Source organism: Nocardioides nitrophenolicus (assembly GCF_016907515.1).
Classification (GTDB): domain Bacteria; phylum Actinomycetota; class Actinomycetes; order Propionibacteriales; family Nocardioidaceae; genus Nocardioides; species Nocardioides nitrophenolicus.
In genome coordinates this window covers 4,106,423-4,220,652 of the sequence record NZ_JAFBBY010000001.1, presented here as the reverse complement: position 1 = coordinate 4,220,652, position 114,230 = coordinate 4,106,423, and the positions used below count along the sequence as shown (strand labels likewise).

The window sequence follows — 114,230 nt, the reverse complement described above, 5'->3', positions numbered from 1 at the left end:
TGATCGTGTCGGCCGCGGTGGGCAGCAGGTAGTCGACGAACGACCCGGTCACCAGGGTGCCGTTGTCGTCGTAGACCGCCTCCTCCCACAGCGCCTGGGCGATGCCCTGGACCAGCCCACCGTGGACCTGGCCGGACACGATGAGCGGGTTGATGACGTTGCCGATGTCGTCGCAGCAGGCGTACTTGCGCATCCGCACCTGCCCTGTCTCGGTGTCGATCTCGACCGCGCACAGGTGGGTGCCGTGGGGGTAGTTGAAGTTGACGGGGTCGTAGGTCGCCTCCGAGTCGATCGACGCCTCGACGCCGTCGGGGAGGTTGTGGGCGGCGAAGACGGCGGTGGCGATCTCGGTGATCGCCATGCCCTGGTCGGTGCCCCTGACGGTGAACCGGCCGTCGCTGAACTCGAGGTCGTCGGCGGAGGCCTCGAGCAGGTGGGCCGCGACAGGCCGGGCCTTCTCGATCACCTTGTCGACGGCCCGCACCAGGGCCTCTCCGCCGACGACCAGGCTGCGGGACCCGTAGGTGTCCAGGCCCTTGTGGGAGATCTGGGTGTCGCCGTGCAGCACCTCGACGTCCTCGAAGGGCACGCCGAGCCGGTCGGCCACGATCTGGCTGAACGCCGTCTCGTGCCCCTGCCCGTGGGCCGACGCCCCGGTCACCACCTCGACCTTGCCGGTCGCGAGCATCCGGATCTCGGCGTGCTCCCAGCCGCCGGCGCCGTAGTTGAGGCTGCCGAGGACCCGGGACGGCGCGAGGCCGCACATCTCGGTGAAGGTCGACACGCCGAGACCGAGCTGGACGCGGTCGCCGCGGGCGCGGCGCTCGGCCTGCTCGGCGCGCAGCTCGTCGTAGCCGAACATCTCCTTGGCGCGCGCGGTGGCGGCCTCGTAGTTGCCGGAGTCGTACTCGAGGCCGGCCACCGTGGTGAACGGGAACTCCTCGTGCTTGATCCAGTTCAGCTCACGGACCTCGAGCGGGTCCTTGCCGAGCTCGTGGGCCAGCTCGTCCATCAGCCGCTCGATCGCGAAGGTCGCCTCGGGCCGGCCGGCGCCGCGGTAGGCGTCGGTCCAGGTCTTGTTGGTGAGGACGTTCGTGGTCTGGAACTGGTACGCCGGGAACTTGTAGATCGCGTTGAACATGAACGCCCCGAGCACCGGCACGCCGCCGCCGACGATGGCGACGTACGCACCGAGGTCGGCGAGCAGGTCGACCTTGAGGCCGGTGACGTGGCCGTCCTTGGTGGCGGCGAGGGTGAGCCGCTGCCACTGGTCGCGGCCGTGGTGGGCGGTGAGCAGGGACTCGCTGCGGGTCTCGGTGAACTTCACCGGCTTGCCGAGCTTGCGGGCCACCGCGAAGGCGATCATCTCCTCCGGGGTCTGCTGCAGCTTGCCGCCGAAGCCGCCGCCCACGTCGGGCGCGATCACCCGGATCTTCGACTCCGGTACGCCGGTCGTGGCGGCGATCGCGAAGCGAAGGATGTGGGGCACCTGGGTCGCCGACCACACCGTGATCTGCTCGCCCGTCGGGTCCACGACCACGCTCCGGGGCTCCATGAACGCCGGGATCAGCCGCTGCTGGCGGTACTCCCGCTCGATCACGATGCCGTTCTCGCGCGCCTCGGCGATGGCCTGCTCGACGTCGCCGCCGGTGCCGGCCTCGGCCGAGTCGAAGCGCCACACGGCGCTGACGTTGGTGCCGAGGTCGGGGTGCGCGAGGACCGTGTTCTCCGCGGCCTCCTTGAGGTCGAGCGCCGCCGGCAGCTCCTCGTAGTCGACCTCGACCAGCTCGGCGGCGTCCCGCGCCTCGGCGGCGCTGCGCGCCACCACGACCGCCACCGTCTCGCCCGCGAAGGCGACCCGGTCGGTCGGCATCGGCAGGTGGGCCGGCGTCACCTGGTCGGGTACGACGGGCCACGCGTTGATGCACGCGCCCTGGCCCTCGCCGAGATCGGCTCCGGTGAACACGGCCACGACGTTGGGGCCGGCCTTGGCCGCGGCGGTGTCGATGCCCGTGATCCGCGCGTGCGGGAACGGGCTGCGCACCATCGCCAGGTGCAGCATGCCCGGCAGCGTGATGTTGTCGGTCCAGCGGGTGCGGCCGGTGATCAGGCGCTGGTCCTCCTTGCGCCGACGGTCGCGCCCGATCTCGCCCTGGGTGGGCTCCTGGGTCGCGGTCATGCCTGGGCCTCGCTCCCGGTCGTCGTACCGGCGGCGTGCTGCACCGCGCGGACGATGTTGTGGTACCCGGTGCAGCGGCACAGGTTGCCTTCGAGACCGAGGCGGATCGCCTCCTCCGACGGGCTCGGGTTCTCGGCCAGCAGGTCGACGGTCTGCATGATCATGCCGGGCGTGCAGAAGCCGCACTGCAGGCCGTGACACTCGCGGAAGGCCTCCTGCACCGGGTGCAGGGCGCCGTCCTCGCCGGCCAGCCCCTCGATGGTGGTGACGGTGCCGCCGTCGGCCTGGACGGCCAGCACGTTGCAGGACTTCACGCTCCTGCCGTCGAGGTGGACCGTGCAGGCACCGCAGTTGCTGGTGTCGCAACCGATGACGGTGCCGGTCTTGCCGAGCTTCTCGCGCAGGTACTGCACCAGCAGCATCCGCGGTTCGACGTCGTCGGCCACCTGCTGGCCGTCGACGGTGAGGCTGATCCGGGTCATGACTCTCCCTTGAGCGTGCGGGACCTGTGACCCGGCTCACGCTAGGGAGGGGTGGTTGGTGGTGGGTTGGTGAGCGCCGAAATGCGTTGTGCTGCGCTCAGCACTCACCAGGTGAGTGCCGAGCGCAGCACAGTGGAACGCGCGGCAGGTATCAGCCGAGGTCGACGATCGCGGCCACGGGGCCGCCACCCTCCGGGCCCTGGTGGGCGGCGGAGACCGAGACGAACACAGCGGGGTCGCCGGTCACGGCAGCGGTGACGCCACCGACGCAGGACTTGATCTGGCGGTGCCAGTGCACGTCGGAGTCGTCGAGCATGGCGTTGCGGCGGCCGCGGACCTCGCCGTTCTGGGAGGCCTCGCACTTGAGGAAGACGTTGACCAGGCGGCCCTGGAGGTCCGAGGAGTGCGGGCGCTCGGGGAGGTCGAGGCCGGCGTCCTTGATGGCGTTCCAGATGCCGTCCTGGTCGAGGGCGTCGTTCATCACCGAGTGGCCGATGCGGTAGCGACCGCCGACGCCCGTGGCGTTGCCGACGACGACGATCTGGGCCTGGTCCAGCTCGACACCCGAGGAGCAGGAGGCGACCGAGGAGTACAGGTCGCGGTTCTTCATGACGTCCTCGTCGCTCGGCATCTCGATCTCGCCGAGGGCGACGGCGATGCCGAGGCCGGTGACGCCGTTGGACAGGTCCATCGACTCGTGGGTGTGCTCGGTCCAGACCTCCTTGCCGCGGCTGTGGGCGTCGCGGATGGTGTGGATGGTGAGCAGCGGGGTCTTGGTCTGCACGTAGTGCACGTCGGCCGGGTCGGTGATGCCGGCGCGCTCCATGGCGACCTTCACGCCGGCGGCGACCTTCTCGATCATCGCGACGTACCCGATCTCCTCGGGCAGGATCGGCTCGCTCATCGCGAAGCCGACGGTGAGGCGCTGCTCCTCGCGGCTCGGGTCGTCCTCGGCGACGTCGGTGGTCGCGAAGATGGTGGCGTGGGGGCTGATCACGCCGTCGGTGCCGCCGGACCACACGATCGGGACCTGCTTGACCTGGTCGGCGGGCGCGCCCTTCTCGACGAGCACCTCACGGAAGGCACGGTCGGCGATGATCCGGGTGTAGTCGTTCACCCCGCCGTTGCCCTCGGTCTTGCCGATGATCGCGATGACGCGGTCGGCCTTGAAGACGCCGTCGTCGATGAGCTTGGCCAGCTCCGAGGCGTCGGCGACGGAGTGGATCGGGACCTTGCGGACCTCGATGGCAGAAGGCATGTGCGGGCTTCCTTTCAGTTCTTCAGTTGGGGGTGACGATGGTTCCGGCGCGGCCCTCGGCGGCCGCGAGGATGCTGCCGAGGTCGGTGATGACGCCGCGGCGGCCGGAGTTGGCGACGAAGCGGCAGACCGCGTCGACCTTGGGTCCCATGGAGCCGCCGGCGAAGTGGCCGTCGGCTGCGTACTTCCGCATCTGGTCGAGGGTGACCTCGCCGATGTCGGCGGCGTCGGGGGTACCGAAGCCGAGGACCGCGTGCGCGACGTCGGTGGCGATGACGAGGAGGTCGACCTCGATCGCCTGGGCGAGCAGGGCCGCGCCCAGGTCCTTGTCGATGACGGCCTCGACGCCGCTCAGGCTGCCGTCGGCGTGGCGCACGGTGGGGATGCCGCCGCCGCCGTTGGCGATCACGACGAAGCCGGCCTCGACGAGCGCGACCGCCGCGGGGGCGTCGAGCACCTCGAGCGGCTCGGGCGAGGCGACGACGCGCCGCCAGCCGCGCTCGCCGCGGTCCTCCCAGGTCTCGCCGTGCTCGATCATGGTGCGCGCCTCGTCGGCCGAGAGGTAGCGGCCGACCGGCTTGCTCGGCGCCGCGAAGGCGGGGTCGGCGGCGTCGACGCGGGTGCGGGTGACCAGCGCGGCCGTGGGCCGGGTCAGGCCGCGGGCGGCGAGCGCCCCGTCGAGGGCGTTCATCAGGATGTCGCCGAGGGTGCCCTGGGTCTGGGCGCCGCACCAGTCCAGCGGCACCGGAGGTACGACGGTCGCCGCCAGCTCGTTCTTCACCAGCAGGTTGCCGACCTGGGGGCCGTTGCCGTGGGTGATGACGACGTCGACTCCCGCCGCGACCAGGTCGGCCACGGCTTCCATCGCCTCGGTCGCGGCCGCGATCTGGTCCTCCGGACGGGCCTTGCCGTCAGGGGACGTCATCGCGTTGCCGCCGAGCGCCAGCAGGATCCTCATGCAGCGAACCTAGTGAGCCGGATCACCGTCGTTCATCGTGAGGATCAGCCAACACGGGCCCTCAAGCCTGGCAACTCCTGCCAGCCGCGCCATCGCCCAGCTCCCGGCGCAGCACCTCGGCAACCCCGGTGGGCGCGCGGCCGAGCAGCGCACCGAGCGGGACGCCGCCGGTGGGCAGCCCGTGGTCGTCGTAGTAGTCGAACATCGCCCGCAGCCACGGGTGGACGTCGGCGTCGGCGGGGACCCGCCGCGCGGAGACGCCGGCCGCGGCCGCGATGTCGGCGATGGTGACCAGGTCCGGGCCGCCGAGCTCGTAGGTCGCCCCGACGTGCCCCGGCCCGGTCAGCACCGCGGCGGTGGCCGCCGCGACGTCGAGCAGGTCGACCATCCCGAACGGCCGGTCCACGGCGTAGGGCACCTCCAGCACGCCCGACTCCTCGGCGGCGCGCAGCGCGGGCAGCAGGTTCTGGGTGTAGGCGCAGGGCTGGAGGATCGTCCAGTCCAGGCCGGCCCGCCGGACCAGGTCCTCCGAGACCGCCTTGCCGAGGTGGTGCGGCATCGCCGGCACGTAGGGCGAGGCGACCGAGTGGTAGACCAGCCGTCCGACCCCCGCCTCCCGCGCGGCGGCGAGCACCGTGGTGACGTAGGCGGGCTCGTCGGGATGCAGGTTGGGGGCGATGACGTGCACGGCGTCCGCGCCGGCGAGGGCGGCCGGGAGGTCGTCGAACGCGGCCCGGCCCAGGGGGCGTGTCGCCACGCCCACCTGGGCCAGGGCCGCACCGACGGCGCGGCCGGTCTTGCCGGATCCCCCGAGGATCGCGACCTTCATCGTCACTGCCTCAGAGCACGTCCACCGCGGCCGCGGCGGCGCCACCGGCGAGCACGCCGTAGCCCGGACCGCGGTCGAAGAAGGCGTCGTCGTCGGCCGGGGCCGGCCGGGAGGCCCGCTCCGCGGCGGTGGCGGCGGCGTCGTACGCGAGGCTGTCGTCGTCGAGCGAGCCGGTGAGGACCACGCCGTAGTCGGCGAGGGCCGCCTCGGCGGAGACCTTGCGCCACACGACGTCGCGCACCACGAGCTCGGGGTCGCGGTCGAGCGGGTTGCCCCAGCCGCCGCCGCCCGTCGTACGGATCCGGATCGTCTCGCCGGCCACCACGGGCTCGGCGTCGGCGAGGGCGTCGACCTCGCGCTCGTTGGGGCCGCCCGGGTCGATGGTCACCTGGAACGGCTTGCCCGCCTTGCCGCCCTTCACGCCCCAGCAGGCGAGGATCGAGCGGTCCGCGATGGACATGAAGTTGGCGTCCTTGAGCATCCGGATGTGCTTCTCGTAGCCCAGCCCGCCGCGGAACTGGCCGGCGCCGCCGGAGTCCATGGCGAGGCCGAGCGACTCGACCACGAACGGGAAGCGCGACTCGGTGAACTCCGTGGGGAGGTTCCGCGAGTCCGGTACGACGTGGATGGTGTCCTCGCCGTCGGCGTAGTAGCGACCGCCCGAGCCGCCACCGAGCACCTCGCGCATGAGGTACGAGCGGCCCTCGAGGTCCTCGCCGTAGACGCCGGTGTAGCGGATCGTCTCCTGGTCGGCGGGCATCTTGCCGTCGACCGCCTTGGCGATCACGCCGGCGAGCACGCCGAGCAGGCGCAGGATGACGAAGGTGCGAGCGTTCGTCGGCGCCGGGAAGACCGGCGTGAGCAGGGTGCCCGGCGGGGGGAACCTCATCTCGATGAGCGGCACCACGCCCTCGTTGACGTCGAGCTCGGCCATCCGCTCGGGGGTGTCGGCGAGGTTGCGCAGGATCGGCGCCAGCCACTTCTTGAGGAAGACGCCGTCGGAGTAGTCACCGCAGTGGTTGATCGGGCCCTTGGCCTGCGGGCCGGTGCCGTCGAAGTCGAGGATCAGCCGCTCGCCCTCGGGATCGTCGGCCGCGGTGCGGGTCAGCGTGATCCGCTGGGTGTGCAGCTGCGGCTCGTCGACGCCGTCGTGCTCGGCGTAGTCCTCCCAGGTCCAGGAGCCGACCGGGATCTTGGAGAGGATCTCGCGCCGGTAGGTCTCGGTGGAGCGGTCGATGACCGCGTCGAAGCAGGCCTCGACGGTCTCGATGCCGTAGCGGTCGAACAGCTCGCCCAGCCGCCGGGCGCCCATCAGGCAGGCCGAGCACTCGGCGTCGAGGTCGGCGGCCAGCGACTCGGGCATCCGCGAGTTGCGAGTCATGATCCGCAGCGCGGCCTTGTTGGGCACGCCCGCGTCCCACAGCTTGATCGGGGGGACGGCGAGGCCCTCCTCGAACACGCTGGTGGCGTGGGACGGCATCGAGCCGGGCACCGCGCCGCCGATGTCGTCGTGGTGGCCGAAGGCCTGGATGAAGCCGACGACGCGCCGCTCCCCTTCCGGACCGGCGAACACCGGGACGGTGACGCACAGGTCGGGGAGGTGGCCGATCCCGCCCTCGGACAGGTAGACGTCGTTGTGGAAGAAGACGTCCCCCTCCTGCATCTCCTCGATCGGGAAGTCCCGGGCGACCGGGTGCACGAGCGCGGAGTACGAGCGACCGGTGAGCTTGCGCAGCAGCCGGTCGTGGATGCCGGCGCGGAAGTCGTGCGCGTCGCGGATCATCGGGCTGCGCGAGGTGCGCGCGATGGCGGTCTCGACCTCGTGCTCGACGGCCGCGAGCGAGCCCTGGACGATCTCGACGAGCACCGGGTCGGCACTGCGGCCGGCGTCGGCGGTCAGCGTCCCGAACGGGAACTGGGTGGGCGCCCGGCGCGAGCCGGTGTGGGTGTCGTGCGCGTGGTCGGCAGGTGCGGCGCCGTTGTGGATGGTCTGGCAGCTCAGGCACATGTCAGCTCTCCTCCGAGCGCGTCACGATGATGTTGGCGTAGTCGTCGACCCGGGCGGTGAAGCCGGGGTGGACGGGGACGGTGGAGCCGAACTCCTCGATGATCACCGGGCCGGTGAGCACCTGGCCGGCGGGCAGGTCGGGGCGCCAGAAGATGGGCGTCTCGACGTACCCGGCATCGGCGTCGAAGCAGATCGAGCGCGTGCCCGTGGGCTGCGGCTCCGGCTTCGCCTCGTCGGCGCGGAGGATCTCGGGGCGCTTGATCGGGCCGACGCCCGAGACCCGGAGGTTGACGATCTCGACCTGCTGCGAGGCGTCGCCGGAGAAGTCGTAGCCGTAGAGCACCTTGTGCTCGGCGTGGAAGCGGTCGGCGACCGCGGTCAGGGTCTCGGTGCTGACCGGACCGTCGGGGACGCCGACCCGGACCTCGAAGGCCTGGCCGAAGTAGCGGACGTCGGCGGTACGCACGAAGACGTGGTCGGCCTCGGCGAAGCCCTCCTTGCTGAGGGCCTCCCCGGCACGGGCCTGCAGGACGTCGTACTCGCGCTGGAGGTCGGGGGTGTCGACGTTCTCCTGGAGCGCGACGTGGGTCTGCACGTAGTCGTTCTTGACGTCGACGGTGAGCAGGCCGAACGCCGAGACGTTGCCCGGGTTCGGCGGGACCAGCACGGTCGGGACGTTGAGGATGTCCATCAGCCGGCACAGCAGCAGCGAGCCGGAGCCACCGAACGTCGTCAGCGTGAAGTCACGCACGTCGAGACCGCGCTTGACGGTGACCTGGCGCAGCGCGTTGGCCTGGTTCCACGCGGAGATCTCCAGGATGCCGGTGGCGCACGCCTCGGCGGAGATGCCGAGCTTGCCGGCCAGCTGCTGGATCGCCGCGCTCGCCGCGTCGACGTCGAGCGGGATCTCGCCACCGAGCAGGTGGGGAGGGATCCGGCCGAGGAAGACGTGGGCGTCGGTGATGGTGACCTCGCTGCCGCCCTTGCGGTAGCAGATCGGGCCCGGGTCGGCGCCGGCCGAGTGGGGGCCGACCTTGAGCGTGCCCTCGGGCGAGAGCCACGCGATCGAGCCGCCGCCGGCACCGACGGTGACGACGTCGATCATCGGGATCTTGGACGGGTAGACGCCGACGCTGCCCTCGGTGGTCAGCGTGGGGTCGCCGTCGATGACCACGGAGACGTCGGTCGACGTACCGCCGCCGTCGGAGGTGAGCACCTTGTCGAAGCCCGCGACCTTGGCGATCAGCGCCGCGCCGAGCGCGCCGGCGGCCGGGCCGGACAGCACGGTGGTGATCGGCTGGTGGACGACCTCGTCGGCCGAGAGCACACCGCCGTTGGACTTCATCACGTAGAACGGGATGGTCCGGCCGCTCTGGGTGGCGAGCCGGTCCTTGATGTTGTTGACGTAGCGGCTGAGCTTGGGCTTGACCGCGGCGTCGACGAGCGTGGTCATCGAGCGCTCGTACTCGCGGTACTCGCGCAGCACCTCGCTCGAGATCGAGACGACGGCGTCGGGGTGCTCCTCGGCGAGGATCTCGCGCATCCGCTCCTCGTGCGCCGGGTTGGCGTACGCGTGCAGGAAGCAGACCCCCAGCGTGTCGATGCCCTTGGCCTTGAACCAGCGCGCGACCGCGCGGGCGCCGTCCTCGTCGAACGGGCGGATCTCGGCGCCGGTGAAGTCCAGGCGACCCCCGACGCCCTTGACCAGCTCACGGGGCACGATGCGGTCGGGCTTCACCCAGAAGTACGAGTTGCCGTAGCCGTCGGGCACCGACTGCCGGGCGATCTCGAGCATCGCCTCGTAGCCCTCGGTGGTGATGAAGCCGAGGGCGTCCACCTTGCCCTCGAGCAGCTGGTTGGTCGCGACCGTGGTGCCGTGGCTGACGGCGACGACGTCGTCGAACTCCGCCCCCGCGATCCCCAGCACCTTGTCGATGCCCGCCAGGAACCCGTCGGCCGGGTTCCCCGGCGTGCTGGGGGTCTTGGTGGTGACGACCTCACCGCTGTCCTCGTCGAAGGCAACGACGTCGGTGAACGTGCCGCCCGTGTCGATGCCGATCCTGATCCGCCTCGCTGTCATGACTCACATTCAAGTGAGCCAGGTCGCGCTGCACGACGGCATCATCTGCCGATGGATCGGGAGATCGTGGGCAGATGTTGCCTGCTGCCTCGGCCAGCTCGGAAAGTGCAACACGTCGTCCACCCGACTACCGGGCCCCTGTCAGCAGAAAAGCGCTCGTTTCGGGCCTCTGGATGCTGAGAACGACCGTGGAGTCGGGCGGACGACGTGTTACATCCCGAGCGCCCGCGACGCCACCGCTCAGCGCGCGGCCAGCTCCTCGACCGCGGCGGCGACCTCCAGCAGCCGCAGGTCGGCGCCGTGCCGGGCCACCAGCTGCACGCCGACCGGGAGCCCGGTGGAGGTGGTGCCGAAGGGCACCGAGATCGCGGGGCAGCCGGTGACGGTGATGAAGTACGCCGACCGCATCCAGTCCAGGTAGGTCGCCATCGGAGCGCCGTTGATCTCGGTCGGGAACTCCTGCGTCGCCGGGAACGGCGGCACCTGCGAGACCGGGAGCACGAGCACGTCGTAGGACCCGAAGAAGGTCCGCATGGTCTCCGACAGCGCCGTGCGCTGGGTGTACGCGCGGGCGACGTCGGCGCCGGTGAGGGACTCCCCCGCCCGGATGTTGTCGGCCAGCGACTGCTTGAACGAGTCCGGGTGGGCGGCCAGCAGGCGGCCGAGCTTGGCCTGGAAGTGCCAGGCGCGCAGCGTGCGGAAGGTGTCGTCGGCGAGGGACAGGTCCGGCGCCGCGCCGGACACGGAGGCCCCGGCGGAGGCGAGCGCGGCACCCGCCGCCTCGACCACCGCGGCGACCTCGTGGTCGACGGCGAAGGCGCCGTCGAGGTCGACGCTCAGCGCGACGCGCAGGCCGGCCAGCGACGCGACGCCCGGCGACGCGAACGTCGCCCCCGGCTGACCCAGCGCCTGCGGCGCCCGCGGGTCGGGCCCGGCCATGACCGAGAGCAGCAGCGCCAGGTCGCCGACGTTGCGGGCCATCGGGCCGCCGACGGAGGTGGTCTCCCACTGGTTGTAGAGCGGCCACTCCGGCACCCGGCCCAGGCTGGGCCGCATCCCGACGACGCCACAGAAGGACGCCGGGTTGCGCAGCGAGCCGCCCATGTCGGAGCCGTCGGCGAGCGGGACCATGCCGGCCGCCAGCGCGCAGGCCGCTCCCCCGCTCGAGCCGCCCGCGGAGCGGGTGGGGTCGACCGGGTTGAGGGTGGTGCCGAAGACCGGGTTGAAGGTGTGGGAGCCGGCCGCGAACTCCGGGACGTTGGTCTTGCCGATCGTCACCGCCCCGGCGGCGCGCACCCGCTCGACGATCAGCTCGTCGTGCTCGGGCACGTTGTCCGCCATCACCGGCGACCCGTACGTCGTGCGCCAGCCGCCGACCGCGTGGGTGTCCTTGAACGCGAACGGCAGGCCGTGCAAGGGCCCGACCTCGGCTCCCGAGGCGAGCGCCTCGTCGGCGGCGGCAGCCCCCGAGCGGGCGCGCTCCTCGTCGAGCGAGACGATCGCGTTCAGCTCGGGGTTGCGCTCGGCGATCCGGTCGAGGTGGAGCTCGAGCAGCTCGCGCGCCGAGATCTCCCGCTCCCGGACGGCGGCCGCCTGCTCCCGCGCGGTCGAGTCGACCGACAGCGCGTTGCCGGAGGTCATCGCCGACGGCCCAGCAGCCCGCCCACGATGACGCCGGCGAGCACCAGGCCACCGCCGACGGCGACGCCCAGCAGGAACGACTCCCCGCCCACGGCCGGGCCCGACGAGGCGGCAGCCTTGGCCGGAGCCGCGAACACCGGCGCCCCTTCCGCCGACACCGTCGGCTCGGCCGCCGCCACCTCGGCCGGCAGTCCGTTGGCGATGACCTTCTCGACGTTGCCGAAGAACTCGGCCGCCATCCGCCGCGAGACGCTGGTCAGCATCCGCTGGCCGACGCCGCCGATCATGCCGCCCACGACGGCGTCCGCGTCGTAGGAGAGGACCGTCTGGTCACCGGACGAGGCGAAGGTGACGAGCACCGTCGCGTCGATCGTGCCCGGCGCACCCGCGCCCTTGAGCTTCATGGTCAGCCCCTCGCCCTTGCGCAGGTCCTCCAGCACGCAGGAGCCGCTGTAGGTGCCGCGGATCGCCGCGACGCCCGCGCTGACCGTCATCGCGTAGGCGTTCTCACCGGTCGCCTCGAGCTGCTCGCAGCCCGGGATCGTGGCCACCAGCACCCGCGGGTCGAGGATCGCGTCCCAGACCTTCTCGACGGGCGCGGCGATGGTGTTCTGACCGGAGATCTTCACTTCGACTCCTGAGCGTGGGCCGCGCGGAGCGCGAACAGCTCCGACGGCGAGATGGGCATGGCGGTGATGGGCAGCCGCTCGGCGTCCTCGATGGCGGCGGCGAAGGCGGCGGACCCGGGGATCACGCCGGCCTCGCCCGCGCCCTTGATGCCGAGCGGGTTGAGCGGAGACGGGGTCTCCAGGTGGTCAATCTCGATGCTCTCGGGCACCTCGGTGACATAGGGCATCAGGAAGTCCATGAAGGAGGCGTTGAGCAGCTGGCCGGACTCGTCGTAGGCCATCCGCTCGTAGAGCGCGCCGCCGACACCCTGCGCGACACCGCCGTGGATCTGGCCCTCGACGATCATCGGATTGATCAGGTGGCCGCAGTCGTGGACGACGGCGTACTTGAGGATCCGGATCTCGGCGGTCTCGACGTCGGTCTCGACGATCACGGCGTGCATGCCGGAGGCGAAGGTCGAGCGCGGCGGCGAGTAGAAGTCCTTGCCCTCCAGGCCCGGCTCGTCGTCCTCGGCCACCGGCGGCTTCGTCGGGTCGCCGACGTTGAACTGGGTGGCGGCCTTGGACGCCTCGTCGAAGGCGTAGCGCAGCGGGTTGGACAAGACGGCGACCGTGCCCAGCGGGATGGACGAGTCGGTGCCCTTGACGCTGACGACGCCGTCGACGATCTCGAGGTCGTCGACGTCGGCCTCGAGCGCGTCGGCCGCGATCCGCAGCGCCTTCTCCTTGGCCCGCTTGGCGGCCAGGTGGATCGCCGAGCCGCTCATCACGGCGGCCCGCGAGGCGAAGGTGCCCACGGCGTAGGCCATCCGGCGGGTGTCGCCGGTGGTGATCTCGACGTCCTCGAACCGCACGCCGAGCTCGTCGGCCACGATCTGCGCGAACGCCGTCTGGTGGCCCTGGCCCTGCGAGGTGAGTCCGGTCGCGACCTTGACCTTGCCCGACGTCTCGATGTGGACGTGCGCGCCCTCGTAGGGGCCCACGCCGGTGCCCTCGACGTAGCAGGCCAGGCCGAGGCCGACCCGCTTGCCCTCGGCGGCCTTCTCGGCGCGGAAGCCCTCGAAGCCGTCCCAGTCGACGAGCTCCTTGATCTTGTCGAGCATGGCCGGGTAGTCGCCGGAGTCGTAGATCAGCTCCCGGCCGTCCTGGAAGATCAGGCCCTGGTCGTAGGGGAACTCGTCGGGCTGGATGAAGTTGGCCGCGCGGACGTCGGCCCGGTCCTTGCCGAGCTCGGCCGCGATCGCGTCCATGGTCCGCTCCATCACGAAGCAGCCCTGCGGCCGGCCCGCGCCCCGGTAGGGGGTGACGATGACGGTGTTGGTGTAGAGCGAGTCGAAGCGCACCCGGTAGGCGCCCGGCTTGTAGGGCCCGAGCAGCTGGGTCGAGGTGATGATCGGGACGATCAGGCCGTACGGCGTGTAGGCGCCGTTGTCGTGCCAGAACCGCACGTCGAGCCCGAGCACCCGGCCCTCGTCGTCGAAGCCGACCTCGACGTGGTGCGTCTGGGCCCGCTCGTGGGCCGCGGAGATGAAGTGCTCGCGCCGGTCCTCGGTGAACTTCACCGCGCGCCCGAGCTTCTGCGCGGCGAGCGGGACGAGGAGCTCCTCGGGCCACGGGTGCACGATCTTGACGCCGAAGCCGCCGCCCACGTCGGGCGTGATCACGTCGACCTGGCCGAGGTCGAGGCCGAGCTTGGCCGCGACGGCGGCGCGCACGCCGGTGGAGGTCTGGGTCGAGGTCCACACCTGGAGCCGGTTCTGGTCGGGGTCCCAGCGGGCGACGGTGCCGCGACCCTCCATCGGCATGCAGGCGCTGCGCTCGATCTGGAGGTCGAGCGAGAGCGTGTGGGGCGCGGCCGCGATGGCCGCGGGGGCGTCGCCGTGGGACTGCTCCATGCGCGCGGCCACGTTGCCGGGGACGTCGTCGTGGACCAGGTTCGCGCCCGAGCGGGCCGCCTCCACGCCGACCACGGCGGGCAGCAGCTCGTACTCGACGACGATCCGGGCGAGCGCGTCCTCCGCGAGGTAGCGGTCGTCGGCGACCACGAAGGCGATCGCCTCGCCGACGTAGTTGACCTCGTCCTTGGCCAGCGCGTACTGCGTGCGGCCGTGGGTCAGCGTGGGGTGCGGGATGAGCAGCGGCAGCGGCTCGGCCATCGCGCCCTCGAGGTCGTCGTAGGTCCACACGGCGTGGACGCCCTCGACGTCGAGCACCGCGTCGACGTCGATCGACAGGATCCGGGCGTGGGCGTGGGGGCTGCGGAGGACGGCGGTGTGCAGCGCGTCGAGCGCGACGTCGTCGACGTAGCGCCCGGTGCCGCGGACCAGCCGGTCGTCCTCGACGCGCTGGACCTTCGCGCCCATCATCTTGGTGGTCATGCGGCACCACCCTCGCGCTCGTCGCGGGCCAGCTCGGCGGCGCGGCACACCGCCTTGACGATGTTCTGGTAGCCCGTGCAGCGACACAGGTTGCCGGCGACCATGTCGCGCGCCTCGTCCTCGCTGGGCTCGGGGTTCTCGGCGATGCCGGCCGTGATCGTGGTCAGGAAGCCCGGCGTGCAGAAGCCGCACTGCAGGCCGTGGCACTCGCGGAAGGCCTGCTGCACCGGCCCCAGCGAGCCGTCCGGCCTGGCCAGGCCCTCGACCGTGGTCACCTCGTGGCCCGCGGCCGATACCGCGAACATGAGACAGCTGCGCATCGGCTGGCCGTCGACCAGGACGGTGCACGCACCGCAGACGCCGTGCTCGCAGCCGACGTGGGTGCCGGTCAGGCCGAGGTCGTGGCGCAGCGCGTCGGAGAGGAGCCGGCGGGCGGGCACCGCCGCCGTGTGCTCGACCCCGTTGACGTTCAGCCGGATCTCGTGGATCTGCTCGGTCACGACTGCTGCTCCTCACGAGCGTTCTGGTAGGCCGCGGTCACGACCCGCGCGGTGAGCACCCGGGCGAGGTGCGCGCGGTAGTCGGCCGTGGCGTGGATGTCGGTCTCCGGCTCGAGGACGGCGAGCGCCGCCTCGGCCGCCCGGGCCAGCGACGCGTCGGTGACCTCGCCGCCCAGCGCGTCGGTCAGGTCGACCACGGCCGGGATGTCGGACACGGAGAGGTAGCCGGCCTTCGCCGACACCACCCGGTCGCCGGCGACGGTCACGACCGCCGCGACGCCGCACATCGCGTAGTCGCCGTGGCGGCGGGCGATCTCCTCGAAGGCCACGCCCGTGTCGGCCGCGAGGGCCGGGAAGAAGGCCTCGACCGCGATCTCGTCGTGGTGCAGGCTCGACTCGAGCGGGCCGACGTACAGCTCGGCGACCGGGATGGTCCGCCGCCCGCCGGGACCGACGACGTCGAGCGAGCCGCCGAGCAGCTGCAGCACCATCGGCATCTCGGCCGCGGCGTCCGCGTGGACCAGCGAGCCGACGGTCGTGCCGCGGTTGCGGATGGTCGCGTGGGCGACATTGGCCAGCGCCTTGGTCACCAGCGGCTGGACCCGCGCCACGTCGGCGTCTGCGAGCACCCGGGCGTGCCGGGCGAGTGCGCCCACCCGCACGCCCTCGGCGTCGACGCGGACGTGGTCGAGGTCCGGCAGCTCGTTGATGTCGACGAGCACGGCCGGCGCCGCCAGCCGCATCGACAGCAGCGGGACCAGGCTCTGCCCGCCCGCCAGGACCTTGGCTTCCGGGTGCCCGGCCAGGGCCTGGAGGGCTTCCTCCAGGGACCCCGGCCGGACGTAGTCGAACGGTGCTGGCTTCACAGCCTCTTGGTCACCTCTCCCGAAGTGGCGTCGGTGGAACGTCCCTTCACGGCGTGGAAGAAGACGATGACGAGGATCGTGCCGAGGGCGATGCCGCCGAGCTCGAAGTCGTCGGTGACCTTGAGCGTGACGCCGCCGATGCCGGCGATCAGGCCGCCGGCCAGGCCGACCATGTTGACCGGGTTGCCGAAGTCGACGTTGTTCTCGACCCAGATCTTGGCGCCGACCAGGCCGATCATGCCGTAGAGGACGACGGTGATGCCGCCCAGGACGCCGCCCGGGGTGGCGTTGACGATCGCGCCGAACTTCGGGCACAGGCCGAGCAGGATGGCGACGATGCCGGCGACGTAGTAGGCGGCCGTCGAGTAGACCTTGGTCGCGCCCATGACGCCGATGTTCTCGGCGTACGTCGTGGTCGGCGAGCCGCCGAAGACGCTGGCGAACGCGGTGGCGGCGCCGTCGGCGGCGATCGCGCGGCCCATGTACGGGTCGAGGTTCTCGCCGGTCATCTCGGCGACGGCCTTGACGTGACCGGTGTTCTCGGCGATCAGGGCGATCACGCCCGGGAGGACCAGCAGGATGAAGGTCATCGAGAAGCTGGGGCCGTGGACGACCGAGACGCCGTCGGCGAGCTTGCCGCTCGGGAAGCCGATCCAGTCGGCGGTCTTCACACCGGCCCAGGAGACGCGGTCGTGGGCGACCGCCTCGCCGCCGGAGACCGGCGTCACCGAGGTGATCGCGCCGAACAGCTTGTCGGCGAAGAAGGAGACGAGGTAGCCGAAGATGAGGGCCAGGAAGACCGCGATCCGGGACCAGAAGCCCGGCAGCAGCACCGCCGCACAGACCATGAACGCCGCGGTGGCGAGCGCGATCCACTGGTCCTGGGGCCAGTAGACGCCCGCGACGACCGGCGCCAGGTTGAAGCCGATCAGCATGACCACCGCGCCGGTGACGGCGGGCGGCAGGATCTTGTGGATCAGGCCGGCGCCCGCGAAGTGCACGCCCACGCCGATCGCGGCGAGCACCAGGCCGGCGACCAGGATCGCGCCCGTCACGTCGGCCGAGTCGCCGCCCTGGGCCCGGATCGCGGCCACGCCGGCGACGAAGGACGCGCTGGTGCCGAGGTAGCTCGGCACCTTGTTGTTGCAGATCAGCAGGAAGCCGATCGTGCACAGGCCCGAGAACATGATGGCGAGGTTCGGGTCGAGACCCATCACGATCGGGAACACGAAGGTCGCGCCGAACATGGCGACGACGTGCTGGGCACCCAGCCCCACGGTCCGACCCCACGGGAGTCGCTGGTGCGGCGCGACCGGTTCGCCCGGCGCTGGGTCGACTACCTCCCACTTGAACATCGACATGCTGACTCCTCCTGAATCTGGGGCTGTCCTCACTGGTCCCGCTAGGGGCTCCCGAGACTCACCAACCTATTGAGGGCCAGATCACACCTCACTGGCCACATTCGCCAAAGGATCCCCGGGAAGTGCTGGCGGAAGTTGCCCGCGATTCCCGACCGGTTCACCTCACCGACATCACGGCGTCGTCAGCGCTCACCGGCTGACGACCTCCAGCACCTTGAGCGCGACGGCGACGTCGAGGCGCAGGTTCTGGTCGGAGGCGACCGGGCCGAGCAGCCGCTCCAGCTTCCCGACCCGGTAGCGCATGGTGTTGTAGTGGAAGAACTGCGTGCGCGCGGCCTCGGCCACGTTGAAGTTGGTGTTGAGCAGCACCTGCAGCGTCTCGCGCAGGGTCACCGCCTCCTCCGTGGAGCCGGCCAGCTCACCCAGCACGTCGTGCGCGAACGCGCGCAGCTCCTCGGTGTCGGGCACCATCGCGATCAGCCGGTGCAGGCCGAGGTCGTCGAACCAGGTGGTGGTGCTCGGGCCGCGGAACCGGCGGCCGACCTCGAGCGCGCGCCGGGCCTGGGTGTAGCTGTCGGGCAGCCCGGAGGGACTGGCCGCCACCCGGCCGACGCCGGCGGTGAACGGCCGGCGCCCGCCGCCCTTGTCGCCCGCGACGGCGACCACGAGCCGGCGTACCAGCGCGGCGGTGGCGTCGACGTCCTCGGCCGGCAGCACCGCCACCACCTCGGAGCCGAAGTCGGCGATCGGGATGGCGCGGTCGACCGACGCGGCGACCTGCCGCCAGGCGTTGGCGAAGCGCTCCTGCCAGTGACGGCGGTCGGCGACCGACGCCGGGGCCTGGTACGTCGGCTGCGGGTCGATCTGCGCCGCGAGCACGACCGTCGGCCGGCTCAGGTCCCAGCCGAAGCCGACCACGTGCTCGCGGACGAAGTCGTCGCTGCCCGCCCGGCCCAGGAAGACGTCGCGCAGGAAGTCGCCGCGGTACTTGTTCTCCACCGCCGACACCGCCTGCTCGCGGGTGATCGACAGCGACACCGCGGTCGCCGCGCGCTGGAGGGCGACGACCTGCTGGGGGGCCATGCCGTGCTCGGCGATCGCGACCAGGTGGCCGAGCGCCTGGTTCGGCGCGGCCAGCGGCTCGCGGTGGACGTGGGCGCCGGCCACCGGCTGCCCCTCGTGACCACCCCGGTCCCCCAGCCACTCGACCCGCAGCCGGCCGGTCTCGTCGGTCAGCCCGGCCGCGGAGATCCGCTCCCGCATGGCGTCGTCGATCCGCGCCGCCCGCTCCCGCCCGTCGGTGGTCGTCACGGCGACGTGGACGTCGAGGGCGTCGCCGATGGCGGCGACCAGCTCGTCGAGGTCGGCCCCGGCCAGCACCAGCTGGGCGAGCGACTCGGCAAGCTCCTCGGTGTTCATGACGCCATCGTCCGCGATGACAGCCCTCGAGGCGGCTATCAACTCTTGCCCGTCTTCTCCCTGGACGTTGGCAATGCTCACCATTCGATGCACCTTACCCAGCCGTTAGCGTCCCAGAGGTGCGACAGCCTGAATCCACCGGTGGGTGGCGTAGCGAGCGGTCCCCCAGGGATGCGCTCGCAAGGCGTGGGTGCGACGACGTGCTCGTCCGCCCATCGAGCGCCCGCAACGCAGCGAGCGCGCCCCTGGGGGGCCGCGCAGCAGCCAGCCAGCGGTGGATTCAGGCTGCGGTCGATTCAGCGACGGCAGGTGCCGGCTCAGCGGCGCTGCGTGCCCTGCTCGACGGCCCGCCCGCGACCGGCGCGGTCGTGCACGCCGGCCACCAGGCGGTGTACGCCGACCTGGGCGGCCCGGACCCCGAGGTCGTGGGCGTGCTCGCCCGCGGCGCGGTGCACGTGCCCTGCGCCGTGCTGACCGCGCTCCCCTCGCTCCCCGAGGTCGCGGTGGGCGACCCGGTGGTCGTGGGCGACGGCGTACTCCGGATCGGCGCGCTGAGCGTGGCGGTGACCCGGCTGGTCTCCTTCGCGCTCCCCCGTCTCGGCGCCGCCCCTGTCGCGTCCGACGCCGACCTCGCCCCCGCCCGCGACCAGCTGCCGGCCGACGCGCTCGACCTGCTCGCCGCGGGCGACCCGGCCGCCGTGCCCGCCCTGGTCGGCCGCGGTGACGGGCTCACTCCCGTCGGCGACGACGTGCTGGCCGGCTGGCTGGTCGCCACCCGCGCCGTGGGGCGCGACTGCTCCGCCGTGGCGACGGCGGTCCGGGCTCACCTGCCCCGCACCACCGGCCTGTCCGCGGCCCTGCTGCGCCACGCGATCGCCGGCGAGGCGATCGCCCCGTTCCGCACCGCCCTCGCCACCGGAGAGATCACCGGCCTGCTCGCGGTCGGCCACACCTCCGGCGCCGGGATGCTCCTCGGCGCCCGGCTCGCTCTTTCCACAACCATCAACGAAGCCCTTGAAGGGAGTACTCGATGACGCATCAGCACGTCGAGATCCGACCCGGTGCCTACGCCGACAGCGTCGCGCTGCTGCAGGTCAGCCGGGACGTCGCCGCCACCCCCGGCGTCGCCGCCGCCCAGGTGGCGATGGCCACCGAGCTCAACGTGGAGGTGCTGCAGGGCATGGGCTTCACGCTGCCGCCCGCGAGCAGCAACGACATGGTGGTCGCGCTGCGCCTCGACGACGAGTCCGCCCTCCCGGCGGCGCTCGCCGCCGTCGACGCGGCGCTCGCCGCGGCTCGCAAGGGCTCCTCGGGCGGCGAGGTCACCGCGCCGCCGCGCACCACGGCCTCCGCGCTGCGCCGGGCCGGCGGCGACCTGGCCCTGGTCTCGGTCCCCGGCGCGTCCGCGCTGGTCGAGGCGATGGACGCCCTCGACGCGGGCGTCGACGTGATGATCTTCAGCGACAACGTGCCGGTCGAGCAGGAGCTCGCGATGAAGCGGATCGCCCGCGACCGCGGGCTGCTGGTGATGGGTCCCGACTGCGGCACCGCCGTGGTCGGCGGCGTCGGCCTCGGCTTCGCGAACACCGTCACCCCGGGCCGGGTCGGCATCGTCGCCGCCTCCGGCACCGGCTGCCAGCAGATCCTGGCCCTGCTCGACGCCGCCGGCGTCGGGGTCGCCGCCGCCCTCGGCGTCGGTGGGCGGGACCTGTCCGCCGCCATCGGCGGCATCTCCACCCGCACCGCGCTGGACCGGCTCGACGCCGACCCCTCGGTCGAGCAGGTCGTCGTCGTGTCCAAGCCCCCGGCCGCCGAGGTGGCCGCCGCCGTCGAGAAGTACGCCGCCGACCTCGACACCCCGGTGCGCTTCGCGCTGCTCGGCGCCGGCCAGCCCGACCTCACCACGCAGGCCGAGGCGCTGCTGGGCGACCTCGGGGTCGACGTACCGGAGTGGCCGGTGTGGGGCACCCCCGCGGTCCCCGCTCCCGACGGCGGCAGCGCGCTGCGCGGGCTGTTCGTCGGCGGCACCCTGTGCGACGAGTCGATGCTGCTCGCCGCGGCCGAGCTGGGCGACATCCGCAGCAACATCCCGCTCTCCCCCGAGCTGGCGCTCGACGCGAGCCTGCTCAGCGCGGGCCACCTGATGATCGACTTCGGCGACGACGGCCTCACCCGCGGCCGCGCCCACCCGATGATCGACCCGACGCTGCGCCTGGAGCACCTCGCCAAGGTCGCGGCCGACCCGGACACCGCCGTGGTCCTGATGGACGTCGTCCTCGGCCACGGCGCCCAGGCCGACCCCGCCGCCGAGTTGGCGCCGGCCATCGCCGCGGCGCGCGCGGTGCGCGAGGTGCCCGTCGTGGTCGCCTGCGTCGGCACCTCCACCGACCCGCAGGGCCTGACCCGCCAGGCCGAGGCGCTGGCCGCCGCCGGCGCCGAGGTCCACCTGTCCAACGCCGCGGCCACCCGCCGCGCGATCGCGCTCGTGAACGGAGCAACTCGATGACCGCCCTGCCCAGCACCGCCCCCAGCGCCGTCGCCGCCGTCGGCGCCGACATGTTCGCCACCGCCGTGGCCGACCAGGCCGTGCCGGTCGAGCGGGTCGACTGGAAGCCGCCGATGGACGGCACCGCCGACGACCTCGCCACCGTCGCCGCCGACCCGCTGCGCCGCGACGCCAACGCGCTCGCGGTGTCCCGGATGCTCGACGTCCAGGCGATGCTGGTCGGCGTCGCGCCGGCGTCCGAGCTGCTCGGACTCGAACAGGGCCAGTTCCTGCACGCCGGACCGCCGATCGAGTGGTCCCGCGCGTCCGGGCCGCTGCGCGGTGCGCTGATGGGCGCCGCCGCGTTCGAGGGCCTGGTCGAGGACCCGGAGGACGCCGAGGCGCTGTTCGCCTCGGGGGCGAACGTGTCGCTCGAGCCGTGCCACCACCGCAGCGCGGTCGGCCCGATGGCCGGCGTGGTCTCCCCCTCGATGTGGATGTTCGTGCTCGAGGACCCGGCGACCGGCCGGCGTACCTACTGCTCGCTGAACGAGGGTCTCGGCAAGGTGCTGCGGTACGGCGCGTACGGCCCCGAGGTGCTCGAGCGGCTGCGCTGGATGCGCGACGTGCTCGGCCCGCTGCTCGGCGAGGCGGTCGCCGCGGCCGGACCGGTCGACGCAACCGCGATCCTCGGCCAGATGCTGCAGATGGGCGACGAGGCCCACAACCGCAACCGGGCCGGCACCCTGATGCTGCTGCGTGACATCGCGCCGTCGCTGGTCCGCTCGTCGCGCTCCGCGGAGGAGGTCGCCGAGGCGTTCGCCTTCATGGGCGGCAACGACCACTTCTTCCTCAACGTGGCCATGCCGGCCTGCAAGCTCGCGCTCGACGCCGCCCGCGACGTACCGGGCTCCACCATGGTGGTCGCCATGGCCCGCAATGGCACCGACTTCGGCATCCAGGTCTCCGGCACCGGCGACCAGTGGTTCACCGGTCCCGCGCAGCTCGCCGACGGCCTGTTCCTCGGCGACTACGGCCCCGACGACGCCAACCCCGACATCGGCGACTCGGCGATCACCGAGACCGCCGGGATCGGCGGCTTCGCCATGGCCGCCGCCCCCGCGATCGTGCGCTTCGTCGGCGGCACCGTCCCCGACGCGCTGGCCACCAGCCGGCGGATGCGCGAGATCACCATCGGCGAGAACAACCGCTGGCCGATCCCGGTGCTCGACTTCGCCGGCGCCGCGACCGGCATCGACGTCACGTCGGTGTGCCGCACCGGCATCTTGCCGCAGATCAACACCGGCATGGCCGGCAAGGTCGCCGGCGTCGGCCAGGTCGGCGCCGGCCTGGTCACCCCGCCCGCGTCGATCTTCCCCGCCGCCCTCGCCGCGCTCGCCGAGCGCACCCGGGAGCGCGCGCAGAACTAGTCAGGACGACGCGCGAGGTCGGCCGCGGCGAAGGGGGAGTCTTCGCCCGGTCCGGCCTCGCGCTTCGACGTCTCCGGCGGAGGGGTGACGGCGGGTGCGGACGGCGTCGGCGCTGTAACACGCAGTCCGCCGACCTGACCTACCTGAGCCGTATCTGACGGACCCGCACGGACGCCGTTTCGCGACGTCACGGGTCCGATAGAGCAGCGAACTGCGTGTTACAGCCCGCCTGGCCGCCGACGCCGCCCGCGCAGCCCGGCCGGCCGGCCGGCGACCTCGCGGTCACCGGGCTCAGCTCACCCGGTCGATGACCAGCGGCCCCGGGGTGTACGCCGTGCCGGGCGCCGCGATGTCGTAGCCACCCTCCAGCGAGGCCAGCGCCCGCTCGAAGCGCTCGGGGGTGTCGGTGTGGAGCGTGAAGAGCGGCTCGCCGGCGCGGACCTCGTCACCGGGCCGGGCGTGCCACACGACGCCGGCCCCGGCCTGCACCGGGTCCTCCTTGCGCTCGCGGCCGGCGCCGAGGCGCCAGGCGGCGACACCGACGGACAGCGCGTCGAGGCGGGTGAGGACGCCGTCGGCCGGCGCCATGACGACGTGCTGCTCCCGCGCCACCGGCAGCTCGGCCGAGGGATCGCCGCCCTGGGCGGAGATCATCGCCCGCCAGGCGTCCATCGCGGAGCCGTCGGCCAGCTTGTCGGCGGGGTCGACGTCGTCGCGTCCGGCGCCGGCGAGCATCTCGCGGGCCAGGGCGAGGGTCAGCTCGACCACGTCGGCCGGCCCGCCGCCGGCGAGCACCTCGACGGACTCGGCGACCTCGATGGCGTTGCCGGCGGTGTAGCCCAGCGGCACCGCCATGTCGGTGAGCAGGGCGACGGTGTGGACGCCGGCGTCCTTGCCGAGAGCGACCATCACCTCGGCGAGCTCGCGGGCCTTGTCGACGTCCTTCATGAACGCGCCGGAGCCGACCTTGACGTCGAGCACCAGCGCGCCGGTGCCCTCGGCGATCTTCTTGCTCATGATCGAGGAGGCGATCAGCGGGATCGCCTCGACGGTGCCGGTCACGTCGCGCAGCGCGTAGAGCTTCTTGTCGGCGGGCGCCAGGCCGTCGCCGGCCGCGCAGATCACCGCGCCGACCGACTCCAGCTGGGCCAGCATCTCCTCGTTGGAGAGCAGCGCCCGCCAGCCGGGGATCGACTCGAGCTTGTCGAGGGTGCCACCGGTGTGGCCCAGGCCCCGCCCCGACAGCTGGGGTACGGCGACGCCGCACGCCGCGACGAGCGGCGCCAGCGGCAGGGTGATCTTGTCGCCCACGCCGCCGGTGGAGTGCTTGTCGGCGGTCGGCCGCGACAGCGAGGAGAAGTCCATCCGCTCGCCGGAGGCGATCATCGCGGCGGTCCAGTCGGCGATCTCGCGCCGGTCCATGCCGTTGAGCAGGATCGCCATCAGCAGCGAGGACATCTGCTCGTCGGCGACGGCGGCTCGGGTGTAGGCATCGACCATCCAGTCGATCTGGCTGGTGCTCAGGGTGCCCCCGTCGCGCTTGGCGTGGATGACCTCGACGGCGTCGTGCGTGCTCACGAGGCGTTTGTACCAGTCGTGTCCACGCCGGCAACCCGGTCCAGGTCGGCCGGGCCGAACGCCTGCGGCAGCACCGCGTCCATCGCCAGCACGCCCTGGGGGGTCAGCACCTCCAGCGCCGCCCCGCCGTTCTCCCACAGCAGCTGGCGGCAGCGACCGCACGGCATGATCACCTCGCCGACCCCGTTCACGCACACGAAGTGGGTGAGCCGGCCTCCCCCCGTGGCGTGCAGCTGCGACACGAGCCCGCACTCGGCGCACAGGGTGACGCCGTACGCCGCGTTCTCGACGTTGCAGCCCACCACCAGGCGCCCGTCGTCGGCGAGCGCGGCGGCGCCCACCCGGTAGCCGGAGTAGGGCGCGTAGGCCCGTGCGGCGATGTCGATCGCCGCCTGCGTGAGGGTGTCCCAGTCGACCACGCCGCCACGCTAGCGTCCACGAGGATCTTGCGCATGGGCAGGTTTCGACGGGAAATGTCCCAAGTTGGTAACCGTTTCGACGAATGCGCTTCCCGTCGAGCAGTCCGTGGGTGAGGATGCACCCGGAATACCCGGAACCAACATCTCTGCCCTGCCCTCGGAGCCGGGCGTCGATCTGGAGGAGATCTGTGAAGACCTGGAAGAGGACGACGGCCGCCGCGGCCGTGGCGCTCATGGCGAGTGCGGCCTTGGCCGCGTGTGGCGACGCCCCCGACGAGGACAAGAAGGGATCCGGTTCCGCGAAGAGCGACTTCCTCCCCTGCATCGTCTCCGACGCGGGCGGCTTCGACGACAAGTCGTTCAACCAGCTCAGCTTCGAGGGCATCAAGGACGCCGCGAAGGAGCTCGGCACCGAATACAAGGACGTCCAGTCGAAGACCGACCAGGACTACGCGCCCAACCTCGAGAACCTCGTGGGCCAGGGCTGCAAGCTCATCGTGACCGTCGGCTTCGCGCTCTCCGCCGCGACCGTCGAGTCGGCGAAGGCCAACCCGAACCTCGAGTACGTCCTGATCGACGACGCCGCCGACAACGACTTCGACGGCAACAAGGACGCCGACAACATCAAGCCGATCCTCTACGACACCGCGCAGGCCGCGTTCCTCGCCGGCTACGCCGCGGCGGACTACACCAAGACCGGTGTCGTCGGCACCTACGGCGGCCAGCCGTTCCCGACCGTGACCATCTTCATGGACGGCTTCAAGCAGGGCGTCGACTACTACAACCAGAAGAAGGGCAAGGACGTCAAGCTCATCGGCTGGGAGGGCAACGACAAGGGCGTCTTCACCGGTGGCTTCGACGCCAACGAGAAGGCGACCAACACCGCCAAGTCGATCCTCGACAAGAACGCCGACGTGATCCTGCCGGTCGGTGGCCCGATCTACCAGGGCGCGCTCACCGCGATCAAGGACTCCGGCAAGGACGTCGCGCTGATCGGCGTCGACGCCGACTTCTACGAGACCGACCCGAGCACCCAGCCGCTGGTCCTCACCTCGATCCTGAAGAACATGAAGACCTCGACCATCGAGGCCGTCGTCGCCGCGGGCAAGGGCGACTTCGACCCCGAGGCGTACGTCGGGACCCTCGAGAACGACGGCGTCGGCCTGGCGCCCTTCCACGACTTCGAGTCGAAGGTCTCGCCGACGCTGCAGTCCGAGCTCGACGAGGTCAAGGCCGGCATCATCGACGGCAGCATCCCGGTGACGTCGTACCTCAACAAGTGACGTCGGAGCGCCTGCGCTGACTGACGCAGGGTCCGGGGGAGGTCGGTTCCCGACCTCCCCCGGACTCGTTCCCGCCCGCGATGCCTCGGCATTCGCGGGCGAATCTGCTGGCTTCTCCACGTCCGCTCCGAGAGGATCCCTCCATGACGCTCGAACTGCGGGGCATCACCAAGCGCTTCGGCCCGCTGGTCGCCAACGACCGGATCTCCCTCACCGTCAACGAGGGCGAGATCCTCGCCCTCCTCGGCGAGAACGGCGCCGGGAAGTCGACGCTGATGAACGTGCTCTACGGCCTCTACCAGGCCGACGAGGGCGAGATCTTCCTCGACGGCGCGCCGCTGCGGATGTCCGGGCCGGGTGACGCCATGGCCGCCGGCATCGGCATGGTCCACCAGCACTTCATGCTGGTCCCCGTCTTCACCGTCGCCGAGAACGTCATGCTCGGCAACGAGTCCACCGGCTTCGCCGGCACCCTCGACATCGACGCCGCGCGCCAGCGGGTCCGGGAGATCTCCCAGCGGTTCGGGTTCGACGTCGACCCCGACGCCCTGGTCGAGACCCTGCCCGTCGGCGTCCAGCAGCGCGTCGAGATCATCAAGGCGCTCTCCCGCGACGCGCGCGTCCTCGTGTTCGACGAGCCGACCGCCGTGCTGACCCCGCAGGAGACCGACGAGCTGATGGAGATCATGCGCCAGCTCCGCGCGTCCGGCACCGCCATCGTCTTCATCAGCCACAAGCTGCGCGAGGTCCGCGCGATCGCCGACCGGATCACGGTGATCCGCCGCGGCGCCGTCGTCGGCGAGGCCAGCCCCACCGCCACCAACGCCGAGCTGGCCGCGCTCATGGTCGGCCGCCCGGTCGAGCTGACCGTCCACAAGGAGCCGGCCCAGCCCGGGCCCGACGCCCTCGTCGTGCGCGACCTGCGGGTCACCGACGACAGCGGTCACACCCACCTCGACGGGATCAGCTTCTCGATCGCCCGGGGCGAGGTGCTCGGCGTCGCCGGCGTCCAGGGCAACGGGCAGACCGAGCTCACCGAGGCGATCATGGGCCTGCAGCCCCATGTCCACGGCTCGATCCGGCTCGGCGACCACGAGCTGGTCGGCCGCTCGGTCCGCCGGATCCTCGACGCCGGCGTGGGCTTCGTCCCCGAGGACCGCCAGATCGACGGGCTGGTCGGCGAGTTCACCATCGCCGAGAACCTGATGCTCAACCGCAGCCACGGCAAGCCGTTCGTGTCCGGCGGCACCGTCCGCAAGGGCGTCCTCGAGGACTTCGCCCAGGCCAAGCTGGTCGAGTACGACGTGCGCGCGTCCGGCATCCAGGCCAAGGCCAGCCAGCTCTCGGGCGGCAACCAGCAGAAGGTCGTCGTGGCCCGCGAGCTCTCTCGCGACCTGCACCTGCTCGTCGCGGCCCAGCCGACCCGCGGCGTCGACGTCGGCTCGATCGAGTTCATCCACAAGCAGGTGGTGGCGACCCGCGACTCCGGCGTACCGGTGCTGCTGGTGTCCACCGAGCTCGACGAGATCGTCGCGCTGTCGGACCGGATCATGGTCCTCTACCGCGGACAGGTGGTCGGCATCGTGCCGGCCGACACGCCCCGCGAGACCCTCGGCCTGATGATGGCCGGCGAGCGCCCGGAAGGAACCGCTGCGTGAGCACCAACGACCAGACCCCGCCGGCTCCCGTCGAGGAGCCGGCCCCGGCCGAGCAGCCCGGGCCCCGGGAGCCGGGCCGCTTCGACGGCGTCCTGCGGGAGATCGTGGCCGGCAACGCGATGGTGGCGGTGCTGTCGGTCTTCCTCGCGGTCGTCGTCGGCTCGCTGATGATCCTGCTCACCGACGAGAACGTCCGCGAGACCGCCGGCTACATCGGCGCGCGCCCGGGCGACTTCTTCAACGCGGTGTGGACCTCGATCACCGACGCCTACACCGCGCTGTTCCGCGGCGCGGTCTACAACACCAACCTCGAGGGCTTCCAGGGCCGGATCCGCCCGCTCACCGAGACCCTGAAGTTCTCCGGCCCGCTGATCCTCGCGGGCCTGGGCGTGGGCCTGGCTTTCCGGGCCGGCATGTTCAACATCGGCGGCCGCGGCCAGATGCTGCTGGCCGGCGCCGCCGCCGGCTGGGTCGGCGTCAACGCCGACCTGCCGATCGTGCTGCACCTGCCGCTGGCGATCCTCGCCGGCGCCCTGGCCGGCGCGCTGTGGGCCGGCATCGCCGGCTTCCTCAAGGCCCAGAGCGGCGCCCACGAGGTGATCGTCACGATCATGCTCAACTACGTCGGCTACTACCTGGTCTTCTACGCCCTCTCCAAGCAGGGCCTGCTCCAGGCGCCCGGCTCGCTCAACCCGAAGTCGGAGCCGATGCCCGAGTCGGCGATCCTGCCCAAGCTGCTCGGCGACCGCTTCAACCTGCACGCCGGCTTCCTGCTCGCGCTGGTGGCCGTCGCCGTCGTGTGGTGGCTGCTCAACAAGTCGGCCCTCGGCTTCCGGTTCCGGGCCGTCGGCGAGAACCCCGACGCCGCCCGTGCCTCCGGCATCGACGTCGGCCGCACCTATCTCGTCGTCATGCTGATCGCCGGCGGCCTGGTCGGCCTGGCAGGCGTCAACCAGATCCTCGGTACGACGACCAGCGGCGTCACCGTCGACCTCGACGCCGGCATCGGCTTCGACGCCATCACCGTCGCCCTGCTCGGCCGGTCCCGGCCGCTCGGCATCCTCGCCGCCGGCATCCTGTTCGGCGCGCTCAAGGCGGGCGGCTTCTCGATGGCCGCCGCCGAGGGCATCCCGGTCGAGATCGTCCTGGTCATCCAGTCGCTCATCGTCCTGTTCATCGCCGCTCCCCCGCTGGTGCGAGCTATCTTCCGGCTGCCGAAGGAGGCGACGGCATGAGCACGACCGCCAAGGTCCCCGTCCCGATCGACGACGCCGCCGAGCCGGTCGCCGTCCCGCTGCGGACCGCGCTCAAGGCCCCGATCATGCTGGGCGTCGTCACCATCCTGGTCGCGCTGCTCGTCGCGCTGGGTGCCCGCTCCGGCGACACCACCTTCCAGCTGGCCGCCGAGACCGACTTCTTCGACCTGCCCGAGATCACCCTGCCGTCGACGGCCACGGTCGTGACCCTGGTCGTGCTGCTCGCCGTGTGCACCGCCGCGTCGGCGCTGCTGGTCAGTCGCGGTCGTCGTACGCCGCTGTGGCTGGTCGGCCTGTTCGCGGTCCTCGCGATGACCGCCTTCCTCACCTGGGCGGCGGCCGGCGAGAGCCTGACCGTGATCGGCCTGCTCGGCGGCTCGATCACGCTCGCCGTCCCGCTCGTGTTCGGCGCCCTCGGCGGCGTGCTCGGCGAGCGCGCCGGCGTGGTCAACATCGCCATCGACGGCCAGCTGCTCTTCGGCGCCTTCGCCGCCGCCATGGTCGGCACCCTCGTCGGCTCCCCCTGGGGTGGCCTGGTCGCCGCGATGCTGGCCGGTGGCCTGGTCGCGCTGGTCCTCGGCTTCTTCGCGATCACCTACTTCGTCGACCAGGTGATCGTCGGCGTCGTGCTCAACGTGCTGGTGATCGGGCTGACCAGCTTCCTGTTCAGCCAGGTGCTCACCGAGAACCCCGACAAGCTCAACGCCCCCGACCACTTCTCGCGGCTGCCGATCCCCGTGCTCGGCCAGATCCCGGTCATCGGCCCGGTGCTCTTCCGCCAGACCATCCTGGTGTACCTGATGTACGCCGCCGTCGCCGTCGTCGCGTGGGCGCTGTACCGCACCAAGTGGGGCCTGCGGGTCCGCGCCGTCGGCGAGCACCCCAAGGCCGCCGACACCGTCGGCATCAAGGTCAACCGGACCCGCTACACCACGCTGCTCATCGCCGGCCTGATCGCCGGCGCCGGCGGCGCGACGTACACGCTGGTCTCGGTGCCGCAGTTCGGCGAGGAGATGACCGACGGCGCGGGCTACATCGCCCTGGCCGCCGTCATCTTCGGTCGCTGGGACCCGGTCCGCGCCACCCTCGCCGCGCTGCTGTTCGGCTTCGCCTCGAACCTCCAGCTCGCGCTGTCGGTGATCGGCTCGCCGGTGCCGAGCCAGTTCATGCTGATGCTGCCGTACGTCGTCACCATCGTCGCCGTCGCCGGCCTGGTCGGCGCCTCCCGGGCGCCCGCCGCCGACGGGGTGCCGTACCGGAAGGGCTAGCGGGTCTCACGTCGTACCGGAGCTGGCGGGGAACCGGGTCGTGGGCGCAGGAATCGCCGGTCGACCGGCGAAACTGTCACTTGTCGGGCGTTGCAACGCCCGACAAGTGACAGAAACACCCGACAAGTGCAGGAACAACCGGTCAACCGGTTATTCCTGCACCGCCCGCGGAACCCCGCTCAGCCCCGCCGGTGCACCCGCACCACGTTGTTGGCGCCCTTGACCCGCACCTTGGTCTTGCCGGCGCGCACCTTGACGGTGTTGTTGGCGCCACGGACCACGACCTTGCGCAGCTTGCGGTACTTGACCGCGTTGTTGGCGCCCTTGACCTTCACCTTGGCGCCCTGGTCGCCGACCACCAGGTTGTTGGACCCGACCAGCACGGCCTTGTCGAGGGCCGGGATCCGGAGGTCGACGTTGCTGGCCTCCACCCGCGCGCTCGGCGCGGCGGTGGCGCGCACCGAGCTGTTGGAGCCGGTGACGACCACCGGGCCGAGAGCGCCGCTGGCGATCACGTCGACATTGGCGCCGACGACCATCACGGTGGTCGCGCTGGTGAGCGAGACGGTCAGGTTGCTGCCGTTGAGGATCACGGCCGAGCAGGCGCCGGTGAGGGTGTAGTCCTCGGTGCTGTCGTCGATGGTGACCGGACCGCCGGTGCAGTCGAGGGTGACCGCGGCGTGCGCGGGCGCCGGGAGGAGCGCGAGGGAGGCGACGGTCGCGACGGTGGCGGTGACGAGGGCGGCGGGGGTGCGCAGGGCACGCGTGGTCCGAGACATGCCTGCACCCTAGCCAGGCAGGCGGCGGCCGAAACCCACCGGGGGCAGGGCCCCTACGCCTGGGCCAGCGCGTTGACCGCGACGCCGGCGAGCATCCGCGCGCCGTACCCGATCGCGGCCTCGTCGACCTCGAAGTCCCCTTGGTGGAGGTCGAAGGTGGGGCCGCCGGGGCTGCGCGTGCCGAGGCGGAACATCGCACCGGGGACCTGCTCGAGGTACCAGCCGAAGTCCTCGCCGCCGAGGCTCTGCTCGACCTCGGTGCGGTGGTGCAGGCCGAGCAGGTCGTCGGCGGCCGCGGCGACCATCGCCACGCTGGCGCGGTCGTTGACGACCGGCGGGACGCCCTGGAGGTAGTCGACGTTGGCGGTGACGCCGTAGGGCCGCACGATGTCGAGCACCGCCTCCCGGACGACCGCCTCGCAGGCCGCCCAGGCCTCGGCGTCGAGGATCCGGACCGTGCCGCTCGCGATGCCGTGGTCGGGGATCACGTTGGCGGCCGAGCCCGCCCGGAGCATGCCCCACACCACGCTGACCCCGGCGCGCGGGTCCATCCGCCGGCTCAGCACGGCCGGCAGCTCGCTGGTGATCTTGGCCAGCGCGAAGGTCAGGTCGCCGGTGAGGTGCGGGCGGGAGGTGTGCCCACCGTTCCCCTCCAGTCGTACGTCGATCCGGTCGGCCGCGCTGGTGATCGGCCCGGCCCGCAGGCCCACGGCGCCGACGTCGACGGACGGGTCGCAGTGCAGCGCGAAGATCCGGTCGACGCCCTCGAGCGCGCCGTGGCTGATCAGGTGCCGGGCGCCGCCGGGCATCACCTCCTCGGCCGGCTGGAAGAGCAGCCGCACCCGCCCGCGCAGCAGGCCCTGGGCGTGCAGCTCGGCGAGGGCGTGTCCGGCGCCGACGAGCGCCGTGGTGTGGACGTCGTGCCCGCACGCGTGGGCGACCCCGGCGACGGTGCTGGTCCACGGGTCGGAGGTGAGGTCGGCGACGGGCAGCGCGTCGAGGTCGGCCCGCAGTCCGACCGTCGGCCCGCCCTCGCCCAGGTCGGCGATCACGCCGCTGCGCGGCATCCGGCTGATCCGCCAGCCGGAGCGCTCGAGCTGCTCGACGACCCGGCCGGAGGTGCGCTGCTCCTGCCAGGACACCTCGGGGTGGCGGTGGAGGTCGCGGCGCAGCTCGACCAGCTCGTCGTCGTACTTCGCGACGACGGAGTCGACCAGGGCCAGTGCTGCGTCCACCACCCCAGCCTATGCCCGTCAGGAGAAGGCGCTGACCCGGTCCACGAACTCACGGTCGGCGCTGCGCTCGCCGAGGCGGCAGCCCCAGGTGCTGGTGACCTCGAGCTCGTGTGTGGGCGCGGGGGCGACCAGGAAGGCGTCCTTGGCGCCGAGGCCGTGCCCGCCGGGGCGGACGTTGGCGGGCACGGAGAGCTCGGCCGTGGCCGGCTCGCCGTCGACCCGGAGCCGGATCGAGCCGCCCAGCGCCTCGGCCCGGCACGCCTCGCCGTCGACCCGCACCTGGTCGGCCCGCAGCCAGGTCTGCGCCGTCACGACGACCCAGGTGGCGTCCGGCCGGCGCTGCGAGGCCCAGCCCAGGCCCTCGACGTAGGGGTACTCCCACAGGTCGTAGCGGCAGGTGCGCTCGTCGCGGTCGCCGCACGACTCCAGCGTGGTGCGGGTGCTGGCGTGGTACAGGCCCTCGGCGAGTCCCGTCACCCGCTCCCCCGCGGCGTCGACGCTCTGCGTGACGCCGTCGAACTCCACGTCGAGGCTGAGCTGGTCGGCCGCCCCCGTCGGGACCTCGAGGTACGACGTCCGCCCGACCTCGACGAAGGGCACCCGGTAGCCGCGCTCGCCGACGTGGAGCTCGAGCCGGGTGAGCTCGGTGGGGTCGGTATCGGCCTGGGGGGCGTCGTACGGGACCCCGAGCAGGTCGTCGTACGCGACGGCGACGGGCAGGAACTCCCGGCCCCGGCCGGCGTCGACGGCCTGTCCACCGCTGACCTCGGCGCCGGGGATGGTGCGGACCGGGGCGCCGACGGTGACGGTGACCCGCCCGGTGGGCAGCTGCGCCCACAGCTCGGTGCCCTGGACTGCGGCTGGCCGGGCGTCGGGGACCGGGCCGTCGCGGCGGACCTCGCCTGCGCACGCGGTGGCCAGCGGAGCGAGCAGCGCCACGAGGGCCGCGCGCCGCGGGAGCGAGCTCATCGGGTCACTCGTCGGCGTCGTAGGCCGCGAGCAGCCGGTCGGCCGCGAGCGGTGCGGTGAGCTCCCCGGCCAGCAGCGCCCCACGTACGTCGGCCAGCACCGCCTTGACGCCAGCGCTGTGCCGCAGCCGCTGGTCGAGCTCGTCGCGGACCAGCGCCCAGGTGAAGTCGAGCTGCTGCTCGGCACGCTTGTGGGCCAGCCCGTCGGCACCGAGATGGTCGCGGTGCATCAGCACCTGCTGCCACACCTCGTCGACCCGGGCGCCGGTGAGGCCGGAGCAGGTGACGACGGGCGGCGCCCACTCGGCATGGCCGCGGACCAGGCGCAGCGCGCCGGCGAGGTCACGCGCGGCGACCCGGGCCTCCTGCTCCCGGGCCGGGTCGTCGGGGTCGGCCTTGTTGACCGCGATCACGTCCGCGATCTCGAGGATGCCCTTCTTGATGCCCTGCAGCTGGTCGCCCGTGCGGGCCAGGGTGAGGAAGAGGAAGGTGTCGACCATGCCGGCGACGGTCACCTCGGACTGCCCGACGCCGACCGTCTCGACCAGCACCACGTCGTACCCGGCGGCCTCGAGGACCGCCATCGCCTGGGTCGTCGCCCGCGCGACGCCGCCGAGGGTGCCGGCGGAGGGCGAGGGCCGGATGAACGCGTGGGGATGGGTGGACAGCGTCGCCATCCGGGTCTTGTCGCCGAGCACCGAGCCGCCGGTGCGCACCGACGACGGGTCTACGGCGAGCACCCCCACCTTGTGTCCGGCCGCCGTGAGGATTCCGCCGAGCGACTCGATGAAGGTCGACTTGCCGACCCCGGGCACGCCGGAGATGCCGACCCGGACGGCGGGCGTCCGGGTCGGGGCGTCGGCGGCCAGTGCCTGCAGCAGCTCGCGGGCGGTCCGGCGGTGCCGGGGCGCGGTCGACTCGACCAGCGTGATGGCCCGCGCCATGGTGGCGCGGTGCCCGGCACGCAGGCCGGCGAGCAGGTCCTCGACCTGCATGCTCAGTGACCGAGCGTCGTCCGCAGCCTCGCCAGCAGGTCGAGCGCGGACTCCGCGATCACCGTGCCGGGGAGGAACACCGCGGCGGCGCCCATCTCCTTGAGGGTCGGGACGTCGTCGGGCGGGATCACGCCTCCGATGACGACCATGATGTCGTCACGGCCCTGCTCGGCCAGCGCCTTCTTCAGCGCGGGCAGCAGGGTGAGGTGGCCGGCGGCGAGCGACGAGACACCGACGATGTGCACGTCGGCGTCGATCGCCTGCTGCGCGACCTCCTCGGGCGTGGAGAACAGCGGCCCCACGTCGACGTCGAAGCCGAGGTCGGCGAAGGCGGACACGACCACCTTCTGGCCGCGGTCGTGGCCGTCCTGGCCCATCTTGGCCACCAGGATGCGCGGACGGCGGCCCTCCTCCTCGGCGAACTCGTCGGTCGCCTGGCGGGCCTGGGTGACGAGGGTGTCGCCCTCGCCGTCGTTGGCCAGGTTGGCCTCGTCGCGGTACACGCCGCTGATGGTACGGATCACGGCCTGGTGCCGGCCGTAGACCTTCTCCATCGCCTCGGAGATCTCGCCGACGGTGGCCTTCGCGCGAGCGGCGCTGACGGCCAGGTCGAGCAGGTTGCCGTCGCCGCTCTCGGCGCTGCGCGTGAGCGCGTGCAGCGCGGCCTCGACCTCGGCGCCGTCGCGCTCGGCGCGCAGCCGCTCCAGCTTGGCGACCTGCTGGCGGTAGACCTCGTCGTTGTCGACCTTGAGCACCTCGAGCGGGTCCTCGGCCGGCAGCCGGTAGGTGTTGACGCCGATCACCTTCTGCGAGCCCGAGTCGATCCGGGCCTGGGTGCGGGCGGCGGCCTCCTCGATGCGCATCTTGGGGATGCCCTGCTCGATCGCGGCGGCCATGCCGCCGGCGGCCTCGGCCTCCTGGATGTGGGCCCACGCCCGCTCGGCGAGGTCGTGGGTGAGCTTCTCGACGTAGTACGAGCCGGCCCACGGGTCGATCGTCTGGGTGGTGCCGCTCTCCTGCTGCAGCAGCAGCTGGGTGTTGCGGGCGATCCGGGCCGAGAAGTCTGTCGGCAGCGCGATCGCCTCGTCCAGCGCGTTGGTGTGCAGCGACTGGGTGTGGCCCTGGGTCGCGGCCATCGCCTCGATGGCGGTGCGGCCGACGTTGTTGAAGACGTCCTGCGCGGTGAGCGACCAGCCGGAGGTCTGCGAGTGGGTGCGCAGCGAGAGCGACTTGGGGTTCTGCGGGTCGAACTGGCGCACCAGCCGGCTCCACAGCGCCCGGGCCGCGCGCATCTTCGCGACCTCCATGTAGAAGTTCATGCCGATCGCCCAGAAGAAGGACAGCCGCGGCGCGAACTGGTCGATGGTCAGGCCTGACTCGAGGCCGGCGCGGATGTACTCGACGCCGTCGGCCAGGGTGTAGGCCAGCTCGAGGTCGGCGGTCGCCCCGGCCTCCTGCATGTGGTAGCCGGAGATCGAGATCGAGTTGAACCGCGGCATCCGCTGGCTGGTGAACGCGAAGATGTCGGAGATGATCCGCATCGACGGCGCCGGCGGGTAGATGTAGGTGTTGCGGACCATGAACTCCTTGAGGATGTCGTTCTGGATGGTCCCGCTCAGCTGCTCCGGCTTCACCCCCTGCTCCTCGGCCGCGGCGATGTAGAGCGCGAGCACCGGCAGCACGGCGCCGTTCATCGTCATCGACACCGACATCTGGTCGAGCGGGATGCCGTCGAACAGGGTGCGGGTGTCGTAGATCGAGTCGATCGCCACGCCCGCCATGCCGACGTCGCCGCGCACCCGCGGGTGGTCGGAGTCGTAGCCGCGGTGGGTCGCGAGGTCGAAGGCGACCGACAGGCCCTTCTGGCCCGCCGCGAGGTTGCGGCGGTAGAAGGCGTTGGACTCCTCGGCGGTGGAGAAGCCGGCGTACTGCCGGATGGTCCACGGCTGGGTGGTGTACATCGTCGGGTAGGGCCCGCGCAGGAACGGGCTCAGGCCCGGGTAGGTGTCGAGCGCGTCGAGGCCGGCCAGGTCCTCGGGCCCGTACGACGGCGCGATCTCGATGCCCTCGGGGCTCTTCCAGCCCTCGCCGGTCGGGACGTGCGGCGCGGCCGCCGCGGCCTGGTCGGCGGCCAGCGGGAGGCCCGCGAAGCTCTTCGGAATCGTCATGCCAGCTTCTCCCTCGTGTGGTTCAGGAAGGCGAGTGCGTCGACGCCCATCGCCGCGCTGTCGTCGACGTAGTCGGTGGCCTTGCCGGCGATGATCACGTGGCTCGCGCCGGCCTCGCGCAGGGCGGCCGCGGCGGCGCCGCCCCACTCGTCGTACGCCGCGTCGGTGCCGGCGAGGCACACGACCGGCTGGGCTCCCGACGACCGGTAGGCGGCGACGAGCTCCTCGACGCCCGCGGTCGCCCCGGCGACCTCGACGGCGATGCCGCCGGCGGCGAGCAGGTTGCTCACGAAGGTGGCCCGGGCGGTGTGCTGGGCGATGGTGCCGAGCGTGGCAAGGAAGACCGGCCGGGCGGCCGGCTCGTCGCGCAGCGCTTCGAAGGACGCGCCGTAGCGGCGGACCCGGTCGTTCAGCGGGTCGGCGTCGCGCTCGGGCAGGGTCTCGCCGAGGTTGGGGAACTCGCTGAGGCCGGTCAGCGGACGCTTGCGGCGGGCGATCTCGGTCTCGCGCTGCTCGACGACGGCCGCGATCCGGGCGCGGAAGGGGTCGAAGTCGTGGCCGCCCTCCCACTCCGACTCGAGCTGCTGGAACTCCGCCCAGCCGGCGGCCGCGAGGTCCGCGGTGAGCTGCTCGACGGCGTACGCGCCGCCGGCGGGGTCGGCGACCGCGGCGACATGGGACTCGTCGATGAGGAGATGGTTGACGTTGCGCGCGATCCGGCGGCCGAAGCCGTCGGGACGGCCGTTGGCGCTGTCGAAGGGCAGCACGGTGACCGCGTCGGCGCCGCCGACACCGGCGGCGAAGGCCGCCACGGTGCCGCGGAGCATGTTGACGTAGGGGTCGTACTTGCTGAGCATCGGCCGGCTGGTCACGGCGTGCTGACGCTGGGCCACCGGGCTCTCGACGCCGCTGAGCTCGAGCACCCGCGCCCAGAGCACCCGCGCCGCGCGCAGCTTGGCGATGGTCGGGAACTGCTCGTCGGTGGCGGCGTAGCGGAACTCCACCTGGCGCGCGGCGTCCTCGACCGAGAGGCCGTGGTCGGTCAGCCAGCGCAGGTAGGCCACGCCGACGGCGATCGACCAGCCGAGCTCCTGGGCGTCGCTCGCACCGAGGTCGTGGGCCGCGGTGGCGTCGACCACGATCGCCCGGACGTCGTTCTGGTGGGCCTTGCGGGCCAGGGTCTGCAGCTCGGCGACCGCCTCGTCGACCGCCAGCGGGATGTCGCGCAGCATGACGCCGAGCGGGTCGATGCCGAGGTTGCTGTCGGGGTGCTTGGCCCCGGGCAGCGCCAGGAACGCCTCCGCCACCCGCGTGGTCGCCGACGGCGCGTCGAGCACGACGGGCGCCAGGTCGAGCAGCACGTCCTGCAGCGTCGCGGCCACGTCGGTGTCGGCGTCGGCCGCCAGCCACAGGCTGGTCACGCCGCCGTCGAGGTCGACGAGCGCCGCCTCGTTGACGAGCTTGGCGTCGGGGCCGGCCACCAGGCTGCGGATGTCCCACGCACCACTGCGGGTGGGACGGACGGCGGTCGCCGGACCACCGGGCAGGCCGAGCGGCGTGATGCCGATGCCGTCGAGGGTGGTGCGGGTCAGCTTGTCCCACACCGTGCTGTCGGGGTCGCTGTCGCCGAGCTTGCGGCTCTTGCGGAGCACGGCGGCGGTGGCGGCCTCCCACTCGGCGCGCGTGTGCGCGTCCTCGGGCTGCGCCAGCGTCAGGGGCGAGTCAGTCACAAGCGGCAAGCCTATCCGTGACCGCGCCGCTGTCATCGGGGTGTGAGATATCTCCGCCTACCTCGGGGTAACCGGCTGCTCACCAAGCGACCGGTAGGTTCCCCGCATGAAGGTGCTGGATCCCCAGGGCCGTACCTGGCGGGTGACCCGCCGCTGGCTGCCGTGGCGCCCACGCCGGCGCTACCTGGGCCCGAGCCTCAACCTCGACGTGGTCGACGGTCTCGTCGGCTTCCTGGTCGCCCTCGTGTTCGGCCTGGTCGTGCTGCCGATCGCCAGCTTCGTGTTCCTGACCGGCGGCGAGCTGGTGCTCCTGGTCGTCCTGCTGCCGGCCGTCACGCTCGGCCGGGTGCTGTTCGGCAGGCACTGGTGGATCGAGGCCCGCCTCGGGTTCCGTCCCTACTGGGAGACCGAGGCCGGCGACTGGAAGGAGAGCGGCCGGCGGATCCGCGCCGTCGCCGAGTCGATCGAGCGCGGCGACCCGCCGATGCGGACCCTCGGCGAGCAGGAGCCGGAGCCGACGCGCCCTACCCCCTACGATCCACCGGGTGAAGGTGCGTGATCCCGAGGGCCAGACCTGGCGGGTGACCCGGCGCTGGGTCCCGTGGCGCCGACGCCTGCGCTCGGCCGGGACCGGACCGCTCGACGGGCTCAACGGCCTGGGCGACGACCCGATCAGCGCGATCATCGCGATCGTGCTGCTGATCCTCGCCCTGCCGTTCGTCATCCTGGCGCTGTTCGTGGCGTTCGAGTTCCTGCTGCTCCTGCTACTGCTCCCCTTCGCCGCCCTGGCCCGGGTGGCGTTCGGCGCGCACTGGACCATCGAGGCCCGGCGCGGGTTCACGATCTGGTGGGACGCGCGGGCCGGCGACTGGCGCACGAGCGGCGAGCGGATCCGCGCGGTGGCCGGGGAGATCGCCGAGGGCCGGCTGCCACCACGGACCGTCGCTGAGTGAGGATCCCGGGCGACCAGGTTTGGGTCCGCCCGCCGACGGCAAGAACCGGGACGGGGATGCGGCGCCGGCCGCGAATCAGGGAAGTCGGTCGATGCTCCGGAACAAGAGAACTGCCTGGACCGCGGCGCTCGTCGTGCTGCTCGCGGTCGCTGCGGGCGTTGCCTTCGTGGGCCTCCGGGACGGGGGTGACCTCGAGCCCGGCTTTGTCGCGCAGGGCTCCTCCGGCAGGCCGCCGACCCACGAGGCCGACGTCCAGCTGCCGATCGGCACCCTGCGCCTCTCCTCCGGTGAGCCCCTCGCCGAGATCGCCGCACGCCGGGTCGGCAGGTCCGGCGCCGAGTCCCTCGAGGCCGCCGGCGACGCGTCGATCGTCCCGGTCGCGTGGACCTTCCGGCCCACGCTGTCCTACGACGACCTCCTCGGGTACCCCGCGACCTTCACCCTCGCCGTCACCGCCGGCGGTGAGCGCGTCGCGTTGGGCGAGCCCGACGTCGACCTGCACCAGGCCGCCGACTCCGGCGACCTGCCCGGGCAGGACCTGATCGCGGTGGTCGCCGGAGACGGCGACGACCTGCGGGTCGAGGTGACCTACGAGGGCGAGAAGCAGGTCGTCACCATGAGGTCCGGAAAGGTCGCGACCGGCCGGGCCGCGGCGCTGTATCCCGACGGCCCACGGACCTACGGCACCGACCCGGACTGCGACGCGCGGGGCGCCGGCGAGCCCGCCGAGATCGCCAACGTCGACGCGGGCGCCGGCTCGATCTCCTGTCGGATCGACCCGTTGACCCGCACGCCGTACCTCCCCGATCTCGGGTGGGCCCGGGAGGGACATGTCTGGACCACGCTCACGGTGCGGGTCACGGCGCCGCCCACGATCAGCTGGATCCCGACCGGAACCAGCTACCAGGTCCGGCGCGAGCCCGTCACCGCCGCGCTCAGCGGGGCCGAGGTGGCTCGCGCCCCCCGGGGCGACCAGGACGACCGGAGCACCTGGGTCCGAACCTGGGTGTTCGACTCCCCCGCCGACGCCCCCGCCGACCCCGCCACCGACGCCGCCACCGGCCTCACCGTGTCCGCGCCGATGAGCGCCGTCCGCCCCCAGGACGCCACCGATGGCCCCGCGACGGTCCCGTTCGGGGTCGACCAGACCTTCACCCTCCGCCACTGAGCCGAACCGACCACTTCCGGGAGTGACCATGGCCGACGACGACGTCAACTTCAGCAACTACGAGAGCTCGGTCACCTACACGACCTCCGACGGACTCGACAAGCTCGCCGAGGCGATGATCGACGCCTACATGCGCCGGAGCGTGCCCAACGTCGTGGACGGCTCGTGCAAGGAGGGCCGGTTCGAGATCATCACCCCGCGGGTGACGATCAACCACCAGTCCGACCGGCTCTACGTCAGCTACCCCGGCGGACACTGGACCAAGGACGGCGGGCTGATCGGCGACGACCCCGACCTCGGCTACGACTACTTCGACGCCGCCGGCGTCTACACGCAGATCAAGAGCGACGTGGACACCTACCTCACCCCGATGCTGAGCAAGGGTGAGGGCGGGCAGGCGCCCCAGGCCGACGACTTCGACGACCAGATCACCGTGCTCCAGTACGCGATCCAGGAGCTCTCGGTCTCCGGCGAGGTGCGCACCACCGGCGACGAGGCCGAGACCTCGGTCGAGGTCGGCAACGTCCTCGTGCCCGAGTACATCTCCGAGATCGAGGCCGAGCTGGGCGACCTGGACGGCATGGCGGTCATCCGGCTCCGCGAGCTCTACGGCGCCAACCGCATCTCCGACGTGATGACCGGCCTGCACGCCCTGGCCGTCGTCGGCGGCGTCCTCGTCGCCGGCGAGGCGCAGGTCTGGGCGCGCTACCACCGCGACTTCGCCAAGCTGATCGACACCGCGACGGCGGACTTCCACGCCTTCTCCGAGGGGAACGAGGTCAGTGCCGGCGAGATCTTCGACGTGGTGAAGTCGGTCGCCGATGCCAGCGGCCTGCTGTCCCTCCCGAAGGGCGTCGCCAATGTCATCGGGAAGGCCTCGACCCTCTACGGCATCGTCAAGGGCTTCCTGCCGGCCGCGCCCGCGCCGTACCAGTACACCCTGGACGGGTCGTCGTACCAGGCGCTCGGCACCTCGTTCTGGAAGGCGGTCGGCGGACTCGTCGAGGACGTCGGCGAGACCGAGGCCGCCTTCGCGACCTGTGCCGACAACGCGGTCCTGGCCGCCACCAAGCCCGACGGCGCCAACCGGGTGATCACGACCTCGTTCGACCTGGTCAACCCCACCGAGTTCCTCAACGCCGGCGAGCACGGCATCTACACCAACGTGAACGGTCAGCGGGTCAACGTCGCCATCACCGACGCGGCCCTGAAGCGCGTGTCCGGACGCTACGAGCTGATCGGCGACCACTGCCACGACGTCGCGAAGAAGCTGGAGGGCGCTCCCGAGCAGTCGGCGTGGTCCCGCGGCTTCGGCGGCGCCACGGGCGGCGCCTTCGGCCACTACGCCTCCTTCGACGGCATGGTCGACATCCTGGTGGCGCTGCTGAAGAACAACGGCGACGAGATGCACGCCGTCGGCGAGAAGTGCATCCTCGTCCTCCACGACTTCCACGCGACCGACGCCGAGATCCGCAAGGAGCTCGACGGCCTCGCCCAGGAGGTGGAGGACCAGACCAAGGAGGACAAGGGCGTGGTCTGAGCGCGTCCGCGCGGCAACCGCCGCGTTCGCGCACCCGCCACGAGCCGGACACCCAACGCGGCGCATCGCGCCATGTCGGACGCGCATCGTGGGGCCATGCGGATCGTCCTGGCCACCGAGTCCTTCTACCCGGCACTCGACTGCACCACCACGACCCTGAAGGCGACCGTCGACCGGCTGGTCGACGGCGGCCACGTCGTCCGGATCATCGCGCCGGGCCCGGGGCTGGCGAGCTACCGAGGGTGCGAGATCGTGCGGGTCCGGCCGCTGGAGCCGACCGGCGCGCAGGTGCGCGACGCGATCGAGCGGTTCGCGCCCGACCTGGTGCAGGTCCACTCCCCCCGAGCCGTGGGCCGCAAGGCGCTCAAGCACGCCGCTCGCGCCGGCGTCCCGACACTCGCCGTCGAGCAGTCGCCCGTGCTCGACCTGGCCGCCGACTACTGGCGGGCCAAGGTCGCCGAGCGCGCCGACCGGGTCCTGGTCACCTCGCCGTGGATGGTGCGCCGGGCCGCCGAGCTCGGGGTCGCGGCGGGCCTGTGGGAGCCGGGCGTCGACCCGCTCGCCTTCACCCCCACGCTGCGCGACCCGTGGCTGCACCAGTCCTGGTCCCGCGCCAAGTCCGGCAGCGGCCAGGTCGTCGTCGGGTACGCCGGCGGCCTCCACAAGGCGGCCGGCGTCCGACGTCTCGCGGCGCTGGCCGAGGTCCCCGGCATCCGCCTCGTCGTCATCGGCGCCGGACCGGACCGCGAGTGGCTGGCCCGCCGTCTCCCCCACGCCCGCTTCACCGGCCCGCTCGGCATCGGCGACCTGACGGTGGCGCTGCCGACCCTCGACCTGCTGGTCCACCCCGGTGAGCACGAGACCGACTGCCACGCGCTGCGCGAGGCCGGGGCGTCCGGCGTACCGGTGGTGGCCCCGCGCGCCGGCGGCGCCCGCGACGTGGTCGACCACCTCACCACCGGCGTGCTGTACGACGCCACCGACCCCCGCGACCTGGTCCGCGCGGTCGCCGCGGTGGCCGCGGACCCGCACCGGAGCCTGCTCGGCGCGGCCGGCCGGGAGCGTGCCCTGCGGCGCACCTGGGCCGCCGCGGTCGACGAGCTGGTCGCCACGGCGTACCGGCTGCGGGTGGCGGCCTGAGTCAGGAGACGATCCCGACCACCAGGTTGATGGTGGTGGCGATGATCGCCGCACCGAAGACGTAGGACAGCAGGCAGTGGCGCAGCACGACGGCACGGATCGTGCTGCTCTGCACGGCGGTGTCGGAGACCTGGTAGGTCATCCCGAGGTTGTAGCTGAAGTAGAGGAAATCCCGGAACGCCGGTGGTTCGGTGGTGTTGAAGTCGATCCCGCCCGGGGTGTCGGAGTAGTAGAGGTGCGCGTACCGGGTCGCGTACATCAGGTGCAACGTCGCCCAGGCCGCGAACACCCCGCCCAGCGCGACGGCCGCATCGGTTCGACCGGTCGAGGTGTCGCCGACGAGCAGCAGAGCGACCACTGCCGCGAGCCCGCCGAGCGCAGCCGCGCCGACCACGACCTCGTCGACTCCTGGGGTGAGGTCCTCGTGAGTGGCGTTGACCCGGGTCGCCTCGGCGTCCATCGGCCACAGCACGACCCAGCCGAACACGACGTACACCGCTCCTGCGACGGCGACCGCCAGCAGCAGGCCGAGCTGGACCTCCACCAGCGAGCCGAGCAGTGCGGCCGTCACCCCCGCACCGATCCCCGACAGGAGCCGCGGCCACGCGGTGGCGATCAGGGGCGGGCGCTTCACCCGGCTCAGCCTAGGGGCGGCGCGGCTCAGACGCCGGTCCTCCCGTCGACCCCTTCGCGGAGCAGGTCGGCGTGTCCGCAGTGCTGGGCGTACTCGGTGATCATCCGGAGCATCAGCCAACGCAGGTCGACGTCCTCGTACCAGTCCAGCGGTCGCGCGGTGTCGTCGAGGTCGTGGGCGGCGACGATCTCGCGGGAGACGGCGCACTCCGCGCGCCAGGTCTCCAGGTCGGCACCGAAGTCGGCGTCCGCCGGGATCTCGAAGTCGAGGTCGGGCTCGTCGTCCGCGAAGAACAGGAAGGGCACCTCCCGCCGCTCGAAGTTCTGCTGGAACCACCAGCGCTCGCACCCCGCGAGGTGGCGGACCAGGCCGTGCAGCGACATCGTCGACGGGGGCATGGACCTCGCCCGCGCCTGCTCCGCGGTCAGGCCGCGACACTTCATCTCGACCGTCGCCCGGTAGTGGTCCAGGTACGCCGCGAGCGCCTCGCGTTCACCGGCCACCCGTGGGATGCGCGGGCGGTCGTCGTCCTCCCACTTGGGAGAGAACGCGTCCTGCGCCAGACCGGACTCCGATCCGACGGTGCCTTCCGAGGAGTTGGCGCCCATGCCCGCACTCTGCCATGCCCGACCGCGGAGCTCGGGAACCCTAGGGTGTCCCCATGCTGCTGCGCCGGTTGGAGTATCTCGCGGCGCTGGCCCGTGAGGGACACTTCGGCCGCGCCGCCGAGGCCTGCCATGTCACCCAGCCGGCGCTCTCGGCCGGCATCCGCAAGCTGGAGCAGGAGCTCGGCGTCCAGATCGTGAAGCGTGGCCAGCGGTTCGAGGGGTTCACCCCCGAGGGGGACGAGGTGCTGCGGTGGGCGCAGCGGATGCTGGCCGAGCGGGAGTCACTGGCCCAGACCATCGCCTCGATGCGCGGCGGCCTGACCGGCACCCTGCGCCTGGGCGCGATCCCGACCGCGCTGACCGTCGCCTCGTTGCTGACCACGCCGATGCGCCAGCAGCATCCGCTCACCACCTTCTCCCTGCTGTCGATGTCGTCGCGCGAGATCGTGCACCGCCTCAACGACTTCGACGTCGACGTCGGCATGACGTACGTCGACGGCGAGCCGCTCGGGCGGGTCCGGGTCGTCCCGCTGTACCGCGAGCGCTACCTGCTCCTCACGCCCGCCGACGGGCCGCACGGCGCGGCGGACGCGGTGAGCTGGGCCGACGCCGCCCGGTCGCCGCTGTGCCTGCTCACCGGCGACATGCAGAACCGGCGGATCGTCGACGGCCATCTCGCCGACACCGGCATCGACGCCGACGTCGTCGTGGAGACCGACACGGTGTCCGCGGTCTACGCGCACGTCGCGGCGATGGGCCTGTCCAGCGTGGTGCCGCATGCGTGGCTGCCGACCTTCGGCGTACCCGAGGGACTGCGGGCGATCCCGCTGCCCAGGCCGCGGCGGACGCACCAGGTGGGGCTGGTCCTCGCCGGGCACGGACCGGAGTCCCTGCTGGCGCGTGCCTTCGTCGAGGCCGCGCGCGAGGTCGACCTCAGTGGCTGAGCGCCGGTAGCTCCCTGCGCCCGCGGACCAGGGCCGCCGCCGCGACACCCGCGGCGACGCCGATCAGGGTGTCCACGCCACGCGCGAGCAGCAGCGCGACGGGGTCCGACGGCGCGGCCAGCTCGGTCATGACCATGATCAACGGGGTGAAGAAGCCCAGCGCCAGCCCGTAGTGGCGCCCCAGGAACAGCTCGGTCGGGAACAGCAGCACGATCACGACGACCGCGAGCAGCTCCGGCCGCGGCTCGGGCAGCAGCAGCACCGCGGTGACGGCGAGCCCGGCGAGCGTGCCGGCGACCCGGTGCGCCGCCCGGTCGAGCACCGCGCCGACGTCGGGGTCCTCCCCCGCGGTCACGATCGCCAGCGGTACGGCGGCCGCGGTCATCGCCCAGTTCGCGTGGTCGATGCCGAGCCCGACGCCGACGACGCCGGCCGCCGAGGTCGCCAGGAGATAGCGGCCGGCCTGCCGCACCGCCCCGGCGGGCAGTCCGGCCGGCCGGGCCGCGGACGCCGGCCGCTCGGTGCGGTCCGCGACGCCGAGGGCCAGGCACCAGCTCGCCGTACCGGCGCAGATCAGGACCGCACCGAGGGGGCTGACCAGGTCCGGGCCGACCGACGCGGTCGCACCGAGCGCGAAGATGCCGAAGAACGGACCACCCGGGCGCAGGCCGAGCCCGTCGGTCGCGAGCGAGCCGAGCGTCGCGAAGGCGGTCACCGCCAGCACCAGGACCGCGGAGCCGGCGCCGGCGGCCGACAGCAGCGCGCCGAGTCCGACCCCGGTCACCAGCATCCCGGCGCCGTGGAACTGGTGCCGCAGCCGCTCGGCGGGCGGCTCCAGCCGGCCGTACATGCCGGCGAAGGAGCCGAACGCGGCGTACATCACCAGCTCGGGACGGCCCACCGCCAGCAGGACGAGCCCCGGGGCGAGCAGGCCCAGCGCGACGCGCGCCGCGTGGCGCCGGTCAGCCGGCAACGCGCTCCAGCCTGACGATGACGCCCTTGGACGTGGGCGTGTTGCTGACCTCCGCCACGCTGTCGAGCGGGACCAGGACGTTGGTCTCCGGATAGTAGGAGGCCGCCGAGCCCCGGGCCGCCGGGTAGGCGACCACCCGGAATCCCTCTGCACGCCGCTCGCTGCCGTCGGTCCAGATGCTCACGATGTCGACCAGGTCGCGGTCGGCGAGGCCGAGCTCGGCCAGGTCGTCGGGGTTGACCATGACGATCCGGCGGGCGTCGTGGATGCCGCGGTAGCGGTCGTTCATGGCGTACGGGATGGTGTTCCACTGGTCGTGGGAGCGCAGGCTCTGCAGCACCAGGTGGCCCGGCGGCGCGGCGAGGTGGTCGAGGGCGTTGCGGACGAACACCGCCTTGCCGCTGGGGGTCGGGAACCGGCCCTCGTTGACCGGGTTGGGCAGCCGGAAGCCGCCCGGGACGGCGACGCGGGCGTTGAAGTCCTCGAAGCCCGGCACCACGCGGGCGATCCGGTCGCGGACGAGCGCGTAGTCGGCCTCGAAGTCCTCCCAGGGGATCGCGCCGCCCTCGCCGAGGGTACGACGCGCGAGCCGGCCGATGATCGCGACCTCGCTCAGCAGGTCGGGCGAGGCGGGGTCGAGCCGGCCGCGGGACTGGTGCACCTCGCTCATCGAGTCCTCGACGGTCACGAACTGCTCGCCGGTGGCCTGCACGTCACGGTCGCTGCGGCCCAGGGTCGGCAGGATCAGCGCGGTCTCGCCGCACACGGTGTGGGAGCGGTTGAGCTTGGTGGAGATCTGCACCGTCAGCGAGCACGAGCGCAGCGCGGCCTCGGTGACCTCGCTGTCGGACATGGCACGCACGAAGTTGCCGGCGACGCCGACGAAGACCCGCGCCTTGCCGTCGCGCATCGCGCGGACGCCCGCTACCGAGTCGTAGCCGTGGTGGCGCGGCGGGTCGAAGGAGAACTCGCGGCCCAGGGCGTCGAGGAAGCTGTCGGGCACCCGCTCCCAGATGCCCATGGTGCGGTCGCCCTGGACGTTGCTGTGCCCGCGCACCGGGCACACGCCGGCGCCGGGGCGGCCCAGGTTGCCGCGCAGCAGCAGGAAGCTGACCAGCTCGCGGATCGTGGGCACGCCGTGGCGGTGCTGGGTCAGGCCCATCGCCCAGCACACGATGACGCTCTTCGCGGCGAGCACCTCCTGCAGCACGCCCTCGATCTCCGCGCGGGTCAGGCCGGTCGCCTCGAGGACGTGCTCCCAGGTGACGGTGCGGGTGTGGGCGGCGAACTCCTCGAAGCCCGTGGTGTGGGCCGCGATGTAGTCGTGGTCGAGCACCGTGCCGGGCGCGGCGTCCTCGGCCTCGAGCAGCAGCCGGTTGAGCATCTGGAACAGGGCCAGGTCGCCGCCCGGGCGGATCTTGAGGAAGACGTCGGCGATCGGCGTACCCCGGCCGACGACGCCGCGGGGCTTCTGCGGGTTCTTGAACCGGATCAGCCCGGCCTCGGGGAGCGGGTTGACCGCGATCACGCGGCCGCCGTTGCGCTTGGTCTCCTCCAGCGCCGAGAGCATCCGCGGATGGTTGGTGCCGGGGTTCTGGCCGACGACGAAGACCAGGTCGGACTCGTGGATGTCGTCGAGCGAGACGCTGCCCTTGCCGATGCCGAGGGTCTCCCCCAGGCCGGACCCGCTCGACTCGTGGCACATGTTGGAGCAGTCGGGCAGGTTGTTGGTGCCGTACGCGCGGGCGAAGAGCTGGAGCAGGAAGGCGGCCTCGTTGTTGAGCCGGCCCGAGGTGTAGAACATCGCCTCGTCCGGCGAGGCCAGGGCGGTGAGCTCGTCGGCGACCAGGCCGAGCGCGTCGTCCCAGCCGATCGGCTCGTAGTGGGTCGCGCCGGGCCGCTTCACCATCGGCTCGGTCAGCCGGCCCTGGTGGTTGAGCCACATGTCGGACTTGGCGTCGAGCTCGGCGACGGAGTGCTCGGCGAAGAACTCCCGGGTCACCCGGCGCGTCGTGGCCTCGTCGTTGACGTGCTTGGCGCCGTTCTCGCAATACTCGTTCTTGTGCCGGTGCTTCGGGTCCGGCCACGCGCAGCCGGGACAGTCGATGCCCTCGGCCTGGTTGAGGCTGAGCAGGGTGAGCAGGGTGCGCTTCGGCCCGGCCTGGGCCAGGGAGTACTCCATCGCGTGGGCGACGGCGGGGACGCCGGCGGCGTACGTCTTCGGCGGGGTGACCTTGAGATCGTCCTGGGGATCCACGTCCGGCGGCTTGCTCACTCCTGCAGGGTCTCTCGCCCCGATCCCGCCGTCAAACATCGATCACCCATGGCTCGATAAACAACGTTGATCGTCGGACCTCTGGCCGAGAGCCGCGGCGTCCACGAGGATCGACAGGTGTCCACTCCCCAGGCCGTCCTGGCTCCGCTCACCGAGTCCGCGATCTTCCTGACCCTCACCCTCGACCCCGCCCTCGACGACCAGGGCGCCGCGACCGTGCGGGAGCTGCTCGCCGACGTCGGCGGACTGCGCCGCTCGGTCGGCTTCCGGATCCCCGAGGGCGAGCTGACCTGCGTCGTCGGCATCGGCGCCGACGCCTGGGACCGGCTGTTCACCGCGCCCCGGCCCCGCCATCTGCACCCCTTCCGCGAGATCGCCGGCGGCGTCCACCGGGCTCCGGCCACCCCCGGCGACCTGCTCGTCCACCTCCGCGCGCACCGGATGGACCTGTGCTTCGAGCTGGCCCAGCACCTCACCGAGCGGCTGAGCGGCGTCGCGCGGGTCGTCGACGAGGTGCACGGCTTCCGCTCCTTCGACCAGCGCGACATGCTCGGGTTCGTCGACGGCACCGAGAACCCGGAGGGCCCCGACAAGGCGGCCGCGGTGCTGATCGGAGCCGAGGACCCGGCGTACGCCGGCGGGAGCTATGTGATCACCCAGAAGTACCTGCACGACCTGACCGCCTGGGGCGCGCTGTCCGTCGAGGACCAGGAGCGCGCCATCGGCCGCGCCAAGCTCTCCGACGTCGAGATGGCCGACGACGTCAAGCCGAGCAACTCCCACGTGGCGCTCACCACGATCGTCGACGACGACGGCACGGAGCGCGCGATCCTGCGCGACAACATGCCCTTCGGCCGGGTCGGCGCGGCCGAGTTCGGCACCTACTTCATCGGCTACGCCAACGATCCCGGCGTCACCGAGCAGATGCTGACCAACATGTTCGTGGGTCGCCCGCCCGGCAACCACGACCGGATCCTCGACTTCTCCACCGCGGTCACCGGCACCCTCTTCTTCGTCCCGACGACCGAGTTCCTCGACGACGCTGCCAGCTGAATCCGAGCAGAGAGATCGCGAGTAAGGCTTGCCTTACGTGCATATCTCACATGATCCGCGTCACCTACTCGTCAGTAGCGGGAGTAGCGTGGCCCCCCGTGGCATCGACGACGCGTCCTCAACTGGTGAAGGGCAGCCGTGCAGCACGCACGACCATCGCCCTGAAATTGCTCATGGCCGTGAGTGGCCTGCTGTTCATCGGCTTCGTGCTGGGGCACATGTACGGCAACCTCAAGGCCTTCGCGGGGCAGGAGGCGTTCAACCACTACGCCGAGCACCTGCGTGAGCTGGGCGAGCCGCTGCTCCCCCACGAGGGCTTCCTGTGGATCATGCGCGTCGGCCTCCTCGTCGCCGTCATCGTCCACATCGCGTGCGCGGCGATCCTCGCCAGCCGCGCGGCCAAGGCCCGTCCGGTGAAGTACGTCGCCAAGAAGAACGTCGGCTCGTCGATCTCCTCGCGCACCATGCGCTGGGGCGGCGTCACCATCCTGGTCTTCCTCGTGTGGCACCTGCTCAACTTCACCATCGTCAAGATCAACCCGAGCAACGGCGACACCGGTGGCCACGACCCGTACTCCCTGCTCGTCGACACCTTCGACCTGTGGTGGATGACGATCATCTACCTGCTGGCGATGGTGGCCCTGGGCCTCCACCTGCACCACGGCACCTTCAGCTCGCTGCAGACGCTCGGCCTCACCAACTCGGCGACGTCGCGGGCCCGCGCCCGTGCGGCCGGCTGGGTGGTCGCCATCGTCGTCGCCGGCGGCTTCTCGCTGGTTCCGCTGTCCGTGCTCGTCGGCATCATCGAGAAGTAAGGGGCCAACGACATGGCTGCAGGAACCCACTACCTCCCCGGTCTGACCGCGACCAACCAGCCGTCGGTCCAGACCTCCGACGACGCCGCGGGCTACTACGAGCTCGGCGACAAGATCGTCGACCCCCACGCCCCGACCGGCCCGATCGCCGAGCGCTGGACCACCCGCAAGTTCGAGAACCGCCTGGTCAACCCGGCCAACCGCCGCAAGCTCGACATCATCATCGTCGGCACCGGCCTGGCCGGCGGCGCCGCCGCCGCCACGCTCGGCGAGGCCGGCTACAACGTGAAGTCCTTCTGCTACCAGGACTCCCCGCGCCGGGCGCACTCCATCGCCGCCCAGGGCGGCATCAACGCGGCCAAGAACTACCGCGAGGACGGCGACTCGACGTACCGGCTGTTCTACGACACGGTCAAGGGCGGCGACTACCGCTCGCGCGAGTCGAACGTCTACCGCCTCGCCGAGGTCTCGGCCAACATCATCGACCAGTGCGTCGCGCAGGGCGTCCCGTTCGCCCGCGAGTACGGCGGCCTGCTCGACAACCGCTCCTTCGGTGGCGTGCAGGTCTCCCGCACCTTCTACGCCCGCGGCCAGACCGGACAGCAGCTCCTCATCGGCGCCTACCAGGCGATGGAGCGCCAGGTCGCTGCCGGCACCGTCGAGCAGTTCACCCGCCACGAGATGCTCGACCTGATCGTCATCGACGGCAAGGCCCGCGGCATCGTCGCGCGCGACATGGTGAGCGGCGAGATCGAGACCCACCTCGCCGACGTCGTCGTCCTGGCCTCGGGTGGCTACGGCAACGTCTTCTACCTCTCGACCAACGCGATGGGCTCCAACGTGATGGCCGCGTGGCGCGCGCACCGCAAGGGCGCCTACATGGCCAACCCCTGCTACACGCAGATCCACCCGACCTGCATCCCGATCTCGGGCGCGCACCAGTCGAAGCTGACCCTGATGTCGGAGTCGCTGCGCAACGACGGCCGGATCTGGGTGCCCAAGAAGGTCGAGGACTGCGAGAAGGACCCGCGCGACATCCCCGAGGAGGACCGCGACTACTACCTCGAGCGGATCTACCCGTCGTTCGGCAACCTGGTCCCCCGCGACATCGCCTCGCGCGCGGCCAAGTACATGTGCGACGAGGGCCGCGGCGTCGGTCCCGCGATCGAGGAGCAGCAGCCCGACGGCACCACCAAGATGGTCCGCCGCGGCGTCTACCTCGACTTCGCCGACGCCATCAAGCGCCTCGGCAAGGACGGCGTCGAGGAGAAGTACGACAACCTCCTCGACATGTACGAGCGGATCACGGGCGAGAACCCCTACGAGGTCCCGATGCGGATCTACCCCGCCGTGCACTACGTCATGGGCGGGCTCTGGGTCGACTACGAGCTGCGCTCCAACATCGACGGCCTGTTCGTGACCGGCGAGGCCAACTTCTCCGACCACGGCGCCAACCGCCTGGGCGCCTCGGCCCTCATGCAGGGCCTGGCCGACGGCTACTTCGTGCTCCCGAACACCATCCGCGAGTACCTCGCCGACGGCCCGTTCGAGAAGATCGACGAGAGCCACCCCGAGGTGAAGGCCGCGCTGGACGCCGTCAACGAGCGCGTCGCCAAGCTGATGTCGATCAACGGCACCCGCTCGGTCGAGTCCATCCACAAGGAGCTCGGCTCCATCATGTGGGAGTACTGCGGCATGGAGCGCACCGAGGAGGGCCTCAAGCTCGCGATCGAGAAGATCAAGGCGCTGCGCAAGGAGTTCTGGACCAACGTCCGCGTGCTCGGCTCGGCCGACTCGCTCAACCAGGACCTCGAGAAGGCCAACCGGGTCGCCGACTTCATCGAGCTCGGCGAGCTGATGTGCATCGACGCCCTCAACCGCCGCGAGTCCTGCGGCGGCCACTTCCGCGCCGAGTCGCAGACCGAGGACGGCGAGGCGCTGCGCCACGACGACGAGTTCGCGTACGTCGCGGCCTGGGAGTGGGGCGGCGACTCCAACGAGGGTGGCAAGCCGGTCCTGCACAAGGAAGACCTCATCTACACCGCTATCGAGCTCAAGCAGAGGAGCTACAAGTGAGCGAGCGAAGCGAGCGAACGAAGATGTACAGCGAAGCCACTTCACTTGTGGCCGACGCGAAGCGAGGCAACAAGTGAAGGTCACTCTCAAGGTGTGGCGGCAGGAGAACGCCGCTGCCCAGGGTGCGATGCACACCTACGAGCTCGACGGCGTCTCGTCCGACATGTCCTTCCTGGAGATGCTCGACCTGCTCAACGAGCAGCTCGTCACCTCCGGCGAGGAGCCGGTCGCGTTCGACAGCGACTGTCGTGAGGGCATCTGCGGCATGTGCTCGCTGATGATCAACGGCCAGGCCCACGGCCCCGAGGTCACCACCACCTGCCAGCTGCACATGCGCTCGTTCAACGACGGCGACACGATCACCATCGAGCCCTGGCGCGCCGAGCCGTTCCCGGTGCTCAAGGACCTGGTCGTCGACCGGTCGGCGTTCGACCGGATCATCCAGGCCGGCGGCTACATCTCCGCCAACACCGGCTCGGCCCCCGAGGCCAACTCGGTGCCGGCGCCGCGCGACAAGGCGATGCGGGCGTTCAACGTCGCGACCTGCATCGGCTGCGGCGCCTGCGTCGCCGCCTGCCCCAACGGCTCCGCCTCGCTGTTCATGGGCGCCAAGATCACCCACCTCGGCGAGCTGCCCCAGGGCCAGCCGGAGCGCTGGTCGCGCGTCGTCGACATGGTCGGCCAGCACGACCACGAGGGCTTCGGCGGCTGCACCAACATCGGCGAGTGCGCCGCGGCCTGCCCGAAGGAGATCCCGCTCGACGTGATCTCCCAGCTCAACAAGGACCTGCGCACCGCGCTGAAGAACGGTCACTGACCCGGCAGAAGCTGGTGTCGGATTCGCGCCGACCCGGCAGAAAGTAGCCTCGTAGGAGCCACTTTCTGCCGGGTCGGCGTGTTTCTCGAGCTACTAGGCGCCGGGTCGGCGGTGCTGGCACGATTCCGCTGTGGGGGTCAAGGTGATCGGCGGCTGGCTGCAGGAGCGCCACGCCCTGCACATGGGGCGCTGGCTGCTGGAGTTCGACCAGCCCGAGGCCGAGACCGAGTTCCGCGCGTACGACGACGCGGCGGGCCTGCGCCAGTCCCGGATCGCGGTGTGGGTGGCCGTGTTCTTCGTCCTGGTCTACGGCGGCATCGACTTCCTGGTCGTGGGCTCCGGCGACGCGGAGGCGGCGGCGATCGTCCGGTTCGCGGTGGCGACCCCGATCCTGCTGGTCGCGGCCGTCCTGGTCGGCCGGGCAGGCTTCGTGGCCCGTCACCTCCAGCTCAGCTCCGTGGTGCTGGCCGGTTTCCTGATGGTGCTGCTCGGCACCGTGCTGGCACGCACGGCGGACCTGCCCGCGACGTACGTCCACACCTCGGGGACGGTCACCCTGATCGGCGCGATCGGCCTGCTCCGGCTGCGGATGCACGCCATCGGCGCGGCCGTCGCCCTCTACGCCGCCGTCAGCCTCACCCTCCCCCGCGCGAGCGACCAGCTCGAGACGATCGTCGCACCGACGATCGGGATCAGCACGATCGCGGTCATCGTCGGGTACGCGCTCGAGCGACTGCGGCGCACCGCCTTCGAGCGCCAGCGCGAGGTCGAGCTGGAGCGGGCCCGCTCCGACGAGCTGCTCCACAACGTGCTCCCCGCGCCGATCGTCGAGCGGCTGCGCACCGAGCGCGGCGCGATCGCCGACTCCGCGCCGAACGTGAGCGTGCTCTTCTCCGACATCGTCGGCTTCACGCCGGTCTCGGAGGCGCTGAGCGCCGAGGAGCTGGTCGGGCTGCTCGACACCATGTTCCGCGAGTTCGACGCGCTGTGCGACGACCGCGGCATCGAGAAGATCAAGACCGTCGGCGACGCGTACATGGCCGTCGCGGGCCTGCCCGTCCCCGACGAGAACCATGCCGCCTCCCTCGCCGAGCTGGCGCTCGACATGCAGCGCACGCTCGCCCGCCTCTCCCCTGCCTGGCCGAGCCCGATCGCGATGCGGATCGGCATCGCCTCCGGCCCGGTCGTCGCCGGGGTGATCGGGCAGCGCAAGTTCACCTACGACCTGTGGGGCGACACCGTCAACACCGCCAGCCGGATGGAGTCCCACGGCCGGCCGCACCGGATCCAGGTGTCCGCGGCGACGCACGCGCTGCTCGAGGACAGGTACATGTTCAGTGACCCGCAGCTGGTGGACGTCAAGGGCAAGGGGCCGATGACGACGTACTTCCTGCTCGGGGCGCCGGCGTAGGAATCACCGGTCGACCGGTTGTTCTGTCACTTGACGGGTTCTTCTGCCACTTGTCGGGCGTTGCAACGCCCGACAAGTGCAGGAATCGCCGGTCGACCGGCGATTCCTGCAGCTCCGCTCACGCGTCCTTTGCCGCCCGCAGCGCCTTCCAGCCGAGCGAGCCGAGCAGACCGGCGATCACGAAGTTCACGACGATCAGCACCGTGTGGGCGACCCAGTAGCCTGTCGCCCGGTCCTCGCCGGCGTCGTAGGCCTGGTAGAGGTTCTTGGCGAAGTTGCCGAAGGAGAAGACGTTCCAGGCCGCGACGGCGAGGAGCAGGATGGCGTGCTTGCGCTCGAACTTCACCTGCCCAGTCTCCCAGACCGTCCGGTACGACGACCGACCCGGGCGACGAGGGCCCCCGCGACCCCGCCGGCCGCGAACGCGAGCAGGCTCGGTGTCCGCGAGCCGGGGGCGTCCTCCGCCGCCGCTGCCGGTGCTCCCGGCGCTGGGGCGGCCGCGGCCGCGATCGCCCGGGCGGCCGGGACCGGCGCCGGCGGCCGCTCGGCGAGCGGACTGGTCTGGGCCCAGGCCGCGGCGTAGAGGATCACCCGCGAGAAGTAGTTGATCCAGACCAGCAGGATCAGTGCGATGCCGAACGCCTGGAACGCCGGTTGGCCGCGGGTGCCGGTCAGCAGCAGCCCGGAGAGCTGCTTGAGGATCTCGAAGCCGAGCGCGCCGAGCACGGCCCCGGACCACAGCGCCCGGTCCGGCAGGTCGGGGCGCACGAGCAGCCGGAACATCAAGAAGAACAGCAGCGCCGACGCCGCCAGGCCGAGCAGCACCGCGACCACGGCGACCAGCCAGCCGAGCTGGGCGCCGATGCCGATCGCGTCGAGCAACGCGCGTGAGGTCCGGGTGAGGACCGCCGACGCGATCACGCTGGCGAACAGGACGACGCCGAGGACGACCAGGGTGACCAGGTCGCGCACCTTGCCGATCACGAAGTTGGGCCGCAGCCGGGCGGGCATCTCGAAGAGGACCGTGAGCGCCGACTGCAGCGAGGACAGCCAGCCCAGGCCGGCGTACAGGACGCCGACCAGACCGATGATCCCGACCGTCCCGGCCGCGTCCTGGATGTCGGTCAGGTTCACCTGGCCGGTGCCGTCGCCGACCAGGCCCGGCAGCACCTCCTCGATGGCCTTGACCAGGGCGTCCTGCGCGTCGGGGAAGACCCGCGCGACCCAGCCGACCACGAAGAACGCCAGGGCGAGGATCGGGAACACCGACAGGAAGCCGAAGTAGGTGACGCCGCCGGCCTGCTGACTGCCCTGGACGGCGCCGTAGTGCTCCTGGGTGCGCACCGCGTGGTCGACGAGCGGCCAGCGCTCGCGGAGCTCGGCGAGCTTGTCCTTCGCGCGGTCGACGATCCTCATCGCGGCCTCCGGTGCGGTTCAGCCGAGCGGGAAGGTGCGGCTGGAGCGCCAGCCCTCCTGCTCGTGGTGGACGTACAGGTGGAAGTCGGTGACGTCGAAGGCGCACTCGAAGCCGGCCAGGTCGTCGAAGGCCGCGTCCAGGGTGGGGTCGTCGAGGTGGTGCGCGACGGTGACGTGGGGGTGGTACGGGTAGTCGAGGTCGACGGCGAGCGGACCCCGGCGTACGGCGTCGGCGAGCTGCTCGCACTGGGAGATTCCCTCGGCGAGGCTGACGAAGACGACGGGCGACACGGGCCGGAAGGTACCCGTTCCGCGCAGATGAACCCGGAACGGCGCCACCTTGCTCGCCACACGCTCGAGGTGGGCCTCGATCCCGGCGAGGTCGTCGGCCACCTCGGTCGGCGGGATGAGCGTGATGTGGCTCGGTACGCCGGCCGCGGTCGGGTCCCCGATCCGGTGCCGGTAGCCGACCAGCTCGGCGGCCCACGGCTCCGGGATGGCGACGGCGACGCCGATCACCGGCATCAGCGGGCCTCCGTACGACGCTCCACCGGTGCCACGAAGCCGACCCGCTGGTAGACGTCGCGCAGCGTGCTCTCGGCGACGGCGCCCGCCGTCTCGGCACCCTGCGCGAGCACCTGCATCAGGTGGTCCTGGTTGTCGAGGAGCTCCAGCGTCCGGTCCCGGAACGGGGTCACGAAGCCGACCACCACGTCGGCGAGGTCCTTCTTGAGGTCGCCGTACATCTTGCCGGCGTACTGCTCCTCGAGGGCCTGGACGCTCTCCCCGGTCAGCGCGGAGTAGATGGTCAGCAGGTTGCTGACCCCCGGCTTCTCGTCCTGGTCGAAGCGGATCTCGGTGCCGGAGTCGGTGACCGCCGAGCGGATCTTCTTCGCCGACCGGGCCGGTTCCTCGAGCATCTCGATGATGCCGTTGGGGCCCGAGCCCGACTTCGACATCTTCTTGGTCGGCTCCTGCAGGTCGTAGATCTTCGCGGTCGCCTTGAGGATGTAGGGCTCGGGCAGCCGGAAGGTCTTCTTGAACCGGCCGTTGAAACGCTGCGCGAGGTCGCGGGTCAGCTCGAGGTGCTGGCGCTGGTCTTCGCCGACCGGCACGTAGTGGGGCCGGTAGAGCAGGATGTCGGCGGCCATCAGGATCGGGTACGCGAACAGGCCCACGCTCGCCGCGCCCTCGCCGCCCTTCGCCGACTTGTCCTTGAACTGCGTCATCCGCCGCGCCTCGCCGAAGCCGGTCAGCCCGTTGAGCACCCAGCCGAGCTGGGCGTGCGCGGGGATGTGGCTCTGCACGAAGATCGCCGACTTCTCGGGGTCGACGCCGGCCGCGAGGAGCTGGGCGGCGCTGCGCAGGGTGCGCTCGCGCAGCAGCTTGGGGTCCCAGTCGGTGGTGATCGCGTGCTGGTCGGCGATGAAGAAGAACGGCTGGTGGTCGCGCTGCAGGTCCACCCACTGCCGCAGCGCACCCATGTAGTTGCCGAGGTGGAAGGAGTCGGCGGTCGGCTGGATCCCGGACAGCACGCGCGGTCGCGCGGCCCCCTCGGGCGCGGCCGGCTGCGCGGTCTCCGGCACGGGCGGGTGCTCGGTGGTGGCGGACATGGGAGCGATTCTCGCAGGCCGCCGGTTCTCCGCGTAAAGCCCCCGTCCCGCGCGGCCCGGGTTGCTCGTCGTATCTGACGAAGGGGCTGTGAATTCGTCGAACCCGCAGCCCGTTCGTCAGATACGACGGGGAGAACCCGCCCGGCGGTGAGCCACCGCGGAGACGAGCAGGATCGCCGTACCCAGTGCGGCGAGGGCCGCACCCACCAGCGCGGGAGCGCGGTAGCCGTGGCCGCCGGCGATGACCAGGCCGCCGAGCCAGGCGCCGAGGGCGTTGGCGATGTTGAGGGCGGCGTGGTTCATGGCCGCGCCGAGGGTGACCGCGTCGCCGGCGACGTCCATCAGCCGCAGCTGGAGGTTGACGACGAGCACCGAGCCGACGGCGGTGACCAGGAAGGCGACGGGCAGCAGCAGCCAGCCGTGGGGCGCGGCGGCGTAGTAGACGAGCATCAGCACGATGCCGGTGACGCCGGAGAGCAGCAGGCTGCGGAACACCGACCAGGCGGCGAGCTCGCCGGCGAGCCAGGTGCCGGCGACCATGCCGAGGCCGAGCGCCAGGACGAAGAAGGGCACCGTGCCGCGCTCGAGGCCGCCGACCTCGGTGACCGTCTTGGCGATGTAGGAGTAGACCGCGAACATCCCGCCGAAGCCGACCGCGCCGACCGCCATCGTCAGCCACACCTGCAGGCTGCCGAAGAACTCGCGCGCCTCCTTGCGGCCGCTGGCCTCGGTGTCGCCCGCCATCGACGGCACGGCGGCGAGCACCAGCGCCGCGGTGACCAGCGCCAACACCCCGCCGAGCAGGTACGTCGAGCGCCAACCGACCTGCTGGCCGAGGAAGGTGGCCAGCGGTACGCCGACCACATTGGCCACGGAGAGCCCGAGCATCACGCTCGCCACCGCCCGGCCCCGCCGCTCGGGGGCGACCAGGCTGGCGGCGACCAGGCTGGCCACGCCGAAGTAGGCGCCGTGGGGCAGGCCGTCGAGGAAGCGGGCCGCGGTCAGCACGTGGAAGCCGGGCGCGGCGGCGCTGAGCAGGTTGAACGCGGCGTACGCCGCCATCAGCCCCACCAGCATCGCCCGGCGCGGCAGGGCCGCGCCGAAGAAGGCCAGGATCGGTACGCCGACCACGACCCCGAGCGCGTACGCCGAGATGACGTGCCCCGCGTCCGGCACCGACACGTCGACGCCCCGGGCGATCTCGGGCAGCACGCCCATGGTCATGAACTCGGTGGTGCCGATGGTGAACCCACCGACCGCGAGCGCCAGGATCGCCAGCGCGGGTCGGCTGTGGGACACCGCCGGGCGCCCCTCGGTCGAGGTGGTCGTCGGCGAGGAGGTCACGGGGGATGCTAACCGGGCGGCGCCGCCGGCTATTCCAGGACGTCGGATGTCTGCGGCCCGGGCGTGGGCCGGGTCACGTCCGGGCCTCAGCCCGCGAGGTGCCCCCAGTCCCCCGCCAGCTCCGACCAGGGCCCGACCGCGGCGACCGCGCCGTCGACGAGGACGACGACGCGGTCGGCCTGGGCGAGGGCGGCGCGCTTCGAGGTCGCGCCGATCACGGTGGTGTGGCGCTCGCGCAGGGCGGCCCACAGCTCGATCTCGGTGGCGGCGTCGAGGGCGCTCGAGACGTCGTCGGCGAGGAGCAGCTCGGCGTCGGCGGCCAGCGCGCGGGCCAGGGCGAGGCGCTGGACCTGACCGCCGGACAGACGCACGCCGCGGTGGCCGATCACGGCGTCCGGGCCACCGGCGTCGGCGACGTCCTCGCTCATCCGGGCCGTCTCGATCGGCCGGGTGATGTCGCGGTCGTGGCCGAGCAGGATGTTGTCGGCGAAGGTGCCGGACAGCACCCGCGGCACCTGGGCGACGTGGGCGACCTGGCTGGGGCGCAGGAAGGTCTCGGGATCGACCACGTCGACGCCGTTCCAGCGCAGCGTGCCGCGGTGGTCGATCAGGCCGGCCAGCGAGGACAGCAGGCTGGACTTGCCGGAGCCGACCTGGCCGACCAGGAGCACCAGCTCGCCGCGCTCGACCGCGAGGTCGACCCCGGCGGCGCCGATGGTGCCGTCGTCGTGGACGGCGGTGTAGCCGGCCAGCTCGAGCCGGTCGAGCGGCACCCGGGTCGGCGCGACCGGCTCGGGCGCGACGCCGGTGACCAGGTCGATGCCGTCGGCCATCGCCATCAGGTCACGGCCGCCGGCGAAGCCCGCGGTGGCCTGCTGCCAGGCACGGGTGCCGGGGGCCTCGGTGACCACCGCGCCCGCGACCCGGCCGAACCAGTCGAAGCCGTTGACCGCGGTCGCGACGAGCAGCGCGGTGGCCAGCCCCCACACGTCCCACAGGTAGAGCGCCCAGGCGGCCACCACGCCGACCTGCACCATCACGATGGGTACGCCGTCGAGGACGGCCTGCACCCGGTGCTCGAAGACCGCCGCCTCGACCCGGCCGTCGTCGACCCGCCGGAGGTGGGCGTGGACCTGGGGGGTGCGGCCGGCGAGCTTGACCGTGCGGGCGGACTCGACGGCCGAGACGACGGCGCGGCCGAACCGGGCCCGGGCCGCCGACGAGCGCGCGGCCGACCGGCCCGCGATCGGCCGGCCGATCGAGGACGCGAGGGCGCTGGTGAGCATGACGACGAGCAGCACGCCACCGGCGAGCCAGGTGCCGCCGGCGACCATGGTGATCGCGGCGATGAGCAGACCGTTGACGAAGTCGACCCAGCGGTCGGCGTAGCGGGCGTAGCGGTCGGCGTCCATCGACCGGGCGACCACCTCACCGGGAGGGGTGCGGGGCAGCCGGTGGGCGCGGACCTGGCCGAGCAGCACCGACATCCGCACCCGCAGCATCACCTCGATCCACCAGCGCGGGTAGCGGCGGAAGGCGTCGGCGAGCAGGAAGGGCGCGACCAGCAGGCTGGCCACGAGCACGACGACCAGGGCGAGCGAGGACTCCCCCGCCTCGAGCCGCTCGACGATCCGGCCCCAGACGAAGCCGGTGATCGCGCCGAGCGGGGCGAAGATCGTGCCGCCGAGGAAGAGCAGCACCGACCAGGCGCCCCACCACGGCCGGACCCAGAAGGCGTTCCAGGTGCCGCGGGCGAGCGAGGAGCCGGGGTCGATCTCGGGCCGCTCGGGAGGCGGACCGGTGCGACGCCGACCGCCCACCGCGGCGCTCGCCTCGGCCGGGTCGAGATCGGCGTCGGCGAAGCCTTCGGTGTCGCTGGCGGCGAGCAGCCTGCGGAACGGTCCCTCGATCAATGCCAGCTCGTCGCGGGGGCCGTGCTGGATGACCGAGCCGTGGTCGAGGACGGCGACCGCCTCGGCGCGCTCGATCGTGCTCAGCCGGTGGGCGACGAGGATGCCGGTGCGGCCGCTGATCAGCCGGTCGGCGGCGGCGACCACGCGGGCCTCGGTGACCGGGTCCATCCGGGCGGTCGCCTCGTCGAGGACCACGACCTGGACGTGGCGCACCAGCAGCCGGGCGAAGGCGACCAGCTGCTCCTCGCCCGCCGAGAGGGTGGTGCCGCCGGGGCCGAGCACGGTGTCGAGGCCGTCGGGCAGGCCGGCGACCCACTCGGTGAGGCCGAGCTCGGCGACCGCCGCCTCGACCTCGGCGCGCGGCACCGGGGCGAACAGGGTGATGTTGTCGGCGAGGGTGCCGGCCAGGATCTCGGTGCGCTGGGTGACCACGCCGACCCGGCGGCGCAGCTCGTGGAGGTCGAGGGTGGTGATGTCGGCCCCGCCGAGGAAGATCGTGCCGGGCGGCGGCTCCGCGGCCCGCGAGAGCAGCGAGGCGAGGGTGGACTTGCCGGAGCCGGTGCGGCCGACGAGCGCGAGGGTGTGGCCCTGCTCGATGTAGAGCGTGACGTCGCGGAGCGCGAACGAGCTCTCGTTGTAGGCGAAGTCGAGGTGGCGGATGCGCAGGTCGAGCGCACCCGACGGGACGGCCGCGCCGCCCTCGGGCTCGGCCTCGACGGCCAGCAGCTGGCGCAGCCGGAGCACGGCGCCGAGGCCGGCCTGGATGTCGGGCAGCTGGTGGGCGAGGTTGTTGATCTGGCCCACGAAGATCGTGGTGACCAGGAACAGCGTGACCAGCCGCGCGACCCCGAGATGGTCGCCGCTGACCAGCGCGACGCCGGCGATCGCGATGGCGGCGAGCAGGCCGTGGAGCAGCAGGCCGACCTTGACCGCCAGCCGGGCCTCGATCATCAGCACCCGGCGGAACTTCTCGTGGACGTCGGCCGAGAGCCGCGCCAGCCGGCGTACGGCGAACGCCTGGCCGAGGCTGGTGCGGAGATCGTCGCGCCCCGCGACACCCTCCTCGAGCGCCGCGGCGTGGTCGGTCCAGGCGGCCTCCTCGATCACCTTGCGGCGGGCGATCTCGACCAGCGCCGGACGCATCACCCATACGGTCACCGCGCCGACGAGCGGGAACAGCACGAAGGCGGGCCACCAGGTGAAGCCGGCGACCAGCCACATCGGCACCGAGGCGAAGCCCGTGCGCATCGCCATCCAGATCTGCTGGCGGAGCAGGGTGCCGACCTCGTGGGTGTCGTCGTCGACGCGGTCGAGGACCTCGCCGACGGCCTGCTCGGTGAGGTGCTCCAAGGGCTGCTGCAGCGCGGCGCTGAGCAGGTCGCCGCGCAGCCGGCCCTCGGCCCGGTCGACCACCCCGGCCCACACCACCCGGCCGGCGGTGTCGACGACGGCGGAGCCGACGACGAACAGCGCCAGCCAGCCCACCAGCAGCGCGGTGGGGTGGTCGGCGATCCGGCCGGCGACGACCGTGCCGAGCGCCTGGCCCAGCGCCGCGACCGCGACCGCGCCCACGGCGAAGCCGGCGGCCGGCGTACGCAGGCGGCGCCAGTCGACGCGACGCGCCGGGTCGCCACCGACGGCGGGCCGCTCGGGGGCATCGGGGCGGGTCAGCGTCGTGGACATCGGGACCAGCGTAGGTTCCGGTGCCGACACTTCGCCTCCGAATATCTTCCGGTCCACCCCGGTAGTCCCGGCCCAAAAGCACCGAATCGATGCCCATTTCGGTGCTTTTGGGCCGGGACTATCGGAGGTGCGGCCGGGACTATCGGAGGTGCGGCCGGGACTATCGGAGGTGTTTGAGGGCCTCCCGGCGGCTCAGCGGGCTGAGCTCGTGGCGCTCGACGTAGGCGCGGACCCAGGCCGGGTCGACCTTCGCCACCTCGCGCAGCGACCAGCCCACGGCCTTGCGGAGGAAGAACTCGCGCTCGGCGAGGTTGGGCTCCAGCACCGCGGCCAGCAGGTCGAGATCGGTGCGCTCCTTGCGCCCCAGCTGGGAGATGATCGCGAGCCGGCGCACCCAGAAGGACGCCTCGTCGCTCGACCAGCGCAGCACCACCGTCGCCGTCTCCTCCGGATGGGCGTCATGGAGCTCGGCGACCCGGTGCGCGGCCTCGTCGACGTGGTCCCACCAGGCGCCGGTGCGGGCGACGTGCTCGTGGAAGGGCACCAGCCCCAGGTCGCCCCGGAGCGGGCGCAGGCCGACGAGCGCCGCCGCGGCGTACCTCTCCTCGCGGTGGGTCGCCTCGTCCCACAGCTCGCGCGCGGCCGCGCTCAGCTCGGCCGGGTCGCCGATCCCGAGGTCGCGGACCAGGTCGCGGACCAGGCGGCGTACGTCGGGCACCCGGACACCGAGGAAGGGCATCGCCGACTTCATGTACGCCTGCTGCCCCGGGGCCAGGGACGCGTCAGCCGCGGCCCGCAACGACGTGCGGACCGCGGCTGGCAGCGACATGGAGCGGCTCAGAACCCGGCGAGCGCCTCGTTGAGCGTCGCGCTCGGCCGCATCACGGCCGAGGTCTTCTCGGCGTCCGGGTAGTAGTAGCCGCCGATGTCGGCGGGCTTGCCCTGGACGGCGATCAGCTCCTCGGCGATCGTCGCCTCGTTGGCGCGCAGCGTCTCGGCGAGCGGCTTGAAGGCCGCGGCCAGCTCGGCGTCCTCGGTCTGCGACGCGAGCTCCTCGGCCCAGTAGAGCGCGAGGTAGAAGTGCGAGCCGCGGTTGTCGGTCGTGCCGAGCTTGCGGCCCGGCGAGCGGTCCTCGTTGAGGAAGGTGCCGGTGGCGCGGTCGAGGGCGTCGGCGAGGACCTGGGCCGCGGGGGCGTCGGCCTGCTCGGCGTACTTCTCCAGCGAGGGGACGAGCGCGAAGAACTCGCCCAGGCTGTCCCAGCGCAGGTAGTTCTCCTCGACGAGCTGCTGCACGTGCTTCGGCGCCGAGCCGCCCGCGCCGGTCTCGAAGAGGCCGCCGCCGGCGATGAGCGGGACGACCGAGAGCATCTTGGCGGACGTGCCGAGCTCGAGGATCGGGAACAGGTCGGTGTTGTAGTCGCGCAGCACGTTGCCGGTCACCGAGATGGTGTCCTCGCCCTTGCGCATCCGCTCGAGGGAGTACGCCGTCGCGAGGGTCGGCGCGAGGATCTCGATGGTCAGGCCCTCGGTGTCGTGCTCGGGCAGGTAGGCCTTGACCTTCTTGATCAGCTCGGCGTCGTGGGCGCGCGACTCGTTGAGCCAGAAGATGGCCGGCGTCTGCGAGGCGCGGGCCCGGGTGACGGCCAGCTTGACCCAGTCCTGGACCGGGATGTCCTTGGTCTGGCAGGCGCGCCAGATGTCGCCGGCCTCGACGTCGTGCTCGATCAGCACGTCGCCGTTGGCGGACAGGACGCGGACGGTGCCGGCCTCGGCGATCTCGAAGGTCTTGTCGTGCGAGCCGTACTCCTCGGCCGCCTGCGCCATCAGGCCGACGTTGGGGACGGTGCCGATGGTGGCCGGGTCGAGCGGGCCGTTCTTCTTCACGTCGTCGATGACGGCCTGGTAGACGCCGGCGTACGACGAGTCCGGGATCACCGCGAGGGTGTCGTCCTCGCCGCCGTCGACGCCCCACAGCCGGCCGCCGTTGCGGACCAGGGCCGGCATCGACGCGTCGACGATGACGTCGGAGGGGACGTGCAGGTTGGTGATGCCCTTGTCGGAGTTGACGTAGGACAGCCGCGGGCCGGCGGCGAGCGCGGCCTCGAAGGCGGCGTTGATCTCCGCGCCGTCGTCGAGCTTGTCGAGGCCGGCGAGGATCGCGCCGAGGCCGTCGTTGGCCGAGAGCCCCGCGGCGGCGAGCTGGTCGCCGTACTGGGCGAAGACGTCGGCGAAGTAGGCCTTCACGACGTGGCCGAAGATGATCGGGTCGGAGACCTTCATCATGGTCGCCTTGAGGTGGACCGAGAACAGCACGTCCTTGGCCTTGGCCTCGGCGAGCGCGTTCTTCAGGAACGCCTGCAGGTAGGACGCCTCCATCTTGGTGGCGTCGACGATCTCGCCGGCGAGGACCTTCAGACCGTCCTTGAGGACGACGGTCTCGCCCGCCGCGGTCTCCAGGACGATCGAGAGCGTGTCGTCGGCGGCGAGGGTCACCGACTTCTCGTTGCTCGCGAAGTCGTGGGCGGCCATGGTCGCGACATCGGTCTTGGACCCGTCGGCGAACGGCTTGTTGGTGTGGGGGTGGGTCTTCGCGTAGTTCTTGACCGACGCGGGCGCGCGGCGGTCGGAGTTGCCCTCGCGCAGGACCGGGTTGACCGCCGAGCCCTTGACCTTGTCGTACTTGGCCCGGATCTCCTTCTCCTCGTCGGTGGCGGGAGCCTCGGGGTAGTCGGGGACGGCGAAGCCCTGCTCCTGCAGCTCCTTGATCGCGGCCTTGAGCTGCGGGATCGAGGCGGAGATGTTGGGCAGCTTGATGATGTTGGCCTCGGGCGTCTTCGCGAGCTCGCCGAGCTCGGTCAGCGCGTCGTCGGCGAGGCCGAACTGGGCGAGGATGCGCGCCGCGACGGAGATGTCGCGGGTCTCGAAGGCGACGCCGGCCTTGGCGGCGAAGGCCTCGACGATCGGCAGGAAGGAGTACGTCGCGAGCAGCGGCGCCTCGTCGGTGTGGGTGTAGATGATGCTCGACATGTCCGGGCGTCACTCCTGGGCCGTGGATGGGATTCTTGACGTCAAGATACCTGATGCCGGGGCACACGTCCCCTTCGGCAGCCACAGTAATGACTAGGCTGGCTCGTGTAACCCGGCGGTTTTCGGGAGCCCCACGGAGGAGAAGGTCCAGCCCATGTCAGAAGAAGCAGTGGATACGTCCACACCACCCACCCTCGTCCAGAAGATCGCGGCCGAGGCCCTCGGCACCGCCGTCCTCGTCTTCATCGGGTGCGGCTCTGCGGTCATCTTCACCAACGCCGCCCGCGACGACACCGGCCTCGCCGGGCTGTTCGCGATCACGTCCATCGGCCTGTCGTTCGGCATCGCGGTGATCGCGATGGCCTACACCTTCGGCCGCGTCTCCGGCGGCCACTTCAACCCGGCCGTCTCGGTCGGCGCCGCGCTCGGCGGCCGCATCTCGTGGAAGGACGCCGGTCTCTACAGCGTCGCCCAGATCGTCGGCGGCCTGGTCGGCGGCCTCCTGCTCGCGCTCACCGCGCTCTCCAGCGACTTCGGCTGGGAGTTCGGCGACCCGCTCGGCTCCAACGGCTTCGGCGACCACGGCGGCGTCGAGCTGCTCGGCGCGCTGCTCATCGAGTTCATCCTGACCTTCATCTTCGTGACGGTCATCCTCGGCACCACCGACGCGCGCAACCGGGCCGTGGCCGCGATGGCCCCGCTCACCATCGGCCTCACCCTCGCGGCGATCCACTTCGTGGCCATCCCCGCCACCGGTACGTCGGTCAACCCGGCCCGGTCGATCGGCGTCGCCTTCTTCTCCGGCAGCGACGCGATCGTCCAGCTCTGGCTGTTCATCGTGGCCCCGCTCCTCGGCGGCGCGGTGGCCGGTCTGCTCTACCCGCTGGTGTTCGGCCACGGCACCGACCCGGTTCCCGGCTCCGGCCTCAACTTCGGCGCCGGCGGCTCGTCCGACCCGGCCTTCACCCAGCAGTGGAACCAGCAGGCCTACGGCCAGCAGCAGGCCTACGGTCAGCACCAGGCGCAGCCGGGCCAGCAGGCCGGTCAGGTCGCCCAGCCCGTCCCGCAGCAGGGCCAGCCGATCATCCAGGACGGCTGGCAGTGGGATCCCGCGTCCCAGCAGTGGATCCCGGCCCAGCAGCCCGCCGCCCCGGCCGCTCCCGCGGCTCCGGCCGCTCCGGCCGCTCCGGACCCGCAGGCCGGATGGGCGCCTCCGGCGAGCGACCAGACGCAGGTGCGTCCGCCGCAGTGAGCGCCTGATCCAGCAGTGACCTAGCGGGCCTCGTCGTACGCGACGAGGCCCGCTTCGTCCGTCCGGACCAGGCCGACGCCGCGGGCATAGGTCTCGTCACGGGAGCCGGCGGCGTCCTCGATCTCGAGCCGGACCGTGCGTCGGTAGGTCGCGAGTGGGGTCCTGGTCTCCGCGCCGACCTCCGCGACGGTGGCGACCTCGGAGCGGCCCGGCGCGGAGGAGGTGCGGAAGCCGTCGCCGAACCGGGGCGCCGCGGGCATCGCGAGCCCGGCCTCGGCGCCGTCCGCGCCGGCCCGCCACTCCCCCTCGCGACCGAACCACCACACATTGCCGGCCCGGTCCTGCGCGAAGTGGTCGCGCACGAGACTGCCGTCGGCGTTGGTGCGGACCAGGGTCGTGGTCGCGACGCCGGCGACCGAGGGCCCCGGCTCGACGGTCAAGGTGAACGCGGGCGCACCACTCACCCGGTCGGCGTACGACCAGCGGGAGCCGACCGCCAGCGGCAGCCACGGGTTGTCGACGCGGGCGACGAAGTCGGCCGCGGCGGGATCCGGGGTCGGGATGACCAGGCCGTCGACGCCGGTCGGCGGGCTCGGCGCCGACGCGGACCCGCAACCGGCCAGCGTCACGCCCGCGAGGCTGAGGGCCGCGATCGCCGCGGTCGCACGTCTGCGCATGCCCGTCATCGTCGCAGCACCCGGACCGCCTCCCCGCGCGGGGCCACGCGCTGCTAGCGTCGCTGGCGTCCATCGAGTTCCTTGAAGGAGTTTCCTCGTGAGCACCACCCCGCTCAAGGTCGCCGTCACCGGCGCTGCCGGCCAGATCGGCTACAGCCTGCTCTTCCGCATCGCCAGCGGCGCCATCGCCGGTGACCGTCCCGTCGAGCTGCGCCTGCTCGAGATCGAGCCCGCGCTCAAGGCGCTCGAGGGCGTCGTCATGGAGCTCGACGACTGCGCGTTCCCGAACCTCGCCGGTGTCGAGATCGGCTCCGACCCGGAGAAGATCTTCGACGGCGTCAACCTCGCCCTGCTCGTCGGCGCCCGCCCGCGCGGCCCCGGCATGGAGCGCGGCGACCTGCTCTCCGCCAACGGCGCGATCTTCACCGCCCAGGGCAAGGCGCTCAACGCCGTCGCCGCCGACGACGTACGCATCGGCGTGACCGGCAACCCGGCCAACACCAACGCGCTCATCGCCGCGAGCAACGCCCCCGACATCCCCAAGGAGCGGTTCTCGGCGCTGACCCGCCTCGACCACAACCGCGCGATCTCCCAGCTGGCCGCCAAGACCGGCTCGGCCGTCACCGACATCAAGAAGATCACGATCTGGGGCAACCACTCGGCCACCCAGTACCCCGACATCTTCCACGCCGAGATCGCCGGCAAGAACGCCGCCGAGGTCGTGAACGACCAGGCCTGGATCGCCGACACCTTCATCCCGACCGTCGCCAAGCGCGGCGCCGCGATCATCGACGCCCGGGGCGCCTCCTCGGCCGCCTCGGCCGCGTCCGCGACCTGCGACGCCGCCCGCGACTGGCTCAACGGCACCCCCGCCGGCGACTGGGTCTCGATGGCGGTCGTCTCCGACGGCTCCTACGGCGTCCCCGAGGGCCTGGTCTCCTCGTTCCCGGTCACCACGGCCGACGGCAACTGGGAGATCGTCCAGGGCCTCGAGATCGACGACTTCTCGCGCGGCAAGATCGACGCGTCCGTCGCCGAGCTGGCCGACGAGAAGGCCGCGGTCACCGAGCTCGGCCTGATCTGATCCCGTACGACGAAGGGCCGGTGCCGCGCGGCACCGGCCCTTCGTCGTACCTGGGTGGGCGGCGGGACTGCTGGGACTGCGGGGTTGCTGGGGCTGCTGGGGCTGCTGGGGCTGCTGGCCGGCGGGGCGAACAGCGCTGTAACACGTTGTCCGCCGTTGTAGCGGACCCGAGACGTCGCGCAGGACCCGTCGTACGGGTCCGATACAGCCGACAGGCGTCATCCAGAGCGGCGGACAACGTGTTACAGCGCGAGGCAGCACGAGGCAGCACCACCCCCGCGCCACCCAGCGCCACCCCGACGAACAATCGCGAGAGCTAACCCTGCTCGGGGATGCTCCCCGCGAGCAGCACCAACCCGATCGCCACGGCGAGCAGGATCCCGACGTCGAGCAGCCGGTGGCGTACGGCGAGCATCCCGGCGTCCTTCTCCGGCAGGCCGAGCCGCAGCAGCGCGGCCGCGGCCAGGCCGCCCGACATGATCCGCAGGCCGACCCGCCAGTCGGACGCGCCTGCCACGACCAGGCCGATCCCGACGACCACCAGCACCGCGATGTAGCAGGCGCCGCCGATCGTCGAGGGGTACCGGCGCGGCTCCTCGGGCGGGTCCGGGCTCTCGTCGTTCAGCGCGCTGCCTTCCCGCCGAGCTCGGCCTGCTTCTCGGCCATCGACACCACGTTCGCGAGCAGCATCGCGCGGGTCATCGGACCCACCCCGCCGGGGTTGGGCGAGACCCACCCGGCGACGTCCCAGACGTCGGCGGCGACGTCGCCGGCGATCTTGCCGTCGACCCGGCTCACGCCGACGTCGAGGACGGCCGCACCGGGCTTGACCATGTCGCCGGTGACGATGTCGGGTACGCCGGCCGCCGCCACCACGATGTCGGCCTTGCGCACGTGGGCGGCGAGGTCGACGGTGCCGGTGTGGCACAGCGTCACGGTCGCGTTCTCGGAGCGACGGGTCAGCAGCAGCCCGAGCGGGCGGCCGACGGTGATCCCGCGGCCGACCACGACCACCTCGGCGCCCGCGATCGGCACGTCGTGGCGGCGCAGCAGCTCGACGATGCCGTACGGCGTACACGGCAGCGGCGCCTCGTTGCCGAGGACCAACCAGCCCAGGTTGGTGGGGTGGAGCCCGTCGGCGTCCTTGGCCGGGTCGATCAACCCGAGCACCCGGTTCTCGTCGCGTCCGCGCGGCAGCGGGAGCTGCACGATGTAGCCGGTGCAGTCGGGGTCGGCGTTGAGGCCCGCGACGGCCTCCTCGATCTCGGCCTGCGTCGCCACCTCGGGCAGGTCGACGCGGATCGAGGCGATGCCGACCTCGGCGCAGTCCTTGTGCTTGCCGTTGACGTACCACCGCGAGCCGGGGTCGTCGCCGACCAGCACGGTGCCGAGCCCGGGAGTGATCCCCTGCTCGCGCAGCTTGTCGATGCGAACGCGGAGCTCGTCCTTGATCGCGGCCGCGGTCGCGTTGCCGTCGAGCTTCTGTGCAGTCACCCGAACATCCTCTCAGTTGGCGAAGGTAGGTCCCCGCAGGGGCGCGTGCCGTGCAGTTTGTGCCGGCTCGGCGCGGATTCAGCGCCAGTTTCTGCCGGGTCGGCGCACATCCAGCACCACTTTCTGCCGGGTCGGCGGATCAGGGTCAGTGGAAGAAGTGGCGGGTGCCGGTGAAGTACATCGTCACCCCGGCCGCCTCGCACGCCGCGATGGTCTCCTCGTCGCGCACCGAGCCGCCGGGCTGCACGATCGCCTTCACGCCCGCGTCGAGCAGGATCTGCGGGCCGTCGGCGAACGGGAAGAAGGCGTCCGACGCGGCGACCGAGCCGCGGGCCCGCTCGACGCCCTCGACGAGGGTGTTGGCGCGCTCGACGGCGAGCTTGCAGGAGTCGACGCGGTTGACCTGGCCCATGCCGATCCCGACGGCGCCACCGTCGCGCGCCAGCAGGATCGCGTTGGACTTGGCCGCGCGCACCGCGCGCCAGGCGAAGGCGAGATCGGCGAGGGTCCGCTCGTCGGCGGCCTCCCCCGTGGCGAGCGTCCAGGCGGCCGGGTCGTCGCCCTCGGCCTGGAACTGGTCGACGTGCTGCATCAGCAGGCCACCGCTGATCGGGCGGGTCTCGACGCCGCCGGTCCGCAGCGGCTCGGCGACGAGGATCCGGATGTTCTTCTTGCCTTGGAGCACCTCGACCGCGCCCTCGTCGTACGCCGGCGCGACGATCACCTCGGTGAAGATCTCCGCGACCTGACGGGCCATCTCGACCGAGACCGGGACGTTGGTGGCGATCACGCCGCCGAACGCGGAGACCGGGTCGCACTCGTGGGCGCGGCGGTGGGCCTCGGCCACGTCGGCGCCGACGGCGATGCCGCAGGGGTTCGCGTGCTTGATGATGGCGACGGTCGGCAGGTCGCCGTGGTCGTACGCCGCGCGCCGGGCCGCGTCGGTGTCGACGTAGTTGTTGTAGGACATCTCCTTGCCGTGCAACTGCTCGGCGGCGGCGAGCCCACCGGGGCCGTGGCCGGAGCGGTAGAGCGCGGCGGGCTGGTGCGGGTTCTCGCCGTAGCGGAGCACGGCCTGCTGGTCCCAGGTGCCGCCGATCCACGCCGGGAAGCCGGTGCCCGCGGAGGAGTCGGTGAGCACCGAGCCCATCCAGGACGCGACCTGGACGTCGTACGTCGCGGTGTGTACGAACGCCTTGGCGGCCAGCGCCTTGCGCTCCTCGTAGGTGAAGCCCTCGCCCTGCGCCGCGGCGAGGGCGGCGGCGTAGTCGGCGCCGTCGGTGACGATCGCGACCGACGGGTGGTTCTTGGCCGCGGCGCGCACCATCGACGGGCCGCCGATGTCGATCTTCTCGATGCAGTCGTCGACGCCGGCACCGGAGGCGACGGTCGCGGCGAACGGGTAGAGGTTGACCACGACCAGGTCGAACGGCACGACCTCGAGCTCCTCGAGCTGCCGCACGTGGTCGGGCAGCCGGCGGTCGGCGAGGATGCCGGCGTGGACGCGCGGGTGCAGCGTCTTGACCCGGCCGTCGAGGCACTCCGGGAAGCCGGTCAGGTCCTCGACCTTGGTCACCGGGAGGCCGAGCGACTCGATGAGGGCGGCCGAGCCGCCGGTCGACACGAGCTCGACGCCGGCGGCCGCGAGGCCCTGCACCAGCTCGTCGAGGCCGGTCTTGTCGAAGACGGAGACCAGCGCGCGCTTGATCTTGATCCGGTCGGGCGTGGCGGACATCGAGGGGCTCCTCATCGGTCGTCGGTCTCGATGAGGGCACCCAGGCGATCGATGCCGACTCGTCACTCCCTGGTGGTGGCCCACCTGCGCCAGTCGTGTGCCCTCAGTCTATCGACGTTCAGCCTCCCAGCCGAACCCGCCGGCCGTCGACCGTGAACCCCTCCCGCGCCATCCGGCCGACCGACTCGACGAGCATGGCGCGCTCGGCCGTCTTGATCCGCTCGTGGAGGCTCTCGACGGTGTCGTCGTCCTCCACCGGTACGACGGTCTGGGCGACGATCGCGCCGGTGTCGACGCCCGCGTCGACCACGAACAGGGTCGCGCCGGTGACCTTCACGCCGTACGCCAGCGCGTCGGCGGGACCGTGCATGCCGGGGAACGCCGGCGAGAGGGCGGGGTGGGTGTTGACCGTGATCCCGCCGAAGCGGTCGAGGAACTTCGCCCCCACCAGCTTCATGAACCCCGCGAGCACCACCAGGTCCGGCTCGAAGGCGGCCACCTTGTCGGCCAGCGCCCGGTCCCAGTACGCGCGGCTGCTGTGGTCGCCGACCTTGGCCACGAAGGTCGGCACGCCGGCCCGCTCGGCCCGGGCCAGGCCCTCGATGCCGTCGCGGTCGGCGCCGACGGCGACCACCCGGGCGCCGTACGCCGGGTCGGCGCTGGCGTCGAGCAGTGCCTGGAGGTTGGTGCCGGAGCCCGACACGAGGACGACGAGGCGAGGACGGGCGGGCACGCCGGGAGTCTAGGACCTCTCGGAGGTCAGGAACGACGCGGCAGCCGGGCGCGGACCGCGCGCAGCGCGGAGCGGACCCGGCCGTCGGTGTCGCGCTGCCACCAGCACACGAGCAGGGCGCCGAGCACCCCGCCGATGCCGAAGGAGGTGATCGCGTGCAGGAGCACGTCGAAGGCATAGGGGCCGACGTCCTGCATCCGGCCCGGGCCGACCGCACCGCCGGCGAGCATCGAGGCGAGCGCGAGGAGCACGCCCGCGCCGATCCCACCCGCGCAGCCGCGGATCGCCGCCCGGTCCCAGGCCAGCACCGGACGCTCCCGCTGCACCTGGCCGGCGACGAGCGCGGCGAGCAGCAGCGGCGTGAGCATCAGCCAGTCGGTCCACCACGGCTGGCTGCCCTGGTCGGGCAGGGCCGCGAGCAGCGGGAACATCGGCAGCGGCCCCAGCACGACGGCCGTGGTGGACACGGTGGTGCCGGCGCCGACGGTGAAGCCCGGGCCCAGCAGGTAGGCGCTGGAGAAGAGCAGTGCGTTGGGGAGCAGCAGCAGGGTGAGCACCGTCATCAGCAGCACCGCGCCCGCGTCGGCGTGCAGCTGGGAGACCACGTTGGCGGCCGTCGAGAAGTCGAGGACGAACGCCGCGACCAGGGCGACCAGGCTCACCAGCGCCCACCGGGAGAGGATCCGGCGGGCGACGAGGGCGGAGTCGCGCACCGCCGCGGGGACGACGGGCAGCCAGACCGCCGCCCGGCCGGAGCCGAACGCGATGGCGGGCGCACCCACGCCGACCCCGAGCAGCACCGACCACACGACGACCCGCGCGGTCGACGGCGAGGAGGCGGCGGTGGCGGCGAGCGAGGCGGTGAGGACGCCGACGACGGCGTACGCGACGGTGAACAGGCCGGCGGCGTAGGGGACGGTGAGGTCGCGGGCGCCGTCACTGATCCGGTCGGCGTCGGGGCCGTGCCCGGAGATCGACTCGCCCACCCGGTGCCCGACCCGCCAGACCACCCAGGCGCACAGCGCGGTCAGCCCGAGCGGCATCGCGGTGATCCGCACGCCCTCGACCGCGACGGTGGAGCCGTGGGCCATCAGCCAGCCATGGGCGCCCACGCGGAGCGCACCGCTGGGGGCGCCCTCGCCGCCCGCGTCGGTGAGGAACCAGCCGACGACCGCGACCGCGAGGCAGACCAGGAGCGGCGCTCCCGCGGCGACCACGCCGCCGATGGTGGCGGTCGGCACGAGCGGCCGCGTCGTGGCCAGCTGCCGTCGCAGGTCGGCGTCCGAGGCGGGCCCGGGGCGCCCGGGTCCACTGCGGCGTGCCGGCGGCGACTGGAGGGACGTCATGGTCCGTCCATCTTCACGCGCCGACCCGGCCGGTTCGCGGCCGCCACGCCGGGAAGGCCGCCAACACCGACGAGACGACCGCCACCGCACCACGGGTTGGAGCCGATGACCCCCGGCGAAGTAGGTTGGTGCGGCCATGACCGCGGACGACCAGGTGACCCCCAGCACCGACCAGCCCCGGTCCGCCTACGTGAGCAGCGCGGACCTGACCGAGAGCTTCGACGCCTTCTACAAGGACACCCGCGACCGGCTGCTGCTGCAGACCTTCGCGCTGACCGGTGACCTGGCGGTCGCCCGCGGCGCGGTGCGCGAGGCGTTCGTCGTGTCCTGGCACCACTGGCGCAAGACCGAGCGGCTCCCCGAGCCCGAGTCCGCGGTCCGCCCGGACGCTTGGCGCAAGGCGCTGCGACGCGCCAGCACCCGGCCGTGGCACCGCAAGCAGGACCTCGGCGAGGAGACCCGCCGTACCCTCGAGGCGCTCGGTGCGCTCCCGGTGATCCAGCGCAAGGCTTTGCTGCTCACCCAGCTCGCCGCGGTGACCATGGAGGAGATGGCGCAGGAGATCGGGCTGCCCGCCGAGGCCGCCGAGCGCGAGCTGCAGCACGGCGCCGCCCAGTTCGCGACCGCGCTGGAGATCCCGACCTCCGCGATCCCGCTCGCGCTCAACGGGCTCGCCGACGCCACCCGGTCGGTGACCTGGCCGCGGGTGACCATCATCCGCCGCGCCGGCGCCGCCCGCCGCCGCGCCCACACCATCATCGGCGGCGCGGTCGCGGTCGTCGCCCTCGTCGCCGGTGGCGCCGTCGCCACCGACAGCACCGGTGTCCGCCCCTCCCTCGACCGCGAGGAGGTGCCCGCCGCCGCGGGCCCGCCGCCGGCCGGACCCGCGATCACGACCCTGCCCGACACCGCCCTGCTCCCCCTCGACGCCCTCCCGGAGACCGTGCGCGGGCGCGGCTGGCAGCAGGGCACGACCGGCGACAACTCCAGCGGCAACGGCCTGGTCCTCCCCTGCCAGCCGGTGCGGTACGCCGATCCGCAGGGCACCGCCGCGTGGGTGCGCACCTTCCGCGACAGCTCCCGGCCGCAGGCCCAGCGCAACCTGGTCCAGGTCGCCGAGGCGTCGTCGTCCGAGCAGCGCGCGATCCGCACCTACCGCCACGCCCGGCGCTGGTTCGCCACCTGCCCCTCCCCCGTCGAGGACGCGACGGCGGTCCCGCGGGTGCAGCTGGTCAGCACCGCCGACCTGCCGGGCGTGGGCGACCAGGCGACGCTGTTCGTGCTGCGCTCGCGCGCCGACGCCACGACGTACGTCGTCGGGGTCGCGCGCACCGGCCAGTTCACCACCGTGACCTCGCTGTCCACGACGATGCCGCCGGCGCAGGCCAACCGCGCCGGCGTGGCCCGCCTGCTCGCCACCGCCGTCACCCGGGTCTGCGAGCTGCCCGACGCCGGGGCCTGCGCCAGCCCCGACCCGACGCCGACCCCGCGGGCCCCGTTCCCCGCCGGCTCGACCCCGTCGATGCTCTCCGAGATCGACCTGCCGCCCATCTCCCCCGATCCCGGCCCGTGGGTCGGCACCCCGGCCGCGAAGCTCACCGAAGACCGGATCGACGCCGGGGCGATCGGCTGCGACACCGTGCACCTCTTCGGCAGCTTCCGGGACCGCGCGATCCAGGCCAACGAGTTCCGCACCTTCGTGTTCAGCGGCGCCAAGCTGCCGCCCCAGGTCGGCCTCACCCAGACCGTCGGCACCCTGCCCGCGGGCGCCGCGGGCGGCTTCGTGACCCGGTTCCGCGAGCAGATGGCCGCCTGCCCCGACCTCGACGCCACCGCCGGCACCGAGGTCCAGGAGCTGCTGACCACCGGCAAGGGGCCGCAGGCCCTCTCCGCGTGGCATCTCAGCACCGCCCTGCCCGGCGACCGCACCATCGAGTACGACGTCGCCGTGCTCCGCCAGGGCACCGCCGTGTCGGTCCTCGCCTACGTCGCGGCGCCGAAGGCCACCATGGCCAACGAGGACTTCGTCGCCCTCGCCCAGCGCGCCCTCGAGCGGTTGGCCCGCACGGCTCCCTACGCTCCGTAGGAAAAGTTCCGGGATCCGTGCAACCGGCCTCCGGGCTCGGGCGTATCCATCTCGACAACCGTGAACGGCGGTGGACGAGAGGAGGTCGGCGTGGACGCAGCGGAGTTCGACGAGTTCTACGCGACCTCGTTCCGCCGGGTGACCGGTCAGGTGTACGCGATGATCGGCGACCTCGACGAGGCCACCGAGTGCACGCAGGAGGCGTTCGCGCGGGCCTGGGCGCACCGGCGCAGGCTGGACCGGGCGGAGTACCCCGAGGCGTGGGTGCGCACCACCGCCCACCGGCTCGCCGTGAGCCGGTGGCGGCGCCGCAAGCGCGGCGAGCGCTCGCCCGACCGGGCGCTGCAGCCCGTCGGCGCGGCCGCAGCCGCGGTCGACGAGTCGCACGTCGCGCTGGTCGCGGCGCTGCGCCGGCTGCCCGAGGCGCAGCGCCAGGCGCTGGTCCTGCACCACATCGCCGACCTCCCCGTCCAGCAGGTCGCGGCCGAGGTCGGCGTACCCGAGGGAACCATCAAGGCCCGGCTCAGCCGCGGCCGGGCCGCGCTCGCCGCGCTGCTGGCCGACGAGCCCGGACTGGCGGAGGGAGGGGCGACCCATGCCTGAGCACGACCCCATCGACGAGCTCGCCCGGTTCGGCGCCGAGCTCGGCCGCGCAGGAGGAGACATGCCGCTCTCTGCTGCCGAGGTACGCCGCCGTGGCGACCGGATCCGGCGCCGGCGTACCGCACTCGTGGCCGGTGGCGCCGCCTTCGCCGTGGCCGCCGTCACCGCGCCGGTGCTGCTGCTGACCGGCCACCAGGACCGGGACCTCACCACCAAGGACCCGCACCACGCGCCACTGAGCGAGCGGGACCTGCTGACCGACGACGACACCGTCTACAGCGATGGCGCCGACTGGTACGCCACCGACCCGGCCTCCGGCTCCGCGGCCTTCCGGTTCTGCGAGCGCCGCGACCTCACCAGCTTCGGCGCGAGCGACACCCTGTGGCGCGACTTCGAGCTGCGCAACCTCGACGACCCCGAGGTCGAGGTGACGGGCGACGGCTTCCGCGAGTCCGCGGGCCAGTTCCCCGACGTCGCGAGCGCGCGCGCCGCCTACGACGACGTCGTCGCCTTCGTCCAGGACTGCGCGGAGGGCGTCGCCGTCGGCGGCCCGTTCGAGCCGCGGACCGTCGACACCGGGCGCGCCGACAGCGAGGCGATCGTGATCGACGCCCACTTCGGCGACGTGCCCGCCGACATCGACCCGTACGGCGACTCGGCCTACATCTCCGAGGTCGGCATCCTCCGGGTCGGCGACCGCCTCGCGGTGCTGGACTCGGGGATCGTCGGACAGGACTACGACTTCACCGACGGCACCCCGGTCGAGCGGATGGTCCCCCGCGCCGCCGAGCTGCTCGAGCCCGGCGACCCGAGCGACGCCGAGGCGCACACCACCACCGACCCCGGGGACGACAGCACCGACCAGCCCCACGGCGCGCCGCCCAGCGTCATCCCCGACGACTTCCCGCTCGCGAGCAGCTGGCCCGACCCGGAGCCGGCCGGTGACATGAAGCTGGAGGGTCCGACCCGCACCCTCGGCCGGCAGTACCTCGTCTCCGCCTGCGGCCGGGACGCGCCCGACGAGCCGACGCCGACCGACCGCCTCTACGCCCGGTTCACCCAGCCCGAGGACTACCGGCTGCGGCAGCTGTCGACGTACGCGTCCGAGGAGGACGCCGCCGCGGCCGCCGCCGCGCTCGTCACGACCTACCGCGACTGCCCGACCGAACCGGCCGACCAGGACGGATTCGTCGCTCACCACAGCGTGGCCACGGGCGAGCTCGGCGACGAGTCCTGGGTGCTCGGTACCTGGCTCACCCTCGACGGCGCTCCGGCCGTCGGGATCGACGTCACCACCGTCATCCGCGTCGGCACGGCCCTCCTGGTCGTCGTCGGCAGCAACGAGGGCGGCGCCACCGACCCTCAGGGCGACATCGCCACCACCGCGTCCGGCATGGCCGACGACGCAGCCGGGGTCGTCGAGTCCCTGTGCGCGTACACCGCCACCGGCTGCTGAACCCTCTCTCCTTCTCCTGAAAGGCACCTCCCGTGCTCCAGCGCTGCGCCCTGCCCGCGATCGCCCTCCTGGCCCTCGCCTCCCTGTCCGCCTGCGGCGACGACACTCCCGTCGCCGCCGCCCCGACGCCGACCGGCCCCGCGGGCCTCACCACCGGCGTCCTGCTCACCGACGACGACACCGTCTACGGCGACGGAGCGGACTGGTTCCGCCTCGGCACCGGCGAGGAGAGCCTCGACGGCAACGGCGACCTCGCCCACCCGTGCCTGCCCGACGGGTTGACCGGCACCGGCGCGAGCAGCGTCGTGCGCGCCGACTTCGAGCTGCGCAACCTCGACGACCCGTCGGCCGAGGTGACCGGCGACCTGCTGGTCGAGCTGGTCGGCGAGTACGCCGACGAGGCGACCGCGGAGGCCGCCCGGTCACAGGTCGGCGAGCGGCTCGAGACGTGCCGGGACCGGCCGGCCGCGATCCGCGACTACCGGGCGCTGCAGACCCGCGCGGTCGCCGTTCCCGGGGCCCACGCCGCGCTCACCGACTCCCACTTCGGCCCGGTCCCGCCCGAGGTCGACCCGAGCGGCGATGCCGCCTACCTGATGGAGACCGGGGTGCTGCGCCAGGGCACCCGGCTGGTGCTGCTGACCTCGGTGGTCGTCGGCCAGGACTACGACTTCGTCGGCGGTACGCCGGTCGAGCGGATGCTGCCGAGCGCCGCGAGAAGGCTTGCCGAAAACTGAGTCGGGGGGCATCATCAGGTCATGTACTGGCTGATCGGAATCGTCCTCGTCCTGGCCGCCGGTGCCCTGTGGCTGTGGGCCAACCGCCATGGCCAGCAGGCCGTCGCGATCGAGCGGGCCCACGAGGCCAGCAAGGCCGATGCCTCCACCTGGCGGGCGCCCCACTCCGGCGGCGGCCCGCTCTGAGGATCGCCCACGACGTACGAAGGCCCGCCGCCCCTCACGGGGTGGCGGGCCTTCGTGCTGCTCAGCTCAGAGAGACTGCAGGATCTCCCGGGCCAGCGCGGCGGTCGCGGACGGCGTCTTGCCGACCTTGACGCCGACGGCCTCGAGGGCCTCCTGCTTGGCGGCCGCGGTGCCGGCGGAGCCCGACACGATGGCGCCGGCGTGGCCCATGGTCTTGCCCTCCGGGGCGGTGAAGCCCGCGACGTAGCCGACGACCGGCTTGGTGATGTTGTCCTTGATGTACGCCGCGGCCCGCTCCTCGGCGTCGCCGCCGATCTCACCGATCATCACGATCAGCTTGGTCTCCGGGTCGTCCTCGAAGGCCTGGAGCGCGTCGATGTGGGTGGTGCCGACGATCGGGTCGCCGCCGATGCCGATGGCGGTCGAGAAGCCGAAGTCCCGCAGCTCGTACATCATCTGGTAGGTCAGCGTGCCCGACTTCGACACGAGACCGACCGGGCCCTTGCCCGCGATGGTGTGCGGCGTGATGCCGGCCAGCGACTCGCCCGGCGTGATGATGCCGGGGCAGTTGGGGCCGATCATCCGGGTCGACTTGCCCTGCAGGTAGGACCAGACCTCGGCCGTGTCCTGCACCGGGACGCCCTCGGTGATGACCACGATCAGCGGCATCTCGGCGTCGATCGCCTCGATCGCGGCGTCCTTGGTGAACGCCGGCGGGACGAAGAGGACCGAGACGTTGGCGCCGGTCTCCTTCATCGCCTCCGCGACCGTGCCGAAGACCGGCAGCTCCACGTCGGCGCCGTTGGCGTCCTTGTGGGTGACGGTCGTGCCGGCCTTGCGCGAGTTGACGCCGCCGACGATCTCGGCGCCCGAGTCGAGCATCAGGGCGGTGTGCTTGGCACCCATGCCGCCGGTGATGCCCTGGACGATGATCTTGCTGTCCTTGTTGAGGTAGATGCTCATCTTCTCTGCTCTCTATCTCAGGCGTTCGCCAGCTCGGCGGCCTTGTCGGCCGCGCCGTCCATGGTGTCGACCTGGGTCACGAGCGGGTGGTTCAGCTCGTTCAGGATCGCGCGGCCCTGGTCGACGTTGTTGCCGTCGAGGCGGACGACGAGCGGCTTGGTGGCCTTGTCGCCGAGCAGCTCGAGCGCGCCCTTGATGCCGTTGGCGACCTCGTCGCACGCGGTGATGCCGCCGAAGACGTTGACGAACACCGACTTGACCTGCTCGTCGTTGAGGATGACGTCGAGGCCGTTGGCCATCACCTGGGCGTTGGCGCCGCCACCGATGTCGAGGAAGTTGGCGGGCTTGACGCCGCCGTGGTTCTCGCCGGCGTACGCGACGACGTCGAGGGTGCTCATCACCAGGCCCGCGCCGTTGCCGATGATGCCGACCTGGCCGTCGAGCTTGACGTAGTTGAGACCGAGGTCCTTGGCCTTCGCCTCGAGCGGGTCGGCCTCCTCGCGGATCTCGAACTCCTCGTGGTCGGGGTGGCGGACCTCGGAGGCGTTGTCGTCGAGGGAGACCTTGCCGTCGAGCGCCTCCAGCTTGTCGCCGGCGAGGCGGGCGAGCGGGTTGACCTCGACGAGGGTGGCGTCCTCCTCGACGAAGACCTTGTAGAGGTCCTCGATCATCTTCACGGCCTGCTCGAAGACGGGCTCGGGGAACTTCGCCTCGGTGGCGATCTCGCGGGCCTTGGCCGCGTCGACGCCCTTGCCCGGGTCGATGCCGATCTGCTTGACGGCGTCGGGGTTGGTCTTGGCGACCTCCTCGATCTCCACACCGCCCTCGACCGACGCGATGCAGAGGTACTGCCGGTTGGACCGGTCCAGCAGGAAGGAGAAGTAGTACTCCTCCTCCGGCGGGGTGGCCGGCGTGACCAGGACGCGGTTGACCGTCAGGCCCTTGATCTCCATGCCGAGGATGTTGGACGCGTGCTCGAAGGCCTCGTCCGCCGTCTTCGCGAGCTTGACGCCACCGGCCTTGCCCCGGCCACCGGCCTTGACCTGCGCCTTGATGACGGTCACGCCGCCGATCTGCTCGGCCGCGGCCCGCGCCTCCTCGGCGGTCTCGACGACCGTGCCGAGGGTGGTGGCCACACCGTGCTTCGCGAAGAGCTCCTTCGCTTGGTACTCCATCAGGTCCACTGATACGTCCTCACGTCTTGGTCAGAGGTTCGGTGCGCTCAGCGGCACACCCCCGGGCACGATAGTCCTGACCCACGAGTAGGACGAGCCCGGGAGCCGTTCATCGGGCCGGACGTGACCGGGCTCACGCATTCCGCGGGTTTGGCGATTCCCCGGACCGTCCCCAGGGACGAGACGTACGATTTCGGGGCCGCGGCGGCATCGGTTAAGGTCGCCACGCACGTTTCACCCGGCTGTCACCCGACAGCCACCTCGGCAGCGGTCGTCCACTCGGGGCCGCCAGCCGCCGGGCACCAGGAGCGAAGCGCGCCTGCACGATCGTCCCCCAAGGAGTCAGCAGTCGATGGGTAACCACCGAGCGGACCACAGCGAGCCGCGCCCGGAAACGACCCTCGACTCCTCCCCCTCCACCTACGTCGGCAAGCGCGTGGCCCGCCAGGCCGCCCCCGTCGAGACCCCGTCGACCTACGTCGGCAAGCGGGTCGCCCGGCCCGCCGCCCCCGCCCTCGAGGCGGTCACCGAGCCCATCGTCGAGCCGAGCCTGGCCGCCGAGGCCGTCACCCCGGTCCGCAGCCTCGACCGGATGCCGACCGTCGAGCTGCCCGCGCTGCGCGACATCCCGCTCCCCGACTCCCTGTCGGACTCCTCGACCACGCTGCGCGCCGTGGCCCCCGTCGGCAAGCGCCGCGCGGTCAAGCGCCCCGGCGCCAGCGGCCCGCTCCGCGCCCTGCCCACGCTGCCCGTCGCCGTCGGCGTCGCCACCATCGCGATCGCGGTCGGCGGCGTCGTCACCTCCGCCGACCCGCAGCTCGCCGCCGCCGGCGACCGCCTCACCTCCCCCAACGCCCTCACCGGCTCCTTCGGCAGCGGTGCCGTCGGCGACCGCACCGCCACCGTGAGCCGCGACTCCGACCGCGACGCCCTCGCCCAGGGCGCCGACGCGGACCTGGTCAAGGCCGCCGAGCGCTCCGCCGCCGAGCGCACCACCGCCCTGAGCGACCTCACCGCCAAGGCACAGAAGGAAGCCTCCGAGATCGCGCTCAACAAGTGGGTGCTGCCGCTCGACAGCTACCGACTGACCGCGACCTTCGGCGAGTACGGCCTGTGGTCCAGCTACCACACCGGCCTCGACTTCGCCGCCCCTCCCGGCACCCCCATCCGCGCCGTGGCCAACGGCACCGTCTCCTCCGCCCAGTTCGACGGCGCCTACGGCAACAAGACGGTGATCACCCTCGACGACGGCACCGAGCTCTGGTTCTGCCACCAGACCTCGTTCAACGTCTCCCCCGGCGACACCGTCCGCGCCGGCGAGATCATCGGCTACGTCGGCAGCACCGGCCACGTCACCGGCCCCCACCTCCACCTCGAGGTCCGCCCCGGTGGCGGCGACCCGGTGGACCCGGACGCGGCGCTGCGGCAGCACGGCGTCACGCCGTAATCTCTGGCTCGCTACGCTCGCATGTCGCGCCGCCTTCGGCGCCGCGACGAAAGCCTCGCCGCTTGCTCGCTGCGCTCGCGCGCGGCTCGGCCCCACCCCTTCGTCCTCTCGTCCCTGAGGGGGCGCCCTTGTTTCGTCGGGTGGTCACGGGGTAGGTCGTCGCCAACACATCGACGAGGGGGCCACGTGGGCACGAAGCAGGACATGGGCGCGAGCCTCGAGGAGCTGGAGAAGGCCGGACTGGTCGAGCTCCCGGCCATCGCGGACGCGTTCACCGGCGCGAGTACGGCGCTGTCGGGGATCTCGACGAGCGGGATGTTCGTCACCGACGGGCCCTTCGCCCAGAACTGCCCGCAAACCCAGTTCGAGTCACTGATCGAGGCGATGACGGCCTCGACCAAGCGCTCGGGGGACGTCCTCGACGACGTGTCGGCGGCGCTGGTGACCACGGCGCGCGACTTCGCCAAGACCGACGCGGACATCATGGCGGCCTACGTGGCCGCAGGAGGAACCCTCGAATGACCTCGTGCTACGACATCGGCTGCCAGGTCGGTGCCAAGGCCTCCGAGCTGATCGACGGCACCCCGCCCGGCTACGTCACCATCGGTGGGTCGTACGCCGACATCGGACCCTCCTTCAGCCACTACGACGACCTGCCGGTCGGCACGCTCGACGGCAGCCGGACCTCGTTGTCGACCGCGCTCAACAGCGTGGCGGTGCCGGGTCAGGGCAGCTCCGATGTGCTCGACACCGGGGTGGTCACCCCCAACCATGCCTTCGCGAACATGGCTCGGATCAACCCCGACGTCCTGCAATGGACCGGTGACGCGGCGATCGACTTCAACGACAACTACAACGCTCAGCTGCCGTACGTCGCCGACTCGAACTTCACCGGCATCTCCGTGCTCGCCGCGGCCGTGGAGGCGCAGAAGGAGCTCTACACGTTCGCCAAGGACTCGATCCTCGACATCGGCAACAAGACGCTCTCGGCGCTCGAGGCGGCCGACGGGCGGGGCAGCGCGTCCGGCGCGTTCGCGCTGACCGTGCTCGCCGCCGTCGGCACCGTCGCGGTCACCGTGCTGACCGCCGGCACCGGCACCGCCGCGACCGTCGCGATCACCATCGCCGTGGCCTCCGGCGCCGCCAGCTCCGGCGCCGCCGCCACCGCCCTCGAGTTCGGTGGCGACACCCCCGAGGACATCATGAACGACTTCTACTCGGCCGTCGGCAGGGTTGAGGAGCAGGTGCGCACCCGCCAGCAGGAGATCAGCAACGGCCTGCGCGACTTCGCCGCCGCTGTCCGCCAGGACATTGATCAGACCCACTTCGCCGAGGACGTCTACCCGCGCTTCAAGTTCAAGCCCACCGGGTTCGCCCAGGGGCCCGGCGGTCTTGGAGGCTGGGACGGATGACCGGCGACCTGCAGTACTTGCCGCAGACAGAGGGACACATCAGCCCGTTCGGCCGGGCGGTCGACCGGATGCACGTCTCGGCCGAGGCCGACCAAGGACGGCTGCACGCCGAGCTGACCGGCTGGTACCAGGTCCGCGTCGTCGTGTCCGAGGCCAGCATCCGCCAGCCCGACGCCGACCTGGAACGGGCCCTCGAGCGGCTGGCCCGCCAGCTTTTCGTCGCTCGGACCCGGGAGTACTACCGGCTGATGGAGGCGCACCTCCAACCCGATCCGACGACGCTGCGCCGGATGCGCGACGACCTCGAGGACGCGACCGAGCACGCGCACGTCAGCGGCACGGCGGCCGGCGGGGCCGTGGAGGTGTCGTCGATCGGCATGCGGCACTTCGCCGTACGCCTCCAACCCGGGATCGCCGCCCAGCTCGGCGGCGACGGACTCGGGGCGGCGCTGACCGTGGCGGCCAACGACATGGTGGGTGGCTGGCTGCGGGTGCTCGCCGACTACAAGCGCGAGCGCTGGGCCCGGTGAGGCGCACCTCCCTGGCCGTGCTGGCGGTCGCGGCGCTGGCTCTGAGCGGCTGCACCGGCTCCGCCGACGATGCCGCCATCGGCGACGTCGTGCAGGGCCGCACCGGCGACCTGTCAGGGGCCGAGCACGTCGTGCAGCTGCCCTCGGGACAGGTCACGATCACGCTCGGCAAGCCGACCGACGCTGTCAGCGCCAAGGACGCCGCTGACGGGCAGGAGCACCCAGCGCCCGACGGCGGCACCTGGGTCGCGGTCGACTGGCACTTCGATCCCGGGGCGGGGCTCGCGCCGTTCACCCGCGCGGTGATGGCCGAGGACGACGGCCCGCGCACCACCCTCACCCTCGACGCCGACGGTGAGGACCATCCCCTCGGCGAGGTCGCCACGACGACGAGGACACCGGCCGACGCCCGCACGGCGGGCATCGTCTACCTCGCGCTGCCCACCGGCGCCGACCCGATCCTCACCGTCGACACCGACGGCGTCACCGCCCGGGTCGACACTGGCACCGGAGAGGTCACCGGCGAGCTCGCCGCCGCCTTCGCCACGCCTCCGGTGACCCGCTCGGGCGAGTGCGGACCAGGCACGGTCGCCGGGGGCAGCGCGCGGGTGGCGTGCACCTGGACCACCGTCACGCTCCCTTACCTGCCCGGCCGCGGCTGGTCGAGCGCCGGGTGGCAGGTCGCGCAGGTCGAGACTCGGGTCGACGGGTTCACCCGCCGCGGGTCGCGCTACGCGACCACCGCGACGGCCGACGCCTCCACGCTGACCGGGACGGCGGACGCGGCGAGCGAGGTCGTCGACAGCCGGCTGAACAGCCTGGTCGCGCGGGTCGTGGCGGACGGTCCGGCCACCGGCCTGCGGGTCGTGCGCCGGCTCACCGGCGCCAAGACCGACGGCCCCGGCCCCGACACCGCGACGGTGACCTGGACCGCGACGGTGCCGATCGGCGAGCTCTGACCCGGCGTCGGCACTAGAGCTTCTCCACCGGCGCGTACCGCAGCAGCAGCCGCTTGACCCCGTCGGAGCCGAAGTCGATCGACGCCACCGACTTCTCGGCGACCCCCTCGACGGCCACGACCGTGCCGAGGCCGAAGGAGTCGTGGGTGACCTTGTCGCCGGGGGCGAGGACCGGGATCGGGCGCGCGGGCTTGGACTTCGCGGCGGCGTCGGCGCGGGCCGCGGCGGAGCTGAAGTTGCGGCGGCCGGCGGCGGTGGGCTGGCCGAAGCGGTTGCCGGCGTAGTCGTCGGACCCGCCCGACCGACCGGAGTCGTACGACGGCCGCGACCAGCGGGTCTGGTCGGCCTCGGTGCGGCGCCAGTCGACGAGGTCGATCGGGAGCTCGCCGAGGAACCGGGAGCCGGGGTTCATGGCCGGCGCGCCCCAGGCCGAGCGGACCATGGCCCGGGAGACGTAGAGCCGCTGGCGGGCGCGGGTGATCCCGACGTACGCGAGGCGGCGCTCCTCCTCCAGCTCGGGGCGGTCGCCGAGCGCGCGGGAGTGGGGGAAGACGCCGTCCTCCATGCCGGTGAGGAAGACGACCGGGAACTCCAGGCCCTTGGCGGTGTGGAGGGTCATCAAGGTGACCACGCCCTGGTCCTCCGGGGCGTCGGGGTCGTCGTCCGGCGCGTCGGGGATCTGGTCGGCGTCGGCCACCAGCGCGACCCGCTCGAGGAAGTCGGACAGCCCCGGCTCGAGGATGCCGGCGTCGACGTCGGCGGGATCGGCGGAGGGTCCGGCGACGGGGTCCTCGGCGAACTCGCGGGCGACGGCGACCAGCTCGGCGAGATACTCCAGCCGGGTCTCGTCCTGCATGTCGTCGGAGTTCTCCAGGCTGACGAGGTAGCCGGACCGGTCGAGCACGGTCTCCAGGATCACGTCGGGCCGCTCCCGCGCCTCGACCATCTGCTGCAGCTCCTGCAGCATCCGCACGAAGGACTCGATGCTGGACTGGCTGCGGGTCGCGAGTCCCGGCGCCTCGTCGGCGCGCTGGAGCGCCTCCCAGTAGGTGATCCGCTCGCGCTCGGCGAAAGCCGCGATGGCGGCCTCGGCGCGCTGGCCGATGCCGCGGCGCGGGGTGTTGACGATCCGGCGCAGCGAGACCTGGTCGTCGGGGTTGACCAGCACCCGGAGATAGGCGAGCGCGTCGCGGATCTCCTTGCGGTCGTAGAAGCGGGTGCCGCCGACGACCTTGTAGGGCATGCCGGTGCGGACGAAGATCTCCTCGAACACCCGGGACTGCGCGTTGGTGCGGTAGAACACCGCGACGTCGGAGGGCCGCAGCCCGCCGTCGGTGAGCTTGTCGATCTCGCCGGAGACGAACCGGGCCTCGTCGTGCTCGTCGTCGGCGACGTACCCGACGATCTTCTCGCCGTCGCCGGCGTCGGACCACAGCCGCTTGGGCTTGCGGCTCTCGTTGCGCTCGATCACCGCGTTGGCGGCGGTGAGGATGGTCTGGGTCGAGCGGTAGTTCTGCTCGAGCAGGACCGTCTCGGCGTCGGGGAAGTCCTTCTCGAAGTCCATGATGTTGCGGATGTCGGCGCCCCGGAAGGCATAGATCGACTGGTCGGCGTCACCGACGACCATCAGCTCCGACGGCGGCACCCGGTGGGCCGGCAGCCCGTCGAGCGTGGTCGGGTCGTGCTCCTCGAGGTCCTGGCCGCAGAGCTGGTGGATGAGGGCGTACTGGGCGTGGTTGGTGTCCTGGTACTCGTCGACGAGGATGTGACGGAACCGCCGACGGTAGGTCTCGCGGATCTCCGGCTTGAGCTGGAAGAGCCGCACCGTCTCCATGATCAGGTCGTCGAAGTCCATCGCGTTCGCCTCGCGCAGGCGCCGCTGGTAGAGGGTGTACGCCGCGGCGTACGTCTCGTCGATCGAGTTCTTCGCCTCCGCCGCGACCTCGTCGGGCTCGCGCAGCTCGTTCTTCTGGTTGCTGATCCAGTGCAGCACCGGCCCCGGCTGGTAGCGCCGCGGGTCGAGCTCGAGGTCGCTGCACACCAGCTGGATCAGCCGCTTCTGGTCCGCGGTGTCGTAGATCGAGAAGTTCGACTTCAGCCGCTCGTAGCCGAGGTGCTCGACCTCCTTGCGCAGGATCCGCACGCAGGCCGAATGGAAGGTGCTCACCCACATGATGCGGGCGCGGTTGCCGATCAGCTCGGCCACCCGCTCCTTCATCTCGGCCGCGGCCTTGTTGGTGAACGTGATCGCGAGGATCGAGCCCGGATGGGCCTTGCGGACCGCGATCGTCCACGCGATGCGCCGGGTCAGCACCCGGGTCTTGCCCGAGCCCGCGCCCGCGACGACGAGCAGCGGGGAGCCTTCGTGCTTGACGGCCGCACGCTGCGGTTCGTTGAGCCCGTCGAGGAGGGCTTCTGCGGTCAGGGCCGGGGGCGTCGCGGAGTCGATCATGCTCCGACCAGCCTACGGCGCGGGTCCGACGGTGGGTGGGGTGAGGTCGGGGGTGGGTGGGGCGAGCGCTGTAACACGGGGTTCGCGGGTCTTGGGTGCTCGCGCCCGCTGTAACACGGAGTTCGCCCGCCTCCCGGACCTGCGACGTCGCGGAAGCCCGTCCGTACGGGTCGGCAACAGTCCGTCGAGGTCGCGAAGAGCCGCGGACAACGTGTTACAAGCCCGCCGAAGCCGCATCCGCCCCGAGCACCAGCCGCCACACCCGCCACTCGACGCGCCGTTCGCCGTCCCCAGGGCCCGCGATCCACGTGCCACTCCACAGCCAAGGAGACAATCGGCGCGGAAGGACCCGGCCAGGGCCAGAGTGCTGGACATGAACAGTCGAGTGATCGGCGTGATGAGTACGCAGTGGGGACTGGTCACCCGCGCGCAGGCCATCGGCGTCGGCATGTCCCCCGAGCAGGTCGACCGGCTCGTACGCTCGGGCGCATGGATCGCCGTACGCACCGGCGTCTACGCCGAGCGCGACTACGTCCACTCGCTCACCACCCATGCCGAGCAGCGGATGCTGGCCGACCGGGCCGCAAGCCTCCGGGTCGGCCGCCCCCACGTGTTCAGCCACCACTCGGCGGCCTACCCTCTCGAACTGCCAGTGCTTCACGAGCCGGATCCGACCTCACACGTCACTCATCCCGGGCTCGTCGGCACCCACCGACGCCACGGCATCGCGCATCACCTGGCGCCGTATCCCTCTGAGCAGCTGTGCACGGTCGCCGGGATGAGGATGCTCGGGCCCGCGCGTACGGCGCTCGACATCACCCGCGAACACGGTCACCTCGCGGGCTTGGTCGCGGTCGACTCCGCGATGCGGATGGGAGTCACTCGACAGGAGCTGGTCGCGGTCCTGTCGCAGATGCACTGCTGGCCCCAGTCGACCGTGATGCGAGACGTGATCGAGTCCGCCTCGCCGGACACCGACTCGATCGGCGAGACGCTGATGCGCCACCTCGTCGAAGGGCTCGGTTTCGGCGTGCCCGAAGTCCAGTTCGGACTCACCGCCGAGGGGCGCACGGCCTGGTGCGACCTGCGGCTGGGACGCCAGGTCTTCGAGTTCGACGGGAAGGTCAAGATCCTCACCCCCGTCGACGGTGGGGTCGCCGACCGCCCTCCGACCGAGGTGCTCTGGGCCGAGAAGGGACGGCACGACTTCGTTGCCGGGTTCAAGCTCGGCGTGTGCCGCGTCACCTGGGCCGACGTCTGGGGGCCGGGACTCGAGCGAGGCCGCGCACGTCTGCTCCGCGAGTACCTCGCAACCTGCGTGCGCTTCGGAATCGACGTGTCGGATCTCGCGCAGTACCGTCCCCGACACCCGCGCCCACGGCCACGGCCCTCGCGGCCGACGTACCGACTCATGGGTTGGGATCGCTGGGCGGCCTGAGCCCGACAGCGCGCATCGACTCCTCGATCGAGGGGCTGAGCGGGTGTCGGCGCTGGTCGACAGACGCGCTGTAACACGCTGATCGCTGCTCTATCCGACCTGAGACGTCGGCATGGAGGGTTCGTGCGGGTCGGGAACAGCACCTACGGGTACGCCGGAGCGGCGGACACCGTGTTACAGCCGATGCGCGCCCCCCACAACAGCGGACAGCGTGTTACAGCGCGCCGGTCCGCACCCCGACGGCGCGGGTCCGACAGCACGCCGCCCGGATCAGCTGCTGTGCACGGGCGACCAGAGGACGGCGATGCAGACCTCGGCGACCGCGAGCACCAGCAGCCCGGCCCACAGGCCGTTGGGGATCTTGGCCTTGCGCATGTTGGCCATCACCAGCACCAGCAGCACCAGGCCGATGGCGAGCTTGACGCCGACCTTGGCGTGGTTGACCGGGTCGTCGCCGCCCTCGAGGACGCCGACCAGGAGCAGGCCGGCGAGGAAGGCGGTGCCGACGCCGTCGCGCATCACGCCGGTGACCCGCTTCTCGCCGGGGCCGACCTGCGCGAGCAGCCCACCGATCAGGGCCGAGAAGCCCAGGATGTGGAGGATGAGCAGGATCAGGCGCAGGGTCTCCATGACCGCACCCTATCCAGCCGGGGGCCGGTTTCAGCCACCGGTCGCCGTGAAGTGCTGGTAGTCCTTGAGCGAGCGCCACGAGCCGCCCCACGACCACCCGATGCGCGCGAACTCGCGCACGACCAGGTCGCCGGCGTGGATGATGCCGGGCTGGGTCCGGGTCCGGTCGAGGTACGCCGAGGCCCGCTCGGGGAGCACCACGTCGCCCTTGGCGTAGGGGTTGAGGAAGGGGTTCACGTCGATCGCGAGGCCGTAGGCGTGGGCCGACCACGAGGTCTGGCCGCGGACCGCCCGGCAGACCAGGGCGGCGGTGTCGTTGCCGTCGCCCGTGGGCGGCGCGTCGAGGTCGGCGGTGGTCGGCAGCCGCATCTCCTCGATCGGGTAGCCGGCCGCGAACAGGGCCCGGAAGACCGACACGACGTCGTCGGCCTCCGTGGCGGCCAGGACCAGCTCGCCGGTGTGGGCCAGGCCGTCGAAGCCGCGGAAGACCACGGTGACATAGGCGAGGTCGGCCAGCGCGACCGGGCAGGCCGGGGACCAGGTCTCCCCCATCCGTTCGCGGATCGCGGCGGTGACCGGCCCGACGCTCGCGTGGAAGGCGCCGTCCGCGGGCGGCGGGAGCAGGTCGGTGGTCGGGTAGCGGCGTACCCGCAGCGCCTTGGGCGTCGGGCGGATCTCGCCGAAGCCCTGGGCGGTGCGCGGCAGCACGTGGACGCCGAGCCGCCAGGTGGAGTACGCCGGCGCCGGGCTCGGCGCGTCCGTGGCCGCGGGCGCGAGGGTCCCGGGGGCTGAGCCGGAGCCCGAGCCGGTGCTGGCGCCCGGGTCCGGCGGGGCCGTCGTGCCGGAGCAGCCGGCGAGCAGCAGCGCCGCCGCGACGAGGGCGGCGGCCCTCCTCACAGCAGCCGGCGGTCCGAGGCCCACCGGGTCAGCTCGTGGCGCGAGGACAGCTGGAGCTTGCGCAGCACCGACGACATGTGGGTCTCGACGGTCTTGATCGAGATGAACAGCTCCTTGGCGACCTCCTTGTAGGAGTAGCCGCGGGCGATCAGCCGCATCACCTCCCGCTCCCGCTCGGTGAGCCGGTCGAGGTCCTCGTCGACGCTGGCGAGGTCGGCGGACAGCCCGGCGCCGGCGAAGGCGTCGAGCACGAAGCCCGCCAGCCGCGGCGAGAACACGGCGTCGCCGTCGGCGACCCGGGTGATCGCGTCGACCAGCTCGGGGCCGGTGATGGTCTTGGTGACGTAGCCGCGGGCGCCGCCGCGGACGGTGCCGATGACGTCCTCGGCCGCGTCGGACACCGACAGGGCGAGATAGCGCACGTCGCCGTCCTTGACCCGGCGGATCACCTCGACGCCGCCGCCCCCGGGCAGGTGCACGTCGAGCAGGACGACGTCGGGGCGGTGGGCCAGGACCGCGGCGACCGCCTCGTCGACGTCGGCGGCCTCGGCCACGACCTCGACCCGGCCGGCTCCCGTGGCGGCGAGCTCGGCGCTGACGCCGCGGCGGAACATGGCGTGGTCGTCGACGACGACCACGCGCACCGGGTCACTCATGGGTCTCCTTGCTCTTCGACGGTTCGGGGGTGTGGTCGAGGTGCAGCCGCACCTCGGTGCCCTCGCCGGGCGCGGACCGGATCTCGGCCCGGCCGCCGTGGCGCTCCATGCGGTCGATGATGCTGCGCCGTACGCCGAGGCGGTCCTCCGGGGTCGCCTCCGGGTCGAAGCCGGCGCCGCGGTCGCGGACGAAGACGTCGATCCCGGCGGGGGTGATCTCGGCGTAGACGTCGATCCGGGGGACGCCGGCGTGCTTGGCGGCGTTGGTGGTCGCCTCGCGCGCGGCCTGCACGATCGGGCGGGCCGACTCGTCGTAGTCGCAGTCGCCGACGGCCACCACGTCGACGGCGATGCCGTAGGCGTCCTCGATCTCGGCGGCGGCCGCGCGCAGTGCGCTGGCGACGGTCGCCTCGTCGAGCGACTCGCCGGCGTACAGCCAGGCGCGCAGGTCGCGCTCCTGGGCGCGGGCCAGTCGGGCGGCGTCGGCGGGGTTCTTCTGGATCAGCGCCAGGGTCTGAAGCACCGAGTCGTGCAGGTGGGCGGCCACGTCGGCGCGCTCCTGGGTGCGGACCCGCTCGGCGCGCTCGTCGGTCAGGTCGGACATCAGCCGGTAGACGAACGGGCCGAGCACGATCCCGACGCCGAAGAAGGCCAGCAGGATCGCGAGCATCGCGTCGCCGGCGACGCTCAGCGACCCGTCGCGCAGGGCGAACAGCGCGAGCGCCACCACGACCAGGACCACGCCGGCGCCGATCCGGGCCCAAGCGGCCCAGCCACCGCCGCCGACCACCAGCCGGACCGGGTCGACCTTTCCGGTGGCGTCGAGCCAGCGCTCCCGCTGCGCCTCGTCGGCCTGGCGCCACAGCAGCGCGACGCCGACGACGGCGATGCCGAGCGGCCAGATCCACCAGCCGGTGCCGAGCAGCGCCTCGGTGGTGAACACGGCGCCGATGCCGAGGACCGCGAGCGTGATCACCGGACCCACGTCGGAGAGGCGGCGACCGCGGCGCCCGGGCCGGCGGCCGTCACGCGAGGCGCTGGCGAGCCCCGGCGCGAGGTACTCCGGGGGCGGTCCGGCGGGGAGCAGGATCCACAGCGCGGCGTACGCCATCACCCCGGACCCGCCGATCACGGTCGCGATCACGAACGCGGCCCGCACCGCCAGCACGGACACGCCGAGGTGGACGGCGAGGCCGGAGGCGACGCCGCCGATCATCGGCTCCCGCAGGTCGCGCCAGGCCCGTCGTACGTCGCGGGGCGGCGCCGGGGGTGCGGGAAGGGACGCGGTGCTGGTCATGGTGCTCCCATCGTCACACAGCCGATCCGGCGTCAGCAGGGGGAAGCACCCTGAGCCGACCCTGATGCCGGCCCCGGGGCGACCGGTGCGGATCAGGGCTGTCCCCGATGGTCCGCGCGCCGTCGTGACAGCATGCTGGACGACATGAACGCACCGACCGACACCGAGCACGAGCCGCACCGCGAGGGGCCTCGGGTGACCCGCGACGAGGTCCGCGACCTCGCCCGGCTCCGCCGCAGCCGCGACGACCGCAAGGTCGCCGGCGTGGCGGCGGGCGTCGCGCGGCACCTCGACATCGACCCGCTGCTGGTGCGCGTCGCGTTCGTCGTCCTCACCTTCTTCGGGGGCGGCGGGCTGATCCTGTACGCCGTGTGCTGGCTCTTCGTCCCCGAGGAGGGCACCGAGGACACGGTGATCCGCGTCGACGAGGGCATCCGCACCGCGGCGCTGATCATCGGCGGCGTGGTCGCCATCGCCTCGGTCATCGGCGACACCTTCGGCGGCCCCGGGTTCCCGTGGCCGATGCTGGTGATCGGCCTGCTGCTGGTCGTGGTGCTCGCCGGCAAGAACGCGATCAAGCCCGGCGGCCCCACCCACCCCTGGCTGCGCGGCACCCCTGCCGGGCCTCCCCCGCCCCCGGCCGCCCCCGCGACCGAGCCCGGGGCGACGTACTCGGCCTACCGGACCCCGCCGCCGGCGTACCGGCGCCCGGTGGACCCGCGCAAGCGCGGACCACTGCTGTTCCCCTTCACCCTCGGCCTCGCCGCGCTCGGCCTCGGCACCCTGGCCACGCTCCAGCTCGCCGGCGTCGACGTCACCCCGTCGGCGTACCCGGCGACGGTGCTCGGCGTGACCGGCCTGATGCTGCTCGTCGGCGCGTTCTACGGACGCGCCGGCGGCCTGATCCTGGTCGGCCTGCTCGCCGCCGGGGCCACCGCGGTCACCGGCGTCGCCGACAGCCTCGAGGTCGGGCAGGAGCGGCCGGTGCTGCAGCAGGCGTCGGACCTGAAGCCGTCCTACGACCTCGGCGTGGGCGAGCTGCGGATCGACCTCAGCGACATCCGCGACCTCGACCAGCTGGACGGCCGGACCCTCGACCTCGAGCTCGGCGTCGGCCACATCCTGGTCATCGTCCCCAAGGAGGGCCTCAACGTGGAGGCGCGTGGCACCATCGACGCGGGCGAGGTCGCGATCTTCGGCAAGCGGACCAGCGACGACTTCACCGGCGACAACGGCACCGTCGCCGACAACCCCACCCTGACCGTCAACGCCGACCTCGACCTCGGCCAGATCGAGTTCCGGAGCGCAGCATGAGCCACGACGAGCCCACCACCGAGCTCCCCCGCGAGGAGCGACCCGCCGACGGCGCCCGCCGGACCGGCCGGCACCGCGTCAACACCGGCCACCTGGTCATGGGCGTCGCGTTCACCGGCCTGGTGATCGTGTGGGCGCTGGCGATCAGCGACCGCGTGCAGCTGCAGCACAACGGCTGGATCATGGGCCTGCCCTGGCTCGCGGCGGGGGCCGCCGGCCTGGTCGCGTCGGTGCTGCGCGGCCGCCACCCGGACCCGAGCGCCGACCAGCACGCCTGGGACGGCCACCAGATGCGGGGCTGGCAGTGACCCTCCCCAGGCTGACCGGCCTGGCCTCCCTCGTCGCGCTCGAGCATCCCGACCTGGTCGCCCCACCGGTCGCCGCCGCCCTGGCCGCCTGGCCGGGAGCCGAGCGGATCGCGGTCGTCGAGATCGACCCCGAGCTCGCCGACACGGCCGCGATGAGCGCGGCCTACGACCTGCCGATGACGACCGGCGCCAACTGCGTGCTGGTCGCCGGCAAGCGGGAGGGCGAGGAGCGGGTGGCCGCCTGCCTGGTCCGCGCCGACACCCGCGCCGACGTCAACCACACGGTGAAGCGGCTGCTCGACGTCCGCAAGCCGTCGTTCCTGCCGCTGGAGCGGGCGGTGGCCGAGTCCGGGATGGAGTACGGCGGCATCACGCCCGTCGGGCTGCCCGCGGGCTGGCGACTGCTCGTCGACGCCCGGGTCCCGGAGATGGAGCTGGCGGTGATCGGCTCTGGACTGCGCCGCTCCAAGCTGCTCGTGCCCGGGGACCTGCTGGCACAGGCCCCCGGAGCCGAGGTGGTCGAGGGGTTGGCCGGCTGACGGGTCAGTGGTCGAGGCCGGTCACCCGGATGCCCGAGTGGGTCTTGTACTTCCGGTTGATCGAGATCAGTACGGCGGTGAACGGCTCGAGCACCCGCGCGAGCCGGAGCTTGCCCCCGTCGACGCCGGGCCGGCCGGTCACCGAGGCGGCGAGGTCGATGGCGACCTGCTTGCCCTCGGCCGAGTCGCCGACGACGATCACGTCCTCGTCGAGGAACTCGTCCTCGCCCCACAGGGCGGGGGCCGCGACGTTGTGGAAGGCACCGACCACGACCGCACCGGGCACGATCTCGGCAGCCGACTCGGCGGCCGAGCCCTCGCCGCCGTTGATGACCCGGCCGTGGGCGCCGCGCTTGTCGAAGGCGAGCGGGTTGACGCAGGAGATGACGGTCTTGCCGTCGAGGGCGCCGCCCTCGGCGAGGGAGGCGACCAGCTCGTCGTGGCCGTCGTACGGAACGGCGAGGAGGACGACGTCGGCGGCGGCGATGGCATCCGCGTTGGCGGCGCCGCGCGCCGTGCCCGCGCCGGCGACGGACGCGAGCCGGGAGCTCACCTCGTCGGCGACGGCCTCGGCCTTCTCGGCGGCGCGGGAGCCGAGGACGATGTCGTGCCCGTGGCGGGCGAAGCGGTAGCCCAGGCCCTTGCCCTGCGGGCCGGTGCCGCCGATCACGGCGACGGTGTAACGCGTGGGGGTCTCAGAAGAAGTCACGCTTCCTCCTATCACGCGGGCACCGGGTGCCCGCGGCCCGTCTCACCCCCGGCGGCCATGGACATTGTGACAGTATTACTGTCACAGTTGCGCTGTCGGTGACGGATCACCGGCACCTCGTCACCGTGGCCGCGAGGCCGGAAGGGACTCTCATGAAGCTGTCGATGCCCCTCGTCTACGCCGGCAACCCGCGCGCGTCGGCCGACCAGGTCGTCGCCCTGGAGAAGGCCGGCCTCGACACCATCTGGGTGGCCGAGCCGTACGGGTTCGACGCCCCCACGCTGATGGGCTACCTCGCCGCGAAGACCGAGACCGTCGAGATCGGCGCCGGCATCCTCAACGTCTTCTCGCGTACGCCGGGCGCCCTGCTGCAGACCGCGGCCGGCCTCGACAACGTCTCCGGCGGACGCGCGGTCCTCGGCCTCGGCGCGTCCGGGCCGCAGGTGATCGAGGGCTTCCACGGCCTGCCCTACGACCGGCCGCTCACCCGCACCCGCGAGGTGATCGAGGTGCTGCGCTCGGGTCTGCGCGGCGAACGCCTCGACTACCAGGGCACGACCATCCAGGTCCCCCTCCCCGAGGGCCAGGGGCTCGGCCTCGGCAAGCCGCTCAAGCTGCTCAACCGCCCCGAGCGGGCCGACCTGCCGATCTGGGTCGCGGCGCTCGGCGACAAGAACGTCGCGATGACCGCCGAGGTCGCCGACGGCTGGCTGCCGTTCCTCTACTACCCCGAGAAGGCCGCCGAGGTCTGGGGCGAGCCGCTGGCGCGCGGCGCCGCGAAGCGCTCCGCGGGCCTGAAGCCGCTGGAGATCTCCGCCGGCGGCATGGTCGCGATCGGCGAGGGCCCGGAGACCAAGGCGCTGCTCGACTTCATGCGCCCGCTCTACGCGCTCTACGTCGGCGGCATGGGCGCGCGCGACAAGAACTTCTACAACCAGCTCGCCTGCGAGTACGGCTTCGAGAAGGAGGCCAAGGAGATCCAGGATCTCTACCTGTCGGGCAAGAAGAAGGAGGCCGAGGCACTCGTCCCCCTCGAGTGGCTCGAGGCCGGCAACCTGGTCGGCCCGGCGTCGTACGTCCAGGAGCGGATCGCCGCCTTCCGGGAGTCCGGCGTCACCAACCTGTCCGTTTCCCCCGCGAGCGACGACCCCGCCGCGACCATCGCACAGATCAAGGAGTGGGTGAGCTGATGCCCGAGCGTCCCAGCATCTACGAGACCGAGCACGAGGACTTCCGCAAGACCGCGCGCACCTTCCTCGAGCGCGAGGTCGTGCCCTTCCACGAGCAGTGGGAGAAGGACGGCCTGGTCGACCGCGAGGTCTGGCGCAAGGCCGGCCAGGCGGGCCTGCTCGGCTTCGAGGTCCCCGAGGAGCACGACGGCCCCGGCATCAAGGACTTCCGCTACAACATGGTGCTCACCGAGGAGATCACGCGGGCCCACGCCAGCGGGCTCGGCTTCGCCCTCCACAACGACATCACCGTCCCCTACCTGGTCGCGCTCGCCAACGACGAGCAGAAGGCCCGCTGGCTGCCCGGCACCGTGTCCGGCGACATCGTCACCGCGATCGCGATGACCGAGCCGGGCGCCGGCTCCGACCTCCAGGGCATCCGCACCACCGCCGTCGACAAGGGCGACCACTACGTCCTCAACGGCTCGAAGACCTTCATCACCAACGGCATCCACTCCGACCTGGTGATCGTCGTGGCCCGCACCAACCCCGACGCCGGCGCCCACGGCATCAGCCTGCTGGTCGTCGAGGAGGGCATGGCCGGGTTCACCCGAGGCCGCAACCTCGACAAGCTCGGGCTCAAGGCCCAGGACACCGCGGAGCTGAGCTTCGACGACGTCGAGGTCCCCAAGGCCAACCTGCTCGGCGAGGAGGGGCAGGGCTTCGTCTACCTGATGCAGAACCTCCCCCAGGAGCGGGTCTCGATCGCCACCATCGCGATCGCGGCGATCGAGCACGTCCTCGACCTGACCCTCGACTACGTCAAGAGCCGCGAGGCGTTCGGCAAGCCGATCGGGAAGTTCCAGAACACCCGGTTCGTGCTCGCCGAGATGGCGACCGAGGCCTATGTCGCGCGCACCTTCGTCAACCACTGCGTCGAGCTGCTCAACCAGGGCCAGGTCGACACCGCACTCGCGTCGATGGCGAAGTGGTGGACCACCGAGCTGCAGAAGAAGATCGTCGACCAGGGCCTGCAGATGCACGGCGGCTACGGCTACATGCTCGAGTACCCCATCGCCAAGGCGTACGCCGACACCCGGATCCAGACGATCTACGGCGGCACCACCGAGATCCAGAAGGAGATCATCGGGCGCTTCCTCGGCCTCTGATCCCCCCACGCACGACCCACGACGACCCCGGAATGTCACATTTCGGGGTCGTCGTGCGTCTGGTGCTCGACGGAGAATTCCGGCGAAGGCAAAGAGTTCCCGCCCGGCGATGATTCAGGGGCGATCTCAGGGTCGGTCCGGAGGAATCCCCGATGCCGTCGTCCCCCTCCCTGGAGAAGTGTGAGCGCCATGCACCGTCAGATCGCCGGCCGGCTGACCGGCCCCGTCACCAAGTGGATCGTCCTCGTCGCGGTCATCGTGATCGCCGGCGGCCTGGCCTCCTTCGCCGGGAAGCTCGTGGACGTCCAGAACAACGAGACCGAGTCCTGGCTGCCCGAGAGCGCCGAGTCGACCAAGGGCTTCGAGAGGCTCGAGGCCTTCCAGGACCCCTACGACGTCGGCACGACCGTCGTCTACTACCGCGCGTCGGGCCTCACCGACGCCGACCTCGCCGACATCGAGACCCAGGGCGGCGAGATCGGGAAGCTCGACGGCGTCAGCGACGTCGTCACCCCGCAGGCCGCGCAGGCGGCCGGCGTACCCGCGCCGTTCGTGTCCGCGGACGGCAAGGTCGCCAAGCTCGAGTTCACCGTCAACTACGGCGACGAGCTCTGGGAGGTGCTGCCGGACCTCAAGCCGAAGATCGACAAGATCATCGCGATCGACGGGGTCAGGTCCTACCTCGCCGGGGCCGGCGGCCAGAGCGCCGACGCCGCGACCATCTTCTCCTCGGGCGACAGCAACCTGCTGCTGATCACCCTCGGCGTCGTCGTCCTCATCCTGCTCGTCACCTACCGCAGCCCCATCCTGTGGCTGCTGCCGATCATCACCGCCGTGGTCGGCCTCGGGGCCTCGATGGGCGTGCTCTACCTGCTCGCCAAGAACACCAGCCTCACCGTCAACGGGCAGAGCCAGTTCATCCTCACCGTGCTCGTGATCGGCGCCGGCACCGACTACGCCCTGTTGCTCGTCGCCCGCTACCGCGAGGAGCTGCGCCGCCACGAGGACCGGCACGAGGCGATGGCGTTCGCCTTGCACCGGGCCGCTCCCGCCATCCTGGCCAGCTCGGCGACCGTCGTGGTCGGCCTGCTCTGCCTGATGTTCGCCGACCTCAACTCGACCGCCGGAATGGGCCCCGCCAACGCGGTCGGCATCGCGGTCACCTTCGTCGTGATGGTCACCCTGCTGCCGGCGCTGCTGGTGATCTGCGGGCGCTGGGTGTTCTGGCCCTTCGTCCCCCACTTCGGCAGCACCGAGCCGACGGCCTCGGGCCTGTGGGCCAAGGTCGGCGCGGGCATCGCCCCGCGGCCGCGCCTGGTCTGGATCGGTACGGCAGCCGTGCTCGGCCTGCTGTGCCTGGGCTTCCTGCGCCTCGACACGGGCGGCATCCCGAGCGACGAGCAGTACACCAAGGACCAGGACTCCGTGATCGGTCAGACGATCCTCGTCGAGCACGGCCTGGTCGACGCGAGCACGCCGATCCAGGTCGTGGCGAACGCCGACCGCGCCGACGACGTGATCGCCGCGATGTCGAAGGTCGAGGGAATCTCCGCCCCGGTCGCGGTCGCCGACAAGGACGGGATCGCGCTGATCGTCGCCGACCTCACGAGCGACCCCTACTCCGACGCGGCCACGGCGGCGGTCGAGGACGTCCGCAGCGCCGTCCACCAGGTGCCCGACGCGGACGCGCTGACCACCGGCATGACCGCGGTGTCGATCGACATCATGGATGCGTCGGCCCGCGACAACAAGGTGATCATCCCGATCGTGCTCGGCGCCGTGCTGCTGATCCTGGCCGGGCTGCTGAGGTCGATCCTGTCGCCCGTCCTCCTCATCGGGACCGTGATCTTGTCGTTCGGCGCCGCCCTCGGCATCTCCGGCCTGGTCTTCGACCTGCTCTACGGCCGCGAGCACACCGATCCGGGCTTCCCGCTGTTCGCGTTCGTCTTCCTGGTCGCCCTGGGCATCGACTACAACATCTTCTTGATGACCCGGGTGCGCGAGGAGGCGGCGATCCACGGAACCCGGCGCGGGTCGTTGATCGCCCTGTCGTCGACCGGCGGCGTGATCACCTCCGCCGGACTCGTGCTGGCCGCGACCTTCGCGATGCTCGCCACGATGCCGATGACCTTCACCCTGCAGCTCGGCACCACGGTCGCCCTCGGCGTCCTGCTCGACACCATGATCGTCCGCTCGGTGCTGGTCACCGCGCTCAACCTCGACCTCGGCGGGAGGATCTGGTGGCCCAGCAAGCTCGACCGGGCTACGCCCGCGGCCGAGCCCGAGGCCGAGCCGGACCTGCAGACCACGAGCGTCTAGGCAGGAGTTCCCTACGATGCTCCCACGGGCCGAACGGGCGGCCCGTGGGAGCAAGGGACCTTCCGGATGAACGACGAGACGACCCCGGGTCGGCCGGTCGGGCCACCGACCTGGATCCCTCCCGCCCAGGCGCCGACCGCGCTGCCGCCGCAGTGGACACCGCCGCCCGGGCCGCCGCCACCGCCGCCGTACGGACCCTTCCCGGGCTACGGCGGCTTCGGCCCGCCGCCACCGCGCCGGAGCCGGGTGGGGCTGGTGGTCGCGAGCGGGCTCGCGCTCGTCCTGGTGGTCGGCATCGGCGTCGCCGGCTGGCTCTACGCCACCGGTCGGCTCGGGATCGGGCCGCTCAGCGCGGCCGACGAGGACGCGGCCCGGGCGATCGTCGACGGCGTCGAGCGACCGGCCTGGGCCGGCCGCGCCGACGTCGAGTGCGCGGTCGACGACCTGGTCCACGCGCACCGCTCGGGCGGGCTGGAGGAGCGCGGGCTGGTCGAGCACGGCGGCGACGACTGGACCTACCGGGGCGAGTGGCGGGCCACGGACGCCACCGACTTCTACGCCCGGCTGCTCGAGTGCACCGGCGACTGGGCCGAGCAGGTCGGCGCCGCGTGGAAGCTCGACGACACCGACTGCCTCGACGACATCGGCGCCGAGACGATGAGCGCCTGGTTCGCCCACGACACGCTCACCCTCGCCACCGGCAAGGAGGCCGTCGACGAGGAGGCCGCCACGGCGGTCGAGGCGCTCGACGAGTGCTACCTGTCGACGCCGCCGGCTCCCGAGGCGACCGCGCGCCCGGCGTACCGCGCGGTGGAGTTCACCTTCGCCGCGCCGGAGGGCGACGTCGTCATCAGCACCGGCGGACCGGGCGACTGGACGCCGCTCGACGGCTCGTCGACCACGGTCGAGACCGAGGAGGGCGGCGCCGAGGCGTGCGTCCGGGCGCAGGCGGTGACCACCTACCCGTGGGGATCGACCGCCGAGGCCGAGCAGGAGCTCTGCGGGACGGCGAAGCCGCGCCGGATCTGGTGGAAGCGGCTGGCCCGCTGCACCGCCGAGCCCGGCTGCTACGCCTTCCGGCTGCACTACGCCGGGTTTCGCGACCTGGCCCGGGTCACCGCCACCTTCACCAGCGACGGCGGCAGCTGCATGTCGGTCAGCGGCGGATGCAGCAACACCGTCACCGCGCTGCCGGGCGGCCGCGGCACCGTGGTGACCTGGAGCTTCCCCGGCTCCTACCACGGCAGGTTCGTCGCCCGGGTGGGCGAGCTGACCGCGAGGATCCCGAACTGACCCCGTGACCCGTCCGGCCCTCGACCTCCCTAACCATCCGCAGGGATGGCCGGTAGCCTGAATGCGCCATGACCGTCGAAGGCCCCACCCCCCAGCAGATCCGCCGGGCGCTCGCCCGTGCCGAGCGCGGCGCCGCGCTCGACCTCGCGGAGACGACCGCCCTGCTCGCCGCGACCGGCGAGGACCTCGACCGGCTCAGTGCCGCGGCGGCGAAGGTCCGCGACGCCGGACTGGTCGCCGCGGGGCGGGCCGGCGTCGTCACCTACTCCCCCAAGGTGTTCATCCCGATCACCAAGCTGTGTCGCGACCGGTGCCACTACTGCACCTTCGTGGAGACGCCCGGCCACGCCGCACGAGAGGGCCGGGCGCCGTACCTGTCGCCCGACGAGATCCTCGACATCGCCCGCCAGGGCGCCGAGCTCGGCTGCCTGGAGGCGCTGTTCACCCTGGGCGACCGGCCCGAGGACCGCTGGCCCGAGGCCCAGGCCTGGCTCGACGAGCAGGGCTACGACTCGACCCTGGCCTACATCAGGGCGATGGCGGTCCGGGTGCTGGAGGAGACCGGGCTGCTGCCCCACCTCAACCCCGGCGTGATGTCGTGGGAGGAGCTCAACCGGCTCAAGCCGGTCTCCCCCTCGATGGGGATGATGCTCGAGACCACCTCGCGGCGGCTGTTCGAGACCAAGGGCCTGGCCCACTACGGCTCTCCCGACAAGGACCCCGCCGTCCGGCTCCGGGTCCTCGAGGACGCCGGTCGCCACGGCATCCCGTTCACGACCGGCCTGCTCGTCGGCATCGGCGAGACCCTGACCGAGCGGGCCGAGACGATCTTCGCGCTGCGCCAGACCTCCCGGGCCTATGGCGCCGTGCAGGAGGTCATCGTCCAGAACTTCCGGGCCAAGCCCGACACCGCGATGCGCCATGTCGACGACCTCGGCCTCGCCGAGTACCGCGCCGCGATCGCCGTCACCCGGCTGGTGCTCGGCCCGAAGGCCCGGATCCAGGCCCCGCCCAACCTGGTGGACCTCGAGGAGTGCCGCGCGCTGCTCGACGCGGGCATCGACGACTGGGGCGGCGTGTCGCCGCTGACCCCCGACCACGTGAACCCCGAGCGCCCCTGGCCCTCGCTCGACCGGCTCCGCTCGATCACCGCAACCTGCGGCTTCGAGCTCCGGGCCCGACTGACCGTGCACCCGGAGTACGTCGTCGGCGCGCTCCAGCGCGGCGAGGCCTGGATCGACCCGCGGCTCCATGCCCACGTCGCCGCCCTGGCCGGCCCCGACGGGCTCGCGGTCCCGGGCGTCAAGCCGACCGGGCTGCCCTGGCAGGAGCCCGACGGCGGCCTGGAGTCGGCCGGCCGGGTCGACCTCCACCAGGCCGTCGACACCGAGGGCCGCACCGACGACCGCCGCAGCGACTTCGGCTCGGTCTACGGCGACTGGGCCGCCGTACGCGAGGCCGCCGCCCACACCTCCGCCACCGGGGTAGTCCCTGCTCAAAAGCACCGTGACGCGCCGAATATCGGTGCTTTTACCCCGGGACTATCGGCCATGGCCGCGGCGGAGGCCGACCCGGGCAACCTGTCCGACGAGCACGCCCTCACCCTGATGACCGCCGAGGGCGACCTGCTGCGCTCGGTCGTGCGCCTGGCCGACGACCTGCGCCGCGAGGCGGTCGGCGACGAGGTCACCTACGTCGTCAACAGGAACATCAACTTCACCAACGTCTGCTACGTCGGCTGCCGGTTCTGCGCCTTCGCCCAGCGCCGCACCGACGCCGACGCCTACTCCCTGTCGTACGCCGAGGTCGCCGACCGCGCCCAGGAGGCCTGGGAGCTCGGTGCCACCGAGGTCTGCATGCAGGGTGGCATCGACCCCGAGCTGCCCGCGTCGGCGTACTTCGACATCGCCGCCGCGGTCAAGCAGCGGGTGCCGGACATGCACGTCCACGCCTTCTCCCCGATGGAGGTCGTCAACGGCACCGCCCGCACCGGCCTGTCCATCGAGGACTTCCTGATCAAGGCCCGCGAGTCCGGCCTCGGGTCGCTGCCCGGCACCGCCGCGGAGATCCTCGACGACGAGGTGCGCTGGGTGCTCACCAAGGGCAAGCTGCCGGCCCGGACCTGGATCGAGATCGTCTCCACCGCCCACCGGATCGGGCTGCCGACCACCTCCACGATGATGTACGGCCACGTCGACAACCCGCGGCACTGGGTCGGCCACCTCAACGTGCTCAAGCAGGTCCAGGACACCGCCGCCGAGAACGGGTCCGGCGGGTTCACCGAGTTCGTGCCGCTCCCGTTCGTCCACACCAGCTCGCCGATCTACCTCGCCGGCGTCGCCCGGCCCGGCCCCACGCTGCGCGACAACCTCGCCGTGCACGCGATGGCCCGGATCCTGCTCCACGGCCGGATCGCCAACATCCAGACCAGCTGGGTCAAGCTCGGCGTCGACGGCACCCGCGCCATGCTCAACGCCGGCGCCAACGACCTCGGCGGCACCCTGATGGAGGAGACCATCTCCCGGATGGCCGGCTCCGAGCACGGCTCCGCCAAGACCGTCGAGGAGCTCACCGAGATCGGCGCCGGCATCGACCGGCCGGTGCGCGAGCGCACCACGCTCTACGGTGAGCCCCCCGTCCGGTCGGCCGGCTAGCCTCTGCCGCTGCTGGAGCGGGCCCGGCGGGCGACCGAGTCGATCGCGACGGCGAGGAGCAGCACCGCGCCGGTGACGATCAGGCGCACGTCGGAGTCGACGTTCATCAGGTTGAGCCCGGTGCGGATCGCCTGGAGCACCAGGATCCCGAGCAGCGCCGAGTACGCCGAGCCGCGGCCGCCGAAGAGGCTGGTGCCGCCGATGACGGCGGCGGCGATCGCGGTGAGGTTGGTGTCCGTCGTACCGCTGGACTGGGAGACGGTGGTGAGCTGGCCCGCGACGAGCACGCCGCCGAGGGCGGCGAAGGTGGAGCAGAGCACGAACACGGAGCCGTAGACCAGGCCCACCCGGATGCCGGCTCGGCGGGCCGCCTCCTCGTTGCCGCCGACGGCGTAGACGTAGCGCCCCCAGCGGGTCCGCCGCAGCAGCAGGTCCATGAGCACGACCAGGCCGGCGAAGAGCACCGGCAGGTAGCCCCAGCCGCGGTCGATGCCGAGGTAGTAGGTCAGCCAGCCGAGACCGACCGCCAGCGCCGCGCCCTTGACCACCACGCCGAGCAGGTTCGGCGGGGTCAGGCCGGCCGCCCGCTTCTGCCGGATGGTCCACAGCCGCGAGCCGACGTAGACCGCGACCACGATCGCGACCAGGGCATAGCCCTGGGCGTCGCTGAGGAACTTCTGGCGGGTGAAGACGGGCAGCCCGGAGTCGCGGGGCAGGTTGATCGTGCCCTGGTCGCCGAGCACCCAGTAGAGCGCGCCCTCGAAGGCGAGCAGGCCCGCGAGGGTGAACACGAAGCTGGGGACGCCGACCCAGACGAAGAGCATGGCGTAGCCGGCCCCGATCAGCGCGCCGAGGGCGATCGCGGCCAGGATCGAGAGCGCGAGCGACTGCCCGTGGCTGACGAACATGACCGCGGTGGTCGCGGAGGTGAAGCCGGAGACGGTGCCGACGCTGAGGTCGATCTCGCCGAGCAGCAGCACGAGCACGATGCCGAGCGCGATCACGCCGAGCGGGGCGGCGTACAGGGTCATGGTGACCAGGCTGCGCGAGGACAGGAAGGTCGGCTCCTGGCTGTAGAAGAACACGCAGATGGCGACCAGGCCGAGGATCACCGGCAGCATGCCCAGGTCGCCGCCGCGCAGGCGGCCGCCGAGCTGGCGCAGGTAGTCGCCGGGCGAGACGACCCGGACCAGCCGCTCGTCGGCGGCGTCCACGGCGGGCGTGGGGCCCGGGGTCTGGTTGGTGAGCTGGTCGGTCACGAGTGGTCCCCCTCGGGGTGGCCGGCGCGGCGGGCCGCGCGCTGGGCGACGACGTTGTCGGACGCGCCGGTGATGGCGGCGACCAGCTGGTCGGTGGTCGCCTCCTCGGTGCGGAACTCCGCGGCGTTGCGGCCCAGCCGCAGCACCACGATCCGGTCGGACACCGCCTGCACGTCGGCCATGTTGTGGCTGATCAGGATCACGGCCAGGCCCTGCTCGCGCAGCCGCTCGACCAGGTTGAGCACCTCGGCGGTCTGGGCCACGCCCAGCGCGGCGGTCGGCTCGTCGAGCATCACCACCCGGGGGCTGCCGACCAGGGAGCGGGCGATCGCGACGGTCTGCCGCTGGCCGCCGGACAGCCCGGCCACGGGGATCCGCACGGACGGGATCTTGGCGGACAGGCTGCGCAGCAGCCGCCAGGCCTCGCGCTCCATGCTGACCTCGTTGATGACCGGGCCCAGGTGGTGCTCCTTTCCCAGGAACAGGTTGGCGACGACGTCGAGGTTGTCGCACAGCGCGAGGTCCTGGAAGACCGTGGCGATGCCGAGCTGCTGGGCGCCCGCGGGGCCGGCGACGGTGACCGGCGTACCGGCGAACTCGATGACCCCGGCGTCGGGCTGGTAGACGCCGGCGATGGTCTTCACCAGCGTCGACTTGCCGGCGCCGTTGTCGCCCACCAGGGCGACCACCTCGCCGGCCCGGACGGTCAGCGCGACGTCGGTGAGCGCCTGCACGGCGCCGAACCTCTTGGTGATCCCGGTCAGGGACAGGACGACCTCGCCCGTGCCCCTGACCGCGACCTCGTTCTCGATGACGGACATCAGGAGACGCCGGCCTCCGTGCAGGCCTGCGCGTACTCGCCGGTGCAGATCTCCGAGGCGTCGTAGAACTTGTCGGCGATGACGGTGCTGGCCACGTTGTCCTTGGTGACCACGATCGGCGTGAAGATGTAGGACTTCACGTCCTTGTAGGTCGACTGCGTGATGCCCGTGTCGGTGGTGTCGGGTACGTCGTCGCCGTGCGCGAGCAGGACGGCCACCTCGGCGGCGGTCTCGGCCTCGATCGGGATCGGCTTGTAGATCGTCATGGTCTGCTCGCCCGCGAGGATCCGCTGGATCGCGGCGACCTCGGCGTCCTGGCCGGTGATCGGCGGCAGCTTGTCGGCCGCGATGTGGTCGGTCAGAGCCGCGATCACGCCACCGGCCTGGCCGTCGTTGGCGGCGTACACGCCACCGATCGAGGCGGGGTCGTACTTGTTGAGCTGGTCGGTCGTCCACTGCTGGGCGTTCTCCGGGCTCCAGTCCGGGTTGTCGTACTCGGCGAGGATCTTCACGCCGCTCCCGTCGAGCACGCTGTGGGCGCCGGCCTTGAACTGGGCGGCGTTCGGGTCGCTCGGGGCGCCGTTGAGCATCAGGATGTCGCCCTTGTCGCCCATCGCGTCGACGAGCGCCTGGGCCTGCATCTTGCCGACGGTCTCGTTGTCGAAGGACATGTAGTAGTCGGCGTTCTCGATGAAGCGGTCGTAGGCGATGACCGGGACGTCCTGGCCCTTCGCCTCGTCGACCATGCCGGTCGCGCCCTCGCCGTTGACCGGGTCGAGCACGACGACGTCGGCGCCCTGGTCGAGCGCGGTCGTCATCTGCTGGGCCTGCTTGGCCTCGTCCTGGTCGGCGTTGTAGTAGAGCACCTTGCAGTCGCTGCACAGGTCCTTGACCTTCGCCTCGAACAGCGGGCGGTCGTGGGCCTCGTAGCGGGTGGTCTTGGACTCCGGCAGGAGCAGCGCGATGGTGCCTCCCTTGCCACCGTCGCTGCCGCCCTTCTCGGCGTCATTGGCACCGCACGCGCTGAGCGCGACGGCACCGAGGAACAGGGCCGCACCGGCGGCGGCGACCCGGCGTGCTGATGTGGACATGGCTCTCCTCGATCGGACGTTGAGCGGTGGTTCGAGTGTTGTGGCTCACACCGTAGACGTCAAGACTTGAACACAAACTTGCCGATTTCTGATTCATGCGGTGCTTTGTGGACATTCCTTGACCATTACGGCCCGGGCCGGGCACAGTGTCGCCATGACGTCGGAGCGCAGTGACCACGCGCCGGGCTCGACCGCGTCGCTGCGCGCGGCCAACCAGCGCCGGGTCCTCGACGCGCTGCGCACCACCACCGGCGGCGAGGCCGCCTCGGTGTTCACCCAGGCCGAGCTGGCGCGGGTGACCGGGCTGGCGCGGGCGACGGTCTCCAACATCGTGCGCGACCTCGGCCAGGCCGGGCTGGTCGACACCGAGGCGGGCAGCGGTCGGCGCGGCTCCGCCGTCCGGCTCTCGGAGGGGGCGGGCATCGTCGCCGGCGTCGACTTCGGCCACAGCCATCTCGCCGTCGCCATCGGCGACCTCACCGGCCGGGTGCTGGCCGAGGAGCGCCGCGCGATCCCACCCGAGTTCCCCCACGAGGAGGCGCTCGCCCTCGCCGTCGCGATGAGCGACGAGCTGCGGCCCGCGGGCGCGACCCTGCGCCATGTCGGCCTCGGCCTGCCCGCGCCGGTCACCGACGGCGTCGTGCAGAGCGCGGCGATCTTCCCCGGCTGGCGCAGCGTCGACGCGCGCAGCGTCGGCTCGACGGCCTTCGGCTCCCCCGTCGACGTCGAGAACGACGCCAACCTCGGCGCGCTCGCCGAGCACCGGATCGGCGAGGGGCGCGGCACCGACAGCTCGGTGTTCGTGAAGATCTCCTCCGGTGTCGGCGCCGGCATCATCCTGCGCAACGAGCTCTTCCAGGGCACCGCCGGGAGCGCCGGCGAGATCGGGCACCTCACCTTCGACGAGCAGGGCCCGCTGTGCCGCTGCGGCAGCCGGGGCTGCCTGGAGACCTACACCTCGGTGCAGGCGGTCCAGGGCCTGCTCGCCGGACAGCTGCCCGGCGCCGGCCTCGACGAGATCATCGCGACCGCCCAGACCGGCGACGTCTCCGCCCGCCGCGCCCTCGAGGACGCCGGGCTCCACCTCGGCTGGGGGCTGGCCGCCGTGGTCAACCTGATGAACCCCTCGGTCGTGGTGATCGGCGGCGACATGGCCCGCGCCGGCGAGCTGCTGCTCGAGTCGGTGCGGATCGGCCTGCGCCGCCACGCCCTCGACACCCTCGCGCTCACCCCCGTCGTCTCCAGCCGGCTCGGCGAGCGGGCCTCGCTGCTGGGCGCGGTGCTGCTCGCCGCCGAGCGGACCGAGCTGCTCGTCGACTGAGCTGCTGTTCGCCGTACCGGTCGAGGCGTTGGGCTGGGCTGCGCTGGCTGGGGATTCATCACGGGATGTAGGTCAATGCGCACTTCTGTAGCGGAACTCCGCTACAGATGCCGGGATCCGCCTACATCCCGTGATGAATCCCCAGCCACCCCGACGAGCACCCCGCACCACCGCGCTACGACACCGCCGCCGTCCGGCCCTCCCGCCACGCGCGGAACCGGGCCCAGCCCCGGCGTACGGTCCGCCAGGCCAGCCACAGCAGAACCAGCCCGGCGAGCAGGAGCAGCGCGGCGATCGACGCGGCGGCGTACGGGTGCTCGACGGCGAAGGCGACCACGGCCAGCACGACGAGGTCCTCCCCCACGCTGATGCCGATGTTGCTGAACGGCTCGGGCACCGTGTTGACCGCCATCCGGGTGCCGGTCTTCACCGAGTGCGCGGCCAGGGCGCTGCCGCCGCCCACCACGCCACCGACCAGCTCGCTGACCGAGCCCGCGTCGCCGGCGATCAGGACGCCGACCGCACCGCCGACGACCGGCCGGATCAGGGTCGAGACCACGTCCCAGGCGGAGTCGACGTACGGGATCTTGTCGGCGACGAACTCGAAGGCGTACATCAGCGCGGCCACCGCGAGCACGTCCCAGCGGGCCAGCACGTCGGGGATCTCCTCGAACGAGCCGAGCCGGTCGGCCAGCCCGAGCACCAGCACGACGAGGTAGCTGTTGATCCCGCTGGCCCAGCCCGAGGAGAACGCCAGCGCGAGTGATTCCACGCGCCCAGCGTAAGCCGCGGCGGCGTCCGGGTACCGCAGGCGGATGAGCACCAACGATCCCGAACAGTACGAGGGCTACAGCGTCGATGACGAGACCCAGCTCCAGCCCGAGGACACGCTCGCCGACGACGACGTGGCCGACGAGCTGGACCGCGGCTACTCCCCGCCGGAGAGGTACTCGGCGGCGCAGGGCTACGGCAACACGCCGTGGGAGCAGGCACACCCGCAGCCGCTCGACGACCGGCTCGCCCAGGAGGAGCCGGAGCCCGACCCCGGCGCGGAGCCGGCAGACCCCGAGGACCCCGACGCCGAGGTCGGCGACGACCGGGCCGGGCGCCTGGTCGATCCCGACGAGGGCCTGGGCGAGGACCGGGAGAAGGACCTGGTCGCCGAGGACGTCGGCATCGACGGCGCCGGGGCGAGCGCCGAGGAGGCGGCCATGCACGTCATCGACGAGGACGAGGCGCCCTAGCGGCCAGGACCGCTAGCGCACGTCGAGCCACACCAGCCGGTGGTCGCTGGTGGGGAACGGGTAGGCCCCGGTGAGCCGGTACAGCGGGTCGGTGGTGGCCGGCCAGAACACCCCGCCGCCGAGGACCTGCAGCCGCCGCGACGGGAGCACGTAGTCGACCCGCAGGTTGCCCGGCGCCCCGTCGGCGAAGTCCGCGGTGTCGTACGACGGGTCGCCGGCCTGCGCCGCGTTGGCGCCGCCCTGCAGGTCGGCGGCCTCGGGCCCGCCGGCCGAGGTCGGGACGAACCGGCTGTCGATCCGCGGGTGGTCGAGGAGCTGGCGCGCGGCGGCGTCGACCGAGTCGCCGTCCTCGGGGTCGGCGTTCAGGTCACCGGCGATCACGAAGACGGCCCCGGGGCGCAGCCCGCCGTACCGGCCCGCGTCGTCGTAGAGGTGGCGGCCGTGGGCCGGGCCGGCGACGTAGTCGGCCCAGAACCGGATCTCGTCGTGGTTGCGCCTGCCGTTGCGGTCCTCGGGCCCGTCGAAGGTCGGCGGCGTCGGGTGCGAGACGAGGAAGTGGACGGTGCGGCCGCCGATCTCGATCGGCAGGTCCCAGTGCGACTTCGAGGACAGCCGGAGCACCGCGAGCTCCTCCGGCGAGTACCAGTCGGCCGGCTGCGGCGTCGCCGGGTCGTCGGGGAGCAACGCCCCGGGCAGGTCCTTCCACAGGAAGGTCTGGAAGGTGCGCACGGCCGCACGGTCGATCGGGTACTTGGAGTAGACGACCATTCCGTACTGCCCGGGGAACAGCCCGAACCCGAACGCGTCGTCGCCGCCCCCGACCCGGCCGTCGTTGTTGAGGTCGAAGCCGCTGGGCACGCCGGTGTTGACCGGCGCGGTGAACGCGTAGGGATAGGCCACCGGCCGAGCGCCGTTCTGGGAGACCTCGAGGTAGTTGTCACGGAACAGGTCGACCGCGGCCGGCGCGTAGTCGAACTCGTTGACCAGCACCACGTCCGGGTCGACCCGCTGGATGGACTCGGCGACATTGCGCGCCTGCGGGTCGTCGCGCGTCGAGAGGTCGCGAACCAGGTCTCCCTGCGCCCCGCGGTTGAGCGAGGCGTTGAAGGTCGCGAACCGGACCGGCTCCCGGGGACCGCGGGCCTGGTCCGCGGGATGGGCCGAGACCGGCGCGGCGGGCGTCGCCAGGCCGGTGAGCCCCGCCAGCAGGGCGAGTGCGGACAGGACGGCAGGGGTACGGCGCACGAGCTTCCTCCGAGACAGAAGGGCGAGTGCCTCGACCCTAGGTCGCCGTGCCCGTCCGCCGCACCCGCCGCACCCACCGCGGCGGTGAAGGTTGGGTGAACCGTCTGCACCTCGGCCGGCGGGGTACCTCAGATTCCGGGCCGCAGGGGCCCCTGAATAAGGAGGGAAATCGTGGCACTCATCTTGTGGATCCTGGCGGTGATCCTCGTGGTCTCCGGCATCTTCAGCCTGTTCCGGGGTGAGCTGCTCTGGGGGATCGTGCTGATCGTGGTCGGCCTGCTGGTCGGGCCGGGTGGAGTCAGCCTGTTCACCTGACGCCCCAGCGGCAGCAGCCGAGTGAGAGGGCTCGGGCGAACGGCGTGCCGTTCGCCCGAGCCCTCTCGGCCGTGGCGCGGCGCGGACCGTGCTGCCGTCATGGTCCGTCACCGTCGAGGACGACGCACGCCGCCGTAGATCCCCCGCCGCACGATCCACGGCTGCAGCACCCGGCGCACCGACCACGCGGGGAACCGGAACGGGTGGCCGGACGGGGCGAAGACCCGCAGTCCGTCAGTCTCCGGCCCGAGCACCGAGCCCCAGCGGCGCCGCGCCGGCACGTACTCCCGGAGCGGGCGGCCGTCGAGGTGACCACGGATGTTGGCCGCGAGCAGCCGGTCCGCGCGGTTGCGGGCCGAGGAGCGCAGCGCGTCGGTGGCCGCGACGTCGCCGATCGCGAACACGCCCGGGGCACCGGCGACGCGCAGGGTCGGCTCGACCCGGACGAAGCCCGCGTCGTCGAGCAGCTCCGGCGGCAGCCAGCCGGTGTTGGGCCGGACTCGGCCGATGGCCCAGACGACGGCATCGGCCGCTGTCGGCCGCTGGCCGGTGGACCACGCCACCGGGCCGCGGGTGATCGCGGAGCCCGCGAAGGTCTCCGGTACGTCGGCGCGGTGCCCCGGACGCAGCTCGACCCCCGCGCGCTCGAGCCGGCGGCGGGCGACCTCCCACACCCGCGGGTGGTGCTGGGGCAGCGCCCGCTCGCCCGGGAAGGCGAGCCGGACCACGGTCGCGGGCCACCGGGTGGCGACCTGGAGCGCGGTGCCGACGGCGGCCGCGCCGCCGCCGACGACGAGCACGCTGCGTGCCTCGGCCAGCCGGGCATGGGCCGCCGCGAGCGCGGCGGACACGTCCGCGTCGGTCTGGAAGCCGGGCAGTCGCCAGAAGCCGTTGCTCACGCCGGTGGCGAGCACCAGCACGTCGTACCCGATCCGTCGCCCGCCGACCATGACGGCGCGGCCGCCGAGGTCGAGCCCGGTCAGCTCGCCGTGCACCAGCTCGGCCCGGTCGAGCCGGCGGAAGCGCTCGAAGCCGATCCGGTAGTCCCGCGCCCAGGCGTCGGGCCGGGCCAGGCGCAGGCCGAGCTCCTGGCCGCTGACCAGACCGGGCTTGCTGGAGATGCCGATGACGTCGACGTCGGCGCGGGCCAGGTGGATCGCGGTCAGCAGGCCGCTGTCGCCCAGTCCTGCGACGACGACCCGGGGGCGGGGCGCCCGGGTCACGCCGGTCGTGCCTTGCGGGGCGGACGCGGCACCAGCACCGGCACCCGGTCCACCACCTCCTGGTACGACGGCCGCCGCTCCAGGCTGCGCCGCTCCATCATCGGGATGCTGGCGCCGAGGAACATCGCCACCATGGCGACCCCGCCGACGGGCAGCCACCACCAGTCGCCGGGCGAGGCGGCGACGCCGAACAGCGCCAGGCTCCACCAGAACGCGATCTCGCCGAAGTAGTTGGGATGCCGCGACCAGCCCCACACCCCGCGGTCCATCACCTGGCCGGGCGCCCGCTCCCGGACGAACCGGTGCAGCTGGGCGTCGGCGACCAGCTCGAGGAGCACCGCGCCGACGCCGACCGCGAGCGCGACCAGGTCCAGCCAGCGCAGGCCGGGACCGGGCCGGGTGAGCACGACGTACGCCGGGACCAGGCCGAGGAAGACCTGGAGGGTCGGCACCAGGTGGATGCCGACCAGGTCGGCCAGCAGCTCCAGGCGGCCGGCGCGCTCGCGCACCAGCGGGTAGCGCCAGTCCTCGTGGTGCAGGCCGGGGAAGGTGCGCACCCAGTTGGCGGTGAGCCGGACCGCCCACAGTGCGATCACGCCGAGCACCAGCCAGGACCGGACGTCGTCGCGGGCGACGTCGGCGGCGAGCCACCAGTACAGGGCGAGATACGGCGGCAGCACGCTCCAGTAGGCGTCATAGAAGCTGGAGTTGCGGTGGATCCGGCTGGCCACGAACACCACGAGCGTGGCGAGCAGGTCGGCGAGCAGCCCGTCGAGCCACAGCCAGCGGGTGTCCGGCCCCCAGGCCAGCCAGGCGCTGGCGACGCCGAAGGCGGCGAGATAGGCGAGTCCGACCCGGGCCAGGGAGGCGCTCCTGCTCATCCCCCGATGCTAGTGGAACACGTTCTAGTTTGGCGACGAATCCGTGGTCAGCGCCGGCGTCGCTTGGCCTCGTACATCCGCGCGTCGGCGAGCCGCAGCAGCTCGTCGGCGTCGCGGCCGTCGGCGCCGACGGCGGCGGAGCCGACGCTGACGCCGACCGGGACGTGCAGGGCGAACGGGTGCGCGTCGAGGACCTCCTGCACCCGCCCGCGCAGTCGCTCGGCGACCACGCCGGGGCTGGTCCGCTCGTCGAGGCGGACCACGAGCACGAACTCGTCGCCACCGACCCGGGCCACCGTGTCGTCGGGCTGCACGGCGTCACCCAGCACGTCGGCCACCGCGCACAGCACGCTGTCGCCCGCGGCGTGCCCGAGGTCGTCGTTGACCGACTTGAAACGGTCGAGGTCGAGCATCACCAGTGCGTGCGGCGAGCGGCCCGGCGCCGCGGCCGCCGCCAGCGCCTCCTGCAGCCCGATCCGGTTGGCCACCCCCGTCAGCGGGTCGATCCGGCTCTGCGCCCGCAGCCGGTCCTGCTCCTCGCGGTGCGGCGTTACGTCGACCAGCGAGTGCAGCCGCATCGGCTCGCCGTGCGGCCCGGTCAGGTCGCGCAGCTGCACCTCCACCAGGCGCACGTCACCGTCACGGGTCACGACCGTCGCGGGGAACGCACCGCCGTCGGACGCCGGCTGGTCCCGGGTGGTCAGCCAGCTGCCCACGGTCTGGCCGCGCAGCGAGTCGGCCGGCACGCCCAGCAGCCCGGCCGCCGCCGCATTGGCCTGGTGCACCCGACCGTCGGTGTCGCTGACCAGCACCGGCGTCGGCGTCGCGCCGAGGATGGAGCTGAGCCAAGCGTTCGCCCGGCGCAGGT

At 72.3% G+C, this 114,230-nt stretch carries 98 protein-coding genes and 1 riboswitch (2 of these 99 running past the window's edge); of the genes, 42 read left to right on the top strand and 56 right to left on the bottom strand.

Going from position 1 to position 114,230, the window contains the following annotated elements; translation table 11 throughout:
• From JOD66_RS20315 to JOD66_RS20250, 14 genes are all read right to left on the bottom strand, one after another.
• A protein-coding gene (locus JOD66_RS20315) for a xanthine dehydrogenase family protein molybdopterin-binding subunit (RefSeq protein ID WP_204838623.1) crosses the window boundary here: on the bottom strand, positions 1-2,179 show its 5' portion. The gene continues 263 nt to the left of window position 1, outside the view; only the first 2,179 of its 2,442 coding nucleotides appear in the window; its start codon is at positions 2,177-2,179; its stop codon lies beyond the left edge, outside the window.
• Positions 2,176-2,661 carry a (2Fe-2S)-binding protein gene (locus JOD66_RS20310; RefSeq protein ID WP_204838622.1) on the bottom strand — a complete coding sequence of 162 codons (486 nt, stop codon included), beginning with the start codon at positions 2,659-2,661 and terminating at the stop codon, positions 2,176-2,178. Before JOD66_RS20310 ends, JOD66_RS20315 begins: the two co-directional genes overlap by 4 nt.
• Positions 2,662-2,812: 151 nt before the next feature.
• Positions 2,813-3,919 carry a barbiturase gene (gene bar, locus JOD66_RS20305; RefSeq protein ID WP_204838621.1) on the bottom strand — a complete coding sequence of 369 codons (1,107 nt, stop codon included), beginning with the start codon at positions 3,917-3,919 and terminating at the stop codon, positions 2,813-2,815.
• Between the two features lie 22 nt (positions 3,920-3,941).
• Entirely contained in the window at positions 3,942-4,877 is a 936-nt protein-coding gene (locus JOD66_RS20300) for a carbamate kinase (RefSeq protein WP_204838620.1), read from the bottom strand.
• Positions 4,878-4,938: 61 nt separating this feature from the next.
• Positions 4,939-5,706 (bottom strand): SDR family oxidoreductase, encoded by a 768-nt coding sequence (locus JOD66_RS20295; protein ID WP_204838619.1) that lies wholly within the window; start codon positions 5,704-5,706, stop codon positions 4,939-4,941.
• A gap of 10 nt (positions 5,707-5,716) precedes the next feature.
• Positions 5,717-7,714, bottom strand: coding sequence for a hydantoinase B/oxoprolinase family protein (locus JOD66_RS20290; protein ID WP_204838618.1), 1,998 nt, complete (start codon positions 7,712-7,714; stop codon positions 5,717-5,719).
• Position 7,715: 1 nt separating this feature from the next.
• Positions 7,716-9,794: a hydantoinase/oxoprolinase family protein gene (locus tag JOD66_RS20285; protein WP_204838617.1), complete on the bottom strand. Its 2,079-nt coding sequence runs from the start codon at positions 9,792-9,794 to the stop codon at positions 7,716-7,718.
• Positions 9,795-10,034: 240 nt separating this feature from the next.
• Complete coding sequence (locus JOD66_RS20280; RefSeq protein ID WP_204838616.1) at positions 10,035-11,435, bottom strand: amidase; 1,401 nt, start codon at positions 11,433-11,435, stop codon at positions 10,035-10,037.
• A complete protein-coding gene (locus tag JOD66_RS20275; protein ID WP_204838615.1) occupies positions 11,432-12,064 on the bottom strand; it encodes an SRPBCC family protein in 633 nt (210 codons plus the stop codon). Before JOD66_RS20275 ends, JOD66_RS20280 begins: the two co-directional genes overlap by 4 nt.
• Positions 12,061-14,442, bottom strand: a complete 2,382-nt coding sequence (gene cutA, locus JOD66_RS20270; protein WP_204838614.1) for an aerobic carbon-monoxide dehydrogenase large subunit — start codon at positions 14,440-14,442, stop codon at positions 12,061-12,063. Before cutA ends, JOD66_RS20275 begins: the two co-directional genes overlap by 4 nt.
• Positions 14,439-14,942: a (2Fe-2S)-binding protein gene (locus JOD66_RS20265; protein ID WP_204838613.1), complete on the bottom strand. Its 504-nt coding sequence runs from the start codon at positions 14,940-14,942 to the stop codon at positions 14,439-14,441. Before JOD66_RS20265 ends, cutA begins: the two co-directional genes overlap by 4 nt.
• A complete protein-coding gene (locus JOD66_RS20260; protein ID WP_204838612.1) occupies positions 14,939-15,808 on the bottom strand; it encodes an FAD binding domain-containing protein in 870 nt (289 codons plus the stop codon). The genes JOD66_RS20265 and JOD66_RS20260 overlap by 4 nt, the downstream gene beginning before the upstream one ends.
• Positions 15,805-17,169 (bottom strand): uracil-xanthine permease family protein, encoded by a 1,365-nt coding sequence (locus tag JOD66_RS20255; protein WP_204838611.1) that lies wholly within the window; start codon positions 17,167-17,169, stop codon positions 15,805-15,807. Before JOD66_RS20255 ends, JOD66_RS20260 begins: the two co-directional genes overlap by 4 nt.
• A 189-nt stretch (positions 17,170-17,358) precedes the next feature.
• A complete protein-coding gene (locus tag JOD66_RS20250) occupies positions 17,359-18,588 on the bottom strand; it encodes a PucR family transcriptional regulator (RefSeq protein WP_204838610.1) in 1,230 nt (409 codons plus the stop codon).
• A gap of 200 nt (positions 18,589-18,788) precedes the next feature.
• On the opposite strand from JOD66_RS20250, the gene JOD66_RS29610 reads away from it, so the two are divergent.
• Genes JOD66_RS29610 through JOD66_RS20235 form a run of 3 tightly spaced genes read left to right on the top strand, consistent with a single transcriptional unit; the run spans position 18,789 to position 22,503 of the window.
• Positions 18,789-19,622, top strand: a complete 834-nt coding sequence (locus JOD66_RS29610) for an oxamate carbamoyltransferase subunit AllH family protein (protein ID WP_204838609.1) — start codon at positions 18,789-18,791, stop codon at positions 19,620-19,622.
• Positions 19,619-21,094 (top strand): AllF/FdrA family protein, encoded by a 1,476-nt coding sequence (locus JOD66_RS20240; protein ID WP_204838608.1) that lies wholly within the window; start codon positions 19,619-19,621, stop codon positions 21,092-21,094. The genes JOD66_RS29610 and JOD66_RS20240 overlap by 4 nt, the downstream gene beginning before the upstream one ends.
• Complete coding sequence (locus tag JOD66_RS20235; RefSeq protein ID WP_204838607.1) at positions 21,091-22,503, top strand: YlbE family protein; 1,413 nt, start codon at positions 21,091-21,093, stop codon at positions 22,501-22,503. The genes JOD66_RS20240 and JOD66_RS20235 overlap by 4 nt, the downstream gene beginning before the upstream one ends.
• Positions 22,504-22,794: 291 nt before the next feature.
• Here JOD66_RS20235 and JOD66_RS20230 read toward each other — a convergent pair whose 3' ends face one another.
• Together JOD66_RS20230 and JOD66_RS20225 are read right to left on the bottom strand one after the other, a co-directional pair.
• Positions 22,795-24,081, bottom strand: a complete 1,287-nt coding sequence (locus JOD66_RS20230; protein WP_204838606.1) for a thymidine phosphorylase — start codon at positions 24,079-24,081, stop codon at positions 22,795-22,797.
• A complete protein-coding gene (locus JOD66_RS20225) occupies positions 24,078-24,500 on the bottom strand; it encodes a cytidine deaminase (RefSeq protein ID WP_204838605.1) in 423 nt (140 codons plus the stop codon). The genes JOD66_RS20230 and JOD66_RS20225 overlap by 4 nt, the downstream gene beginning before the upstream one ends.
• Positions 24,501-24,688: 188 nt before the next feature.
• Between JOD66_RS20225 and JOD66_RS20220 the strand changes: the two genes are divergently transcribed.
• From JOD66_RS20220 to JOD66_RS20205, 4 genes are all read left to right on the top strand, one after another.
• Positions 24,689-25,783 (top strand): BMP family lipoprotein, encoded by a 1,095-nt coding sequence (locus JOD66_RS20220; RefSeq protein ID WP_307823630.1) that lies wholly within the window; start codon positions 24,689-24,691, stop codon positions 25,781-25,783.
• 143 nt (positions 25,784-25,926) lie between these two features.
• Positions 25,927-27,441: an ABC transporter ATP-binding protein gene (locus JOD66_RS20215; RefSeq protein ID WP_204838604.1), complete on the top strand. Its 1,515-nt coding sequence runs from the start codon at positions 25,927-25,929 to the stop codon at positions 27,439-27,441.
• A complete protein-coding gene (locus JOD66_RS20210) occupies positions 27,438-28,676 on the top strand; it encodes an ABC transporter permease (RefSeq protein WP_307823629.1) in 1,239 nt (412 codons plus the stop codon). The genes JOD66_RS20215 and JOD66_RS20210 overlap by 4 nt, the downstream gene beginning before the upstream one ends.
• Positions 28,673-29,965 carry an ABC transporter permease gene (locus tag JOD66_RS20205; RefSeq protein ID WP_204838603.1) on the top strand — a complete coding sequence of 431 codons (1,293 nt, stop codon included), beginning with the start codon at positions 28,673-28,675 and terminating at the stop codon, positions 29,963-29,965. Before JOD66_RS20210 ends, JOD66_RS20205 begins: the two co-directional genes overlap by 4 nt.
• A gap of 179 nt (positions 29,966-30,144) precedes the next feature.
• Here JOD66_RS20205 and JOD66_RS20200 read toward each other — a convergent pair whose 3' ends face one another.
• Genes JOD66_RS20200 through JOD66_RS20175 form a run of 6 tightly spaced genes read right to left on the bottom strand, consistent with a single transcriptional unit; the run spans position 30,145 to position 37,840 of the window.
• Complete coding sequence (locus JOD66_RS20200) at positions 30,145-30,744, bottom strand: DUF3060 domain-containing protein (protein WP_204838602.1); 600 nt, start codon at positions 30,742-30,744, stop codon at positions 30,145-30,147.
• A gap of 53 nt (positions 30,745-30,797) precedes the next feature.
• Positions 30,798-31,979 carry an amidohydrolase gene (locus tag JOD66_RS20195; RefSeq protein ID WP_307823628.1) on the bottom strand — a complete coding sequence of 394 codons (1,182 nt, stop codon included), beginning with the start codon at positions 31,977-31,979 and terminating at the stop codon, positions 30,798-30,800.
• A gap of 18 nt (positions 31,980-31,997) precedes the next feature.
• Positions 31,998-32,948 carry a hypothetical protein gene (locus tag JOD66_RS20190; protein ID WP_204838600.1) on the bottom strand — a complete coding sequence of 317 codons (951 nt, stop codon included), beginning with the start codon at positions 32,946-32,948 and terminating at the stop codon, positions 31,998-32,000.
• 4 nt (positions 32,949-32,952) lie between these two features.
• Entirely contained in the window at positions 32,953-33,942 is a 990-nt protein-coding gene (meaB, locus tag JOD66_RS20185) for a methylmalonyl Co-A mutase-associated GTPase MeaB (protein ID WP_204838599.1), read from the bottom strand.
• Positions 33,943-33,944: 2 nt separating this feature from the next.
• Positions 33,945-36,110 carry a methylmalonyl-CoA mutase gene (scpA, locus tag JOD66_RS20180; RefSeq protein ID WP_204838598.1) on the bottom strand — a complete coding sequence of 722 codons (2,166 nt, stop codon included), beginning with the start codon at positions 36,108-36,110 and terminating at the stop codon, positions 33,945-33,947.
• Positions 36,107-37,840: a methylmalonyl-CoA mutase family protein gene (locus JOD66_RS20175; RefSeq protein WP_307823627.1), complete on the bottom strand. Its 1,734-nt coding sequence runs from the start codon at positions 37,838-37,840 to the stop codon at positions 36,107-36,109. The genes scpA and JOD66_RS20175 overlap by 4 nt, the downstream gene beginning before the upstream one ends.
• 106 nt (positions 37,841-37,946) lie before the next feature.
• Between JOD66_RS20175 and JOD66_RS20170 the strand changes: the two genes are divergently transcribed.
• The 5 genes from JOD66_RS20170 (at position 37,947) to JOD66_RS20150 (ending at position 42,641) form a co-directional block, all read left to right on the top strand.
• Positions 37,947-38,399, top strand: a complete 453-nt coding sequence (locus JOD66_RS20170; protein WP_204838596.1) for a hypothetical protein — start codon at positions 37,947-37,949, stop codon at positions 38,397-38,399.
• Positions 38,386-38,793: a hypothetical protein gene (locus JOD66_RS20165; RefSeq protein WP_204838595.1), complete on the top strand. Its 408-nt coding sequence runs from the start codon at positions 38,386-38,388 to the stop codon at positions 38,791-38,793. The genes JOD66_RS20170 and JOD66_RS20165 overlap by 14 nt, the downstream gene beginning before the upstream one ends.
• 91 nt (positions 38,794-38,884) lie before the next feature.
• Entirely contained in the window at positions 38,885-39,961 is a 1,077-nt protein-coding gene (locus tag JOD66_RS20160; RefSeq protein WP_204838594.1) for a hypothetical protein, read from the top strand.
• Between the two features lie 28 nt (positions 39,962-39,989).
• Positions 39,990-41,501 carry a hypothetical protein gene (locus tag JOD66_RS20155; protein ID WP_204838593.1) on the top strand — a complete coding sequence of 504 codons (1,512 nt, stop codon included), beginning with the start codon at positions 39,990-39,992 and terminating at the stop codon, positions 41,499-41,501.
• A 96-nt stretch (positions 41,502-41,597) separates the two neighbouring features.
• Entirely contained in the window at positions 41,598-42,641 is a 1,044-nt protein-coding gene (locus tag JOD66_RS20150) for a glycosyltransferase (protein WP_204838592.1), read from the top strand.
• Between the two features lies 1 nt (position 42,642).
• Here JOD66_RS20150 and JOD66_RS20145 read toward each other — a convergent pair whose 3' ends face one another.
• Both JOD66_RS20145 and JOD66_RS20140 read right to left on the bottom strand, forming a co-directional pair.
• Positions 42,643-43,275 carry a DUF1345 domain-containing protein gene (locus JOD66_RS20145; protein WP_307823625.1) on the bottom strand — a complete coding sequence of 211 codons (633 nt, stop codon included), beginning with the start codon at positions 43,273-43,275 and terminating at the stop codon, positions 42,643-42,645.
• 26 nt (positions 43,276-43,301) lie between these two features.
• The gene (locus tag JOD66_RS20140) at positions 43,302-43,883 is read right to left on the bottom strand and encodes a DinB family protein (protein WP_204838591.1); all 582 of its coding nucleotides are present in this window, start codon (positions 43,881-43,883) and stop codon (positions 43,302-43,304) included.
• Positions 43,884-43,936: 53 nt separating this feature from the next.
• On the opposite strand from JOD66_RS20140, the gene JOD66_RS20135 reads away from it, so the two are divergent.
• Entirely contained in the window at positions 43,937-44,827 is an 891-nt protein-coding gene (locus tag JOD66_RS20135) for a LysR family transcriptional regulator (RefSeq protein WP_204838590.1), read from the top strand.
• On the opposite strand, the gene JOD66_RS20130 is transcribed toward JOD66_RS20135, so the two are convergent.
• Both JOD66_RS20130 and JOD66_RS20125 read right to left on the bottom strand, forming a co-directional pair.
• Positions 44,817-45,800 carry an FUSC family protein gene (locus tag JOD66_RS20130; protein WP_239545353.1) on the bottom strand — a complete coding sequence of 328 codons (984 nt, stop codon included), beginning with the start codon at positions 45,798-45,800 and terminating at the stop codon, positions 44,817-44,819. The genes JOD66_RS20135 and JOD66_RS20130 overlap by 11 nt on opposite strands.
• On the bottom strand, positions 45,790-48,075 hold the full coding sequence (locus tag JOD66_RS20125; RefSeq protein ID WP_307823624.1) for an FdhF/YdeP family oxidoreductase: 2,286 nt from the start codon (positions 48,073-48,075) through the stop codon (positions 45,790-45,792). The genes JOD66_RS20130 and JOD66_RS20125 overlap by 11 nt, the downstream gene beginning before the upstream one ends.
• A 117-nt stretch (positions 48,076-48,192) precedes the next feature.
• Here JOD66_RS20125 and JOD66_RS20120 point away from each other — a divergent pair, with 117 nt between their 5' ends.
• From JOD66_RS20120 to JOD66_RS29605, 5 genes are all read left to right on the top strand, one after another.
• Complete coding sequence (locus tag JOD66_RS20120; protein ID WP_307823623.1) at positions 48,193-49,128, top strand: Dyp-type peroxidase; 936 nt, start codon at positions 48,193-48,195, stop codon at positions 49,126-49,128.
• 50 nt (positions 49,129-49,178) lie between these two features.
• Positions 49,179-49,943, top strand: a complete 765-nt coding sequence (locus tag JOD66_RS20115; protein ID WP_204838588.1) for a succinate dehydrogenase cytochrome b subunit — start codon at positions 49,179-49,181, stop codon at positions 49,941-49,943.
• 12 nt (positions 49,944-49,955) lie between these two features.
• The gene (locus JOD66_RS20110) at positions 49,956-52,019 is read left to right on the top strand and encodes a fumarate reductase/succinate dehydrogenase flavoprotein subunit (protein WP_204838587.1); all 2,064 of its coding nucleotides are present in this window, start codon (positions 49,956-49,958) and stop codon (positions 52,017-52,019) included.
• A 73-nt stretch (positions 52,020-52,092) separates the two neighbouring features.
• A complete protein-coding gene (locus JOD66_RS20105; protein ID WP_204838586.1) occupies positions 52,093-52,836 on the top strand; it encodes a succinate dehydrogenase/fumarate reductase iron-sulfur subunit in 744 nt (247 codons plus the stop codon).
• A gap of 130 nt (positions 52,837-52,966) precedes the next feature.
• Entirely contained in the window at positions 52,967-54,247 is a 1,281-nt protein-coding gene (locus JOD66_RS29605; protein ID WP_204838585.1) for an adenylate/guanylate cyclase domain-containing protein, read from the top strand.
• A 118-nt stretch (positions 54,248-54,365) separates the two neighbouring features.
• Here JOD66_RS29605 and JOD66_RS20095 read toward each other — a convergent pair whose 3' ends face one another.
• From JOD66_RS20095 to JOD66_RS20060, 8 genes are all read right to left on the bottom strand, one after another.
• On the bottom strand, positions 54,366-54,593 hold the full coding sequence (locus JOD66_RS20095) for an SCO4848 family membrane protein (protein ID WP_204838584.1): 228 nt from the start codon (positions 54,591-54,593) through the stop codon (positions 54,366-54,368).
• On the bottom strand, positions 54,590-55,663 hold the full coding sequence (locus JOD66_RS20090) for a YihY/virulence factor BrkB family protein (RefSeq protein ID WP_204838583.1): 1,074 nt from the start codon (positions 55,661-55,663) through the stop codon (positions 54,590-54,592). The genes JOD66_RS20095 and JOD66_RS20090 overlap by 4 nt, the downstream gene beginning before the upstream one ends.
• 18 nt (positions 55,664-55,681) lie before the next feature.
• Positions 55,682-56,188, bottom strand: coding sequence for a 2'-5' RNA ligase family protein (locus tag JOD66_RS20085; RefSeq protein WP_204838582.1), 507 nt, complete (start codon positions 56,186-56,188; stop codon positions 55,682-55,684).
• Positions 56,188-57,276, bottom strand: coding sequence for a tryptophan--tRNA ligase (gene trpS, locus JOD66_RS20080; RefSeq protein WP_204838581.1), 1,089 nt, complete (start codon positions 57,274-57,276; stop codon positions 56,188-56,190). The genes JOD66_RS20085 and trpS overlap by 1 nt, the downstream gene beginning before the upstream one ends.
• Positions 57,277-57,393: 117 nt before the next feature.
• A complete protein-coding gene (locus tag JOD66_RS20075) occupies positions 57,394-58,620 on the bottom strand; it encodes an MFS transporter (protein ID WP_307823622.1) in 1,227 nt (408 codons plus the stop codon).
• 86 nt (positions 58,621-58,706) lie between these two features.
• Positions 58,707-62,216, bottom strand: coding sequence for an ATP-binding cassette domain-containing protein (locus JOD66_RS20070; protein ID WP_204838580.1), 3,510 nt, complete (start codon positions 62,214-62,216; stop codon positions 58,707-58,709).
• A 160-nt stretch (positions 62,217-62,376) separates the two neighbouring features.
• On the bottom strand, positions 62,377-63,045 hold the full coding sequence (locus tag JOD66_RS20065) for a DNA alkylation repair protein (RefSeq protein WP_204838579.1): 669 nt from the start codon (positions 63,043-63,045) through the stop codon (positions 62,377-62,379).
• A gap of 8 nt (positions 63,046-63,053) precedes the next feature.
• Positions 63,054-65,243 carry an NADP-dependent isocitrate dehydrogenase gene (locus tag JOD66_RS20060; protein WP_204838578.1) on the bottom strand — a complete coding sequence of 730 codons (2,190 nt, stop codon included), beginning with the start codon at positions 65,241-65,243 and terminating at the stop codon, positions 63,054-63,056.
• Positions 65,244-65,397: 154 nt separating this feature from the next.
• Here JOD66_RS20060 and JOD66_RS20055 point away from each other — a divergent pair, with 154 nt between their 5' ends.
• Positions 65,398-66,495, top strand: coding sequence for an MIP family channel protein (locus tag JOD66_RS20055; RefSeq protein WP_204838577.1), 1,098 nt, complete (start codon positions 65,398-65,400; stop codon positions 66,493-66,495).
• Positions 66,496-66,515: 20 nt separating this feature from the next.
• On the opposite strand, the gene JOD66_RS20050 is transcribed toward JOD66_RS20055, so the two are convergent.
• Positions 66,516-67,172: a hypothetical protein gene (locus JOD66_RS20050; protein WP_204838576.1), complete on the bottom strand. Its 657-nt coding sequence runs from the start codon at positions 67,170-67,172 to the stop codon at positions 66,516-66,518.
• A gap of 97 nt (positions 67,173-67,269) precedes the next feature.
• Between JOD66_RS20050 and JOD66_RS20045 the strand changes: the two genes are divergently transcribed.
• The gene (locus JOD66_RS20045; protein WP_204838575.1) at positions 67,270-68,256 is read left to right on the top strand and encodes a malate dehydrogenase; all 987 of its coding nucleotides are present in this window, start codon (positions 67,270-67,272) and stop codon (positions 68,254-68,256) included.
• Between the two features lie 316 nt (positions 68,257-68,572).
• On the opposite strand, the gene JOD66_RS20040 is transcribed toward JOD66_RS20045, so the two are convergent.
• The 5 genes from JOD66_RS20040 to JOD66_RS20020 form a co-directional block, all read right to left on the bottom strand.
• Positions 68,573-68,797, bottom strand: coding sequence for a DUF3017 domain-containing protein (locus JOD66_RS20040; protein ID WP_204838574.1), 225 nt, complete (start codon positions 68,795-68,797; stop codon positions 68,573-68,575).
• An 80-nt stretch (positions 68,798-68,877) separates the two neighbouring features.
• Positions 68,878-69,750: a bifunctional methylenetetrahydrofolate dehydrogenase/methenyltetrahydrofolate cyclohydrolase gene (locus JOD66_RS20035; protein ID WP_204838573.1), complete on the bottom strand. Its 873-nt coding sequence runs from the start codon at positions 69,748-69,750 to the stop codon at positions 68,878-68,880.
• Between the two features lie 145 nt (positions 69,751-69,895).
• Positions 69,896-71,485 (bottom strand): bifunctional phosphoribosylaminoimidazolecarboxamide formyltransferase/IMP cyclohydrolase, encoded by a 1,590-nt coding sequence (purH, locus tag JOD66_RS20030; protein ID WP_204838572.1) that lies wholly within the window; start codon positions 71,483-71,485, stop codon positions 69,896-69,898.
• A gap of 31 nt (positions 71,486-71,516) precedes the next feature.
• A riboswitch (ZMP/ZTP riboswitch) is annotated at positions 71,517-71,585 on the bottom strand.
• Between the two features lie 18 nt (positions 71,586-71,603).
• Positions 71,604-72,218: a phosphoribosylglycinamide formyltransferase gene (gene purN, locus JOD66_RS20025; RefSeq protein WP_204838571.1), complete on the bottom strand. Its 615-nt coding sequence runs from the start codon at positions 72,216-72,218 to the stop codon at positions 71,604-71,606.
• Between the two features lie 26 nt (positions 72,219-72,244).
• A complete protein-coding gene (locus tag JOD66_RS20020) occupies positions 72,245-73,564 on the bottom strand; it encodes a cell division protein PerM (protein WP_204838570.1) in 1,320 nt (439 codons plus the stop codon).
• Between the two features lie 136 nt (positions 73,565-73,700).
• On the opposite strand from JOD66_RS20020, the gene JOD66_RS20015 reads away from it, so the two are divergent.
• The 5 genes from JOD66_RS20015 (at position 73,701) to JOD66_RS19995 (ending at position 78,632) form a co-directional block, all read left to right on the top strand.
• Complete coding sequence (locus tag JOD66_RS20015) at positions 73,701-75,650, top strand: SigE family RNA polymerase sigma factor (RefSeq protein ID WP_204838569.1); 1,950 nt, start codon at positions 73,701-73,703, stop codon at positions 75,648-75,650.
• 90 nt (positions 75,651-75,740) lie between these two features.
• Positions 75,741-76,253, top strand: coding sequence for an RNA polymerase sigma factor (locus JOD66_RS20010; protein ID WP_204838568.1), 513 nt, complete (start codon positions 75,741-75,743; stop codon positions 76,251-76,253).
• Positions 76,246-77,709: a hypothetical protein gene (locus JOD66_RS20005; RefSeq protein WP_204838567.1), complete on the top strand. Its 1,464-nt coding sequence runs from the start codon at positions 76,246-76,248 to the stop codon at positions 77,707-77,709. Before JOD66_RS20010 ends, JOD66_RS20005 begins: the two co-directional genes overlap by 8 nt.
• Before the next feature lie 32 nt (positions 77,710-77,741).
• Complete coding sequence (locus tag JOD66_RS20000) at positions 77,742-78,446, top strand: hypothetical protein (protein WP_204838566.1); 705 nt, start codon at positions 77,742-77,744, stop codon at positions 78,444-78,446.
• 21 nt (positions 78,447-78,467) lie between these two features.
• A complete protein-coding gene (locus JOD66_RS19995; RefSeq protein WP_204838565.1) occupies positions 78,468-78,632 on the top strand; it encodes a cbb3-type cytochrome oxidase assembly protein in 165 nt (54 codons plus the stop codon).
• A 66-nt stretch (positions 78,633-78,698) separates the two neighbouring features.
• Here the strand turns inward: JOD66_RS19995 and sucD are convergent, their stop codons facing one another.
• Positions 78,699-79,595, bottom strand: coding sequence for a succinate--CoA ligase subunit alpha (gene sucD / locus JOD66_RS19990; RefSeq protein WP_204838564.1), 897 nt, complete (start codon positions 79,593-79,595; stop codon positions 78,699-78,701).
• Between the two features lie 17 nt (positions 79,596-79,612).
• Positions 79,613-80,779, bottom strand: a complete 1,167-nt coding sequence (gene sucC, locus JOD66_RS19985) for an ADP-forming succinate--CoA ligase subunit beta (RefSeq protein ID WP_204838563.1) — start codon at positions 80,777-80,779, stop codon at positions 79,613-79,615.
• Between the two features lie 343 nt (positions 80,780-81,122).
• Here sucC and JOD66_RS19980 point away from each other — a divergent pair, with 343 nt between their 5' ends.
• From JOD66_RS19980 to JOD66_RS19960, 5 genes are all read left to right on the top strand, one after another.
• Positions 81,123-82,217 (top strand): M23 family metallopeptidase, encoded by a 1,095-nt coding sequence (locus JOD66_RS19980; RefSeq protein WP_204838562.1) that lies wholly within the window; start codon positions 81,123-81,125, stop codon positions 82,215-82,217.
• Positions 82,218-82,403: 186 nt separating this feature from the next.
• Positions 82,404-82,739 carry a hypothetical protein gene (locus JOD66_RS19975; RefSeq protein ID WP_204838561.1) on the top strand — a complete coding sequence of 112 codons (336 nt, stop codon included), beginning with the start codon at positions 82,404-82,406 and terminating at the stop codon, positions 82,737-82,739.
• Positions 82,736-83,629, top strand: coding sequence for a hypothetical protein (locus JOD66_RS19970; RefSeq protein WP_204838560.1), 894 nt, complete (start codon positions 82,736-82,738; stop codon positions 83,627-83,629). The genes JOD66_RS19975 and JOD66_RS19970 overlap by 4 nt, the downstream gene beginning before the upstream one ends.
• Positions 83,626-84,159 (top strand): hypothetical protein, encoded by a 534-nt coding sequence (locus tag JOD66_RS19965; RefSeq protein ID WP_204838559.1) that lies wholly within the window; start codon positions 83,626-83,628, stop codon positions 84,157-84,159. Before JOD66_RS19970 ends, JOD66_RS19965 begins: the two co-directional genes overlap by 4 nt.
• Positions 84,156-85,118, top strand: a complete 963-nt coding sequence (locus tag JOD66_RS19960) for a hypothetical protein (RefSeq protein ID WP_204838558.1) — start codon at positions 84,156-84,158, stop codon at positions 85,116-85,118. The genes JOD66_RS19965 and JOD66_RS19960 overlap by 4 nt, the downstream gene beginning before the upstream one ends.
• A gap of 13 nt (positions 85,119-85,131) precedes the next feature.
• Here the strand turns inward: JOD66_RS19960 and pcrA are convergent, their stop codons facing one another.
• Positions 85,132-87,570: a DNA helicase PcrA gene (gene pcrA, locus JOD66_RS19955; RefSeq protein ID WP_204838557.1), complete on the bottom strand. Its 2,439-nt coding sequence runs from the start codon at positions 87,568-87,570 to the stop codon at positions 85,132-85,134.
• Positions 87,571-87,781: 211 nt separating this feature from the next.
• Between pcrA and JOD66_RS19950 the strand changes: the two genes are divergently transcribed.
• Positions 87,782-89,008, top strand: a complete 1,227-nt coding sequence (locus JOD66_RS19950; protein WP_204838556.1) for a type IV toxin-antitoxin system AbiEi family antitoxin — start codon at positions 87,782-87,784, stop codon at positions 89,006-89,008.
• Positions 89,009-89,278: 270 nt separating this feature from the next.
• Here JOD66_RS19950 and JOD66_RS19945 read toward each other — a convergent pair whose 3' ends face one another.
• The 4 genes from JOD66_RS19945 to JOD66_RS19930 are packed head-to-tail and all read right to left on the bottom strand — an operon-like array spanning position 89,279 to position 92,488.
• Positions 89,279-89,638: a hypothetical protein gene (locus JOD66_RS19945; RefSeq protein WP_204838555.1), complete on the bottom strand. Its 360-nt coding sequence runs from the start codon at positions 89,636-89,638 to the stop codon at positions 89,279-89,281.
• A 30-nt stretch (positions 89,639-89,668) separates the two neighbouring features.
• Positions 89,669-90,535, bottom strand: a complete 867-nt coding sequence (locus JOD66_RS19940; protein ID WP_204838554.1) for a M15 family metallopeptidase — start codon at positions 90,533-90,535, stop codon at positions 89,669-89,671.
• Positions 90,532-91,191, bottom strand: coding sequence for a LuxR C-terminal-related transcriptional regulator (locus tag JOD66_RS19935; protein ID WP_204838553.1), 660 nt, complete (start codon positions 91,189-91,191; stop codon positions 90,532-90,534). Before JOD66_RS19935 ends, JOD66_RS19940 begins: the two co-directional genes overlap by 4 nt.
• Positions 91,184-92,488 (bottom strand): ATP-binding protein, encoded by a 1,305-nt coding sequence (locus tag JOD66_RS19930; protein WP_204838552.1) that lies wholly within the window; start codon positions 92,486-92,488, stop codon positions 91,184-91,186. The genes JOD66_RS19935 and JOD66_RS19930 overlap by 8 nt, the downstream gene beginning before the upstream one ends.
• Before the next feature lie 144 nt (positions 92,489-92,632).
• Between JOD66_RS19930 and JOD66_RS19925 the strand changes: the two genes are divergently transcribed.
• The 3 genes from JOD66_RS19925 to JOD66_RS19915 are packed head-to-tail and all read left to right on the top strand — an operon-like array spanning position 92,633 to position 94,649.
• Positions 92,633-93,802: a PspC domain-containing protein gene (locus tag JOD66_RS19925; protein ID WP_204838551.1), complete on the top strand. Its 1,170-nt coding sequence runs from the start codon at positions 92,633-92,635 to the stop codon at positions 93,800-93,802.
• Positions 93,799-94,110, top strand: a complete 312-nt coding sequence (locus tag JOD66_RS19920) for a hypothetical protein (RefSeq protein WP_204838550.1) — start codon at positions 93,799-93,801, stop codon at positions 94,108-94,110. The genes JOD66_RS19925 and JOD66_RS19920 overlap by 4 nt, the downstream gene beginning before the upstream one ends.
• The gene (locus JOD66_RS19915; protein WP_204838549.1) at positions 94,107-94,649 is read left to right on the top strand and encodes a YbaK/EbsC family protein; all 543 of its coding nucleotides are present in this window, start codon (positions 94,107-94,109) and stop codon (positions 94,647-94,649) included. The genes JOD66_RS19920 and JOD66_RS19915 overlap by 4 nt, the downstream gene beginning before the upstream one ends.
• 4 nt (positions 94,650-94,653) lie before the next feature.
• Here JOD66_RS19915 and npdG read toward each other — a convergent pair whose 3' ends face one another.
• The gene (gene npdG / locus JOD66_RS19910) at positions 94,654-95,358 is read right to left on the bottom strand and encodes an NADPH-dependent F420 reductase (RefSeq protein ID WP_204838548.1); all 705 of its coding nucleotides are present in this window, start codon (positions 95,356-95,358) and stop codon (positions 94,654-94,656) included.
• A gap of 152 nt (positions 95,359-95,510) precedes the next feature.
• Here npdG and JOD66_RS19905 point away from each other — a divergent pair, with 152 nt between their 5' ends.
• The 5 genes from JOD66_RS19905 to JOD66_RS19885 all read left to right on the top strand — a co-directional run bounded on the left by JOD66_RS19905 (position 95,511) and on the right by JOD66_RS19885 (position 103,962).
• Complete coding sequence (locus JOD66_RS19905; RefSeq protein WP_204838547.1) at positions 95,511-96,548, top strand: LLM class F420-dependent oxidoreductase; 1,038 nt, start codon at positions 95,511-95,513, stop codon at positions 96,546-96,548.
• Positions 96,548-97,696 (top strand): acyl-CoA dehydrogenase family protein, encoded by a 1,149-nt coding sequence (locus tag JOD66_RS19900; protein ID WP_204838546.1) that lies wholly within the window; start codon positions 96,548-96,550, stop codon positions 97,694-97,696. Before JOD66_RS19905 ends, JOD66_RS19900 begins: the two co-directional genes overlap by 1 nt.
• A gap of 189 nt (positions 97,697-97,885) precedes the next feature.
• Positions 97,886-100,015, top strand: coding sequence for an MMPL family transporter (locus tag JOD66_RS19895; RefSeq protein ID WP_204838545.1), 2,130 nt, complete (start codon positions 97,886-97,888; stop codon positions 100,013-100,015).
• A gap of 66 nt (positions 100,016-100,081) precedes the next feature.
• Positions 100,082-101,308 (top strand): hypothetical protein, encoded by a 1,227-nt coding sequence (locus tag JOD66_RS19890; protein WP_204838544.1) that lies wholly within the window; start codon positions 100,082-100,084, stop codon positions 101,306-101,308.
• Positions 101,309-101,376: 68 nt separating this feature from the next.
• Positions 101,377-103,962, top strand: coding sequence for a bifunctional FO biosynthesis protein CofGH (locus JOD66_RS19885; protein WP_204838543.1), 2,586 nt, complete (start codon positions 101,377-101,379; stop codon positions 103,960-103,962).
• On the opposite strand, the gene JOD66_RS19880 is transcribed toward JOD66_RS19885, so the two are convergent.
• The 3 genes from JOD66_RS19880 to JOD66_RS19870 are packed head-to-tail and all read right to left on the bottom strand — an operon-like array spanning position 103,959 to position 107,133.
• Complete coding sequence (locus JOD66_RS19880; RefSeq protein ID WP_204838542.1) at positions 103,959-105,221, bottom strand: sugar ABC transporter permease; 1,263 nt, start codon at positions 105,219-105,221, stop codon at positions 103,959-103,961. The two genes, JOD66_RS19885 and JOD66_RS19880, sit on opposite strands and share 4 nt — an antisense overlap.
• A complete protein-coding gene (locus JOD66_RS19875; protein WP_204838541.1) occupies positions 105,218-106,042 on the bottom strand; it encodes an ATP-binding cassette domain-containing protein in 825 nt (274 codons plus the stop codon). Before JOD66_RS19875 ends, JOD66_RS19880 begins: the two co-directional genes overlap by 4 nt.
• A complete protein-coding gene (locus JOD66_RS19870) occupies positions 106,042-107,133 on the bottom strand; it encodes a substrate-binding domain-containing protein (protein WP_204838540.1) in 1,092 nt (363 codons plus the stop codon). The genes JOD66_RS19875 and JOD66_RS19870 overlap by 1 nt, the downstream gene beginning before the upstream one ends.
• A gap of 154 nt (positions 107,134-107,287) precedes the next feature.
• Between JOD66_RS19870 and JOD66_RS19865 the strand changes: the two genes are divergently transcribed.
• The gene (locus tag JOD66_RS19865) at positions 107,288-108,454 is read left to right on the top strand and encodes an ROK family transcriptional regulator (protein WP_204838539.1); all 1,167 of its coding nucleotides are present in this window, start codon (positions 107,288-107,290) and stop codon (positions 108,452-108,454) included.
• A 175-nt stretch (positions 108,455-108,629) separates the two neighbouring features.
• Here JOD66_RS19865 and JOD66_RS19860 read toward each other — a convergent pair whose 3' ends face one another.
• A complete protein-coding gene (locus JOD66_RS19860; protein WP_204838538.1) occupies positions 108,630-109,226 on the bottom strand; it encodes a DUF4126 domain-containing protein in 597 nt (198 codons plus the stop codon).
• A gap of 43 nt (positions 109,227-109,269) precedes the next feature.
• Between JOD66_RS19860 and JOD66_RS19855 the strand changes: the two genes are divergently transcribed.
• Positions 109,270-109,698 carry a DUF5709 domain-containing protein gene (locus JOD66_RS19855; RefSeq protein ID WP_204838537.1) on the top strand — a complete coding sequence of 143 codons (429 nt, stop codon included), beginning with the start codon at positions 109,270-109,272 and terminating at the stop codon, positions 109,696-109,698.
• Positions 109,699-109,710: 12 nt separating this feature from the next.
• Here JOD66_RS19855 and JOD66_RS19850 read toward each other — a convergent pair whose 3' ends face one another.
• Positions 109,711-110,943, bottom strand: coding sequence for an endonuclease/exonuclease/phosphatase family protein (locus tag JOD66_RS19850; RefSeq protein WP_204838536.1), 1,233 nt, complete (start codon positions 110,941-110,943; stop codon positions 109,711-109,713).
• 171 nt (positions 110,944-111,114) lie between these two features.
• Between JOD66_RS19850 and JOD66_RS19845 the strand changes: the two genes are divergently transcribed.
• Positions 111,115-111,258 (top strand): GPGG-motif small membrane protein, encoded by a 144-nt coding sequence (locus tag JOD66_RS19845; protein WP_174245237.1) that lies wholly within the window; start codon positions 111,115-111,117, stop codon positions 111,256-111,258.
• A gap of 107 nt (positions 111,259-111,365) precedes the next feature.
• Here the strand turns inward: JOD66_RS19845 and JOD66_RS19840 are convergent, their stop codons facing one another.
• The 3 genes in view from JOD66_RS19840 to JOD66_RS29240 are tightly spaced (at most 47 nt apart) and all read right to left on the bottom strand, a layout consistent with a single transcriptional unit that may run on beyond the window.
• Positions 111,366-112,481: an FAD-dependent oxidoreductase gene (locus JOD66_RS19840; protein WP_204838535.1), complete on the bottom strand. Its 1,116-nt coding sequence runs from the start codon at positions 112,479-112,481 to the stop codon at positions 111,366-111,368.
• Entirely contained in the window at positions 112,478-113,362 is an 885-nt protein-coding gene (locus JOD66_RS19835; protein ID WP_204838534.1) for a DUF1295 domain-containing protein, read from the bottom strand. The genes JOD66_RS19840 and JOD66_RS19835 overlap by 4 nt, the downstream gene beginning before the upstream one ends.
• A gap of 47 nt (positions 113,363-113,409) precedes the next feature.
• On the bottom strand, positions 113,410-114,230 hold the end of the coding sequence (locus tag JOD66_RS29240; RefSeq protein WP_204838533.1) for an EAL domain-containing protein. Its footprint extends 1,786 nt past the window's final position; only the last 821 of its 2,607 coding nucleotides appear in the window; its start codon lies beyond the right edge, outside the window — the gene reads right to left on this strand; the stop codon is at positions 113,410-113,412.

Excerpts from the sequence above, each read along its gene's own strand:
- JOD66_RS20310 (WP_204838622.1), bottom strand. The coding sequence starts at position 2,661 with ATGACCCGGATCAGCCTCACCGTCGACGGCCAGCAGGTGGCCGACGAC.
- bar (WP_204838621.1), bottom strand. The coding sequence starts at position 3,919 with ATGCCTTCTGCCATCGAGGTCCGCAAGGTCCCGATCCACTCCGTCGCC.
- JOD66_RS20300 (WP_204838620.1), bottom strand. The coding sequence starts at position 4,877 with ATGAGGATCCTGCTGGCGCTCGGCGGCAACGCGATGACGTCCCCTGAC.
- JOD66_RS20295 (WP_204838619.1), bottom strand. The coding sequence starts at position 5,706 with ATGAAGGTCGCGATCCTCGGGGGATCCGGCAAGACCGGCCGCGCCGTC.
- JOD66_RS20290 (WP_204838618.1), bottom strand. The coding sequence starts at position 7,714 with ATGTGCCTGAGCTGCCAGACCATCCACAACGGCGCCGCACCTGCCGAC.
- JOD66_RS20285 (WP_204838617.1), bottom strand. The coding sequence starts at position 9,794 with ATGACAGCGAGGCGGATCAGGATCGGCATCGACACGGGCGGCACGTTC.
- JOD66_RS20280 (WP_204838616.1), bottom strand. The coding sequence starts at position 11,435 with ATGACCTCCGGCAACGCGCTGTCGGTCGACTCGACCGCGCGGGAGCAG.
- cutA (WP_204838614.1), bottom strand. The coding sequence starts at position 14,442 with ATGACCACCAAGATGATGGGCGCGAAGGTCCAGCGCGTCGAGGACGAC.
- JOD66_RS20255 (WP_204838611.1), bottom strand. The coding sequence starts at position 17,169 with ATGTCGATGTTCAAGTGGGAGGTAGTCGACCCAGCGCCGGGCGAACCG.
- JOD66_RS20250 (WP_204838610.1), bottom strand. The coding sequence starts at position 18,588 with ATGAACACCGAGGAGCTTGCCGAGTCGCTCGCCCAGCTGGTGCTGGCC.
- JOD66_RS20240 (WP_204838608.1), top strand. The coding sequence starts at position 19,619 with ATGACGCATCAGCACGTCGAGATCCGACCCGGTGCCTACGCCGACAGC.
- JOD66_RS20235 (WP_204838607.1), top strand. The coding sequence starts at position 21,091 with ATGACCGCCCTGCCCAGCACCGCCCCCAGCGCCGTCGCCGCCGTCGGC.
- JOD66_RS20215 (WP_204838604.1), top strand. The coding sequence starts at position 25,927 with ATGACGCTCGAACTGCGGGGCATCACCAAGCGCTTCGGCCCGCTGGTC.
- JOD66_RS20205 (WP_204838603.1), top strand. The coding sequence starts at position 28,673 with ATGAGCACGACCGCCAAGGTCCCCGTCCCGATCGACGACGCCGCCGAG.
- JOD66_RS20200 (WP_204838602.1), bottom strand. The coding sequence starts at position 30,744 with ATGTCTCGGACCACGCGTGCCCTGCGCACCCCCGCCGCCCTCGTCACC.
- JOD66_RS20190 (WP_204838600.1), bottom strand. The coding sequence starts at position 32,948 with ATGAGCTCGCTCCCGCGGCGCGCGGCCCTCGTGGCGCTGCTCGCTCCG.
- meaB (WP_204838599.1), bottom strand. The coding sequence starts at position 33,942 with ATGCAGGTCGAGGACCTGCTCGCCGGCCTGCGTGCCGGGCACCGCGCC.
- scpA (WP_204838598.1), bottom strand. The coding sequence starts at position 36,110 with ATGACGATTCCGAAGAGCTTCGCGGGCCTCCCGCTGGCCGCCGACCAG.
- JOD66_RS20170 (WP_204838596.1), top strand. The coding sequence starts at position 37,947 with ATGAAGGTGCTGGATCCCCAGGGCCGTACCTGGCGGGTGACCCGCCGC.
- JOD66_RS20160 (WP_204838594.1), top strand. The coding sequence starts at position 38,885 with ATGCTCCGGAACAAGAGAACTGCCTGGACCGCGGCGCTCGTCGTGCTG.
- JOD66_RS20155 (WP_204838593.1), top strand. The coding sequence starts at position 39,990 with ATGGCCGACGACGACGTCAACTTCAGCAACTACGAGAGCTCGGTCACC.
- JOD66_RS20150 (WP_204838592.1), top strand. The coding sequence starts at position 41,598 with ATGCGGATCGTCCTGGCCACCGAGTCCTTCTACCCGGCACTCGACTGC.
- JOD66_RS20140 (WP_204838591.1), bottom strand. The coding sequence starts at position 43,883 with ATGGGCGCCAACTCCTCGGAAGGCACCGTCGGATCGGAGTCCGGTCTG.
- JOD66_RS20135 (WP_204838590.1), top strand. The coding sequence starts at position 43,937 with ATGCTGCTGCGCCGGTTGGAGTATCTCGCGGCGCTGGCCCGTGAGGGA.
- JOD66_RS20115 (WP_204838588.1), top strand. The coding sequence starts at position 49,179 with ATGATCCGCGTCACCTACTCGTCAGTAGCGGGAGTAGCGTGGCCCCCC.
- JOD66_RS20110 (WP_204838587.1), top strand. The coding sequence starts at position 49,956 with ATGGCTGCAGGAACCCACTACCTCCCCGGTCTGACCGCGACCAACCAG.
- JOD66_RS20090 (WP_204838583.1), bottom strand. The coding sequence starts at position 55,663 with ATGAGGATCGTCGACCGCGCGAAGGACAAGCTCGCCGAGCTCCGCGAG.
- JOD66_RS20085 (WP_204838582.1), bottom strand. The coding sequence starts at position 56,188 with ATGCCGGTGATCGGCGTCGCCGTCGCCATCCCGGAGCCGTGGGCCGCC.
- trpS (WP_204838581.1), bottom strand. The coding sequence starts at position 57,276 with ATGTCCGCCACCACCGAGCACCCGCCCGTGCCGGAGACCGCGCAGCCG.
- JOD66_RS20070 (WP_204838580.1), bottom strand. The coding sequence starts at position 62,216 with ATGTCCACGACGCTGACCCGCCCCGATGCCCCCGAGCGGCCCGCCGTC.
- JOD66_RS20065 (WP_204838579.1), bottom strand. The coding sequence starts at position 63,045 with ATGTCGCTGCCAGCCGCGGTCCGCACGTCGTTGCGGGCCGCGGCTGAC.
- JOD66_RS20060 (WP_204838578.1), bottom strand. The coding sequence starts at position 65,243 with ATGTCGAGCATCATCTACACCCACACCGACGAGGCGCCGCTGCTCGCG.
- JOD66_RS20055 (WP_204838577.1), top strand. The coding sequence starts at position 65,398 with ATGTCAGAAGAAGCAGTGGATACGTCCACACCACCCACCCTCGTCCAG.
- JOD66_RS20050 (WP_204838576.1), bottom strand. The coding sequence starts at position 67,172 with ATGCGCAGACGTGCGACCGCGGCGATCGCGGCCCTCAGCCTCGCGGGC.
- purH (WP_204838572.1), bottom strand. The coding sequence starts at position 71,485 with ATGTCCGCCACGCCCGACCGGATCAAGATCAAGCGCGCGCTGGTCTCC.
- JOD66_RS20020 (WP_204838570.1), bottom strand. The coding sequence starts at position 73,564 with ATGACGTCCCTCCAGTCGCCGCCGGCACGCCGCAGTGGACCCGGGCGC.
- JOD66_RS20015 (WP_204838569.1), top strand. The coding sequence starts at position 73,701 with ATGACCGCGGACGACCAGGTGACCCCCAGCACCGACCAGCCCCGGTCC.
- JOD66_RS20005 (WP_204838567.1), top strand. The coding sequence starts at position 76,246 with ATGCCTGAGCACGACCCCATCGACGAGCTCGCCCGGTTCGGCGCCGAG.
- JOD66_RS19995 (WP_204838565.1), top strand. The coding sequence starts at position 78,468 with ATGTACTGGCTGATCGGAATCGTCCTCGTCCTGGCCGCCGGTGCCCTG.
- sucD (WP_204838564.1), bottom strand. The coding sequence starts at position 79,595 with ATGAGCATCTACCTCAACAAGGACAGCAAGATCATCGTCCAGGGCATC.
- JOD66_RS19980 (WP_204838562.1), top strand. The coding sequence starts at position 81,123 with ATGGGTAACCACCGAGCGGACCACAGCGAGCCGCGCCCGGAAACGACC.
- JOD66_RS19970 (WP_204838560.1), top strand. The coding sequence starts at position 82,736 with ATGACCTCGTGCTACGACATCGGCTGCCAGGTCGGTGCCAAGGCCTCC.
- JOD66_RS19965 (WP_204838559.1), top strand. The coding sequence starts at position 83,626 with ATGACCGGCGACCTGCAGTACTTGCCGCAGACAGAGGGACACATCAGC.
- pcrA (WP_204838557.1), bottom strand. The coding sequence starts at position 87,570 with ATGATCGACTCCGCGACGCCCCCGGCCCTGACCGCAGAAGCCCTCCTC.
- JOD66_RS19945 (WP_204838555.1), bottom strand. The coding sequence starts at position 89,638 with ATGGAGACCCTGCGCCTGATCCTGCTCATCCTCCACATCCTGGGCTTC.
- JOD66_RS19935 (WP_204838553.1), bottom strand. The coding sequence starts at position 91,191 with ATGAGTGACCCGGTGCGCGTGGTCGTCGTCGACGACCACGCCATGTTC.
- JOD66_RS19930 (WP_204838552.1), bottom strand. The coding sequence starts at position 92,488 with ATGACCAGCACCGCGTCCCTTCCCGCACCCCCGGCGCCGCCCCGCGAC.
- JOD66_RS19925 (WP_204838551.1), top strand. The coding sequence starts at position 92,633 with ATGAACGCACCGACCGACACCGAGCACGAGCCGCACCGCGAGGGGCCT.
- JOD66_RS19920 (WP_204838550.1), top strand. The coding sequence starts at position 93,799 with ATGAGCCACGACGAGCCCACCACCGAGCTCCCCCGCGAGGAGCGACCC.
- JOD66_RS19905 (WP_204838547.1), top strand. The coding sequence starts at position 95,511 with ATGAAGCTGTCGATGCCCCTCGTCTACGCCGGCAACCCGCGCGCGTCG.
- JOD66_RS19900 (WP_204838546.1), top strand. The coding sequence starts at position 96,548 with ATGCCCGAGCGTCCCAGCATCTACGAGACCGAGCACGAGGACTTCCGC.
- JOD66_RS19895 (WP_204838545.1), top strand. The coding sequence starts at position 97,886 with ATGCACCGTCAGATCGCCGGCCGGCTGACCGGCCCCGTCACCAAGTGG.
- JOD66_RS19890 (WP_204838544.1), top strand. The coding sequence starts at position 100,082 with ATGAACGACGAGACGACCCCGGGTCGGCCGGTCGGGCCACCGACCTGG.
- JOD66_RS19885 (WP_204838543.1), top strand. The coding sequence starts at position 101,377 with ATGACCGTCGAAGGCCCCACCCCCCAGCAGATCCGCCGGGCGCTCGCC.
- JOD66_RS19875 (WP_204838541.1), bottom strand. The coding sequence starts at position 106,042 with ATGTCCGTCATCGAGAACGAGGTCGCGGTCAGGGGCACGGGCGAGGTC.
- JOD66_RS19870 (WP_204838540.1), bottom strand. The coding sequence starts at position 107,133 with ATGTCCACATCAGCACGCCGGGTCGCCGCCGCCGGTGCGGCCCTGTTC.
- JOD66_RS19865 (WP_204838539.1), top strand. The coding sequence starts at position 107,288 with ATGACGTCGGAGCGCAGTGACCACGCGCCGGGCTCGACCGCGTCGCTG.
- JOD66_RS19855 (WP_204838537.1), top strand. The coding sequence starts at position 109,270 with ATGAGCACCAACGATCCCGAACAGTACGAGGGCTACAGCGTCGATGAC.
- JOD66_RS19835 (WP_204838534.1), bottom strand. The coding sequence starts at position 113,362 with ATGAGCAGGAGCGCCTCCCTGGCCCGGGTCGGACTCGCCTATCTCGCC.